Source organism: Paraburkholderia tropica, assembly GCF_900109265.1.
Classification (GTDB): Bacteria; Pseudomonadota; Gammaproteobacteria; order Burkholderiales; family Burkholderiaceae; genus Paraburkholderia; species Paraburkholderia tropica.
The window spans coordinates 172,638-287,980 of record NZ_FNZM01000010.1 but is presented as its reverse complement, the minus strand read 5'-3'; the positions used below and the strand labels follow the sequence as shown (position 1 = coordinate 287,980).

General features: G+C 65.2%; 94 protein-coding genes, 8 tRNA genes and 2 pseudogenes (2 of these 104 cut by a window edge). 35 read left to right on the top strand and 69 right to left on the bottom strand.

Annotation, left to right across the window (positions count from 1 at the left end):
* The 3 genes in view from ldcA to BMY06_RS18760 are tightly spaced (at most 41 nt apart) and all read right to left on the bottom strand, a layout consistent with a single transcriptional unit that may run on beyond the window.
* Positions 1 to 814, bottom strand: the 5' portion of a protein-coding gene (ldcA, locus tag BMY06_RS18770) for a muramoyltetrapeptide carboxypeptidase (protein WP_065060144.1). 113 nt of this gene lie to the left of the window's left edge; 814 of the gene's 927 nt are visible here — the first part of the coding sequence; the start codon lies at positions 812 to 814; its stop codon lies off the left edge, out of view.
* 41 nt (positions 815 to 855) lie between these two features.
* The gene (gene tadA / locus BMY06_RS18765) at positions 856 to 1,536 is read right to left on the bottom strand and encodes a tRNA adenosine(34) deaminase TadA (RefSeq protein ID WP_074984527.1); all 681 of its coding nucleotides are present in this window, start codon (positions 1,534 to 1,536) and stop codon (positions 856 to 858) included.
* Positions 1,533 to 1,937: a DnaJ family domain-containing protein gene (locus tag BMY06_RS18760; RefSeq protein WP_065060145.1), complete on the bottom strand. Its 405-nt coding sequence runs from the start codon at positions 1,935 to 1,937 to the stop codon at positions 1,533 to 1,535. Before BMY06_RS18760 ends, tadA begins: the two co-directional genes overlap by 4 nt.
* Positions 1,938 to 2,190: 253 nt before the next feature.
* Between BMY06_RS18760 and BMY06_RS18755 the strand changes: the two genes are divergently transcribed.
* Positions 2,191 to 2,379 (top strand): hypothetical protein, encoded by a 189-nt coding sequence (locus BMY06_RS18755; protein WP_074984526.1) that lies wholly within the window; start codon positions 2,191 to 2,193, stop codon positions 2,377 to 2,379.
* Between the two features lie 59 nt (positions 2,380 to 2,438).
* Here the strand turns inward: BMY06_RS18755 and BMY06_RS18750 are convergent, their stop codons facing one another.
* Entirely contained in the window at positions 2,439 to 3,635 is a 1,197-nt protein-coding gene (locus BMY06_RS18750) for an amino acid aminotransferase (RefSeq protein WP_074984524.1), read from the bottom strand.
* A 62-nt stretch (positions 3,636 to 3,697) separates the two neighbouring features.
* Complete coding sequence (locus tag BMY06_RS18745) at positions 3,698 to 5,110, bottom strand: amino acid permease (protein WP_065060147.1); 1,413 nt, start codon at positions 5,108 to 5,110, stop codon at positions 3,698 to 3,700.
* A 254-nt stretch (positions 5,111 to 5,364) separates the two neighbouring features.
* Between BMY06_RS18745 and BMY06_RS18740 the strand changes: the two genes are divergently transcribed.
* Complete coding sequence (locus BMY06_RS18740) at positions 5,365 to 5,838, top strand: Lrp/AsnC family transcriptional regulator (RefSeq protein WP_065060148.1); 474 nt, start codon at positions 5,365 to 5,367, stop codon at positions 5,836 to 5,838.
* 247 nt (positions 5,839 to 6,085) lie between these two features.
* On the opposite strand, the gene guaA is transcribed toward BMY06_RS18740, so the two are convergent.
* From guaA to guaB, 3 genes are all read right to left on the bottom strand, one after another.
* Complete coding sequence (gene guaA / locus BMY06_RS18735; RefSeq protein ID WP_074984522.1) at positions 6,086 to 7,669, bottom strand: glutamine-hydrolyzing GMP synthase; 1,584 nt, start codon at positions 7,667 to 7,669, stop codon at positions 6,086 to 6,088.
* Positions 7,670 to 7,834: 165 nt separating this feature from the next.
* The gene (locus tag BMY06_RS18730) at positions 7,835 to 8,533 is read right to left on the bottom strand and encodes a hypothetical protein (protein ID WP_065060150.1); all 699 of its coding nucleotides are present in this window, start codon (positions 8,531 to 8,533) and stop codon (positions 7,835 to 7,837) included.
* A 6-nt stretch (positions 8,534 to 8,539) separates the two neighbouring features.
* Positions 8,540 to 10,000 (bottom strand): IMP dehydrogenase, encoded by a 1,461-nt coding sequence (guaB, locus tag BMY06_RS18725; RefSeq protein WP_065060151.1) that lies wholly within the window; start codon positions 9,998 to 10,000, stop codon positions 8,540 to 8,542.
* A 313-nt stretch (positions 10,001 to 10,313) separates the two neighbouring features.
* On the opposite strand from guaB, the gene BMY06_RS18720 reads away from it, so the two are divergent.
* Complete coding sequence (locus tag BMY06_RS18720; RefSeq protein WP_080180070.1) at positions 10,314 to 11,357, top strand: DMT family transporter; 1,044 nt, start codon at positions 10,314 to 10,316, stop codon at positions 11,355 to 11,357.
* A 142-nt stretch (positions 11,358 to 11,499) separates the two neighbouring features.
* Here the strand turns inward: BMY06_RS18720 and BMY06_RS18715 are convergent, their stop codons facing one another.
* Entirely contained in the window at positions 11,500 to 11,832 is a 333-nt protein-coding gene (locus BMY06_RS18715; protein WP_074984520.1) for an RnfH family protein, read from the bottom strand.
* The gene (locus BMY06_RS18710) at positions 11,829 to 12,272 is read right to left on the bottom strand and encodes a type II toxin-antitoxin system RatA family toxin (protein WP_065060153.1); all 444 of its coding nucleotides are present in this window, start codon (positions 12,270 to 12,272) and stop codon (positions 11,829 to 11,831) included. Before BMY06_RS18710 ends, BMY06_RS18715 begins: the two co-directional genes overlap by 4 nt.
* 102 nt (positions 12,273 to 12,374) lie before the next feature.
* Between BMY06_RS18710 and smpB the strand changes: the two genes are divergently transcribed.
* Entirely contained in the window at positions 12,375 to 12,821 is a 447-nt protein-coding gene (gene smpB, locus BMY06_RS18705) for an SsrA-binding protein SmpB (protein WP_065060154.1), read from the top strand.
* A 152-nt stretch (positions 12,822 to 12,973) separates the two neighbouring features.
* Here smpB and BMY06_RS18700 read toward each other — a convergent pair whose 3' ends face one another.
* From BMY06_RS18700 to ppsA, 3 genes are all read right to left on the bottom strand, one after another.
* Positions 12,974 to 13,930 carry an SPFH domain-containing protein gene (locus tag BMY06_RS18700; protein WP_074984518.1) on the bottom strand — a complete coding sequence of 319 codons (957 nt, stop codon included), beginning with the start codon at positions 13,928 to 13,930 and terminating at the stop codon, positions 12,974 to 12,976.
* Between the two features lie 40 nt (positions 13,931 to 13,970).
* Positions 13,971 to 14,426, bottom strand: a complete 456-nt coding sequence (locus BMY06_RS18695) for an NfeD family protein (RefSeq protein WP_074984517.1) — start codon at positions 14,424 to 14,426, stop codon at positions 13,971 to 13,973.
* Between the two features lie 161 nt (positions 14,427 to 14,587).
* Positions 14,588 to 16,987, bottom strand: a complete 2,400-nt coding sequence (gene ppsA, locus BMY06_RS18690) for a phosphoenolpyruvate synthase (protein WP_065060156.1) — start codon at positions 16,985 to 16,987, stop codon at positions 14,588 to 14,590.
* 403 nt (positions 16,988 to 17,390) lie between these two features.
* On the opposite strand from ppsA, the gene ppsR reads away from it, so the two are divergent.
* Positions 17,391 to 18,206 carry a posphoenolpyruvate synthetase regulatory kinase/phosphorylase PpsR gene (gene ppsR, locus BMY06_RS18685; RefSeq protein WP_065060157.1) on the top strand — a complete coding sequence of 272 codons (816 nt, stop codon included), beginning with the start codon at positions 17,391 to 17,393 and terminating at the stop codon, positions 18,204 to 18,206.
* Between the two features lie 99 nt (positions 18,207 to 18,305).
* Here the strand turns inward: ppsR and BMY06_RS18680 are convergent, their stop codons facing one another.
* From BMY06_RS18680 to rpsB, 16 genes are all read right to left on the bottom strand, one after another.
* Positions 18,306 to 19,091, bottom strand: a complete 786-nt coding sequence (locus BMY06_RS18680) for a TrmH family RNA methyltransferase (protein WP_065060158.1) — start codon at positions 19,089 to 19,091, stop codon at positions 18,306 to 18,308.
* A gap of 94 nt (positions 19,092 to 19,185) precedes the next feature.
* Entirely contained in the window at positions 19,186 to 19,971 is a 786-nt protein-coding gene (gene rnhB / locus BMY06_RS18675; protein ID WP_080180069.1) for a ribonuclease HII, read from the bottom strand.
* Entirely contained in the window at positions 19,968 to 21,137 is a 1,170-nt protein-coding gene (lpxB, locus tag BMY06_RS18670) for a lipid-A-disaccharide synthase (RefSeq protein WP_074984515.1), read from the bottom strand. The genes rnhB and lpxB overlap by 4 nt, the downstream gene beginning before the upstream one ends.
* A 3-nt stretch (positions 21,138 to 21,140) precedes the next feature.
* Entirely contained in the window at positions 21,141 to 21,929 is a 789-nt protein-coding gene (lpxA, locus tag BMY06_RS18665; protein WP_065060160.1) for an acyl-ACP--UDP-N-acetylglucosamine O-acyltransferase, read from the bottom strand.
* A 73-nt stretch (positions 21,930 to 22,002) separates the two neighbouring features.
* A complete protein-coding gene (gene fabZ, locus BMY06_RS18660) occupies positions 22,003 to 22,467 on the bottom strand; it encodes a 3-hydroxyacyl-ACP dehydratase FabZ (RefSeq protein WP_065060161.1) in 465 nt (154 codons plus the stop codon).
* 318 nt (positions 22,468 to 22,785) lie between these two features.
* On the bottom strand, positions 22,786 to 23,856 hold the full coding sequence (gene lpxD, locus BMY06_RS18655; protein WP_065060162.1) for a UDP-3-O-(3-hydroxymyristoyl)glucosamine N-acyltransferase: 1,071 nt from the start codon (positions 23,854 to 23,856) through the stop codon (positions 22,786 to 22,788).
* An 18-nt stretch (positions 23,857 to 23,874) separates the two neighbouring features.
* The gene (locus tag BMY06_RS18650) at positions 23,875 to 24,420 is read right to left on the bottom strand and encodes an OmpH/Skp family outer membrane protein (RefSeq protein WP_074984514.1); all 546 of its coding nucleotides are present in this window, start codon (positions 24,418 to 24,420) and stop codon (positions 23,875 to 23,877) included.
* A 44-nt stretch (positions 24,421 to 24,464) separates the two neighbouring features.
* The gene (bamA, locus tag BMY06_RS18645) at positions 24,465 to 26,771 is read right to left on the bottom strand and encodes an outer membrane protein assembly factor BamA (RefSeq protein ID WP_065060164.1); all 2,307 of its coding nucleotides are present in this window, start codon (positions 26,769 to 26,771) and stop codon (positions 24,465 to 24,467) included.
* 67 nt (positions 26,772 to 26,838) lie between these two features.
* Positions 26,839 to 28,311: an RIP metalloprotease RseP gene (gene rseP, locus BMY06_RS18640; protein WP_074984512.1), complete on the bottom strand. Its 1,473-nt coding sequence runs from the start codon at positions 28,309 to 28,311 to the stop codon at positions 26,839 to 26,841.
* An 88-nt stretch (positions 28,312 to 28,399) separates the two neighbouring features.
* Positions 28,400 to 29,581 carry a 1-deoxy-D-xylulose-5-phosphate reductoisomerase gene (locus BMY06_RS18635; RefSeq protein WP_074984589.1) on the bottom strand — a complete coding sequence of 394 codons (1,182 nt, stop codon included), beginning with the start codon at positions 29,579 to 29,581 and terminating at the stop codon, positions 28,400 to 28,402.
* A gap of 24 nt (positions 29,582 to 29,605) precedes the next feature.
* Positions 29,606 to 30,415 (bottom strand): phosphatidate cytidylyltransferase, encoded by an 810-nt coding sequence (locus BMY06_RS18630; protein ID WP_065060166.1) that lies wholly within the window; start codon positions 30,413 to 30,415, stop codon positions 29,606 to 29,608.
* Positions 30,409 to 31,191, bottom strand: coding sequence for a polyprenyl diphosphate synthase (gene uppS / locus BMY06_RS18625; RefSeq protein ID WP_074984510.1), 783 nt, complete (start codon positions 31,189 to 31,191; stop codon positions 30,409 to 30,411). The genes BMY06_RS18630 and uppS overlap by 7 nt, the downstream gene beginning before the upstream one ends.
* Before the next feature lie 63 nt (positions 31,192 to 31,254).
* Entirely contained in the window at positions 31,255 to 31,815 is a 561-nt protein-coding gene (gene frr, locus BMY06_RS18620; protein ID WP_074984508.1) for a ribosome recycling factor, read from the bottom strand.
* Positions 31,816 to 31,907: 92 nt separating this feature from the next.
* The gene (gene pyrH, locus BMY06_RS18615) at positions 31,908 to 32,624 is read right to left on the bottom strand and encodes a UMP kinase (protein ID WP_027814826.1); all 717 of its coding nucleotides are present in this window, start codon (positions 32,622 to 32,624) and stop codon (positions 31,908 to 31,910) included.
* Between the two features lie 270 nt (positions 32,625 to 32,894).
* Entirely contained in the window at positions 32,895 to 33,776 is an 882-nt protein-coding gene (gene tsf / locus BMY06_RS18610; RefSeq protein ID WP_065060168.1) for a translation elongation factor Ts, read from the bottom strand.
* 213 nt (positions 33,777 to 33,989) lie between these two features.
* Positions 33,990 to 34,745 (bottom strand): 30S ribosomal protein S2, encoded by a 756-nt coding sequence (gene rpsB / locus BMY06_RS18605; protein WP_074984506.1) that lies wholly within the window; start codon positions 34,743 to 34,745, stop codon positions 33,990 to 33,992.
* Positions 34,746 to 35,202: 457 nt separating this feature from the next.
* Between rpsB and map the strand changes: the two genes are divergently transcribed.
* The 3 genes from map to BMY06_RS40570 all read left to right on the top strand — a co-directional run bounded on the left by map (position 35,203) and on the right by BMY06_RS40570 (position 40,988).
* Positions 35,203 to 36,024 carry a type I methionyl aminopeptidase gene (gene map, locus BMY06_RS18600; protein ID WP_065060170.1) on the top strand — a complete coding sequence of 274 codons (822 nt, stop codon included), beginning with the start codon at positions 35,203 to 35,205 and terminating at the stop codon, positions 36,022 to 36,024.
* Positions 36,025 to 36,357: 333 nt separating this feature from the next.
* Positions 36,358 to 38,934, top strand: a complete 2,577-nt coding sequence (locus tag BMY06_RS18595; RefSeq protein WP_065060171.1) for a [protein-PII] uridylyltransferase — start codon at positions 36,358 to 36,360, stop codon at positions 38,932 to 38,934.
* 1,304 nt (positions 38,935 to 40,238) lie between these two features.
* Complete coding sequence (locus BMY06_RS40570) at positions 40,239 to 40,988, top strand: pseudouridine synthase (RefSeq protein WP_277397762.1); 750 nt, start codon at positions 40,239 to 40,241, stop codon at positions 40,986 to 40,988.
* A gap of 128 nt (positions 40,989 to 41,116) precedes the next feature.
* On the opposite strand, the gene def is transcribed toward BMY06_RS40570, so the two are convergent.
* From def to BMY06_RS18565, 5 genes and pseudogenes are all read right to left on the bottom strand, one after another.
* Complete coding sequence (gene def, locus BMY06_RS18585) at positions 41,117 to 41,650, bottom strand: peptide deformylase (protein WP_074984502.1); 534 nt, start codon at positions 41,648 to 41,650, stop codon at positions 41,117 to 41,119.
* Positions 41,647 to 43,707 carry an NAD-dependent DNA ligase LigA gene (gene ligA / locus BMY06_RS18580; protein ID WP_074984500.1) on the bottom strand — a complete coding sequence of 687 codons (2,061 nt, stop codon included), beginning with the start codon at positions 43,705 to 43,707 and terminating at the stop codon, positions 41,647 to 41,649. Before ligA ends, def begins: the two co-directional genes overlap by 4 nt.
* A 426-nt stretch (positions 43,708 to 44,133) precedes the next feature.
* Entirely contained in the window at positions 44,134 to 45,504 is a 1,371-nt protein-coding gene (locus BMY06_RS18575; protein ID WP_065060175.1) for a cell division protein ZipA C-terminal FtsZ-binding domain-containing protein, read from the bottom strand.
* Between the two features lie 123 nt (positions 45,505 to 45,627).
* Complete coding sequence (smc, locus tag BMY06_RS18570) at positions 45,628 to 49,146, bottom strand: chromosome segregation protein SMC (protein ID WP_074984587.1); 3,519 nt, start codon at positions 49,144 to 49,146, stop codon at positions 45,628 to 45,630.
* 520 nt (positions 49,147 to 49,666) lie between these two features.
* Positions 49,667 to 50,575: pseudogene (locus tag BMY06_RS18565) on the bottom strand (DMT family transporter); the annotation flags it as partial.
* 462 nt (positions 50,576 to 51,037) lie between these two features.
* On the opposite strand from BMY06_RS18565, the gene dapC reads away from it, so the two are divergent.
* The 6 genes from dapC (at position 51,038) to cls (ending at position 57,414) form a co-directional block, all read left to right on the top strand.
* A complete protein-coding gene (dapC, locus tag BMY06_RS18560) occupies positions 51,038 to 52,261 on the top strand; it encodes a succinyldiaminopimelate transaminase (RefSeq protein ID WP_074984498.1) in 1,224 nt (407 codons plus the stop codon).
* 105 nt (positions 52,262 to 52,366) lie between these two features.
* The gene (gene dapD, locus BMY06_RS18555) at positions 52,367 to 53,194 is read left to right on the top strand and encodes a 2,3,4,5-tetrahydropyridine-2,6-dicarboxylate N-succinyltransferase (RefSeq protein WP_065060359.1); all 828 of its coding nucleotides are present in this window, start codon (positions 52,367 to 52,369) and stop codon (positions 53,192 to 53,194) included.
* Positions 53,194 to 53,562 carry an ArsC family reductase gene (locus BMY06_RS18550; protein WP_065060178.1) on the top strand — a complete coding sequence of 123 codons (369 nt, stop codon included), beginning with the start codon at positions 53,194 to 53,196 and terminating at the stop codon, positions 53,560 to 53,562. The genes dapD and BMY06_RS18550 overlap by 1 nt, the downstream gene beginning before the upstream one ends.
* Positions 53,563 to 53,710: 148 nt before the next feature.
* On the top strand, positions 53,711 to 54,847 hold the full coding sequence (dapE, locus tag BMY06_RS18545) for a succinyl-diaminopimelate desuccinylase (RefSeq protein ID WP_074984496.1): 1,137 nt from the start codon (positions 53,711 to 53,713) through the stop codon (positions 54,845 to 54,847).
* Between the two features lie 33 nt (positions 54,848 to 54,880).
* Positions 54,881 to 55,777 (top strand): 50S ribosomal protein L3 N(5)-glutamine methyltransferase, encoded by an 897-nt coding sequence (prmB, locus tag BMY06_RS18540; RefSeq protein ID WP_074984495.1) that lies wholly within the window; start codon positions 54,881 to 54,883, stop codon positions 55,775 to 55,777.
* A 194-nt stretch (positions 55,778 to 55,971) separates the two neighbouring features.
* A complete protein-coding gene (gene cls, locus BMY06_RS18535) occupies positions 55,972 to 57,414 on the top strand; it encodes a cardiolipin synthase (protein WP_074984493.1) in 1,443 nt (480 codons plus the stop codon).
* Between the two features lie 9 nt (positions 57,415 to 57,423).
* Here the strand turns inward: cls and BMY06_RS18530 are convergent, their stop codons facing one another.
* Positions 57,424 to 57,906 carry a glutathione peroxidase gene (locus tag BMY06_RS18530; RefSeq protein ID WP_065060182.1) on the bottom strand — a complete coding sequence of 161 codons (483 nt, stop codon included), beginning with the start codon at positions 57,904 to 57,906 and terminating at the stop codon, positions 57,424 to 57,426.
* Between the two features lie 156 nt (positions 57,907 to 58,062).
* Between BMY06_RS18530 and BMY06_RS18525 the strand changes: the two genes are divergently transcribed.
* Positions 58,063 to 60,018 carry an ATP-binding cassette domain-containing protein gene (locus BMY06_RS18525; RefSeq protein WP_074984492.1) on the top strand — a complete coding sequence of 652 codons (1,956 nt, stop codon included), beginning with the start codon at positions 58,063 to 58,065 and terminating at the stop codon, positions 60,016 to 60,018.
* 103 nt (positions 60,019 to 60,121) lie between these two features.
* Positions 60,122 to 61,141 (top strand): annotated as a pseudogene (locus BMY06_RS18520) (CaiB/BaiF CoA transferase family protein); the annotation flags it as partial.
* 467 nt (positions 61,142 to 61,608) lie between these two features.
* Here the strand turns inward: BMY06_RS18520 and BMY06_RS18515 are convergent.
* The 3 genes from BMY06_RS18515 to alr all read right to left on the bottom strand — a co-directional run bounded on the left by BMY06_RS18515 (position 61,609) and on the right by alr (position 64,530).
* Positions 61,609 to 61,872, bottom strand: coding sequence for a DUF2866 domain-containing protein (locus BMY06_RS18515; protein WP_074984490.1), 264 nt, complete (start codon positions 61,870 to 61,872; stop codon positions 61,609 to 61,611).
* Between the two features lie 134 nt (positions 61,873 to 62,006).
* Positions 62,007 to 63,383, bottom strand: coding sequence for a DNA repair protein RadA (gene radA / locus BMY06_RS18510; protein WP_074984586.1), 1,377 nt, complete (start codon positions 63,381 to 63,383; stop codon positions 62,007 to 62,009).
* Between the two features lie 76 nt (positions 63,384 to 63,459).
* On the bottom strand, positions 63,460 to 64,530 hold the full coding sequence (gene alr, locus BMY06_RS18505; protein WP_074984489.1) for an alanine racemase: 1,071 nt from the start codon (positions 64,528 to 64,530) through the stop codon (positions 63,460 to 63,462).
* A 218-nt stretch (positions 64,531 to 64,748) separates the two neighbouring features.
* Between alr and lplT (BMY06_RS18500) the strand changes: the two genes are divergently transcribed.
* Together lplT (BMY06_RS18500) and thiD are read left to right on the top strand one after the other, a co-directional pair.
* Positions 64,749 to 66,059, top strand: a complete 1,311-nt coding sequence (gene lplT / locus BMY06_RS18500) for a lysophospholipid transporter LplT (RefSeq protein WP_065060185.1) — start codon at positions 64,749 to 64,751, stop codon at positions 66,057 to 66,059.
* Between the two features lie 111 nt (positions 66,060 to 66,170).
* Positions 66,171 to 66,977 carry a bifunctional hydroxymethylpyrimidine kinase/phosphomethylpyrimidine kinase gene (gene thiD / locus BMY06_RS18495; RefSeq protein ID WP_074984584.1) on the top strand — a complete coding sequence of 269 codons (807 nt, stop codon included), beginning with the start codon at positions 66,171 to 66,173 and terminating at the stop codon, positions 66,975 to 66,977.
* 7 nt (positions 66,978 to 66,984) lie between these two features.
* On the opposite strand, the gene BMY06_RS18490 is transcribed toward thiD, so the two are convergent.
* Genes BMY06_RS18490 through tsaB form a run of 4 tightly spaced genes read right to left on the bottom strand, consistent with a single transcriptional unit; the run spans position 66,985 to position 70,442 of the window.
* A complete protein-coding gene (locus BMY06_RS18490; protein WP_074984487.1) occupies positions 66,985 to 68,157 on the bottom strand; it encodes a DUF1853 family protein in 1,173 nt (390 codons plus the stop codon).
* Positions 68,154 to 69,158, bottom strand: coding sequence for a uracil-DNA glycosylase (locus BMY06_RS18485; RefSeq protein ID WP_074984486.1), 1,005 nt, complete (start codon positions 69,156 to 69,158; stop codon positions 68,154 to 68,156). The genes BMY06_RS18490 and BMY06_RS18485 overlap by 4 nt, the downstream gene beginning before the upstream one ends.
* Complete coding sequence (rimI, locus tag BMY06_RS18480; protein ID WP_065060188.1) at positions 69,145 to 69,639, bottom strand: ribosomal protein S18-alanine N-acetyltransferase; 495 nt, start codon at positions 69,637 to 69,639, stop codon at positions 69,145 to 69,147. The genes BMY06_RS18485 and rimI overlap by 14 nt, the downstream gene beginning before the upstream one ends.
* Positions 69,636 to 70,442, bottom strand: coding sequence for a tRNA (adenosine(37)-N6)-threonylcarbamoyltransferase complex dimerization subunit type 1 TsaB (gene tsaB, locus BMY06_RS18475; protein WP_074984484.1), 807 nt, complete (start codon positions 70,440 to 70,442; stop codon positions 69,636 to 69,638). The genes rimI and tsaB overlap by 4 nt, the downstream gene beginning before the upstream one ends.
* Before the next feature lie 173 nt (positions 70,443 to 70,615).
* On the opposite strand from tsaB, the gene BMY06_RS18470 reads away from it, so the two are divergent.
* The 3 genes from BMY06_RS18470 (at position 70,616) to aceA (ending at position 74,819) form a co-directional block, all read left to right on the top strand.
* Positions 70,616 to 70,885 carry an acyl-CoA-binding protein gene (locus tag BMY06_RS18470; protein WP_074984483.1) on the top strand — a complete coding sequence of 90 codons (270 nt, stop codon included), beginning with the start codon at positions 70,616 to 70,618 and terminating at the stop codon, positions 70,883 to 70,885.
* 471 nt (positions 70,886 to 71,356) lie between these two features.
* A complete protein-coding gene (locus BMY06_RS18465) occupies positions 71,357 to 73,090 on the top strand; it encodes a DEAD/DEAH box helicase (protein ID WP_074984481.1) in 1,734 nt (577 codons plus the stop codon).
* A gap of 421 nt (positions 73,091 to 73,511) precedes the next feature.
* The gene (aceA, locus tag BMY06_RS18460; protein WP_074984479.1) at positions 73,512 to 74,819 is read left to right on the top strand and encodes an isocitrate lyase; all 1,308 of its coding nucleotides are present in this window, start codon (positions 73,512 to 73,514) and stop codon (positions 74,817 to 74,819) included.
* A 129-nt stretch (positions 74,820 to 74,948) separates the two neighbouring features.
* Here the strand turns inward: aceA and BMY06_RS18455 are convergent, their stop codons facing one another.
* Positions 74,949 to 75,398, bottom strand: coding sequence for a universal stress protein (locus BMY06_RS18455; protein WP_065060362.1), 450 nt, complete (start codon positions 75,396 to 75,398; stop codon positions 74,949 to 74,951).
* A gap of 197 nt (positions 75,399 to 75,595) precedes the next feature.
* Positions 75,596 to 76,504: a LysR family transcriptional regulator gene (locus BMY06_RS18450; RefSeq protein ID WP_065060193.1), complete on the bottom strand. Its 909-nt coding sequence runs from the start codon at positions 76,502 to 76,504 to the stop codon at positions 75,596 to 75,598.
* 168 nt (positions 76,505 to 76,672) lie between these two features.
* Here BMY06_RS18450 and BMY06_RS18445 point away from each other — a divergent pair, with 168 nt between their 5' ends.
* Complete coding sequence (locus BMY06_RS18445; RefSeq protein ID WP_065060194.1) at positions 76,673 to 77,437, top strand: haloacid dehalogenase type II; 765 nt, start codon at positions 76,673 to 76,675, stop codon at positions 77,435 to 77,437.
* Positions 77,438 to 77,508: 71 nt separating this feature from the next.
* A complete protein-coding gene (gene aceB / locus BMY06_RS18440; RefSeq protein WP_074984478.1) occupies positions 77,509 to 79,101 on the top strand; it encodes a malate synthase A in 1,593 nt (530 codons plus the stop codon).
* A 120-nt stretch (positions 79,102 to 79,221) separates the two neighbouring features.
* Here the strand turns inward: aceB and BMY06_RS18435 are convergent, their stop codons facing one another.
* Entirely contained in the window at positions 79,222 to 79,650 is a 429-nt protein-coding gene (locus tag BMY06_RS18435; RefSeq protein WP_074984476.1) for a gamma-glutamylcyclotransferase family protein, read from the bottom strand.
* Positions 79,651 to 79,847: 197 nt separating this feature from the next.
* On the opposite strand from BMY06_RS18435, the gene BMY06_RS18430 reads away from it, so the two are divergent.
* Positions 79,848 to 80,741 (top strand): AraC family transcriptional regulator, encoded by an 894-nt coding sequence (locus BMY06_RS18430; RefSeq protein ID WP_074984475.1) that lies wholly within the window; start codon positions 79,848 to 79,850, stop codon positions 80,739 to 80,741.
* A gap of 7 nt (positions 80,742 to 80,748) precedes the next feature.
* Here the strand turns inward: BMY06_RS18430 and BMY06_RS18425 are convergent, their stop codons facing one another.
* From BMY06_RS18425 to gltX, 9 genes are all read right to left on the bottom strand, one after another.
* Positions 80,749 to 81,213 (bottom strand): GNAT family N-acetyltransferase, encoded by a 465-nt coding sequence (locus BMY06_RS18425; protein ID WP_065060198.1) that lies wholly within the window; start codon positions 81,211 to 81,213, stop codon positions 80,749 to 80,751.
* Between the two features lie 232 nt (positions 81,214 to 81,445).
* A tRNA-Asp gene (locus BMY06_RS18420) sits at positions 81,446 to 81,522 on the bottom strand.
* A 75-nt stretch (positions 81,523 to 81,597) separates the two neighbouring features.
* A tRNA-Glu gene (locus BMY06_RS18415) sits at positions 81,598 to 81,673 on the bottom strand.
* A 56-nt stretch (positions 81,674 to 81,729) separates the two neighbouring features.
* A tRNA-Asp gene (locus BMY06_RS18410) sits at positions 81,730 to 81,806 on the bottom strand.
* 89 nt (positions 81,807 to 81,895) lie between these two features.
* Positions 81,896 to 81,971, bottom strand: a tRNA-Glu gene (locus tag BMY06_RS18405).
* A 69-nt stretch (positions 81,972 to 82,040) separates the two neighbouring features.
* Positions 82,041 to 82,117: transfer RNA gene (locus tag BMY06_RS18400), tRNA-Asp, on the bottom strand.
* A gap of 75 nt (positions 82,118 to 82,192) precedes the next feature.
* A tRNA-Glu gene (locus BMY06_RS18395) sits at positions 82,193 to 82,268 on the bottom strand.
* Between the two features lie 89 nt (positions 82,269 to 82,357).
* Positions 82,358 to 82,433: transfer RNA gene (locus tag BMY06_RS18390), tRNA-Ala, on the bottom strand.
* A gap of 294 nt (positions 82,434 to 82,727) precedes the next feature.
* Complete coding sequence (gene gltX, locus BMY06_RS18385) at positions 82,728 to 84,149, bottom strand: glutamate--tRNA ligase (protein ID WP_074984473.1); 1,422 nt, start codon at positions 84,147 to 84,149, stop codon at positions 82,728 to 82,730.
* A gap of 338 nt (positions 84,150 to 84,487) precedes the next feature.
* Here gltX and BMY06_RS18380 point away from each other — a divergent pair, with 338 nt between their 5' ends.
* Positions 84,488 to 85,618 (top strand): patatin-like phospholipase family protein, encoded by a 1,131-nt coding sequence (locus tag BMY06_RS18380; RefSeq protein WP_373681674.1) that lies wholly within the window; start codon positions 84,488 to 84,490, stop codon positions 85,616 to 85,618.
* Between the two features lie 115 nt (positions 85,619 to 85,733).
* On the opposite strand, the gene BMY06_RS18375 is transcribed toward BMY06_RS18380, so the two are convergent.
* The 5 genes from BMY06_RS18375 to BMY06_RS18355 form a co-directional block, all read right to left on the bottom strand.
* Positions 85,734 to 86,432, bottom strand: a complete 699-nt coding sequence (locus BMY06_RS18375; RefSeq protein WP_074984471.1) for a C40 family peptidase — start codon at positions 86,430 to 86,432, stop codon at positions 85,734 to 85,736.
* 160 nt (positions 86,433 to 86,592) lie between these two features.
* Entirely contained in the window at positions 86,593 to 88,203 is a 1,611-nt protein-coding gene (locus tag BMY06_RS18370) for an ABC transporter ATP-binding protein (RefSeq protein WP_074984580.1), read from the bottom strand.
* Positions 88,204 to 88,208: 5 nt separating this feature from the next.
* Positions 88,209 to 89,315, bottom strand: coding sequence for an ABC transporter permease (locus BMY06_RS40190; RefSeq protein WP_065060201.1), 1,107 nt, complete (start codon positions 89,313 to 89,315; stop codon positions 88,209 to 88,211).
* A 1-nt stretch (position 89,316) separates the two neighbouring features.
* On the bottom strand, positions 89,317 to 90,354 hold the full coding sequence (locus tag BMY06_RS18360; RefSeq protein ID WP_065060202.1) for a microcin C ABC transporter permease YejB: 1,038 nt from the start codon (positions 90,352 to 90,354) through the stop codon (positions 89,317 to 89,319).
* A gap of 25 nt (positions 90,355 to 90,379) precedes the next feature.
* Positions 90,380 to 92,323, bottom strand: a complete 1,944-nt coding sequence (locus tag BMY06_RS18355; protein WP_080180066.1) for an extracellular solute-binding protein — start codon at positions 92,321 to 92,323, stop codon at positions 90,380 to 90,382.
* Positions 92,324 to 92,432: 109 nt separating this feature from the next.
* Between BMY06_RS18355 and fabI the strand changes: the two genes are divergently transcribed.
* On the top strand, positions 92,433 to 93,224 hold the full coding sequence (gene fabI / locus BMY06_RS18350; protein WP_074984468.1) for an enoyl-ACP reductase FabI: 792 nt from the start codon (positions 92,433 to 92,435) through the stop codon (positions 93,222 to 93,224).
* A gap of 174 nt (positions 93,225 to 93,398) precedes the next feature.
* Here the strand turns inward: fabI and BMY06_RS18345 are convergent, their stop codons facing one another.
* The 7 genes from BMY06_RS18345 to cysS form a co-directional block, all read right to left on the bottom strand.
* Positions 93,399 to 93,746, bottom strand: a complete 348-nt coding sequence (locus BMY06_RS18345) for a hypothetical protein (RefSeq protein ID WP_074984466.1) — start codon at positions 93,744 to 93,746, stop codon at positions 93,399 to 93,401.
* 558 nt (positions 93,747 to 94,304) lie between these two features.
* A tRNA-Ser gene (locus BMY06_RS18340) sits at positions 94,305 to 94,398 on the bottom strand.
* 195 nt (positions 94,399 to 94,593) lie between these two features.
* Positions 94,594 to 95,844, bottom strand: a complete 1,251-nt coding sequence (locus BMY06_RS18335) for an aspartate kinase (RefSeq protein ID WP_074984465.1) — start codon at positions 95,842 to 95,844, stop codon at positions 94,594 to 94,596.
* Between the two features lie 471 nt (positions 95,845 to 96,315).
* Positions 96,316 to 97,800 (bottom strand): tRNA lysidine(34) synthetase TilS, encoded by a 1,485-nt coding sequence (tilS, locus tag BMY06_RS18330; RefSeq protein WP_074984463.1) that lies wholly within the window; start codon positions 97,798 to 97,800, stop codon positions 96,316 to 96,318.
* A gap of 44 nt (positions 97,801 to 97,844) precedes the next feature.
* Entirely contained in the window at positions 97,845 to 98,816 is a 972-nt protein-coding gene (locus BMY06_RS18325) for an acetyl-CoA carboxylase carboxyltransferase subunit alpha (protein WP_065060207.1), read from the bottom strand.
* A 182-nt stretch (positions 98,817 to 98,998) separates the two neighbouring features.
* Entirely contained in the window at positions 98,999 to 99,907 is a 909-nt protein-coding gene (locus BMY06_RS18320) for a DNA-3-methyladenine glycosylase family protein (protein ID WP_074984462.1), read from the bottom strand.
* Between the two features lie 47 nt (positions 99,908 to 99,954).
* Positions 99,955 to 101,352, bottom strand: a complete 1,398-nt coding sequence (gene cysS, locus BMY06_RS18315) for a cysteine--tRNA ligase (protein ID WP_065060209.1) — start codon at positions 101,350 to 101,352, stop codon at positions 99,955 to 99,957.
* Positions 101,353 to 101,727: 375 nt separating this feature from the next.
* On the opposite strand from cysS, the gene BMY06_RS18310 reads away from it, so the two are divergent.
* The 4 genes from BMY06_RS18310 to BMY06_RS18295 all read left to right on the top strand — a co-directional run bounded on the left by BMY06_RS18310 (position 101,728) and on the right by BMY06_RS18295 (position 104,561).
* Positions 101,728 to 102,435: a tetratricopeptide repeat protein gene (locus BMY06_RS18310; protein WP_074984460.1), complete on the top strand. Its 708-nt coding sequence runs from the start codon at positions 101,728 to 101,730 to the stop codon at positions 102,433 to 102,435.
* Between the two features lie 63 nt (positions 102,436 to 102,498).
* A complete protein-coding gene (locus tag BMY06_RS18305; protein WP_074984459.1) occupies positions 102,499 to 103,080 on the top strand; it encodes a peptidylprolyl isomerase in 582 nt (193 codons plus the stop codon).
* 164 nt (positions 103,081 to 103,244) lie between these two features.
* The gene (locus BMY06_RS18300) at positions 103,245 to 103,739 is read left to right on the top strand and encodes a peptidylprolyl isomerase (RefSeq protein ID WP_065060212.1); all 495 of its coding nucleotides are present in this window, start codon (positions 103,245 to 103,247) and stop codon (positions 103,737 to 103,739) included.
* Positions 103,740 to 103,763: 24 nt separating this feature from the next.
* Positions 103,764 to 104,561: a UDP-2,3-diacylglucosamine diphosphatase gene (locus tag BMY06_RS18295; protein ID WP_065060213.1), complete on the top strand. Its 798-nt coding sequence runs from the start codon at positions 103,764 to 103,766 to the stop codon at positions 104,559 to 104,561.
* Between the two features lie 100 nt (positions 104,562 to 104,661).
* Here BMY06_RS18295 and cysE read toward each other — a convergent pair whose 3' ends face one another.
* Both cysE and BMY06_RS18285 read right to left on the bottom strand, forming a co-directional pair.
* Entirely contained in the window at positions 104,662 to 105,534 is an 873-nt protein-coding gene (cysE, locus tag BMY06_RS18290; RefSeq protein WP_065060214.1) for a serine O-acetyltransferase, read from the bottom strand.
* 238 nt (positions 105,535 to 105,772) lie between these two features.
* Positions 105,773 to 106,588, bottom strand: coding sequence for an RNA methyltransferase (locus BMY06_RS18285; RefSeq protein ID WP_065060215.1), 816 nt, complete (start codon positions 106,586 to 106,588; stop codon positions 105,773 to 105,775).
* Between the two features lie 396 nt (positions 106,589 to 106,984).
* Here BMY06_RS18285 and BMY06_RS18280 point away from each other — a divergent pair, with 396 nt between their 5' ends.
* The 4 genes from BMY06_RS18280 to BMY06_RS18265 all read left to right on the top strand — a co-directional run bounded on the left by BMY06_RS18280 (position 106,985) and on the right by BMY06_RS18265 (position 113,715).
* Positions 106,985 to 107,785, top strand: coding sequence for an inositol monophosphatase family protein (locus BMY06_RS18280; RefSeq protein WP_074984457.1), 801 nt, complete (start codon positions 106,985 to 106,987; stop codon positions 107,783 to 107,785).
* Between the two features lie 304 nt (positions 107,786 to 108,089).
* Positions 108,090 to 109,427: a lysophospholipid transporter LplT gene (gene lplT / locus BMY06_RS18275; RefSeq protein WP_260178284.1), complete on the top strand. Its 1,338-nt coding sequence runs from the start codon at positions 108,090 to 108,092 to the stop codon at positions 109,425 to 109,427.
* Positions 109,428 to 109,538: 111 nt separating this feature from the next.
* Entirely contained in the window at positions 109,539 to 112,247 is a 2,709-nt protein-coding gene (mutS, locus tag BMY06_RS18270; RefSeq protein ID WP_074984455.1) for a DNA mismatch repair protein MutS, read from the top strand.
* A gap of 73 nt (positions 112,248 to 112,320) precedes the next feature.
* Entirely contained in the window at positions 112,321 to 113,715 is a 1,395-nt protein-coding gene (locus BMY06_RS18265) for a hypothetical protein (RefSeq protein WP_074984454.1), read from the top strand.
* 97 nt (positions 113,716 to 113,812) lie between these two features.
* Here BMY06_RS18265 and BMY06_RS18260 read toward each other — a convergent pair whose 3' ends face one another.
* Positions 113,813 to 114,358, bottom strand: coding sequence for an FKBP-type peptidyl-prolyl cis-trans isomerase (locus BMY06_RS18260; RefSeq protein ID WP_065060220.1), 546 nt, complete (start codon positions 114,356 to 114,358; stop codon positions 113,813 to 113,815).
* 32 nt (positions 114,359 to 114,390) lie between these two features.
* Here BMY06_RS18260 and BMY06_RS18255 point away from each other — a divergent pair, with 32 nt between their 5' ends.
* Positions 114,391 to 115,343: the 5' portion of a cupin domain-containing protein gene (locus tag BMY06_RS18255; protein ID WP_074984452.1), read on the top strand. 298 nt of this gene lie beyond the right edge of the window; the window shows 953 of its 1,251 coding nt (coding positions 1–953); the start codon lies at positions 114,391 to 114,393; the stop codon falls past the right edge of the window.

Here is a 115,343-nt window from a genome sequence, read left to right as displayed (position 1 = left end):
GCAGGCCCGTGATCACCGGAATGCCCGCCAGCGAGCGAATCTGTTCGATCGCTGCGTGCAGGTCGTAACCGTTGTCGTAGTCGAACGGCTTGCCGCCCGAAAAATCGCCGAGCACGAGTGCCTTCTGCCGCGCGAGGATGCCGGAAAGATGCAGTTGATACAGCATGCGTTCGACGCGGAACGGCTGCTCGTTCACATCCTCGACGAAAAGAATGCCGCCCTCCACCGGCGGCATATACGGCGTGCCGATCAGCGACGTGAGCACGGCCAGATTGCCGCCCCAGAGCATGCCCGACACGTCGGCCTGCTGCGCCTGCGGCGCGTGCACCTTGAGCGTGTACTCGGGTTTCGTCAGCACGTCCCAGAAGTGGCGCATCGTGAAAGTGCTGAGCGTTTCCGCGCCGAAATCGCTGAGCAGCATCGGGCCGCCGAACGTCTTGATACCCGCGCGCGCGAACAGCGCCAGCTGGATCGCCGTGAAATCGCTATGACCGACCAACGCGATCGGCTGATCGGTCAGGCGTCGCTGCAGTCCTTCGTAGTCGAGTCCGTGCAGGACGCGCACCGCGCCGTACCCGCCGCGCACCGCCAGCGCGATGTCGGGCAAGGCGCGCGCGGGATCGGCGAGACGGTTCAGTTCGGCGGCGCGCTGGCCGTCGGTGCCCGCGAAGCGCTGAAAGCGGCGTTCGGTGGCGTCGACGTTCTCGACGCGGTGACCTTCGGCGCGCAGACGCGCGATCCCGCGATGCACCGCCGCCGGATCATGCGGATAGCCCGACGGCGCGATCAGTTCGATGGTGCGATGCTTGATCATGTTCGAGGCGGTGGAAGCTCGCCGGAGCGCGGCGAGCGGAGTCAGGATGGATTGTCGTCGGACGGCGCGCCAGCGGAGGCGTCGGTGGCCTGCTCCGCCGCTGCGCGTCGCGCTTCGCGGCTGGCACGGCGCCGCTCGGCGAAGAACGACCGCAGCGCGTCGCCGCATTCCGTTTCGAGCACGCCGCCCATCACGCTCGTGTGGTGATTGAGCTGGCCGTTCGAAAAGGCATCGACGACGCTGCCGCACGCGCCCGTCTTCGGGTCGCGCGCGCCGTACACGACGCGCGAGATGCGGGCGTGCATGATGGCGCCCGCGCACATCAGGCACGGTTCTAGGGTCACATAGAGTTCACAGCCGGGCAAGCGGTAGTTACCCAGCGCGGCGCCGGCCGCGCGCAGCGCCGCCATTTCCGCGTGCGCCGACGGGTCGTGCGTGCCGATCGGATGATTGAAGCCCGTGGCGATCACCTCGTCGCCGCGCACCAGCACCGCGCCGACCGGCACTTCGCCGGCCGCGCGCGCTTCGTCGGCGGCGGCTTGCGCGAGGCGCATGAAATGGCGGTCGCGGTCGGCGACGGGATCGGGTTGAGGAGCGGCGCAGGCGTCAGCCGAATGATCGGCGGAAGGAGCGACTGAAGGGTCGACAGCGGCAGCCGGTTCGGCGCTGACGCCCGGCTGCGGCGTCTCGTCGGGCGGCGTGGCGCCCGGATCGACGTTCACGCGCTGCCCGCCGCGAAGCCGCCCTCGCCTGCCGCGCGTTCGGACAGGCGTTCGGCGATACGGCGTCGGTATTCGTGCGGCACGACCATCGGGCCGCCGCGCAGCGACTCCAGCGCCATGTCGAGCGCGAGCATGCGCGCGCGCAGGCGGCAGCGCGCGGCTTTGTTGTCGCCGACCTTGGCGAGTTCTTCCTGGAGATCGCGCAGCGCGCGCAGTTGTTCGACCGCGGGCGGCACGAAACCGGCGTTCTTCAGGATGCGGTTCGCGACCCGGACGTCATCGGGCACGAACGGGTCGTCGTCGAGTTCCTGGGGCGCGCGTGCGCCATCCAGATCGTCGAAGTCGCCGCGCGCTGCTGCGGCGGCAATCCGTTGTTCGACGAGGGCATCAAGCAATTTCATCGGCAATCCACTACGTTGCGGCCCACGCATTCTATCAGGGTAAGACCTGGAAGACCGTCGACGTCTGTCGTGTGACACGTCAAGCTCTTACAGGTTGACAGGCGCCCTGTTTGATGCGAAGCGCATTAACTCAGACCAATACCGGAAAAACCGGATACGTCTGATGGCGCCCAGCCGCGGCACGGCGTTAGCGTGGCCAATCGGGGCGCAGGATCGACGCCGCCATCGCTCAACATTCTCTGGTGCGCACGCAATGACGAAACACACGAGTTTTGATGACAATCCGGTTAGATTTCGCGCGGCGCTCGCGCGCAAGGCGCGTTTGGGCGCGATCGGCCTCTTGATCGCCGTCAGCCTCAGCGGCTGCGGCGTGTTCTGCGGCGCAGCGGGCGGCAGCGGTGGCGGCGTCGCCGGCGGGTGCGGAACCGGCATGCGCTTCTAAAAAGCAAAGGCCCCGCTTTCACGGGGCCTTTGCCTGCATTGCGTGGATCGATTCGCTGCTTAGTCCTTCAGCACCTTGCCCACCGCATCGACCACGACGCTCACGTTCTTCTCATTGAGCCCGGCCACGCACATGCGGCCCGAACGCAGGATGTACACGCCGAACTCTTCCTTGAGCCGATCGACCTGCTCCGCGCTCAGCCCCGTGTACGTGAACATGCCGCGCTGCTTGACGTAGCGCTCCAGCGCCTCGCCGCTCACGTGCGCCTTGAGGCCGTCGTGAATCTTCACGCGCATGCGCGCGATGCGCTCGCACATCGCCGCCAACTCGGTTTCCCACGATTGCTTGAGTTCCGGCGTCGAGAGCACGCGCGTGACGATCTTCGCGCCGTGCGTCGGCGGATTGCTGTAGTTCGAGCGCACCGCGCTGGTCAGTTGACCCAGTACGCGGTCCGCAGCCGCCGCGTCTTCGCAGATCACATGCAGACCGCCGCAACGCTCGCCGTACAGCGAGAAGTTCTTCGAGAACGAATTCGCGACCAGCGCCGGCACGCCGCGGCGGCCGAGTTCGCGCACGGCGAACGCATCGGCGTCGAGGCCCGCGCCGAAGCCCTGATACGCCATATCGACGAACGGCAGCAGATCGCGCTTTTGCAGCACGTCGATCAGTTGCACCCACTGCGCGTCGTTCAGATCGACGCCGGTCGGGTTATGGCAGCACGCGTGCAGCAGCACCACGCTCTTCGCGGGCAACGCGTCGATGGCCGAGAGCATCGCGTCGAACTTCAGGCCACCCGTCGCCTCGTCGTAGTACGGGTACGTGTTCACTTCGAAACCCGCGCGCTCGAAGATGAAACGATGGTTTTCCCACGTCGGATCGCTCACCCACACCTGGCTCTGCGGGAAATAGCGCTTGATGAAATCGGCGCCGACCTTGAGCGCGCCCGAGCCGCCGAGCGTCTGCACGGTCGCGATGCGAGCCGCCGCGCGCGACGGGCACTCGGCGCCGAACACGAGCGCCTGCACCGCATCGCGATACTGCGCGAAACCGGCCATCGGCAGATAGGGCTTCGGACCCGGCTCGTTGAGAATCGCCGCTTCCGCTGCGTGGACGGCCCGCATCACCGGCAAGCGGCCGTCGTCGTCGAAATAGATGCCAATGCTCAGATTGACCTTGTTCTGGCGCGGATCTTTCTGGAAGTTCTCGTTGAGCGAGAGAATCGGGTCGCCGGGATAGGCATCGATATGTTCGAACATGACGGTTGCTTGTTTCGTTGATGAGCAGGTTACGAAGTGGCCGGCGCAGTTTGCCGACTCGCTTATCGCGTCGGCACGCTGCCTTGCAGCGCGGGCGCCGCGCCACGACGCCAGAAACGATACGCACCGGCGAGCACGGCCAGCCACACGGGAATCAGATACACGGAAATGCGCAGGTCCGGAATCAAATACATTACAACGAGAATGCCCGCGAGGAACACCAGGCACACGTAATTCGTGAGCGGATAGCCGAGGCTCTTGAACGCCGTCGTCTCGCCGGCGCGCGCCTTTTCGCGGCGGAATTTCAGGTGGATCAGGCTGATCATCGCCCAGTTGATGATCAGCGCGGAGACCACGAGCCCCATCAGCAGCTCGAAAGCCTTGCCCGGCATGAAGTAGTTGATCAGCACGCAAGCCGCCGTCGCGACCGCCGTCACCGCGAGCGCCGCTAGCGGAATGCCGCGGCTGTTCACCTTGAGCAGCGCGCGCGGCGCGTTGCCCTGCAGCGCGAGACCGTAGAGCATGCGGCTGTTGCAGTACACGCCGCTGTTATAGACCGAGAGCGCCGCCGTCAGCACGACCACGTTGAGCACGTGCGCGACGAGATTGCTGTTCATCGCGTGGAAAATCAGCACGAAGGGGCTGCCGCCCGACACGACCTTTTCCCACGGATACAGCGAGAGCAGCACGCCCAGCGCGCCGACGTAGAAAATCAGGATGCGATAGATGACCTGGTTGGTCGCGCGCGGGATGGTGTGCGAGGGATCGTCGGCTTCGGCGGCGGTGATGCCGACCAGTTCGAGACCGCCGAACGAGAACATCACGACGGCCATCGACATCACGAGACCCGACACGCCGTGCGGGAAGAAGCCGCCGTGACGCCAGAGATTCGACACGCCCGCTTCCGGCCCCGCCGAACCCGAGAGCAGCAGCCAGCCGCCGAACGCGATCATGCCGACGATGGCGAGCACCTTGATGATCGCGAACCAGAATTCGAGCTCGCCGTACGACTTGACGCTCGCCAGATTGATGCCGTTGATGACGACGAAGAAACCGAGCGCCGAGACCCATGTCGGCAGAGTCGGCCACCAGTAGTGCATGTAGATGCCGACCGCCGACAGTTCCGCCATGCTCACGAGCACGTAGAGCACCCAGTAATTCCAGCCGGAGAGAAAGCCTGCAAACGGGCCGAAGTATTTATCGGCGAAATAGCTGAACGAACCGGCGACGGGCTCGTCGACGACCATCTCGCCCAGTTGCCGCATGATGAAGAACGCGACGACGCCGGCAATGGCATAGCCGAGCAGCACCGAAGGACCGGCCGTCTGGATCGTCTGCGCGATGCCGAGGAACAGGCCCGTGCCGATTGCGCCGCCCAGCGCGATCAGTTGAATGTGACGGTTCTTGAGGCCGCGCTTGAGGTGGCCGTTCGCGTCCTGCTGACCGCGTGCGCCGCTTGTATCGTGGGAAACCATGTCTCTTCCTGTCTCTTCTTTATCGATGCGCCCGCGAGGTGTCCGGCTGGGGACCCTGCACGGCCGCGCGAAATAAAATTGCGCGCGCAACTTTCTGCGCTGGCGCGCTTACGAGACCATCGGCAGCAGCCGACAAGCCCGTCAGGTGCGCCCAGTGTATAGGCGGCGGGGGAAAATATGATTTCATCTGATACGCAGGCAAACCCTGATTGGTACAATTTCGTTTCGCATCGAACTTATCCCGAGCAAGAAAAGTGCAAAACATCGCCCTCGACCCCATCGATCTGCGGCTACTTGCCGCGCTCCAGCAGCACGGACGCGCCTCGAACCTCGAGCTGGCCGCCGCCGTGAAGCTCTCGCCGGCCCAGACGCTCAGACGCCATCGCCGACTCGAAGAACTGGGCGTGATCAAGCGCTACGAGACGCGCCTCGACCCGCAAGCACTCGGCTTTGGCGTGGTCGCGTTCATTCAGGTGACGATGGAGCGCGGGCACATGCGCGAGCTTATGAAGTTCAAGGAACTCGTCGCGCAGTTGCCGCAGGTGCAGGAGTGCTACTCCGTGACCGGCGATATCGACTACGTACTGAAAGTGGTGGCGCGCGATCTCAAGGCGCTGTCCGAATTCCTGCTAGACACGCTCATGCGCGCGCCTGGCGTGAGCAGCGTGCATTCGATTGTCTGCCTCGATGAACTCAAGGGTACGAGCGCGATGCCGTTGGAGGCGTGAGCGGAGCGTGAAGCCGGCTCGCTGGGGATAAGTCCCGTGCGGGTACACAATTTTATCTCATTTGCATGCCGCAGATGAGGGAAGATTGCGTTTTGGCCCTGTGAGCAAGGGCGAAATCGAATAAGTACGAAGGGATCAGATTTTGTAGGGGACGCGGATGCCGCCAACAAAAAACCCGCGCCGGATCGAGATCCGTGCGCGGGTTTTTTGTTGACGCCGACGCGCGAACGCGTCGGTTAGAACGGGATTATTCCCACTCGATCGTCGCAGGCGGCTTACCCGAAATGTCGTACACGACACGGTTAATACCGCGCACTTCATTGATGATGCGGTTCGACACATGGCCGAGCAGCTCATGCGGCAGATGCGCCCAATGCGCCGTCATGAAGTCGAGCGTCTGCACAGCGCGCAGCGCGACGACATACTCATACGTGCGGCCATCGCCCATCACGCCCACGCTCTTCACCGGCAGGAATACCGCGAATGCCTGGCTCGTCAGCTCGTACCACGACTTGCCGGTTTCCTTGTCGATGGTGTTGCGCAGCGTCTCGATGAAGATCGCGTCCGCGCGGCGCAGCAAATCCGCGAAATCGCGCTTCACTTCGCCGAGAATCCGCACGCCCAGACCCGGGCCAGGGAACGGGTGGCGATACACCATGTCGTGCGGCAGACCGAGCTTCACGCCCAGTTCGCGGACTTCGTCCTTGAACAGTTCGCGCAGCGGCTCGAGCAGTTTCAGGTTCAGCGTTTCCGGCAGGCCGCCCACGTTGTGGTGGCTCTTGATCGTGTGCGCGCCCTTCTTGCCCTTGCCCGCCGACTCGATCACATCCGGATAGATCGTGCCTTGCGCGAGCCACTTCGCGTCCGTCAGCTTGCCCGCTTCGGTCTGGAAGACTTCCACGAACTCCGCGCCGATGATCTTGCGCTTCGCTTCCGGATCGGTCACGCCCGCCAGCTTCGACATGAACGCCTGGCTCGCATCGACGTGAATCACCTTCACGCCGAGGTTGTCCGCGAACATCGACATGACCTGTTCGGCTTCGTTCAGGCGCAGGAGGCCGTGATCGACGAACACGCAGGTCAGCTGGTCGCCGATCGCACGATGCAGCAGCGCCGCCGCCACCGACGAATCCACGCCGCCCGACAGACCGAGAATGACGTGTTCCTTGCCGACCTGCTTGCGGATCGCTTCGACGGCTTCGTCGATGTAGTGACCCATTTCCCAGTCGGCCTTCGCGTTACAGATGCCCAGCACGAAGCGCTCGAGCATCGCGCGGCCCTGCACCGTATGCGTGACTTCCGGGTGCCATTGCAGGCCGTAGAAGTGACGCGCCTCGTCGGCCATCGCCGCGATCGGGCACGATTCCGTCGACGCCATCAGCTGGAAGCCCGCCGGCATTTCGATGACCTTGTCGCCGTGGCTCATCCACACCTTGAGCATGCCGTGGCCTTCCGACGTGCGGAAGTCTTCGATGCCGTTCAGGAAGCTCGTGTGATTGCGCGCGCGCACTTCGGCGTAACCGAATTCGCGCAGGTGGCCGCCGTCGACCTTGCCGCCGAGCTGCTCGGCCATCGTCTGCATGCCGTAGCAGATGCCGAGCACGGGCACGCCCAGTTCGAACACGGCTTGCGGCGCGCGCGGCGTGTCGGTTTCGGTGACCGAATTCGGGCCGCCCGAGAGAATGATGCCCTTCGGTGCGAATTCGCGGATGAACGCGTCGTCGACGTCGTACGGGTGGATTTCCGAGTAGACGTTGGCTTCGCGCACGCGGCGCGCGATCAGCTGGGTGACTTGCGAACCGAAGTCGAGGATCAGGATTTTGTCATGCATGGCAGCGGACGAGACCTCAAAAAGAACGGATACAGAAAGCCGCGCGCTGGCTGAGCATGGCGCGCGGCATGAATTTTTCGGACCGGGGCGCGGAACCTTGCCGCCGTGGAGCGGCGCGGTTCGGGCGGACTACGTCTGTCGAAACGGCGGCCGGTTTCGCGGGCCTTAGCCACGCAGCGGCGGCCTCGGCGCGTCGGCGGCTTCGTCGCGCGCGGTGAGGCGCGCGTCCGCGGCTTCGGTCGACCCGGCGGCTTCGGCCACCGGATGCGGGACCGTTGTCGATCCGGCAGCGGGCGCAACAGGTGCAGCGGGCGCAAGCGGCTCGACCACCACCGGCTCGACGGCAGGCGCCGTCTTCTCGCCCGCGAAAACCGGCTTCGCGTAGACGACCGGCTCGTCGCGGCGGGCTTTCGCCGCCGCACGCGCTTCGCGCTCCTGCGCAGCGGCTTCGGAAGCCAGCACGCGATCGCGCTGCTTCACCGCGCCCGCGAGACGCGCGCCGCCAAGTCCGACGATGATCAGCCAGACCCCGACCGCGCCTGCCACAAGCTGACCGAAGCCTGTGAGCCGCGGCTCGTGCAGACCGATCAGCCAGACCAGCATCAGCACACCCGCGATCCAGTTGACGTGGCCCGCGGTGCGTCCGACCGTGGCGGTCAGCGCGCCGTCGATGGCGCCGCGCAGCGCGAGCCAGGCGAAACCGATCAGCACGACCCCGAACGCCTGTCCGATGAGCGCCGGCTGCGCCTGCACGAGTTGCAGCGCGTTGTAGAGCGAGGTCCACGGCGTGAGCAGAAACAGCACGCCGAAACCCAGCAACGTCAACGCATCGACAATCAGCACTATGCGCAGCAGCGGCTTCATCGGGGCTTAGTCCACGTGGTAGTTGGGCGCTTCCTTCGTGATCTGCACGTCATGCACGTGCGATTCGTTCAAGCCGGCGCCGGTGATCTGCACGAACTCCGCCTTCGTGTGCAGTTCGTCGATCGTGCGGCAACCACAGTAGCCCATCGAGGCGCGCACGCCGCCGATCATCTGGAACAGGATCGCGTTGATCGGGCCCTTGTAGGCCACACGGCCTTCGATGCCTTCCGGCACGAGCTTGTCGATGTTCGCCGAGTTGTCCTGGAAGTAGCGGTCCGCCGCGCCGTCCTTCATCGCGCCGACCGAACCCATGCCGCGGTACGACTTGTACTGGCGGCCCTGGAACAGGAACACGTCGCCCGGCGATTCTTCGGTGCCCGCGAACATGCTGCCCATCATCACGGCGTTCGCGCCGGCGGCCAGCGCCTTCGACACGTCGCCCGAGTAGCGCACGCCACCGTCGGCGATGCACGGCACGCCGGTGCCCTTGAGCGCTTCGGCGACGTTCGAGATGGCCGTGATCTGCGGCACGCCCACACCCGCGACGATACGCGTCGTGCAGATCGAACCCGGGCCGATACCGACCTTCACGCCGTCCGCGCCGTACTCGACGAGCGCGCGCGCAGCGTCAGCCGTGGCGATGTTGCCGCCGATGACTTCGACGTGCGGGAAGTTCTGCTTGACCCAGCGAACGCGCTCGAGCACGCCCTTGCTGTGGCCGTGCGCCGTATCGACGACGATGACGTCGACGCCGGCCTGCACCAGCAGCTCGACGCGCTCTTCGTTGTCAGGACCGACGCCGACTGCCGCGCCCGCGCGCAGCTTGCCGTGCTCGTCCTTGCAGGCGGCCGGGTGTTCGGTCTGCTTGGTGATGTCCTTGACGGTCATGAGGCCGCGCAGTTCGAACGCTTCGTTCACGACCAGCACGCGCTCGAGGCGGTGGCTGTGCATGAGCGACTTGGCTTCGGCCAGCGGCGTGCCTTCCTTGACGGTGACGAGGCGCTCGCGCGGCGTCATGATCGAGCGCACGGGTTCGTCGAGACGGGTTTCGAAGCGCAGATCGCGGTTGGTCACGATACCGACGAGTTGCGCGCCTTCCACGACCGGGAAGCCCGAGATGCCATGCTGCTGCGAGAGCGCGATGACGTCGGCGACCTTCATCTGCGGCGGCACGGTAATCGGATCGCGCACGACGCCCGACTCGAAACGCTTCACCTTCGCCACTTCGCGCGCCTGTTCGGACGGCGTGAGGTTCTTGTGGACGATACCGACGCCGCCCTGCTGCGCCATGGCGATCGCCAGACGACCTTCCGTGACGGTATCCATAGCGGCCGACACGAGCGGAATGTTCAGGGAGATATTGCGGGTCAGCCGGGTTTTCAGGCTGGTGTCGCGCGGGAGAACGTCGGAGAAGGCGGGAACGAGGAGCACGTCATCGAACGTGAGTGCTTTCTGGATCAGACGCATGGCAAATCCTATAGGCGCAAAAGCAGATTATACGGGATACCGCCCTGGAAATCATCAGTGCCTACAGTAGCTTAGCGCCGAATTTGGGATTTCCGCGAAGTTTTGAAGGGGTCTCGCGGCGCCTCGGCCATCGTATGCGCACCGGGATTTCGACCCGATTTTCACTTCAGCTCCGCCGCACGCGAGTCCGGTGCAGGATTGAACAAGACGCGCACGCACCGCCCCGCTATGCTGGCACCCATTCTGAGCGGCCATGCGGGCCGCCAGCGCGCAATCAGCGCGTTCAAGCAAAGCCGAAGCGGAGGCAAGTGAAATGCAGCGTGGTGTGTTGTACGGCGTGTTGGCCGGTGCGTTATGGGGAACCGTCTTTCTGGTGCCCCGGCAATTGCCGGAGTTTTCGCCGCTGCTGCTGAGCGCCGGACGCTATGTCATGTACGGGCTCGTTTCGCTCGCGGCGCTCGTGCCGATGCTGCGCCGCGTCTGGCCGCGCATCACGCGCGCGGATCTGATCGCGCTCGTCAAGCTCGCGCTGATGGGCAATCTGCTTTATTACCTCTTTCTCGCCAGTGCAATCCATCTCGTGGGCATCGCGCCCGCTTCGCTGATCGTCGGCGTGCTGCCGGTGACCGTCACGTATCTGGGTCGTGGCGATCACGGCGCCGTGCCGCTTTCGAAGCTCGTCTGGCCGCTCGCGATGATCGCGGCCGGCATCGTCTGCATCAACGTGGATGTGTTCACGGCCGACGCCTCCGACCACGCGAGCGTGCTGACCAAGATCGCCGGGCTCGGCTGCGCGCTGGGCGCGCTGGTCTGCTGGACGTGGTTCGCGGTCGAAAACGCGCGCTACCTCCAGCGCAACGACCACTTCGGCGGCAATGAATGGTCGGTGCTCTGGGGCGTGGTGACGGGCGCGCTCGGCGCGCTGCTGTGGCTCGTGATTCTCGTGCTGCCCTCCGGCGCGGTGCAGGCAACCGTCGCCGACGGCCGCTGGACCACGTTCTGGCAACTCAATCTGGTGCTGGCGATCGGCGCGTCGTGGCTCGGCAACGGGCTCTGGAACGCCGCCGCCAAGCGCCTGCCGCTCACGCTGTCCGGGCAGATGATCGTATTCGAGACGCTGTTCGCGCTGCTCTACGGCTTTATCTACGATCACCGCCTGCCGCGCGTACTCGAAGTCGCCGCCATCGTCCTGCTGATGGCGGGCGTGAGCTGGTCGGTGCGCCAGCACGCGGGCGGCCCGGAAGACACCGCGCACGGCGACGGCCTCGTGCCGGACGGCGATCTGCCGGGTCTCGGCGGCGATTCGGGCCCGCGCACGCCCGGCAACGGCAGCGAGCGACGCAGCACGACGGCCTGATCCCGCTTGATCCCGCTTGATCCCTTGTGGAGCGGGCGCGAAAACCGCGCGCTTAAAACGAATTCGGCGCGGTCCATCGAACGATGGCCGCGCCGAAATGCTGATCGCTCAGACTAAAACGCCGAAGACACGCCGAACCGGCTCAGCGCGAATCCTTGTTCTGCCACTTGCGCCCTTCGATCGAGCCTTCCTTGCGCGTCTTGTCGACGCGGCGCTGGCGCGCGAGCTTGGGATCGACCAGCAGCGGACGGTAGATTTCCACGCGATCGTGGTCGGCGAGCACCGTGTCGAGCGGCTTGAGCTTGCCATAGACGCCCACCTTCAGTGTCGTCAGATCGATCTCGGGATGGCGCGCGAGCACGCCGCTCGCCTCGATCGCCTGCTGCACCGTGGCGCCCGGCGCCAGTTGCACGCCGATGAGCGTCTGCGCGTCGGGCAGCGCGTAGCAGACGTCGATGGACAGTGTCGCGCTCATACCTTGTTCTTGCCGTAGCGCTGGTCGGCACGCTTGACGAACGAATCGACAAAGGTGTTCGCGATGTGATGGAACACCGGCCCGATGATCTTTTCGAGAATGATGTTCGAAAACTCGTAATGCAGCGCGAATTCGATCTTGCAGGCATCGGCGCGCAGCGGCGTGAAGCGCCAGGCGCCCGTGAACTTCTTGAAAGGACCGTCCGTGAACTCCATATCGATACGTTCCGGGCGTGTCTGCGTGTTGCGCGTGGCGAAGTGCTGCTTGATACCCTTGAAGTTGATGTCGATCTTCGCCTCCATACCGGTTTCGTCCTTGCGACGAACCTCGACGCCGCCGCACCACGGCAGGAAGTTGGGGTAGTCGTCGACGTCGGTGACGAGGTCGAACATCTGTTCCGCCGAATGGCGAATCAACACGGTTTTCTGGACATCCGCCATAAATTGCGCAATGCGAGGCAAGGGTGAAAGCGCGACGGGCTTTCGCTGGCCCGCTTTGCTAAAATCGTAATTTTACAAGAGTTGGGCCTTTTCCATTTTCCTATGAGCATCATCGACAACAGAAAAGCGTTCTTCGACTACTTCATCGAAGAGCGCTACGAGGCAGGACTCGTGCTCGAAGGATGGGAGGTCAAGGCTATGCGCGCCGGGCGGGCCCAGATCAAGGAAGGCTACGTCATCATCAAGGACGGCGAGCTTTACCTGATCGGCACGCACATCAGCCCGCTGCCGGAGGCCTCGACGCACATCAATCCCGATCCCACGCGCACCCGCAAGCTGCTGCTGCACCGCGACCAGATCGACAAGCTGATCGGGAAGATCGAGCAGCGCGGCTTCACGCTCGTGCCCCTGAATTTCCACTACAAGGGCGGTCGCGTGAAGTGCGAAATCGGCCTTGCGAAGGGCAAGAAGCAGCACGACAAGCGCGAAACCGAGAAGCAGCGCGACTGGCAGCGCGAAAAGGCGCGCCTGATGCGCACGCCGACCTGATCGCACGCGTTCCACGCGTCACGTGCGTCCGGATGCAAAAAGGGCGGCGTCGAGCCGCCCTTTTTTCCTCTGAGCCACGCGAAACCTAACCGTGCGAAACGGCGCGAAATCGGTCCCCAAATGTGCCGATTTGCCGCAGCCGGGCGGCCCGCTCAGACGCCCTTCGCCGCGTCCCGGCTCAACTGCCCTTCCTTCATGCCGGTGCGGTTCACGATGGTGAGCGCCGACGCGATCATCGAACTCAGATCGCTCATATTGCCCGGCACGATCAGCGTGTTGCCCTGCTTGGCCAGATTGCCGAACGCGTTCACATACTGCTCGGCCACCTTGAGGTTGACGGCGTCCATACCGCCCTGCGCCTGGATCGAATTGCCGATCTTCTGGATCGCCTGCGCATTCGCCTCGGCCACGGCCAGAATCGCCGCCGCCTGACCCTGCGCCTGGTTGATGGCCGCCTGCCGCTCGCCTTCCGACTTCTGGATCGCCGCCTCGCGCGCGCCTGCCGCGAGGTTGATCTGCTCCTGCTTGCGCCCTTCCGACGCCGCGATCAGCGCGCGCTTCTCGCGCTCGGCGGTGATCTGCGCCTGCATCGCGTGGAGGATTTCCTTCGGCGGCGTGAGATCCTTGATCTCGTAGCGCAGCACCTTCACGCCCCAGTTCGACGCCGCTTCGTCGAGCGACGACACCACGCTGTGGTTGATGAAATCGCGTTCCTCGAAAGTCTTGTCGAGCTCCAGCTTGCCGATCACCGAGCGCAGCGTGGTTTGCGAAAGCTGCGTGATCGCGAACACGAAATTGCTCGAACCATACGACGCCTTCATCGGATCGGTGACCTGGAAGTACAGCACGCCGTCGACCTGAAGCTGGGTGTTGTCGCGCGTGATACAGATCTGGCTCGGGACGTCGAGCGGAATTTCCTTGAGCACGTGCTTGTACGCCACACGGTCGATGAACGGCAGCACGATCGTGAGGCCCGGCGTGAGCGTTGCGTGATAGCGGCCCAGCCGCTCCAACACCCACGCGTGCTGCTGCGGCACGATCTTGACCGTCTTCGACACCATCACGATGACGATCACGAGCAAAATCAATCCGACGATAGGCACTTGCATACACTTTCCCCCTGAGCTTCGACTGGTTTGTTTCGATTGATCACGCGTGACGCGGCGCGCCCGCTGCGCGATGCGCGCCCACGATCAGACAGTTACCGCGCACGGCCTGGATTTCATAGAGGGGCGCGTTATCGGGCTCGCCGGGCGCGAGCTCCACGTCCCATTCGGCGCCGCGATACATCGAGCGCGCGCGGCCTTCATGCCACGCGGCGACGGTCAGCGTCGAGCCGATATCGAGATTCACGCCGGGATCGGTCGAGGCATCGACCATGCGGCGGCGACGTCCAAACCGCGAGCGGCGCAGCACGATCACCGCGATCAACGCCACAAGCGCCGCGCACATGAGCTGCAGATCGAGCGGCGCGCCCAGCTCATACGCCGCCACGCCCGCGAGAAAGCCAAGCGCGATCATCAGCAGATAGAAGGTGCCGGTCATCAGCTCGGCCACGATCAGCACGCCCGCGCCGATCCACCAGAACACACCATGCGGACCCACTTCGACCTCCCAAAGCAAAACACCCCGGATAGACCGGGGTGTTATAGCACGAAGCTGACACTTTTTTCCGCAGCGCGCGAAAGTGAAGCGTAAGGTACCTCGACCGCCTCAACCTTCGCGCACGGCGCGTCACACACGAAACGCATGTGACGCGGGCTGCCTTACTTGCCTTGCGACTTGGCCAGCGCCTGCCACGTTTCGACAACCGTGTCCGGGTTCAGCGAAATCGAAGCGATGCCTTCTTCAGCAAGCCACTCGGCGAAGTCCGGATGATCGGACGGGCCCTGCCCGCAGATGCCGACGTACTTGTCCAGGCGGCGGCAGGTTTCGATCGCACGCTTGAGCAGGAACTTGACGGCCGGGTCGCGTTCGTCGAAGTCGGCGGCCAGCAGTTCCATGCCCGAGTCGCGGTCGAGACCGAGCGTGAGCTGCGTCAGGTCGTTCGAACCGATCGAGAAGCCGTCGAAGTACTGCAGGAACTCTTCGGCAAGAATCGCGTTCGTCGGCACTTCGCACATCATGATCAGGCGCAGACCGTTTTCGCCGCGCTTCAGACCGTACTTCGCGAGCAGGCCAACCACGCGCTCCGCCTGCTTCAGCGTACGCACGAACGGCACCATGATCTCGACGTTCGCGAGGCCCATTTCTTCACGCACGCGCTTGAGCGCCAGGCACTCCATTTCGAACGCCTGCGCGAAGTCGTCGGCGATGTAGCGCGACGCGCCGCGGAAACCCAGCATCGGGTTTTCTTCGTCCGGCTCGTAGCGCGAACCGCCGATCAGCTTCTTGTACTCGTTCGACTTGAAGTCGGACATCCGCACGATGACGGGCTTCGGATAGAACGCCGCCGCGATCGTGGCGATGCCTTCCGTCAGCTTGTCGACGTAGAACGCGCGCGGCGACGCATGGCCGCGCGCCACGCTTTCCACGGCCTTCTTCAGGTCCGCGTCGACGTTCGGGTACTCGAGAATCGCCTTCGGGTGAACGCCGATGTTGTTGTTGATGATGAACTCGAGACGCGCGAGGCCAACACCTGCGTTCGGCAGTTGCGAGAAGTCGAACGCGAGTTGCGGGTTGCCGACGTTCATCATGATCTTGACCGGAATAGCCGGCAGCTCGCCACGCTGGACTTCGCTGACTTCGGTTTCCAGCAGACCGTCGTAAATGCGGCCTTCGTCGCCTTCCGCGCACGACACCGTCACGAGCGCACCGTCCTTGAGCAGGTCGGTTGCGTCGCCGCAACCCACGACTGCCGGCACGCCCAGCTCACGCGCGATGATCGCCGCGTGGCAGGTACGGCCGCCACGGTTCGTGACGATGGCCGCTGCGCGCTTCATCACCGGCTCCCAGTTCGGGTCGGTCATGTCGGCGACCAGCACGTCGCCCGGCTGCACGCGTTCCATTTCGGACGGATCGTGAATCACCTTCACGCGGCCCGCGCCGATCTTCTGACCGATTGCGCGGCCCGTTGCCAGCACCTGCGACTGACCCTTGAGCTTGAAGCGCTGCTCGGCCTTGCCGGCGGCCTGGCTCTTCACCGTCTCCGGACGCGCCTGGAGAATGAAGATCTTGCCGTCGAGACCGTCCTTGCCCCACTCGATGTCCATCGGACGCTGGTAGTGCTTCTCGATGATGACGGCGTACTTGGCCAGCTCGATCACGTCTTCGTCGGTGATCGAGAAACGGTTGCGCTGTTCGTGCGAGACGTCGACCGTCTTCACGCGGCCCGGCTCGCCCGGCTGCGTGAATTCCATCTTGATGAGCTTCGAGCCGATCGAGCGGCGGATGATCGGCGCCTTGCCTTGTGCGAGCGTGGTCTTGAAGACGTAGAACTCGTCCGGATTCACCGCGCCCTGCACCACGGTCTCACCGAGGCCGTAGCTTGACGTGATGAACACCGCTTCCTTGAAGCCCGATTCCGTGTCGAGCGTGAACATCACGCCAGCCGCGCCGCGGTCCGAACGGACCATGCGCTGCACGCCAGCCGACAGGGCGACTTCGGCGTGGGTAAAGCCCTTGTGGACGCGATACGAGATGGCGCGGTCGTTGTAGAGCGACGCGAACACGTGCTTGAGGCGGTCGAGCACGTCTTCGATGCCGACCACGTTCAGGTAGCTTTCCTGTTGACCGGCGAACGAAGCGTCGGGCAGGTCTTCCGCCGTTGCCGACGAGCGGACGGCGAACGAGAGTTCCGACGGCGAGCTCGCCTTCAGCGTTTCGAAGCCGGCGCGGATGTCCGCTTCCAGTTTCGGCTGCAGCGGCGCGTCGATGATCCATTGACGGATTTCCTTACCCGCTTCGGCCAGCGCCTTGACGTCGTCGACGTCGAGCGTTTCCAGACGGGCGGCGATCCGCTCGGTCAGGTTGTTGTGCTTCAGGAAGTCGCGGAATGCGAGCGCGGTCGTCGCGAAACCCGTGGGCACGCGCACGCCAGCCTCAGCCAACTGGCTGATCATTTCGCCGAGCGAGGCGTTCTTGCCGCCCACGATCTCGACGTCGGTCATCCGCAACTGCTCGAAAGGCACTACATAAGCCTGATCCTTGGCAACGGTGTTAGTCATACAAGCCCCTAAGTGTGAAAAAAATTCACGATTGCGCAAGTGGGCTCGAACGCGGACCGCCCATTGGAAGCGGATTCGCGTCTTGCGCAACCTGTTGGAGAAGCAATCGCGAGAGGTGCGAAAGCTCACACGCAGCGGAAGGAAAAGCAGGAAGATGCGCGCGATTGCAGGGAGTTATGCAAAATCGCTGCAAGTTGACGCCAGATTGAGCCACGATGGACTGCCGTTTGGCGTGGTTGCACTGCAATTGCTTATCCAACAGGTTGCCGCTATTCTACCGTGCCGACTACAGAAATTGTGTCAGTCGGCGAGAATCGCGCCGCGGCCCCGCCCGCAGGCGCAGTCCGGGCGCCCAAGCCCGTCCTGTGAGCCGCACAGCAGTTCACGTACCCAGCCTCATCCGATGCCGCCAACCGTATTCATCGTCTCCGACGGTACCGGGATCACCGCCGAGACTTTCGCGCATTCGATCCTGTCGCAGTTCGACCAGAAATTCCGCCTCGTGCGCGTTCCGTTCATCGATTCGACGGAAAAAGCCTACTCGACCGCCGAAAAAATCAACGAAGCCGCCGTTCAGGAAGGCCGCCGTCCGATCGTCTTCACGACGCTCGTGGACAGCAATTCGAACGAGATCGTCAAACGCGCGAACGCGCTCGTGCTCGACATGTTCCAGACTTTCGTGGAACCGCTCGAACAGGAGCTGGAGCTCAAGTCGAGCCACGCGATGGGTCGCGGCCACCAGAACGCCGACACCGACGAATACAAGAACCGCATCGAGGCGATCAACTTCTCGCTCGCGCACGACGACGGCCAGTCCGACCGCAATCTCGCCGACGCAGACGTGATCCTCGTGGGCGTGTCGCGCAGCGGCAAGACGCCGACGAGCCTCTATCTGGCGATGCAATACGGCGTGAAGGCCGCGAACTATCCGCTGATCCCCGACGACTTCGAGCGCGGCAAGATGCCGAATTCGCTGCTGCCGCATCGCGGCAAGATCTTCGGCCTGTCGATCGATCCGCAGCGCCTCACGGAAATCCGCAACGAACGCCGTCCGGGCAGCAAGTACGCGGCGCTGGAAAATTGCCGCTACGAAGTGAACGAGGCCGAGGCGATGATGCGCCGTGAAGGCATCAAGTGGCTCTCCTCCACACACAAGTCGATCGAGGAAATCGCCACCACGATCCTGCAGGAAATCCGCATCGACAAGCCCGCCTATTGAGCGATCGAGCGCGGCCGATCGCTGAAACGGATCGCTGCAAACGCAAAAAGGCCCGCACGCAGCGGGCCTTTTTCAATTTGCGGCGACGATCCGCAAGATTCAGCGCGCGCGGCGCTGCTGCCGGCATTGCTCGAACACGCACACGGCGGCGGCCGCCGCCACGTTGAGCGACTCCATGCCGCCTGGCTGCGGAATGGTCACGCGCAGCGCGGCCGCGTCGCGCCAGACCTGCGAGACGCCCGCGCCTTCGTTGCCGAACACCCAGGCGACCTGACCCGAGAGATCGGCCTCGTCGATGGCCTGCGCGCCGTGCGAATCGGTGATCACGACGGGCACGCCGAGCAGATCGACGAGCGTCTCGGGCTCGACGTTCTCGAACACCTGCAACAGGAAATGCGCGCCCATCGCCGAGCGCAGCACCTTCGACGACCACGCGTAGGCGGTCCCCGGCGTGCAGAACACCTTGTCGATACCCGCCGCCGCCGCGCTGCGCAGAATCGAACCGACGTTGCCGGCATCCTGCAAACCGTCGAGCACGAGGCAAGTCGATTCGACGCGCTGCGGCAGCGTCGCTTCGGGCATATCGACGAGCAGCAGCATGCCCGCGCCGTGCACTACGTTCGAAAGCTGGCCGAACAGCGCGTCGGGGAGCGTGATGATGCGGCGCTCGTCCACGCGCGCGACGATGTCCTGCGCCTCCGCGTGCGCGAGCGCGCCTTCGGTCACGACGCAATATTCGGGCTGCGAGCCGCCATCGAGCCAGGCGCTCGCCAGATGGAAGCCTTCGAGCAGCGCCTGATGCGCGCGGCGCTGCTGATGGGTCGAGCCGGCCAGCGCCTTGAGGCGCTTGTAGAGCGGATTGTCGCGCGAGGTAATGGCTTTCACGGGCAGGCCTGACGATCAGTAATGCGATGAATGAAAAGGAAAACGGCGCCGCACGAGGCGACGCCGATAGGGCTGCGCGGCGACACGCGTGCGTCTAGAGCGGCGCGAATGCGTCGCCTTCGGCCGCGGACGCCGCCGTAGCGACGCTTGCGGTCAGCACCGCGCCGTGCAGCGCAAACGCTTCGCGCACCGGCGCGAACGAGCGGCGATGATGTTCGCACGGACCATGTTCACGCAGCGCGGCCAGATGCTGCGCCGTGCCGTAGCCCGCGTGCGCATCGAAGCCGTAGAACGGGAAGGTTGCGTGCAACTGCGTCAGCATGCGGTCGCGCGTGACCTTGGCGATGATCGACGCCGCCGAAATCGCGGGCACGAGCGCGTCGCCGCCAATCACCGCTTCGCTGCGCACCGGCAGCACCGGGCAGCGATTGCCGTCGATCTTCGCCAGCGTCGGCGTGACGCTCAGGCCTTCGACAGCGCGGCGCATGGCCAGCATCGTCGCGTGCAGGATGTTGAGCGTGTCGATTTCCTCGACGCTCGCTTCGGCCACGCACCAGGCCAGCGAGTGCTCGACGATCAGATCGTAGAGCGCGTCGCGCGCCTTGGCCGTGAGCACCTTCGAGTCGTCGAGTCCGGCAATCGGGCGCGCCGGATCGAGAATCACCGCGGCCGCGACCACGGGACCGGCGAGCGGGCCGCGCCCGGCTTCGTCGACGCCGCAAATCACGTCGTCGGGCGACTCGAACAGCAAGCCGGCCTGTTCCGCGAGTTGCAGACGCGCAGCGCGCTTTTGCGCCGCCTGCGACGGCGCCTTCGCCCGCGTCGCGCCGCCCGCCGCACCCTTGGGCGCGGCCTTGGCGCGGGTCGTGCTTCCGGTCATGCCTTGCTCCTGCGGCCTTCGGTGATGCGCGCGACCACTTCCGCCGCGCGCTCCGCGGTGTTCTGGCGCAGCGCGATGTGCATCTGCGTGAACACTTCGGTCAGGGTGCGCCGGTTCGCCTCGTCGTGCAACTGCGTGAGCGTGGCTTCGGCCAGCGCCTCGGGCGTGGCGAAATGCTGAAGAATCTCGGGCACGACAAAACGTCCCGCGAGAATGTTCGGCAGACCGACATACGGCAGATAGCCCTGGCGGCGCATGATCTGACCCGTGAGCCAGGGCACCTTGTACGAGATGACCATCGGCTTCTTGAGCAGTGCGGCCTCCAGCGTGACCGTGCCGCTCTTCACGAGGATCGCGTCGGCGGCCGTCATGGCGACTTGCGACTGACCGTCGATGATCGTGAGCGCGAGACCCTGATGCGAATTCGCGAGTTCCTGCAATTGCGCGTGGATCGCGGGCGTCGCCGCCGGCATCACGAAACGCAGACCCGGCTCGCGCTGCTGCATGATCTGCATCGCGTCGAAGAAGGTCGGGCCGATCAGGTTGATCTCGGAGCGACGGCTGCCCGGCAGCACGGCGATCACCGGGCCATTTTCGGGCAGACCGAGCGCGCGACGCGCGCCCGGCACGTCCGGTTCGAGCGGAATCTCGTCGGCGAGCGGATGGCCCACGTAGGACGCAGCCACGCCGGCCTTTTCGAGAATCGCCGTTTCGAACGGGAACACGCAGAGCATGTGATCCACCGACTTCTGGATCTTCTTGATACGGCCGCCCCGCCACGCCCAGATCGACGGACAGACGAAGTGAATCGTCGGAATGCCGGCGTCGCGCAGCGGGTGTTCGAGGCCGAAGTTGAAATCCGGCGCGTCGACGCCGATGAAGGCGTCGGGCGGTTCCGCGAGCAGTTGATGCTTGAGCTCGTTGCGGATGCGCAGGATTTCGGGAATGTGCTTGAGCGCCTCGACGTAGCCACGCACGGTGAGCTTGTCCATCGGCCAGTGCGCGTCGAAACCGACGGCCTGCATGCGCGGGCCGCCGATTCCGTAGTACTGCGTGCTATCCGGCAGCTTGCTGACGAGCCCCTTGAGCAGCGACGACGCGAGCAGGTCGCCGGACGGTTCGCCGGCGACCATCGCGAGACGCAGCGGACGGTTTTGCAGCGCCATCGTTTAGCGGATGATGCCGCGCTGCGACAGCTCGACGAAATCGAGCAGCGCCTTCACGTGCGTGTCGCCGTCGCCGCCCGCCTGGGCGAGTTCGGCGAGTTGCACCTTCGCCTCTTCGAGCGACAGACCGTTCTTGTAGAGCGTGCGGTACGCCGAGCGCAGCGCCGAAATCGCGTCGGGCGAGAAACCGCGGCGGCGCAGACCTTCGACGTTGATGCCGTGCGGCACCGCCTTGTTACCGGCGGCGATCACGAACGGCGGCACGTCCTGCACGAGCGCCGAGGCGCCGCCGACCATCGAGTGCGCGCCGATGCGCACGAACTGGTGCACGCCGGTCATGCCGCCGACGATCGCGTGGTCGTCGACGATCACGTGACCCGCGAGCTGCGCGTTGCTCGACATGATGATGTTGTTGCCCAGACGGCAGTCGTGACCGACGTGCACGTAAGCCATGATCCAGCAGTCGTCGCCGATCGAGGTGATGCCGGTGTCCTGCACCGTCCCCGTATGCAGCGTCGTGAACTCGCGGATGGTGTTGCGGTTGCCGATCACGAGTTTCGTGGGTTCGCCCTTGTACTTCATGTCCTGCGGGCGGCCGCCGACCGACGCGTAATGGCCGATGCTGTTGTCTTCGCCGATCGTGGTGTGGCCTTCGATCACGCTGTGCGAGCCGATCTTGGTGCGCGCACCGATGGTGACGTTCGCGCCCACGATCGCATACGGGCCGATCTCGACCGTTTCATCGACCTGTGCGCCCGGCTCGACGATCGCAGTGGGATGGATCCTGCTCATTCGTCCTGGCTCTCCGAATTCTGTTAGCGTGCCCGCGCGCCACCCGGCGCGCGACGGCAATGCGCGGCGCGTCTTATTGCGCTGCGTCCATTTTCTTGACGGTACACATCAGTTCCGCTTCGCAGGCAACCGAGCCTTCGACTTCGGCGACTGCCTTGAACTTCCAGATGCCGCGCATGTAGCGCTCGAACGTCACGTTCAGGACGAGCTGGTCGCCCGGTTCCACCACGCGCTTGAAGCGCGCGCCGTCGATGCCGACGAAGTAGTACAGCGTGTTCTCGAAGTCCTGCTCCTCTTCCGAGAACGTGAGCAGCGCGGCGGTCTGGGCCAGCGCTTCGAGAATCATCACGCCGGGCATGACCGGACGCTGCGGGAAATGGCCCGTGAAAAAGGGCTCGTTGATCGTCACATTCTTCAACGCCTTGATGCTCTTGTGCGGCTCGAGCTCGATAACCCGGTCCACCATCAGGAACGGATAGCGGTGCGGCAGCAGCGTGAGGATCTTGTGGATGTCGAAGTTGAGTTTTTCGATGTTCATGGTGTTTCTGCTCACGCAGGAATTGCGCGTGTGACTATCGGATGCGATGCCTGAAGTGCCTGACGTACCTCGACGGCCCGCGCTGAGGCGCAGTATGCGCCACGCACGGCGCTTCGTGCATGCGGATTGCCCCGGGGCCGATGGCCCGAGGCCCGGAACGCAAAGCGGCACGCAAAAAACGGCGCCCGCGCGTGACGCCGGCTTTTGCGTGCCGGCCAGGCTGTGCGCCGCCCATCTCCGCCAACACAGTTAGCAAATGAAGAATGGCGGCGCGCTGCCCGGTGCCCCGAAACTGCTTTGATTCTTGCCCGAGCCTGCTCAGGCGTCGCCTTGCGGCTTCTGGGCGGCTTCGAGCGCGCGGATGCGGTCGCGCAGCTTGTCGATGTTGCGAAGCAGCGCGGCGCTCTTGTTCCAGTCGGCGTGATCGACCGCCGGGAAGGCGCTCGTGTAGATGCCGGCCTTGGGCAGCGACTTCGAGACGCCCGACTTCGCCGTGACGATCACGTAGTCGCCCAGCGTGACGTGCCCCGCGATGCCGACCGCGCCGCCGATCATGCAGTGCTTGCCGATGCTCGTGCTGCCGGCGATACCCGCGCAGCCCGCGATCACGGTGTAAGCGCCGACGCGGCAGTTGTGGCCGATCTGCACAAGGTTGTCGATCTTCACGCACTCTTCGATGATCGTGTCGGCCATGGCCCCACGGTCGATCGTCGTGTTCGCGCCGATTTCGACGTCCGGTCCGATCGTGACGCCGCCAACTTGCGGAATCTTGACCCAGCTACCCGTGCGCGCCTCGCCCTCGCCCGTGAAATCGGGCGCGAAGCCGAAGCCGTCCGAGCCGATCACGGCGCCCGCATGCACGATCGCGCGCGCGCCGAACTTGCAGCCGTGATAGACCGTAACGCCCGGATAGAAGTGCGAGCCCTCGCCCACCTGCGTGCCGCGGCCGATGAACACATTCGCGTCCAGGCGCACGTTCTCGCCGATCACGGCGCCCGCTTCCACCGTGACGTTCGGCCCGATCACCGCACTTGCGGCAATCTTCGCCGACGCGTCGACGTGCGCACTCGGGTGCACGCCCGGCTGCGTTTTCGGCGTAGCGAGGTCGATGAACGCCTGCGCGACACGCGCGAAATAAGCATACGGATTGGGTGTGACGATGAAGTTGCGGCCCTCGCGCGAAGCGAGCTTTTCCAGATCGCTCGGGCTGATCAGGACCGCGCCGGCGCGGGTGGCATCCACCTGCGACAGATACTTCGGATTGGCAAGGAACGCCAGCTGCTGCGGACCGGCCTGGTCGAGCGGCGCGAGCGAGCCGACGCGTTGCGCCGGATTCCCGACCACTTCGCCGCCGAACCGCCCGGCGATTTCCTCAAGCGTAAATGCCATACGCGTGCTGCTCCTGCCTTAGTTGCTGTTGCTGCCGGTGCTGTTGGCTGCGAGCGCCTTCAGCACCTGGTCGGTGATGTCGATGCGCGGACTGACGTACACCGCTTCCTGCACGATCAGGTCGTAATGCTGCTGTTCGGCGATCTGCTTGATGACCTTGTTCGCGCGGTCGAGCACCGCGGCGAGTTCTTCGTTGCGACGCTGATTCAGGTCTTCGCGGAACTCGCGCTGCTTGCGCTGGAAGTCGCTGTCGAGCTGCGACAGATCGCGCTGCTTTTGCGCGCGGTCGGTCGCGGACATCGACGGACCGTTCTTGTCGATCGAGTCCGACATGGTCTTCAGACGCTGCGCCATGTCCTGCAGGTCCTTGTCGCGCTTCGCGAACTCGGCTTCGAGCTTGGTCTGCGCGGCCTTCGCGGGGGCGGATTCGCGCAGGATGCGGTCGGAGTTGACCGCCGCGATCTTCGCTTCCTGCGCATGGGCCGCGCCCGTGCCGAGAGCGAGCATCGCCAGCGACAGCGTCATGGCCCCGATCGTCCGTCTGGAAAACAATCCCGTTAGCAAAGTTATCCTCTCGTTTCTGAAATTGCCTGTGGCGATGCGCGTCGTCAGAATGCCGTCCCGATCTGGAACTGGAACTTCTGATACTGGTCGCCTTCGTGTTTCGTGAGCGGGAAGCCGAGGCTCAGCTTGAGCGGCCCGATCGGCGAGATCCACGCAAGACCCACACCGTAGGCGTAGCGCAGGCCGTTCGAGCCGATGCTCGAACCCTCGTCGCCCCAGACGTTACCACCATCGACGAAGGTGAAGACGCGCAGCGTACGGTCGTAACCCGTACCCGGCAGCGGGAACGTGAGTTCGATGTTGCCGACCACCATCTTCGAGCCGCCGATCGGATCGTTCGTGGTCTTGTCGCGCGGACCGAGCGAGCTCGGTTCATAGCCACGCACCGAACCGATACCGCCAGCGTAGTAGTTCTTGAAGATCGGGTACGGCTTGCCGCCGAGACCGTTACCGTAACCGGCCTGGAAGTTCATGCCCAGCACGAAGCCGCGCGCGAACGAGTAATAGTACTGCGCCTGGACGTCGGCCTTGTAGTACTGCGTGGCGCCCGCGGGCGTGCCGTATTCGGCGTTCGCCTGCGTGAAGTAACCGCGGCTCGGCACGAGCGCGCTGTCACGCGCGTCGCGCGACCAGCCGATCGTGAGCGGCACGTTGTTCGACACGCGGCCGAACTGGTTCACGTAGTCGATGTAGCTCTGCGGCGTGTACGAGTCGACGTCGAGGCGGTCCTGCTCGAAGCCCACGCCGAAGAAGACCGTGTCGACTTCCGAGAACGGAATGCCGAACTTCAGGTCGCCACCGGCCGTGATGATGCGGAAGCTCGAATCGGTCGAGTAGTACAGCGGCTGATACGTGCGGTAGTAGACGTCGGTGATGCGCTTGATGCCGTCGACCGTGAAGTACGGGTCGACCTGCGTGACCGCGAGCGTACGGTAGGTCTTCGCGGTGTTCACGTTCACCGACAGCGAGGTGCCCGAACCGAACACGTTGTCCTGCGACACGCCCGCCGAGAGCACCACCTTGTCCGTGGACGAGAAGCCCGCGCCCAGCGTGATCGCGCCGGTCGGCTTTTCGGCCACCTTGACGTCGACGTCCACCTGGTCGGCCGTGCCTTCCACCGGCACCGTCGTCACGTCGACGTCGGTGAAGTAGCCCAGACGGTTGATACGGTCCTTCGAGAGCGCGAGGCGGCTCGAATCGAACCACGAGCTTTCGAGCTGGCGCATTTCGCGGCGCACGACTTCGTCGCGCGTGCGGGTGTTGCCCACCACGTTGATGCGGCGCACGTAGACGCGGCGGCTCGGGTCGACCTGCAGCGTGAGTTCGACCGTGTGATGCGCCTGGTCGATCTGCGGCAGCGCGTTGACGGTCGCGAAGGCGTAACCGTATTCGCCGAGCTTGTCGACGATCGCCTTGGTCGTTGCCTGCAGCTTCTCAGCCGAGAACGTATCGCCCGGTTTGATCTTGATTAGCTTGGTGAGCTCGGCTTCGCGGTTCAGCAGATTGCCCGCGAGATGAATGCCCGAAATCTTGTACGGCTCGCCCTCGTGCAGCCCGATCGTGAGGTACATGTCCTTCTTGTCGGGCGAGATCGAAACCTGGGTCGAGTCGATGTTGAACTCGAGGTAACCGTGGTTCAGGTAGTACGAGCGCACGTTCTCGAGGTCGCCCGTGAGCTTTTCCTTCGAGTACAGGTCGTTCTTCGTGTACCACGAGAACCAGTTCGGCGTGGACAGCTGCATTTCGCTCAGGAGCGTGCCGCTGCTGTATGCCTTGTTGCCGATAAAGTTGATCTGGCGGATCTTCGCGCTCGGACCTTCGACCACGGAGAACAGCAGACCGACGCGGTTGCGGTCGATCGGCGTGACGGTGGTGGTCACTTCGGCGGCGTAGAAGCCGCGCGTGAGGTACTGGCGCTTGAGTTCCTGCTCCGCCTTGTCGACGAGTGCCTTGTCGTAGTAGCGGCCTTGCGAGAGACCGACTGCGCGCAGCGCCTTCGTGAGGTTGTCCTTGTCGAATTCCTTGATGCCGGCGAAGTCGATCGTGCCGATCGCGGGACGCTCCTGCACCTGGACGACCACGACGCCGCCTTCGGTAGCGATGCGCACGTCGTTGAAAAAGCCCGTCGCATACAATGCGCGGATGGCTTCGGAAGCCTTGTCGTCGTTGAAGGTATCGCCCTGCTTGATGGGCAGGTACGCGAACACCGTGCCCGGCTCGACGCGTTGCAGTCCTTCGATGCGGATGTCCTGTACCACAAAAGGCGTCGTCGCTGCGTGGACAACGAGACCATGTGCGGCGATCGCCGCAGCCGCAACCGTTTTTGGAACCAAGCGATGAGGTCTAAACAACGTGCTTCCCCAGTATGTATAGCTGCATCAGGTCAGGCGGCCCGCCCTAGGACGCCGCCAGACACCTTTAGAAATGGATTAACCGAGCCAGATCGTTGAACAACGCGATCGCCGACAGCGCGACGATGCAGGCAAGTCCCGCTCGCTGCAGCACGAGCTGCCAGCGATCCGAGACGGCTTTGCCCGTTACGGCTTCAACCGCATAATATAACAGATGCCCCCCGTCCAATACGGGAATTGGGAGCAGGTTGAGTACGCCCAGGCTAATACTGACAAGGGCGAGGAACGACAGGAATGCGGAAGGACCGAGCCGCGCGCTCTTGCCGGCATAGTCAGCAATCGTCACCGGCCCCGAAAGATTCTTCAGCGAAGCCTCGCCCGTGAGCATGCGGCCGAACATCCGCAGCGAGTAAAACGCGATATCCCACGTGCGATAAGCACCCAGCCGCGCGCTCTCGATCGGACCGTAGCGCACCTCCACCGAAGGCGCTTGCGCCGACAGCGCCGCACCGATGCGACCCACCTCGCTGCCCGTTTCCTCGTCGCGCTGCGCGGCCGGCGTCACGCTCAGTGTGAGCGTTTGCGGCTTCGAGGGCGCGGCGTTCGACGGATTGCCGCGGGTGGCGCCGGCGTTGTCGTCGGCATTATTGTCCGCGTCGCTATCCGCGACCTCGGCCGGCACGGCGCCGCCGCGCTCGATCGACAACTGCACGGGCTTGCCCGCGTGCGCCTTCACATATGCGATGAAACTGCTTGCGCTATCAACGGGACGACCGTCGATAGCGCGCAGACGATCGCCCTTTTCCAGACCCGCCCGCTGCGCCGCGCTGCCCGGTTCGATGCCCGCGATACGCAGCGTGCCGCCGCCCGGTTCGAGGCCGAGCTTCGACATGAAGTCGTCGTCGAGATCCTGACTCGTGAGACGCGAGAGATCGAGCGGGAAATCGTAGGTGCTGGAGCCGTCACGCGCGGCGAGCACCACGCGGCCGTGCTCGAACGCCGTCGACATGAGTTTCCAGCGCAGATCCGCCCACGAACGCACGGGTTCGGTGTGGCTGCCGCTGGCGTTGCTCACGGAGAGAATGGTTTCGCCGCCCTGGAAACCGGCTTGCGCCGCGGCCGACTGCGCGGGCGGCGTCGCCACGATCGCCGCGGGCTCGGTCACGCCGCTCGCGTAGACCGCGCCGAACAGCACGATGGCAAGAATGAAGTTCGCGACCGGACCGGCCGCCACGATGGCGATACGCTTGCTGACCGGCTGACGGTTGAACGCGTGCGGCAGATCGGCCGCATCGATCGAGTCGGGCGACTCGCGCTCGTCGAGCATCTTCACGTAGCCGCCGAGCGGCAACGCCGAGATCGTCCACTCGGTGCCGGTCTTTTTGCTGACCCATTGCAGCAGCGGACGGCCGAAGCCGATCGAGAATCGCAGAACCTTGACGCCGCACAAGCGCGCGACGCTGTAGTGACCATACTCGTGTACGACGACGAGCACGCCGATCGCAACGACAAACGCCACCAGTTCGGTGAGCAGATTCATAGCGCCTCCTCTGCTGGAAGCAGCACGCTGGTGCTGGAGCGGCGCGCCGGGGATCGCCCGGCCTCGCCGCTGGGCCCGCTGCCGGACCTTACGCCGGCACCGGCAGGCTGTCGATGATGGTGTGTGCCGCGCGGCGCGCGGCGGCGTCGGCTTCGAGCACGACTTCGAGGCTCGTGGCGGGACGATTCTGCAGTGCGTTGAGCACGGCGTCGACCGTCTGCGCGATGGCCATGAAGCCGATGCGGCGGTTGAGGAAGGCCTCGACCGCGATTTCGTTGGCCGCATTGAGCGTGGCGCTCGCCACGCCGCCTTCGTTCAGCGCCTTCATGGCGAGCGCGAGGCACGGGAAGCGCGTGTAGTCGGGATGCTCGAAGTTGAGCGTCGCGACCTGCACGAGATCGAGTTGCGCGACGCCCGAATCCACGCGATCCGGATACGCCAGCGCGTGCGCGATCGGCGTGCGCATGTCGGGGTTGCCCAGTTGCGCGAGCACCGAACCGTCGGCGTACGAAACCATCGAGTGGATCACGCTCTGCGGATGGATCAGCACGTCGATGCGATCGCCCGGCAGATCGAACAGGTAATGCGCCTCGATTACCTCGAGACCCTTGTTCATCATCGTGGCCGAGTCGACCGAAATCTTGCGGCCCATCGACCAGTTCGGGTGCTTGCAGGCCTGCTCCGGCGTGACGTCGACGAGCGTCGACGGTTCGCGCGTGCGGAACGGGCCACCCGAGGCGGTCAGGATGATCCTGGTCACGCCGCCGTGCATGGCCGCTTCGCGCGGCAAGCACTGGAACACGGCGTTGTGCTCGCTGTCGACGGGCAGCAGGACCGCGCCGTTGTCGCGCACCGCGTTCATGAAGATGTCGCCCGACATCACGAGCGCTTCCTTGTTCGCGAGCAGGATGCGCTTGCCGGTCTGCGCCGCCGCGAGCGTGGGCTCGAGGCCCGCTGCGCCGACGATGGCCGCGACCACCGTATCGCAGCCGTCGCTCTTCGCGACATCGATGAGTGCCTGCGGGCCGTGCGTCACAATGGTCTTCGAACCGGCCGCGCGCAGCTTGCGCTCGACGTCCTGAGCCGTCGCGGCGTCGCCGACCACGGCCACTTCAGGCGCGAAACGCAGACATTGTTCGACGAGCTTGTCGCCGTTGCGGTGCGCCGTGAGCGCATAAACCGTGAAGCGGTCCGGATGACGCGCGACGACGTCGAGCGTGCTGTCTCCGATCGAGCCCGTCGAACCGAGCAAGGTGAGTCGTTTTTGCATTTCCATTTCTCTAGCCGAACGCCTTTAGCCAAGCAGCAGCATGGCAAGCGGCAGCACCGGCAACAGCGCATCGATGCGGTCGAGGACTCCGCCGTGACCCGGCAGGAGGCCGCTCGAATCCTTCACGCCGGCCTGGCGCTTGAGCATCGATTCGAACAGATCGCCGACCACGCTGAACGCGACCAGCACGGTAAGCACGAAGAACGCGCGGCCCAGACCAAGCTGGCCGGCCAGCGCCGAATAAAGCGTGGGTTCGAACGCGTGCAGCGCAAGCGCGGCAGCGGCGACGATCATCACGGCCGCCCAGCCGCCGACGGCCCCTTCCCAGGTCTTGCCGGGGCTGATGGCGGGCGCAAGCTTATGCTTGCCGAATGCCTTACCGGCAAAGTATGCGCCGATATCGGCCAGCCAGACCACCAGCAGCAGCGACAGCACGAAGGCCACGCCGGAGGTGCGTGCGAGCACCAGCGCATGCCAGCAGGCGCAGAAGATCACGAGCCCGGCGGCCAGCAGGAAGGCGCGCCAGGCGCCCGCGGCGAGCACCGGTTTGCGCACCAGCACATACGGCCCGGCGACGATCCAGAAGATACCGGCCGCCTGAAACAGCGGACGCGGCGAAGCGAGACGCTCGCTCGCCAGCACGGCGAGCGCGGCGATCAGCGCATAGACGATCGAACCGACCTTGCCCGCCTTGAGCAGGCGCGCCCATTCCCACGCGGCGAACGCCACCACGACATGGATCAGCACGCCAAAGGCGGCCACCGGCGCGAACAGCGTGACCGGCAAAAGCACGGCCAGCAGGACGATCGCCGTGATGACACGGGTCTTTAGCATGAAAGGGAATCGGCGTTCTGGGACTGGGTTTCGAGCTGCGCGCTGGTACGGCCAAAGCGGCGCTCACGTTCGGTGTAGGACGCGATCGCGCGGTTGAGCGCGTCGCGATCGAAGTCGGGCCAGAACGTATCGGTGAAATAGAATTCTGCGTAAGCCAATTGCCAGAGCAGGAAATTGCTCACGCGCTGCTCGCCGCCGGTACGGATGAACAGGTCGGGCTCGGGCGCGTAATTCATGGCGAGATACTGGCCGAGCGTGTCTTCGGTGACCGGCACCGGTTCGCCCGCCGCCACGGCGGCTTCGACCAGCTTGCGCGTGGCCTGAAGGATGTCCCAGCGGCCGCCGTAGTTGGCGGCGATGGTCAGCGTCAGACGCGTGTTGCGCGCCGTCTTGGTTTCGGCGCGGCGGATCAGATCCTGAATACGCTCGTTGAACATCGACAGGTCGCCGACCACGCGCAGGCGAATGCCGTTCGCGTGCAGGCGCCCTACCTCGCGCTCCAGCGCCGAGATGAACAGGCGCATGAGAAACGAGACTTCGTCGGTCGGGCGCCGCCAGTTCTCGGAACTGAAGGCGAACAGCGTCAGGTACTCGACGCCGCGCTCGACGCAACCCTCGACGACCGCACGCACGGCGTCCACGCCGCGCGTGTGGCCCGCGACGCGCGGCAAGCGGCGTTGCGTCGCCCAACGGCCATTGCCGTCCATGATGATCGCGATGTGGCGCGGCACGGCCGCCACTTCGGGCACGCGAACGGTTGAGCTGGTATAGGTCATGGCCGTCGGACTATAACTGCGATAAGGAAAGAGAAACCCTGGCGGGATGAGAGCCTGGCGGCCTCAAACCGTCATGATCTCGGCTTCCTTGGTCTGGACGAGCTTGTCGATTTCCGTGACGAAGCGGTCCGTCAGCTTCTGGACGTCGTCGCCGCCACGGCGCTCGTCGTCTTCCGAGATTTCCTTGTCCTTCACGAGCTTCTTCAGTTGCTCGTTGGCGTCGCGACGCAGGTTACGCACGGCAACCTTGGCCGTTTCGCCTTCGTTCTTGACGACCTTCGTGAGTTCCTTGCGGCGCTCTTCGGTCAGTGCGGGCATCGGCACGCGGATCAGATCGCCGTGCGTGGCCGGGTTCAGACCCAGATCCGACTCGCGGATGGCTTTTTCGATGACCGGAACCATCTTCTTTTCCCACGCCTGCACGCCGATCGTACGAGCGTCGACCAGCGTGAGGTTGGCCACTTGCGAGATGGGCACGGGCGAACCGTAGTAGTCGACCTGGATGTGATCGAGCAGGCCCGTGTGGGCGCGGCCCGTGCGGATCTTCGCGAGATCGCTCTTGAACGCGTCGATCGAGCGTTGCATCTTCTGCTCGACGCCCTTCTTGATGTCAGCCACAGCCATTTTGATACCTCCGAACCTTTGTTACGGTGTGGGCCCGCCCGCGCGCATGAAGGGCGGCGCGGCCCAGAATCGATCTCGTGTGAAACGAGAGTTTACACGTGGACGAGCGTGCCTTCGTCTTCGCCTTGAATGATGCGCTTGAGCGCACCCGGCTTGACGATCGAAAAAACGCGGATGGGCAGCTTCTGGTCGCGGCACAGCGCGAAAGCGGTGGCGTCCATCACCTGCAGATTGCGGCCGATTGCCTCGTCGAAGCTGATCGTCGAGTAACGCGTGGCCGTCGGGTCCTTCTTGGGGTCGGCCGAGTAGACGCCGTCGACCTTGGTGGCCTTGAGCACGACTTCCGCGCCCACTTCGGCGCCACGCAGGGCGGCGGCCGTGTCGGTCGTGAAGAACGGGTTGCCCGTGCCGGCCGCGAAGATCACGACCTTGCCTTCCTCGAGCTGACGGATCGCGCGGGGGCGGATGTACGGCTCGACCACCTGGTCCATGCGCAGCGCGGACTGCACGCGCGCTTCGATACCGGCGTGACGCATGGCGTCCTGCAGCGCGAGCGCGTTCATCATGGTCGCGAGCATGCCCATGTAGTCGGCGGTCGCGCGGTCCATACCGGCCGCGCCGCCCGCGACGCCGCGGAAAATATTGCCACCGCCGATCACGACTGCGAGCTGGGTGCCGAGCCGCACCACCTCGGCCACGTCTGCCACCATTCGTTCGATCGTGGCGCGGTTGATGCCGAAGGCATCATCGCCCATGAGGGCTTCGCCGGAAAGTTTGAGCAGGACGCGTTTATAGGCGGGTGTGGGCATGGAGGTATCCAGGATCGCGCGCAAAGGGCAATAACTTGAAACTGTAGGGGTGAAATACGACTTGGGGCAAGCGCCACCAGAAATAGCGAGAGTTGGCGCCACGGGGCACAGCGGGAGACCGCTGCGCCCGGCAAGTTCGCTGGGCGTCGCTACATCGAGCGTCGCTACGCTGCCCCACCGCGGCGGAAATGCGCCGCCGCGGCGTACTACGGGACTGCGATGAGACTTTGATACGGGTACGACTCGATACGGCTAAAGGCTGCGCGGCCCTTATTGCTGCTTTGCAGCAGCGACTTGCGCGGCCACTTCAGCAGCGAAGTCGTCCTGGCGCTTCTCGATGCCTTCGCCAACGACGAACAGCGAGAACTTCTGCACCGACGTGTTAGCCGCCTTGAGCATCTGTTCGATCGTCTGCTTGTCGTTCTTCACGAACGGCTGGTTCAGCAGCGAGACTTCCTTCAGGTACTTCTGCACCGAGCCGTCGACCATCTTGGCGACGATTTCAGCCGGCTTGCCCGACTCGGCAGCCTTCTGTTCGGCGATGCTGCGCTCCTTGGCGATCAGGTCGGCCGGCACTTCGTCCGACGACAGCGAGACCGGCTTCATCGCGGCGATGTGCATTGCCACGTCCTTGCCGACCTGCTCTTCCGCGCCCGTGTACTCGACCAGCACGCCGATACGCGTGCCGTGCAGGTACGAAGCCAGCTGGTTGGCGGTTTCGAAGCGCGCGAAACGGCGGATCGAAACGTTTTCGCCGATCTTGCCGACCAGTGCGAGGCGCACTGCGTCGACCGTCGAGCCTTCCAGCGGCAGCGCCGACAGGGCAGCGACGTCAGCCGGGTTTTGCGTGGCGACCAGTTCGGCCACCGTGTTCGCGAAGGCGAGGAAGTCGTCGTTCTTGGCGACGAAGTCGGTTTCGCAGTTCAGTTCGACGACTGCGCCAGCATTGCCGCCGATGAACGAAGCGATCACGCCTTCAGCCGTGACGCGCGATGCTGCCTTGCTTGCCTTGTTGCCGAGCTTCACGCGCAGCAGTTCTTCAGCACGCGCCAGATCGCCGTCGGCTTCCGTCAGCGCCTTCTTGCATTCCATCATCGGCGCGTCGGTCTTTGCGCGCAGTTCTGCCACCATGCTTGCGGTAATTGCCGCCATCATTCGCTCCTTGAGTCTGTCTGGTACACGCCGCGCCGCATGCTTCGATGCGGCCGGCTGGAATTCGTTTCCGTTCGAGTCTGTTCTGAAACGCTTTTTTACAGCTGCTTCTACAGGACTACGGTGCCGCGGTGATGACGCGGCGACGAAAGTCGCGGCTTAAAAAAAAGGGGCCTATGGAAAGCCCCCTTTTCTTGCCGGACACGGGGCAGCTTACGCCTCCGAGTTGACCTCGACGAACTCGTCGTCGCCGTCGTTGCCGCGCGCGGCTGTGACGACTTCGTTGACCGAGTTCGCACGGCCTTCGAGGATCGCGTCGGCCACGCCTGCGGTGTAGAGCGCGACTGCCTTGCTGGCGTCGTCGTTACCCGGGATGACGTAGTCGATGCCTTCCGGCGAGTGGTTCGTGTCGACCACGGCGATGACGGGGATGCCCAGCTTGTTGGCTTCCGTCACGGCAATCTTGTGGTAGCCGACGTCGACCACGAAGATCGCGTCCGGAATGCCGCCCATGTCCTTCACGCCGCCGATCGACTTTTGCAGCTTGGCGATTTCGCGTTCGAACAGGAGCGCTTCCTTCTTGCTCATCTTTTCGAGTTCGCCTGCCTCAACAGCCGCTTCCATGTCCTTCAGGCGCTTGATCGAAACCTTCAGCGTCTTGAAGTTGGTCAGCATACCGCCGAGCCAGCGTGCGTTCACGAACGGCATGCCAGCGCGCTGCGCTTCCTGGGCGATCGTGTCACGCGATTGACGCTTCGTGCCGACGAACAGGATCGTGCCACGGTTCGATGCCAGCTGACGCACGTACTTCAGTGCGTCGTTGTACATCGGCAGCGTCTTTTCGAGGTTGATGATGTGAATCTTGTTGCGATGACCGAAGATGAAGGGGGCCATCTTCGGGTTCCAGAAGCGCGTTTGGTGGCCGAAGTGGACACCGGCTTCCAGCATTTGGCGCATGGTAACTGCCATGAGAATTTCTCCGCTAGGGTTTGGGTCTTAAGCCGGCTGCCGTATCGTGACGCCCTCCGCTTTTGCGGATAAACGCCCGACACCCTGGGTGCGCCGGCTCGCGATTTAAAAAATGCCGCCTGGTAAGACTCGCTACCGATTAACTGAGCCCGCGGCGGCTGCGGACTCAGCCAGCGCCCCGCCACACCTTCCACCCACGTTAGTCAGGGAATGAAAGAATACGGGGAGCGACTTAGCCGATGATTATAGCACGCGAAATCAGCACCACTCAAGCCAGCTATTACCCTCGAAACGAGGGCGGCAGGCGGATGCCGAACCGACAGCCCCCTCGGCAACCCGAGCCTCGCCGTCGCCGGCCGCGGCCACCTGTATACCGCGCATCTATTAGCAATAGGCCAGCGACCGCCGGGATTAGGTGCGATAATTCGATATTCGACTGCATTTTCGGGCGCACACCATGGCCATTTCGATCAAGAACGAACACGACATCGCGCAAATGCGCGTCGCCTGCCGCCTGGCAAGCGAGGTGCTCGACTACATTACGCCGTTCGTCGTCGCGGGCGTGACGACCGGCGAGCTCGACCGCCTTTGTCACGAATACATGACCAATGTGCAGGGCACCGTGCCCGCGCCGCTGAACTATCAGCCGCCCGGCTATCCGCCCTACCCGAAGGCGATCTGCACCTCGGTCAACGACGTGATCTGTCACGGTATTCCGGGCGACAAGGCGCTGAAGAACGGCGACACGCTCAATATCGACATCACCGTCATCAAGGAAGGCTATTTCGGCGACACGAGCCGCATGTTCATTGTGGGCGAAGGCTCGATTCTCGCGAAGCGTCTCGTGCAGACCACGTATGAATGCATGTGGCTTGGCATCGACCAGGTGCGTCCGGGCGGACATCTGGGCGACATCGGCCATGCCATCCAGCGTTACGCCGAGTCGCAAGGCTACAGCGTGGTGCGCGAATACTGCGGCCACGGCATCGGCACCGTATTCCACGACGAGCCGCAAGTGCTCCACTACGGCCGCGCCGGTACGGGCGTCGAACTGTTGCCGGGCATGATCTTCACGATCGAGCCGATGATCAACGCCGGCCGCCGTGACATCCGCACCATGCCGGACCAGTGGACCGTCAAGACGAAGGACCGCAGCCTGTCGGCGCAATGGGAGCACACGGTGCTCGTGACCGAAACCGGTTACGAAGTGCTGACGGTGTCGGCGGGCACGCCCGCCAAGCCGGCGATCGTCGCGCAGATGGCGGGCAGCCCGGCCTGAGCGGGCCCGCATGGCGGCGTCGCCCTTCCCGGGGCGGCCGCCGCGTCAGTCCCGGCCACGTTTGATCGACGATTCCGTGGCACGGAGCACGAAGCGCGCAACGCAGCGAGCGACAGTCGATCATGAGCAGTCCGCCGGAAAGCGTGCCGTCGCGCATCCGGCCCCGTAATCCCGCAGCCGCAAGGCGGGCGCGCATCCAGCGACCGGCTCGCAGCAGTTCAGGCAAGACATGCAGTGAAGGCGCCCGCGTGCGCCAGCGGCTCCCCGGCCCCGGTGGCCTGCCCCGCCCCTTCGACCGCGCCCCGTGCGCCAACCATCGTCCAGTTCCAGTTCATGAGCGTTCTCGCCGCCGCACCCGATACGTCGTCGCTGAGGTCCGATTACAAGGCCGCCAAGGCCCAGTTACTCGAACGGTTCAAGTCGGCCTCCAACGTCGACACGCTGATGCACGCCCTCTCCCACACCACTGACGACACGCTGCGCAGCGCGTGGAGCCTGTGCGAGCTGCCGGCCTCGCTCGCGCTCGTCGCGGTGGGCGGCTACGGTCGCGGCGAGCTCGCACCGTTTTCCGACGTCGACATTCTGGTCCTGCTCCCCGACGACGAACCGCTCGCGCCGCTCGAAGCGCGCATCGAGCGCTTCATCGGACTCGCGTGGGATCTCGGGCTGGAGATCGGCAGCAGCGTGCGCAGCGTCTCGCAGTGTCTGGAGGAAGCGGCCAACGACGTAACCGTGCGCACCTCGCTGCTCGAAGCGCGCCGCCTGACCGGTAGCCCGACGCTGTTCGGCGACTTCGCCCAGCGTTATCGCGACGCCATGGACCCGCGCGCGTTCTTCCAGGCGAAAGTGCTCGAAATGCGCCAGCGTCACGCGCGCTTCCAGGACACGCCCTACGCGCTCGAACCGAACGTCAAGGAAAGCCCCGGCGGCCTGCGCGATCTGCAACTGATTCTCTGGATGACCGAAGCGGCGGCGTTCGGCAGCAGCTGGAAGGAACTCGACCAGCGCGGCCTGATCACCGGCCGCGAGGCGCGCGAACTGCGCCGCAACGAAACCTTTCTGAAGACGCTGCGCGCGCGTCTGCATGTCATCACGGGGCGTCGCCAGGACATTCTCGTGTTCGATCTGCAAACCGCCGTCGCCGAAAGTTTCGGCTTCAAGGCCAGCAGCTCGCGGCGCGCAAGCGAACAGCTCATGCGCCGTTATTACTGGGCGGCCAAGGCAGTCACGCAGCTCTCGAGCATCCTGATCCAGAACATCGAAGCCCAGCTGTTCCCGAGCACGAGCGGCATCACGCGCACGCTCTCGGACCATTTCGTCGAGAAGCAAGGCATGCTCGAAATCGTCGCCGACGACGTGTTCGAGCGCGATCCACACGCAATCCTCGAAGCCTTCCTGCTCTACGAACAGGTGCCCGGCGTCAAGGGCCTGTCGGCGCGCACGATGCGCGCGCTGTACAACGCGCGCGACACGATGGATCAACATTGGCGTCGCGACCCGGAAAACCGCCGCCTGTTCATGGAGATCCTGCGTCAGCCGGCGGGCATCACGCACGCGATGCGGCTGATGAACCAGACGAGCGTGCTCGGGCGCTATCTGCTCAATTTCCGCCGCATCGTCGGGCAGATGCAGCACGACCTCTATCACGTCTACACGGTCGATCAGCACATTCTGATGGTGCTGCGCAACATCCGCCGCTTCGCCGTGGCCGAACACGCGCACGAATACCCGTTCTGCAGCCAGCTGATCGCCAACTTCGAACGCCCGTGGGTGCTTTACGTCGCGGCGCTGTTTCATGACATCGCCAAGGGTCGCGGCGGCGATCACTCGCAGCTCGGCATGGCCGACGCGCGCCGCTTCTGCCGCGAACACGGCATCGAGCGCGAGGACGCCGACTTGATCGTCTGGCTCGTCGAGCAGCATCTGACCATGAGCCAGGTCGCGCAAAAGCAGGACACGAGCGATCCCGAAGTGGTCAAGCGTTTCGCCGATCTCGTGGGCACGGAGCGCCGCCTTTCCGCGCTCTATCTGCTGACGGTCGCCGATATTCGCGGCACCAGCCCGAAGGTCTGGAACAACTGGAAGGGCAAGCTGCTCGAAGACCTTTACCGCGCGACGCTCGCGGTGCTCGGCGGCGCCAAGCCCGACGCGCATTCCGAGCTGAAGACGCGCCAGGAGCTGGCGCTCGCGCTGCTGCGTCTGGAGACCGTCCCGGAAAACGCGCATCGCGCGCTCTGGGACAAGCTCGACGTGGGCTATTTCCTGCGTCACGACGCCGCTGACATCGCCTGGCAGACGCGCGTGCTGTACCGCCACGTGGAGACACCGTCGCCCGTCGTGCGCGCACGCCCGTCGCCGGTCGGCGAAGCGCTGCAGGTGCTGGTCTATGCGAAGGACCGTCCGGATCTGTTCGCGACGATGTGCGCGTACTTCGACCGCAGCGGCCTGTCGGTGCTGGACGCGCGCGTGAGCACGACGCGCCACGGCTACGCGCTGGACAACTTCATCGTCGCGAATACCGAGGACGAAGTGCATTATCGCGATATCGCGAACCTCGTCGAGCAGGAACTCGCCGAGCGGCTGACGGCCGAAAGCCATGTGCTGCCGGAGCCGTCCAAGGGCCGCCTCTCGCGCCTGTCGCGCACCTTCCCGGTGACGCCGCGCGTCGACCTGCGGGCCGACGAGCGCGGCCAGTACTACATCCTGTCCGTGTCGGCGAATGACCGGCCCGGCCTTCTCTATTCGATCGCGCGCGTGCTGGCCGAGCACCGGATTGGCGTCCAGGCGGCGCGAATCAATACGCTCGGCGAGCGCGTCGAGGACGTTTTCCTGCTGGACGGGTCGGGACTTTCCGACAATCGGTTGCAAATCCGCGTCGAAACTGAATTGCTGCGCGCGATCGCAGTCTGAATGCAACACCGAGCAACATCGAAATACCTGGAATCATGCGAGCCAAACTGACAGCCAAGCATCCGCGCCCGACTACCCCGGAACGCGCCCCCGTCCGCCGCGGCGCCACGACCGCGCGCAAACCGGTGCGTCCGGCCGAGGCGAAGCCTTTTGCCCAGTCGACGGGGCCGAAAGGCGCGTCGTCGAAACCGCGCGCGCCGCGCGAGGGCGACGCGCGTCCCCCGCGACGCGCCGATGGCGATCAACGCGGCGAGCGCGGGTTCTCGCGCGGCCGTGGCGAGGGGGATGAGCGTCGGTCGTTTCAGCGCCGGGATGAGGGTGGCGAGCGTCGCCCATTCCGGCCGCGTGAGGAAGGTGGCGAGCGCCGTCCGTTCCAGCGCCGCGATGAAGGTGGTGAGCGCCGCGAATTCCGGCCGCGTGAGGAAGGTGGCGAGCGCCGTCCGTTCCAGCGCCGTGACGAAGGCGGTGAGCGTCGCGAATTCCGGCCGCGTGAGGAAGGTGGCGAACGTCGTCCGTTCCAACGCCGCGACGAAGGTGGTGAGCGTCGCGAGTTCCGGCCGCGTGAGGAAGGTGGCGAACGCCGCCCGTTCCAGCGCCGCGATGAAGGCGGTGAACGCCGTCCGTTCCCTCGCCGCGATGAAGGCGGTGAGCGCCGTCCGTTCCAACGCCGTGACGAAGGCGGCGAGCGTCGCGAGTTCCGGCCGCGCGAAGAAGGTGGCGAACGTCGTCCGTTCCAGCGCCGCGACGAAGGTAGTGAGCGTCGCGAGTTCCGTCCGCGTGAGGAAGGCGGCGACCGCCGTCCGTTTCAACGCCGCGACGAAGGTGGTGAACGCCGTCCGTTCCAGCGCCGCGACGAAGGCGGTGAGCGTCGCGAATTCCGGCCGCGTGAGGAAGGTGGCGAACGCCGTCCGTTCCAGCGCCGCGACGAACGCGGCGAGCGTCGCGAGTTCCGTCCGCGCGAAGAAGGTGGCGAACGTCGTCCGTTCCCGCGCCGTGACGAAGGTGGTGAGCGTCGCGAGTTCCGGCCGCGTGAGGAAGGCGGCGAACGTCGTCCGTTCCCTCGCCGCGATGAAGGTGGTGAGCGCCGTCCGTTCCAGCGCCGCGACGAAGGCAGTGACCGCCGCGAATTCCGCCCGCGCGAGGACCGCGGTTCCGCGCGCCCGGTAAAGGCGTCGTGGGGTGAGCGCGACGGTGTGCCCACGCGCAAGCCCGCAGCCAAATCCTTCGACAAGGCACCGCGCCGCGACGCCGAGAACACCGCACCGCAACGCGCCGCGCGCGTGGAGATCGATGGCGACAACGTCATGCGTCTGTCCAAGCGCATGTCGGAACTGGGCCTGTGCTCGCGCCGCGAAGCCGACGAATGGATCGAAAAAGGCTGGGTCTTCGTCGACGGTGAAGTTGTCGACACGCTCGGCGCCAAGGTCACGCCCGAACAGCGCATCGAAGTCGATCCCGCCGCCCTCGCCGCCCAGGCGCGCCAGGTGACGATCCTGCTGCACAAGCCTGTCGGCTTTGTCTCCGGTCAGGCCGAAGACGGCTACGAACCCGCCGTGACGCTCGTTACCGGCGACAACCACTGGGACGGCGACCGCTCGGGCATCCGTTTCTCGGCGCAGCATCTGCGCACACTCGCGCCGGCGGGCCGCCTCGATATCGACTCGACCGGCCTGCTCGTCCTGACGCAGGACGGCCGCGTCGCGAAGCAGCTGATCGGCGAAAGCTCGGACATCGACAAGGAATACCTCGTGCGCGTCACCTACGGCGACGTCGAAACCGAAGTCGACCAGCACTTCCCGGCCGAACTGCTCGCGAAGCTGTGTCACGGCCTGTCGCTCGACGACGTGCCGCTCAAGCCCGCCGAAGTCAGCTGGCAGAACGGCGAGCAGTTGCGTTTCGTGCTGCGTGAAGGCAAGAAACGCCAGATCCGCCGCATGTGCGAACTGGTCGGTCTCCACGTCGTGGGCCTCAAGCGCGTGCGTATGGGCCGCGTGATGCTAGGCGCGCTGCCGCAAGGCCAGTGGCGTTACCTGTCCGCCGACGAAGGGTTTTAAAGCGCGACGCGGTTCTGCCTGAACCGCAAGCCATGAAGAACGGGAGCCAGTGGCTCCCGTTTTTATTGGTACGTCGAGGCGCGAATGGCACCAATGGCGCAGAGCGCATGGATTGCGCGCCTCGCGCGTCAGTCGTCGCTATTCGGATCGAGATGCGGGAACAGAATGTCCGTGAAACCGAACTTCGAGAAGTCGGTGATGCGCATCGGGTACAGCTTGCCGATCAGGTGATCGCATTCGTGCTGCACCACGCGCGCATGAAAGCCCTCCGCGACGCGCTCGATCGGCGTGCCGTACTGGTCGAAGCCGTTGTAGCGGATCATCGAATAACGGCTCACCGCGCCGCGCAGGCCGGGCACCGAAAGGCAGCCCTCCCAACCCTCTTCCATGTCGTGCGACAAGGGATGGATAACGGGGTTGATCAGCACGGTTTGCGGCACCGCCGGCGCTTCCGGATAACGCTCGTTCTGCTCGAAACCGAAGATCACCACCTGCAGGTCGACGCCGATCTGCGGCGCGGCGAGACCCGCGCCGTTCGCGGCGTGCATGGTGTCGAACATGTCGGCGATCAGTTCGTGCAGTTCGGGCGTATCGAAATGATCGACCGGTCTGGCGATACCGAGCAGGCGCGGATCGCCCATCCTGAGAATTTCGCGAATCATGTTGTGTGCCCCTCCAGGAGCTTGTGCAACCCATCCTCGTCGAGCACCGGCACGCCGAGTTCCTCGGCTTTCGCGAGCTTGCTGCCCGCTTCGGCACCCGCCACCACGTAGTCGGTCTTCTTCGACACCGAGCCGGCCACCTTCGCGCCAGCCGCTTCCAGCATCTCTTTCGCCTCGTCGCGCGTGAGCGTAGGCAACGTGCCCGTGAGCACCACCGTCTTGCCCGCGAGCACGCCAACCGGCGCTTTTGGCGCAGGCGGACCTTCAGCCCATGTGACCTTGCCCGGCGCGCGCAGTTGCTCGATCACGGTGCGGTTATGTTCTTCCGCAAAGAACTGGTGGATCGACTCCGCCACGATCGGCCCCACGTCCTTCACTTCGAGCAGTTGCTCGATGCTCGCGTCCATGATCGGATCGAGCGAGCCGAAGTATTTGGCCAGATCCTTCGCGGTGGACTCGCCCACCTGACGGATGCCCAGTGCATAAATGAAGCGCGCCAGCGTGGTCGACTTGGCTTTTTCGAGCGAATCTAGCAGGTTTTGCGCCGATTTCTCGGCCATGCGATCCAGTTCCGCGAGTGTCGCGAAACCGAGATTGAACAGGTCCGCGGGCGTGCGCACGAGATTCTGCTCGACGAGCTGGTCGATAATCTTCTCGCCCAGACCGTCGATGTCGAGCGCGCGCCGCTGTGCGAAATGCCAGAGCGCCTGCTTGCGCTGCGCCGGACAGAACAATCCGCCCGAGCAGCGCGCGATGGCCTCGTCGGGCAGACGTTCGATGCGCGAACCGCACACCGGACATTCGGTCGGCATGACGAACTCGGCCGCGTCGGCCGGACGACGATCGAGCAGCGCGCTCACCACCTCCGGAATCACGTCGCCGGCGCGCCGCACGATCACCGTGTCGCCGATGCGAATGTCCTTGCGGCGCACTTCGTCTTCATTGTGCAACGTGGCGTTCGTAACGGTCGCGCCGCCCACGAACACCGGCTCCAGCCGAGCGACCGGCGTGATGGCGCCGGTACGGCCCACCTGCACGTCGATGGCCAGCAGCTTCGTGAGCGCTTCCTGCGCCGGAAACTTGTGCGCGAGCGCAAAGCGCGGCGCGCGCGAGACGAAACCAAGCGCGTCCTGCTCGTCGCGGCGGTTGACCTTGTAGACCACGCCGTCGATGTCGTACGGCAGGCTCTCGCGCTTCTCGCCGACCGCACGGAAGAAGTCGAGCAAGCCTTGCGCGCCCTTCACGACCGCACGCTCGCCGTTCACCGGCAGGCCCATTTCCGCGTACCAGTCGAGCAGTTCGCTATGCGTGGCCGGCATCGGCTCGCCTTCGAGCACGCCGATCCCATAAGCGAAAAACGACAGCGGACGCTGCGCCGTGATCTTCGAATCGAGCTGACGCAGGCTGCCCGCCGCCGCGTTGCGCGGGTTCGCAAATTCCTTGTGCCCGGCCTCGCGCTGACGATCGTTCATGCGCGCGAAGTCGCGGCGGAACATCAGCACTTCGCCGCGCACGTCGAGCACCTTCGGTACGCGCTTACCCTTCAGCCGCAGCGGCAGCGAGCGGATCGTGCGCACGTTCTCGGTGACGTTCTCGCCCGTCGCGCCGTCGCCGCGCGTGGACGCTTGCACGAACACGCCGTCGACATAACGCAGCGAAATGGCCAACCCGTCGAACTTGAGCTCGCAGGCGTATTCGACCAGTTCGCCTTCGGGCTTGCCGAGCGTGTCGTGCACGCGCTTGTCGAACGCAGCGATGTCTTCGTCGGCGAAACCGTTGTTGAGCGACAGCATCGGGACGTCGTGGACGACCGGCTCGAAACCCTCTGACGCCTCGCCGCCGACGCGCTGCGTGGGGGAATCGGGCGTGATGAGGTCGGGATGCTCGGCCTCGATCGCCTGCAACTCGCGGAACAGCGTGTCGTATTCCGCGTCGGGCAGCTCCGGCTGGTCGAGCACGTAGTAAGCGTGATTGGCGCGCTCGAGTTCGGCGCGCAGCCACGCCGCGCGCTCGGTCGCGGTGGATGCTTCAGAGGGACGGGCGGGATGACGGACCATGCTGGGAACGGTTTCTGACGAATGTTTTCGGAGTCAGATTATCTCAGGAAGCCGCCCGTGTCGCATCGGCCGAATGGCTAACGTCGGGAGAACTTCGGGGTGGCTGCGTGCGCTCCCGTACGCGACGCTCGATTCTCCTGGCCGAACGGCTAACGCTGGCCCGAATCCATTGACGAAGCCCCCGCGCCGATGCGAACTTAAAAGCATCGTAACCGGCCCGGAAGCCGCACTTGCCAACCGCTCATGAACATGCCGAATCCACGCTCCGTGCCTGCCGCGTGTGCCGTTCCGCCTCTTCGCACCCGCGCGCACTCTGCTCTGGTGCCCCGTTGCTTCCCGGGCGCAAACCCGGACGCAAACCCAGACGCAAAAAAGGCGCGGCGCCACGACAGCACCGCGCCTTTCGCGCTCGACTTATTTCAGCTCTTACTGGCTGAACAGGCGGCGCGTGGCCGGCGAGCCCGCCGGAATGCCGGCTTGCTCAAGCTTCGCGTAGAGCGTCATGAGCTGCTTGTCGATGTTCTGCAACACCGACTCCGGCAGCGGACGGCGCTGGTCGTCCACCACCCGACCGCCGATGCGCTCGGCGAGCGAACGCGCGTAGTCGCACATCAGGCGGAACGGCAGGATGTCCTCGTCGGCCACCGGCACGTCGAGGATCAGCGTGATCATCTGGCCGCCCTTGTACGTGAGGTCGTCGCGCAGGAAATTCGTGTCGCCGAACTGAAGCATGAACACCGGGCTCTGCTTCGCGTCGAGCTTCACGAAACGCGTGCCGTCGCGCGACAGCAGCAGACCGTCCTGCGCCGCCACCGCCTGCACATAGTTCGCCGACCACGGTGCGCCGTCCGACAGCACGTTGATCGACAGCTGCGCGTCGCACTGCGCGGCAAATCCGTCGAGCTCGCGCGCCATCGCGACCGTTTCCATCATGTCGGGGAATTCGGGCAAGCCGTCCACACCGTCGGCGAACTGCTGCACGCCCGTCACGAACTCCGAGAACTCCAGCTCGTTGAGCGGGCCATTGCGGTTCGCAAGCTGCGCCGCCGCGCGCAGTTCCTCGTAGCGCACGCCGTTCTGCAGCAGCTCCCAGCCGTCGCCGCCCTCGGGCTTGCCTTCAATGTGCACAGGCTTGCTGCCGGCGCGGCGCAAACGCTGCGCGAGCGGAATCACCCGTTCGCCTGGCAGCACCGCGCCCAGACGAATCGGCACGATACAGTCGATGCGGCGATCCACGACCGCTGGAGGCGCCGACGAAATGGTCGTAGCAGCGGGCAGCACGGGTTCGACGCGCTCGCCTTCAGCGCCTTTCGCCTCTTTGGCGTCTTTGGCCGGCTTGGCTTCCGCTTTTACCTCGGCTGTAGCGTCCTTGCCTGCAACCGCTTCGCCTGGCTGCGCGTCGGCTGCATCAGACGTGGCGGCAACCGTGGCCGGCTCGCCGTCCTCATTCGCGACCTGCGCCGGTTCAGCTTCGGCGAAACCGTTCGGCGAGGTGTTCTCCGCCTGAATGTCCACGGGCGTATCGGCGGGCGCTACGGAGCCGAAGCCCGGCTCCACGCGTTCTTCAGCCAGTTCGCCGCCCGCGAGCGAGGGCTCGCGGCGCGACGGTGCACGAGCCGGCTCGATGAACGGGCTCTGTTCCTCGAGTTCGCCGCCGAGCGGCGTCTCGACCGCCTCTTCGGGCATCGGACGCGGCATGCGCCGGCGCACCTTGGCGCCTTGCCATGCGTTGTACACCACCACGCCCCCGACGACCACGGCACCCGCGCCGATCAACCCGAGAGTCAACTGATCCATGCATGCTCCATCAGCAATTCTTTTTCCGGCGGCGCGCCCGGCGCGCCGTCCTCGTCTATCGATATAGACAGCAATTCAAACCGCGAAGTAACACGCGAGTCAGATCGCGCGTTCCATCGCCAATCAGATCGTATTCTGTGCGAAACCCGCAGCCGTTTCCATGTCGACGGCCACGATCCGGGACACGCCCTGCTCCTGCATCGTCACGCCGATCAGCTGCTGCGCCATCTCCATCGCAATCTTGTTGTGGGAGATGAACAGGAACTGCGTCTTGTTCGACATCGCACGCACGAGGTTGGCGAAACGCTCCGTGTTGGCGTCGTCGAGCGGCGCGTCCACTTCGTCGAGCAGACAGAACGGCGCAGGATTGAGCTGGAACATCGCGAACACGAGCGCCGTCGCGGTCAGCGCTTTCTCGCCGCCCGACAGCAGGTGAATCGTCGAGTTCTTCTTGCCCGGCGGCTGCGCCATGACCTGCACGCCCGCATCGAGAATCTCGTCGCCGGTCATGATGAGCTTCGCCTGACCGCCGCCGAAAAGACGCGGGAACAGATCGCCGAAATGCTTGTTCACTTCGTCGAACGTGCCTTGCAGCAACGTGCGAGTTTCCTGGTCGATCTTGCGGATCGCGTCTTCGAGCGTTTCGATCGCGCTCGTCAGGTCGGCCGACTGCGCGTCGAGGAAGGTCTTGCGCTCCTTCGCCGCGGCCAGTTCGTCGAGCGCGGCCATGTTGACCGGTCCGAGCGCCGTGATCGCGTTGTTGATGCGCGTGACTTCGCCTTGCAGATACGAGGGCTTGAGGTCCGGCGTGAGCTTTTCCTGCAGCGCCGCCTCGTCCACACCGGCCGCCTGCAACTGCTCGACGAACTGCTCGCCGTTCAGGCGCGCGGCCTGCTCCTTGAGCTGCAATTCGGTAATGCGGTCGCGCAGCGGTTGCAGCGCGCGTTCGGCGGCAAGGCGCGTTTCGTCGGCGGCGCGCAGCTTCGCGCTCAGATCGTCGAGTTCGGCGCGCGCGTTGCGCAGCAGTTCTTCCTTCTCCGCGCGAATTTCCAGCGCGTCTTGCAGGCCGGTGTGCGCGGTCTGCTCGTTGATCGTTTCGAGTTCGGCGCGCGCGTCTTCGAGCGAGCCCGCCACGCGTTCGCTCTGATCGTGCGAGATCTGGATGTTGCGGCGCAGTTCTTCGATGCGCGCGGCCAGATTACGGGCCGCGAAGCGCGCGTCGCCCGCGGCGCGTTCGAGATCGCGCGCGGCGTTGCGCGCCGCACCCAGTTCTTCGTCGAGCGCCTCGAACGCGAGCTGGTTGTCTTCGAAGCGCGCCTGGAGTTCGGCGAGCTCGCCGTCGTGGCGCTCGAAATTCGCTTCCGATTCGGCACGCAGCGCGCGCTGCTCTTCGATCTGCGCGCGAATTTCGTCCAGTTCTTCACGGATCTGCGTGCTGCGCGCCGTGTAGCGCTCGTGCGCCTGCGTGAGCTTGAGCACGTCCATCTGCAGCGCATGCACGCGCTGCGTGGCGCGGTCGGCTTGCTGGCGCGCCTCGCCGAGCACCTGCGCGGCCTGCGTATGCGCGGCTTCCGCACGCACCACGGCCGAGCGGGCTTCGTCGGCGAGCAGCGCCTGGGCACGCACCTGGCGCGCGAGATTTTCGATTTCCTGCTGGCGCGCCAACATGCCCGCCTGCTCGGAATCGGCTGCGTAAAGCTGCACGCCCACGCGCGAGACCGAGTGACCGGCCTTCACCACAAAGGCGCCGCCTTCGGGCAATTGCGCGCGTTGCGCGAGCGCTTGCGCCAGATCGTCCGCGACGAAGGTCGTCCCGAGCCATTCGTTGAGCACTGCGCGCAGGCCTGCATCGTCGATACGCACGAGCGAGAGCAGCGGCGTGAGACCTGCCGGTACGCTAGCCGTCTGGCCCGCCAGCGGCGGCGCATAGAACGCGAGCTTGGCAGGCGGTGCGTCGGTGGCGAACGCCTTGACCCAATCGAGATTCGACACTTCGAGCGCCGCGAGACGCTCGCGCAGCACAGCTTCGAGCGCGGTTTCCCAACCGGCCTCGACATGCAGCTTCTTCCACAGACGCGGCAACGCGCCCAGTTCGTGACGTTCGAGCCACGGCTGGATCTTGCCTTCGGTCTGGACGCTCTCCTGCAGTTGCTTGAGCGCCGCGAGACGCGCTTCGAACTGGTGAATCTGGGCGTTTTCGGCCTGCACGCGATCGTGCGCGGCACGGCGCTCGGCGTCCAGACGCGGCACGGTTTCCTGCGCGTCCGTGAGGCGGTCCTGGGCGTCGCGAAGAATTTCTTCCTGCTCGGCCAGTTGCATGCGCAGCTCTTCGAGCTGCACTTCGTCCGGCGCGTCGAGGCCGCCTTCCTCCGACTTCAGGCGCTCGTGGCGCTGCTGAAGCTGCTGGAGCATTTGATCGGCGTTGCGCTGATGCGCGGCTTCGAGCTTGAGCGCCTGCTCCGTTCGCGCGATGCCCGCACGCTCGTCGTTCAGTTGAGACTGGGCGTCGCGCCAGCGGTTTTCGAGCGCGGGCAGCGCTTCCTGCTTCGCGGCCGCCTCTTCCTCGGCGATGGCGGCTTTTTCCTCGCCCATCGCGAGTTGTTCTTCAGCGTCTTCGATATCGTCCTGCGCCTTTTGCGCCTGGACCTGCCATTGCTCGCGCTGCGCCGTGAGCGCCGCGATCTGCGCCTGCACGCGATTGCGCGATTCGACGATGAACTTGATCTCGGCTTCGAGCCGGCTTACCTCGGCGTTCGCTTCATAGAGCGAGCCTTGCGCGCCCTGCATCGCGTCGCTGGCCGAATAGTGCGCCACGCGCAGCGTTTCGAGCTGCGCTTCGACTTCGCGCAGTTGCGCGGTATGCCGTTCGAGATCGATCTGCGCCTGCTCGATGGCGCGCTGCTGGCGCTGCTGCTCGCCCGCCGCCTCGTTCTTGCGCAACAGCCACAGCATGCGCTGCTTTTCTTCGCCGTCGGCCTGCAGTTCGCGGTACTTCGTCGCCACGACCGCCTGGCCTTCGAGCTTTTCCAGATTCGTGGACAGCTCGCGCACGATGTCTTCCACGCGCGTGAGATTCTCGCGCGTGTCGTGCAGGCGGTTTTCGGTCTCGCGGCGGCGTTCCTTGTACTTCGACACGCCCGCGGCTTCTTCGAGGAACACGCGCAGTTCTTCGGGCTTCGCCTCGATGATGCGCGCGATCATGCCCTGCCCGATGATCGCGTAAGCACGCGGACCGAGACCGGTGCCGAGGAAGATGTCCTGAATGTCGCGGCGGCGCGCCGGCAGATTGTTGATGTAGTAGCTCGAGGTGCCGTCGCGCGTAAGCACGCGCTTGACGGCGATCTCGGCATACTGGCCCCACTGGCCAGCGGCGCGCCCGTCGGCGTTGTCGAACACGAGTTCGACGCTCGCGCGGCTGCCGGGCTTGCGCGCGGTGGAACCGTTGAAGATGACGTCCTGCATCGACTCGCCGCGCAATTCGGACGCGCGGGATTCGCCGAGCACCCAGCGCACGGCGTCGATGATGTTCGATTTACCACAGCCGTTCGGTCCGACCACTCCGACGAGTTGGCCCGGTACCTGGAAATGCGTGGGATCGACGAATGATTTGAAGCCAGCGAGTTTAATCGAGGTCAGACGCACGGCGATATCGCTGTTTGAATTGGAAGAGTGAACGGGACCGCCCGGACCGCCGCCGCGCACCGTCGACCGTCACTTCAGTCGCACGGCGGCGCGAGGCGCCGCAGGATTCGCATCTGGCCGAACGAACGGCGCGCACAGCACGGACAGCCGCCACGGCTCGCCGTGCGAAGCGCCTGATGCACCTCAGTGCGCGCCCGGCCGGCGAGGATCAGGGGCAATCATACCATCGCACGCGTGCCATTCTGCCCGCCATCGGGCCGGGCGCCACGGCCGTCGTGGTGATTGCGGGTTTTATCGGCACTTTTGTCGGCGGTCGGGTCAACGTTTGCATCGGACTCGTCGTGGCGGCGATCGTAGTCGTGCTGGTCGGACGAGGCACCGGCATCGTCGCGGCCTACGGCGCTGATCTCCCCGCTGGTCTCGCCGCGAGTTTCATCGTCGAGCAGGCTCGCGTCGGCGTGGGCGATCGCGCTGGCTTCGGCGCTCGCGTGAGCCACCTGCCGGGGACGCTTGCGCGCCTCCTGCGCGCGATGCACCCAGCTCGACAGCAGCGAGGCAAGCACGATACATGCGCTGCCCGCCCATTCGCGCGGCCCCGGCGTCTCGCCGGCGAGCAGCCACGAAGAAAGTGCGGTCACGACGATTTCGAACAACATGATGATCGAGGCCCGGTTGGCTGGCACGCGCGCGAGCCCGTATTGCACGAGCATGTTGTTCACGCCCAGCAGCACACCGAGCGCCAGCACGAGCAAAACCGCGCGGGCGAGCGGCTCGCCGGCATGGAGCGCCGGCATCGGTTCGAAAAACGATGCGATCACGCCGAATATCGCCGCCCCGCCGAAAATCACGGCGGTACGCATTTCGGGCTTCATATCCGCGGCAGCACCCGGCTTGTCTTCACGACGAGCACATTGCTCATCGCGAAACCCATGCCGCCCGCGAGGCCCGCCCACTCGGCGGCGCTGCCCGGCAGTGGCACGCCGAGCCTGGGCGACCAGAGCATGAGCACCGCGCCCGCCAGCGACAGCCCGGCCAGCGCAGCGCCGGACCAGGTCAGCCGCTCGTGCAGGATGAAGTGCGCGAAGATCGCCGTCCACGCGGGCGTCAGATAGAACAGCAACAGCACGCGCATCACTTCGCCGTGAATCGCGCCCCATACGAATCCGATGTTGGTGACGCCCGCCGCCAACCCGAGCAGCGGCAACACCCAGTGCCAGCGCACCGTCGAAATCGAGCGGCGGCGCAGCAGCAGCACGAACAGGCAGGCCGCCGCGCTCGTCGCCGCGCCGGCAGCCGTGCCGGTCAGACCGAAGCTCGCCAGCGTGCGCAGCGGAAACCAGATCACGCCCCACACCGAGGCGCCGATCATGATCGCGAGCGTCGGCCAGCCCGATTTCAGATTGCGCGCGGTCAACCAGGCGGCGCTCATCGCGCGAACCTCGCGGACATTGCGCGCATCGCGTTGATCGCGGCCATCCAGCGTTTTTCAGACTGCATTCCAATCCTTGTTCAGTTTCAGCTTGATGGCCGCTCGGGCCGCCGACCGGGTTCGCGCCCGATTCGTGAGCGATCTTTAGCCAGGCCGTGCGCGACCCAAGCCCGACCGAAGCCCGCCTCAAGCCCGATCCACGCCCCGGCCCGCGCGCCACCGCGACCCAATCAGCAAACGGCGGCCACGCTATAATTCACGTTTTGCCAGCGACGGCAGTCGCACCGCCCGGCACGGCCCCACCCGGCCATGCGGGTCAACCGGTGCGTCAACCGGTGTGTCAACCGCGTGCCAACCAGCGCGTCAATCAGCCGGTCCGTGCGACGCACACCCTGCGCCGCGATCCCGCCGCGTGCCCGCGCCCGTCGCTCCATCCGTTTTTCGCTTACGCCCGCCAGCCCTGTGAATCCGCTACTCGACACCCTCCAGTCCTATCCCTTCGAAAAGCTGCGCGCGCTCTTCAAGGACGTCGCGCCGAATGCTGGCCTGCGCCACATCAGCTTCGGGATCGGCGAGCCGAAACACCCGACGCCCGCGCTGATCCGCGACGCCATCGTCGCCTCGCTCGACGGTCTGTCGGTGTATCCGGCCACGGGCGGCAGCCCGGCGCTGCGCGAAGCGATCGCGAAATGGGTGAGCGAACGCTACAGCCTGCCCGCCATCGACGCCAGCACGCAAGTGCTGCCGGTCTCGGGCTCGCGCGAGGCGCTGTTCGCACTCGCTCAGGCGGTCGTGGACCCCACGGCGGGCGCCAAAGACCCCGCAAAACGGGCGATCGTCCTCTGCCCGAACCCGTTCTACCAGATCTACGAAGGCGCGGCGCTGCTCGCGGGCGGCGAGCCGTACTTTGTCAACAGCGATCCGACCCGCAACTTCGCCTGCGACTATTCGCAGGTGCCGGAAGCCATCTGGGCGCGCACGCAGCTGCTCTACGTCTGCTCGCCGGGCAACCCCACGGGCGCCGTCCTCACGCTCGACGACTGGCGCGAACTGTTCGCGCTGTCCGATCGCTACGGCTTCGTGATCGCGTCCGACGAATGCTATTCGGAGATCTATTTCGACGAATCGACGCCGCCGCTCGGCGGTCTCGAAGCCGCGCACCAGCTCGGCCGCGGTTTCGAGCGCCTGATCATGCTGTCCAGCCTCTCGAAGCGCTCGAACGCGCCGGGCATGCGCTCGGGCTTCGTGGCCGGCGACCCGGCGATCCTCAAGCAGTTCCTGCTGTACCGCACCTATCACGGCTCGGCGATGTCGCCGGTCTGGCAGTCCGCCAGCATCGCCGCGTGGGGCGACGAGGCGCACGTGCGCGAGAACCGTGCGAAGTACGTGCAGAAGTTCTCGACCGTCACGCCCATGCTCGCCGACGTGCTCGACGTGAAGCTGCCGGACGCCGCGTTCTACCTTTGGGCCAACGTCGCGCGCACCGGCCTCTCGGACACCGCGTTCGCCCAGCGCCTCTACGCCGACTATAATGTGACGGTCCTGCCCGGCTCGTTTCTCGCGCGCGAAGCGCACGGCGCGAACCCGGGTGAAGGCTTTGTCCGTCTGGCGCTCGTCGCCGACGTCGACGAATGCACCGAGGGCGCGCAGCGCATCGTCGACTTCTGCCGCTCGCTCGAGGCATAACACCGTCAGCCGTAACGCCACCGCCGAACGCGCGCCCCGCCGCGCGCGTATCGCCACCGAATTCCCGCCGTCCAACGGCTTTTGAACTCACACGAAATCATCACCATGTCGCAACAACTTCAGCAGATCATCGACACCGCCTGGGAAAACCGCGCCGACTTTTCGCCCAAGTCCGCGCCGAACGACGTGCGTGAAGCCGTCGCCCACGTCATCGCCGAACTGGACAAGGGCACGCTGCGCTGCGCCGAGAAGAAGGACGGCGACTGGGTCGTCAACCAGTGGGTGAAGAAGGCCGTGCTGCTGTCGTTCCGCCTGGAAGACAACGCGCCGATGGCCGCCGGCGGCTTCACGCAGTTCTTCGACAAGGTGCCCTCGAAGTTCGCCAACTACACGGCTGAAGACTTCGCCGCAGGCGGCTTCCGCGTCGTGCCGCCGGCCATCGCGCGCCGCGGCTCGTTCATCGGCAAGAACGTCGTGCTGATGCCGTCGTACACCAACATCGGCGCGTATGTCGACGAAGGCACGATGGTCGACACGTGGGCAACCGTCGGTTCGTGCGCGCAGATCGGCAAGAACGTCCACCTTTCGGGCGGCGTGGGCATCGGCGGCGTGCTGGAGCCGCTGCAGGCCAACCCGGTCATCATCGAAGACAACTGCTTCATCGGCGCGCGCTCGGAAGTCGTGGAAGGCGTGATCGTCGAAGAAAACTCGGTCATCTCGATGGGCGTGTACCTCGGCCAGTCGACCAAGATCTATGACCGCGAAACCGGCGAAATCTCGTACGGCCGCATCCCGGCAGGCTCGGTCGTCGTGGCCGGCAACCTGCCCTCGAAGGACGGCTCGCACAGCCTGTACTGCGCCGTGATCGTCAAGAAGGTCGACGCGAAGACGCGCGCCAAGGTCGGCCTGAACGAGCTGCTGCGAGGCGACTGATGGCGAAGGCCGCAAAGACCGTGGTCGTCTACGGCATTCCGAACTGCGACACCGTGAAGAAGGCCCGCGTGTGGCTGGAAGAGCACGGGATCGAGTTCGAATTCCACGACTTCAAGAAAGCCGGCGTGTCGAACGCGCTGGTGCAGGACTGGCTCAAGGATGTCTCGCTCGATCAGCTGATCAACAAGCGCGGCACGACGTGGCGCGGCCTGTCCGAGGTTCACAAGGCCGAAGCCGATTCGACCGCGGGCGCGATCGCGCTGATGATCCACAAGCCGTCGATCATCAAGCGCCCGGTCGTGGCCGTGAATGGCCGCGTGAAGACGCTCGGTTTTTCGGCCGAGCAGTACGCGGAGCTGTTTGCCTGAACTGTGTTTGAGGCACTGCGCGAGCGGAGCGCCCGGCCGTCGGAAGTCTTCGATGGCCTCGCGAATCCGCTAGCGCATCATCGTCACAAGCTGTTGCCGGCCCCTGCATTGCAGCGGCGCCGGCATTTTTATTGAAAGTGGTCCCTTCATGTCCGCCACCCTCGCCCTTACCGAAGCCCTGATCGCGCGCGCGTCCGTGACGCCCGACGACCAGCACTGCCAGCGCATCATGACCGAACGCCTCAGCGCGCTCGGCTTCGCGTGCGAAACGATCGAATCCAACGGCGTGACCAACCTGTGGGCCGTCAAGCGCGGCACGGACGCCGACGCGCCGCTGCTCGCCTTCGCGGGTCACACCGACGTGGTGCCGACCGGTCCCATCGAGCAATGGAGCTCGCCGCCGTTCCAGCCCTCGCACCGCGACGGCGTGCTCTACGGCCGCGGCGCCGCCGACATGAAGACCTCGCTCGCCGCCTTCGTGGTCGCCAGCGAAGAATTCGTGGCGGCGCACCCGCAGCATCGCGGCGCGATCGCCTTCCTGATCACGAGCGACGAGGAAGGCCCCGCCACCGACGGCACCGTCAAGGTGGTCGAGGCGCTCCAGGCGCGCGGCGTGAAGATGGACTACTGCATCGTCGGCGAACCGACGTCGACGAATACGCTCGGCGACTGCGTGAAGAACGGCCGCCGCGGCTCGATGTCGGGCAAGCTCGTCGTCAAGGGCGTGCAGGGCCACATTGCCTATCCGCATCTCGCGAAGAATCCGGTGCATCTGCTGGCGCCGGCGCTCGCCGAACTCGTCGCCGAAAAATGGGACGACGGCAACGAATACTTCCCGCCCACCACGTGGCAAGTCTCGAACCTGCACAGCGGCACGGGCGCGAGCAACGTGATTCCGGGCCACGCCGACGTGCAGTTCAACTTCCGCTTCTCGACCGCGAGCACGGTGGAAGGTCTGCAACAGCGCGTGCATGCGATTCTCGACAAGCACGGTCTCGAATACGATCTGCACTGGAGCATCAGCGGCCTGCCCTTCCTCACGCCGCGCGGCGCGCTCTCGAACGCGCTCGAAAAGGCGATTCACGCCGAAACCGGCGTGACCACCGAGCTGTCGACCACCGGCGGGACTTCGGACGGCCGCTTCATCGCGCGCATGTGCCCGCAGGTCGTGGAGTTCGGGCCGCCCAACGGCAGCATCCACAAGATCGATGAGCACATCGAAGTCAAATTCATCGACCCGCTCAAGAACGTGTACCGCCGCGTGCTCGAACAGCTGATCGCCTGACGCGATCGGCCTGCACGCACTGGAGCCCCTGATATGACCCATCCGCTTTCCACTACGTTTTCGACCGTGCGCGATCTGCTGCGCTACGGCGTCACGCGTTTTTCCTCGGCGCAACTCTCGTTCGGCCACGGCTCGTCCAACGCCTATGACGAAGCCGCCTATCTGGTCCTGCACACGCTGCATCTGCCGCTCGACCTGCTCGATCCGTTCCTCGACGCGCGCCTCGCGCCCGAGGAAATCGAGAAGGTGCTCGGCGTGATCGAGCGCCGCGCCAACGACCGCGTGCCGGCCGCCTACATCACGCAGGAAGCGTGGATGCACGGCCTGCGCTTTTACGTGGACGAACGCGTGATCGTGCCGCGCTCGTTCATCGGCGAGCTGCTCGCGGACGGCCTGCAGCCGTACGTGGAAGATCCCGAGCAAGTGGGCGCCGTGCTCGAACTGTGCACCGGCTCGGCCAGCCTCGCGATTCTCGCGGCGCACGCGTTCCCGAACGCCGACATCGACGCCGTCGACCTTTCCGCGCCCGCGCTCGAAGTCGCGAAGCGCAACGTTCACGAACACGATCTCGACGACCAGATCTCGCTGTTCGAAGGCGATCTGTACGCGCCGCTGCCGGAGCGCCGTTACGACGTGATCATCACGAATCCGCCGTATGTGAACGCCGATTCGATGGCCGCGCTGCCGCCCGAATACCGTCACGAGCCGGAAATGGCGCTCGCGGGCGGCACGGATGGCATGGACATCGTGCGCCGCATCATCAAGGACGCGCGCAACTGGCTGACCGACGACGGCGTGCTCGTGGTCGAGATCGGCAACGAGCGCGAGAACGTGGAAGCGGCATTCGGCGGCCTCGATCTCGTCTGGCTGTCGACGAGCGCCGGCGACGACCAGGTGTTCCTGATCCAGGCCCGCGATCTGCCGGTCTGAATTGACGTTTGAATGTGCGCCCGTGGCAGCGGGCGCACGTCAGTCAGCCACCTCTCGCATTGCTGGAACACCGGCGGCCTGGTCTTCCGCCGCCGGTCTGATGGCGCACGTTGCGCCGCCCTGGGTAAGATGACCGTTTCCCGGCTCACGCGGCTTGGACCTTGCCTGACGCGTCGGCAACGTCTCGCGCCTTTATGCACTTCGACTGGTCAACGCTCGGCACCCTGCTCGCGGTCGTCCACGTATTCGGACTGATCGCGGCCTGCCACGCCATTCTCAATACGCGCACCTCGCAAGGTGCGATCGCCTGGGCCGTCTCGCTCGCGACGATGCCCTACCTCACGCTGATCCCGTATCTGTTCCTCGGCCGCAGCAAGTTCGAAGGCTACGCAGACGCGCGGCGCATCCGCGACGAAACCTTGCGCACACGCGCACACGCCCCCGAACGCGACCGCCCGGCAACCACCAGCATCGGCCCGACGGATCTGCTCAGCGAACGCGTGATCCGCACCTTTGCGCAACTGGGCGGCATGCCGCTCGTGCCGGGCAACGCGGTGCGCACGCTGGTGAACGGCGAGGCCACCTTCGCGGCCATCTTCGACGCAATCGAACAGGCGCGGCAGTACGTGATCGTGCAGTTCTTCATCGTGCACGCGGACGCGCTCGGCGAGATGCTCAAGGACGTGCTGCTCGCCGCCGCGCAGCGCGGCGTGCGCGTGTACTTCCTCTACGACAGCATCGGCAGCTTCGACCTGCCCGCCAGCTACGTGCGCGATCTGCGCGCGGGCGGCATCGAGGTGCATCCGTTTTCGGCGAAGCGCCGCTTCGTCAACCGCTTCCAGCTCAACTTCCGCAATCACCGCAAGATCGTGGTGGTCGACGGCGAGCGCGCCTACGTGGGCGGCCACAACGTGGGCGTCGAGTATCTCGGCGCGAACGCGCGGCTTTCGCCGTGGCGCGACACGCATATCGAAGTGCGCGGCCCGGTGGTGGCCAGCATCCAGTTCGCGTTTACCGAGGACTGGTACTGGGTCACCCAGGAATTGCCGGGCTCCGAGCCGCCCGCCGTCACGCCGCGCGACGGCGACGACATGCAGTGCCTCGTCATGCCCACCGGCCCCGCCGACCGCCAGGAAACCTGCTCGCTCTTTTTCGTGGAGGCGATCAACGCCGCCAGCAAGCGCATCTGGATCACCACGCCCTATCTCGTGCCCGACTCGGCCGTGCTGTCCGCACTACGCCTCGCGGCGCTGCGCGGCGTGGACGTGCGCATCATGATCCCGAGCCGCCGCGACCATTACGTGGTGTTCGAAGCCTCGACGCTCTACGCCTACGACGCCGTGCGCGCGGGTATCCGCATCTTCCGCTACAAGCCGGGCTTCCTGCACCAGAAGGTCGTGCTGATCGACGACGTCGCCGCCGCGATCGGCAGCGCGAACCTGGACAACCGCTCGTTCCGCCTGAACTTCGAGATCATGGTGCTGACCGTGCACCGCGGCTTCGCCGCCGAAGTGGAAGCGATGCTGGAGCGCGACTTCGCGCACACCTTCGAGATCGACCGCGGCGAATACCGCAACGCGCCCGCGTGGCGCAAGATCACCATGCACCTCGCGCGGCTGTTTGCGCCGATTCTCTAGCGCCCGGCGTTACAGCAGCTTTTCGATGTCGGCGGCGATGGCGTCGGGCTTCGTGACCGGCGCGTAGCGCTTGACCACGTTGCCGTTGCGGTCGACGAGAAACTTCGTGAAATTCCACTTCACGCGCTCGAGGCCCAGCACGCCCGGCGCTTCCTCGGTCAGCCATTGGTAGAGCGGGTGCGCGTGGGCGCCGTTCACGTCGATCTTCGCGAACATCGGGAACGTGACGCCGAAATTCTTCTCGCAAAACGCGCCGATCTGCGATGCGTCGCCCGGCTCCTGCTTGCCGAACTGGTTGCACGGGAAGCCGAGCACCGCGAGGCCGCGCGCGGCGTACTGATCGTGGAGCTTTTGCAGACCCGCGTATTGCGGCGTGAAACCGCATTCGCTCGCGGTGTTCACGATCAACAGGACCTTGCCCGCATACTGTTCGAGGCTCACTGGCGCGCCGCCGCCCAGCGGCTCGGCCGAAAACGCATACACCGTCGTCATCTGGCTCTCCAAAGGAAAGCGCCAGTCTAATGGAGAAAGGGGCCGCCCCGCACCCTGGCCGAATGGCTAGCCGTTCGGCTAGTCATTGGAGGCCCTCCACCCAGTTAAAATAGCGCTTTACGTTTTGTTCGCGGCCCCGTCCGCGCCAGCGCTCCCGTGATCCGCTTCAACCAATTCAGCCTTGCTCGCGGCACCAAGCCGCTTTTCGACCAGACCTCGTTCACCCTGAATCCGGGTGAAAAGGCCGGTCTCGTCGGCGCGAACGGCGCGGGCAAATCCACGCTGTTCTCCGTGCTGCGCGGCGAACTGCACGCGGACGCCGGCGACTTCTCGCTGCCGCCTTCGTGGCAGATCGCGCACGTGGCGCAGGAAACGCCCGCGGTCGACAGGAGCGCGCTCGAATACACGCTCGACGGCGACGCCGACCTGCGCGAAATCGAAGCGCGTATTGCGGCGGCCTCGGCGGCCCACGACGGCGCGGCCGAAGCCGAAGCCCACGCCGCGTTCGCCGACGCCGACGGCTACACCGCGCCCGCGCGCGCCGAAGCGCTGCTGCTCGGCCTCGGCTTCACGCTCGACCAGACGCGCCAGCCCGTGGCGAGCTTCTCGGGCGGCTGGCGCATGCGCCTGAATCTCGCGCAGGCGCTGATGTGCCGCTCCGACCTGCTGCTGCTCGACGAACCCACGAACCACCTGGACCTCGACGCCATCGTCTGGCTCGAAGACTGGCTGCATCGCTATCCGGGCACGCTTGTCGTCATTTCGCACGACCGCGAATTCCTCGACGCAATCTGCAACGTCACGCTGCATCTGGAAAATCAGCAGGTCAAACGCTACGGCGGCAACTATTCGCAGTTCGAGCTGCTGCGCGCGCAGCAGCTCGCGCTGCAGCAAAGCGCCTACGAAAAGCAGCAGAAAACCGTCGCGCATCTGCAGAGCTTCATTGACCGCTTCAAGGCCAAGGCCACCAAGGCGCGCCAGGCGCAGAGCCGTGTGAAGGCGCTCGAAAAGATGGAGCTGATCGCGCCCGCGCATGCCGCCTCGCCGTTCACTTTCGAGTTCCGCACGCCCGATTCCGCGCCCAATCCCATGCTCGTGATGGAAGACGTGCGCTGCGGCTATCGCGCCGAAGACGGCACCGAAACGCCCATCGTCGAGCGTGTGGCGCTGTCCATTCAGAACGGCCAGCGCATCGGGCTGCTGGGCGCGAACGGCCAGGGTAAATCGACGCTGATCAAGACGCTCGCGGGCACGCTCGGGCCGCTTTCGGGCGAGACGCGCACGGGCAAAGGCCTGCAGATCGGCTATTTCGCGCAGCATCAGCTCGAAACGCTGCGCCCCGACGACTCGCCGCTCCAGCATCTCGCGCGCCTCGCGCCCGACACGCGCGAGCAGGAATTGCGCGATTTCCTCGGCGGCTTCAATTTCCCCGGCGAAATGGCCACGGCGCCCATCGCGCCCTTTTCGGGCGGCGAAAAGGCACGCCTCGCGCTCGCACTCATCATCTGGCAAAAGCCCAATCTGCTGCTGCTCGACGAACCGACCAACCACCTCGACCTCGAAACGCGTCACGCCCTGACCATGGCGCTCGCCCAGTTCGAAGGCACGCTCATTCTGGTGTCGCACGACCGCCATCTGCTGCGCGCAACCACCGACCAGTTCATGCTGGTCGCCAAACACCGGCTGCAACCGTTCGACGGCGATCTCGACGACTACCGCGACTGGCTGCTCCAGCACGCGGCCGAGCAACGCGCGGCGCTCAAGGCGGCGGCAGCCGGCGGCACGGGGAATGCGGCCAGCGAACTGGATGGCGCCGATGCGGGCGTCAACCGCAAGGAACAGCGTCGTCAGGAAGCGGAAACGCGCCAACGTCTTGCGCATCTGAAGAAGCCGCTGCAGGCGAAGATCGGCAAGATCGAAAAGGAAATGGACGCGCTCAATGCCGAGAAAGGCACGCTGGACGGCTTCGTCGCCGACCCGGCCAGCTACGAGCCCGAGCAGAAGACGCGTCTGACCGACGCGATCCGCCGTCAGGCCGACGTCCAGTCGCGCCTCGAGACGCTCGAAGCCGAATGGCTCGAAGCGCACGAAGAACTCGAGCAGATCGGCTGATGCCCGCACCGCACGTGCGGCACAATCGATCCTGATCCGCCTGTTGACCTTAACGACGTCACCGCTCTCACCGCCAGGAGTCACCCGAGTGTCGACACCCGCCTTGCAAGGCCTCCGCGTTCTCGATCTGACCCGTCTTTTGCCCGGGCCGGTGGCCACGCTGCGCCTCGCGGAAATGGGCGCCGACGTGCTCAAGATCGAGCCGCCGGGCGCCGGCGACGCCTCGCGCGCCATGATGCGCAACAGCGCCGACGAAATCGCGGGCCGTCCGGGCGCGTTCTATCAGATCGTGAACCGCGGCAAGCGCGAAACGCGGCTCGACCTCAAGTCCGAGGGCGGCCGCGCGGTGCTGCTCGCGCTCGCCCGCGACGCCGACGTGCTGGTCGAGAGCTTCCGGCCCGGCGTCATGGACCGGCTCGGGCTCGGCTACGAGACCCTGCGCGCGATCAACCCCAAGCTCGTCTACTGCGCGATCACGGGTTACGGCACGACCAGTCCGTTCGCCGAGCGCGCCGGCCACGACATCAATTACGTCGCGTATTCCGGCGTGCTCCACCAGATCGCCGCGCGGGACGGCGCGCCCGTGCTGCCCAATTTCCAGATCGCCGATCTGCTGGGCGGCGCGCTCGCGGCGGTCACGCAGATTCTCGCCGCGCTCTGGCAAGTTGCGCGTGGCGGCGAAGGCCGTTTCGTCGATATCTCGATGGCGCACGTCTCGCACACGCACAACGTGGTCGCCCAGGTCGCGCTCGCCAACGACGACGCGGCCGCGCTCGAGGCGGGCGGCGGCCTGCTCAACGGCGGCGTGCCCTGCTACAACCTCTATCGCACCCAGGACGATCGCTGGCTGGCCGTCGGTGCGCTGGAGCTGAAGTTCTGGCAGGCGCTCTGCACGGCCATTGGCCGCGAGGATTGGGCGCAGCGGCACTGGAGCCTCGGTCAGGCGATCGGTGGCACGGACGCGGCAGCGCTCACGCACGAGTTCGCCGCGATGATTGCGGCCGAGCCGCTGCAAACGTGGATCGACCGGCTCGAAGTGATCGACTGCTGCGTGTCGCCGGTGCTCACGCCCGGCGAGGCAGCCAATCATCCGCTCTTCAATCCGGAAGCGCTCCAGGCGGTGCTCGACGAAATCGCCGCGCAGCGTGAAGCGGAAGCGCGCCGTGCCGCGGGCTTGCCGCCGGCCGCGGCGCCGTTTGCCCAGGCGGGCGCCGCCGCTGCGGCCTACGGCATGGCGGGTACGCAAAGCGCACCCGTAGCGCCTCCGCCGCCCAATCCGCAAACCGCTTTCGCGACCAATACGCCCGGCATGCAGGGCTATGCGCAAAATGCTCCGCAAGGCGGCGGCACCCACGCACCGGGCCAGCCGCCGGGCAAGAAACCGTTCAGCTACGGCCCGTGAGCGAACGCGGCCAGGGCGCGGCGGAGGGGCTGCCAAGGAGCAACCAGGAGCAGGCGCAATGTAAGTTAAGGAAAGGCAAGCTGTATGAAAAATGGGCGCTCGATGCGCCCATTTTTCTGGCAAGTGCCTGTGTCGTGACCATGACCTCGCCGCCACCCTCGGGCGCCACCCGAGACCTCGCCGCGCGCCTAGCGCCGCGGCAGCGTTTGACGCGGCATGCGCTCGTCGTCGTACATGACGTGTTTGCGGCCTTCCACGTGATGGGCGATGGTGCTGCGCACCTGCGCGGCCGTCACATTGCCGGCCACCACCTGGCGTGAAATGCGGCCGTCGCCGTCGATCCACTCGACGATGCGGCAAGTGCCGCCGAAAGGCTGCACAAGCGGCTCGGAGACGCGGCAGCCGCGCACGACGATCGAGTTTCCGACGAAGGACGATTCTGTCTGTTTCAAGTCGCTATCCTTTCCGCTGGATGCGGGGTTGCATATGCGGGCAAGGATAGGGAAATCGCAAAATTTTCTGGTTACAGTGCGAACCAGGGTTGTTACCAATGATTACGCGACAGACCATGCCTGTCGCATCGACATCACTCCAGTTCGCGCACCCGGTCGATCGCTTCCTCAATCCGCTCGACCGCGATCACCTTGAGTCCCTCGATCGGCTGCTTCGGCGCATTGGCGCGCGGAATCAGCGCGCAGGTGAAACCGAGCTTCGCCGCTTCCTTCAGACGATCCTGCCCGCGTGGCGAGGGACGGATCTCGCCCGCCAGGCCCACTTCGCCGAAAACGATCAGCCCCTTGGGCAACGCCTTGTTACGCATCGACGAATGAATCGAAAGCAGCACGGCGAGGTCGGCGGCCGGCTCGGTGATCTTCACGCCGCCCACCGCGTTCAGGAACACGTCCTGGTCGAAACAGCCGATCCCCGCGTGACGATGCAGCACCGCCAGCAGCAGCGCGAGCCGGTTTTGCTCGAGCCCGACCGCGAGTCGGCGCGGATTCGGCACCTGCGCCGTGTCGACCAGCGCCTGCACTTCCACGAGCAGCGGCCGCGAGCCTTCCTGCGTCACCATCACGCACGAACCCGGCACGCTCTGCTCGTGTTGCGACAGAAACAGTGCGGAAGGATTGGCAACGCCGCGCAGGCCGCGCTCGGTCATCGCGAACACGCCCAGTTCGTTGACCGCGCCGAACCGGTTCTTGAACGCGCGCACCAGACGGAACGACGAGTGCGTGTCGCCCTCGAAATACAGCACCGTATCGACGATATGTTCCAGCACGCGCGGGCCCGCGAGGTTGCCCTCCTTCGTCACGTGGCCGACCATGATGATCGACGTGCCCGACTGCTTGGCGATGCGCGTGAGCTGCGCCGCGCACTCGCGCACCTGCGCGACCGAGCCGGGCGCGGACGTCAGCGCTTCGGAATAGATCGTCTGGATGGAGTCGATGACGGCAACGTCGGGCTTCTCTGCCTCGATGGTCGCCTGGATCTTTTCGAGCTGGATTTCGGCGAGCAGTTGCAGCTCGCTCATCTTCGAGCCCTTTTCGAGCAGACCGAGACGTTGCGCGCGCAATGCAATCTGCGCCGCCGATTCCTCGCCGCTCACATAGAGCGCGCGGCGGTCGGCCGCGATTTCGGCGAGCGATTGCAGCAGCAGCGTCGATTTGCCGATGCCCGGATCGCCGCCGATCAGCACCACGCCGCCCGCGACCAGACCGCCGCCCAGCACGCGGTCGAATTCGCCCACGCCGGACGTGAAGCGCGGCACGTCGGACGCCTCGATATCGGCGAGACGGCGCACCGGCGCGCTCTTCGCGAGCGCCTGATAACGGTGATTGCCCGCGGGCTCCGCGACGCTTTCCACCAGCGTGTTCCACGCGCTGCACGCGGGGCACTGTCCTTGCCATTTCGGCGCCTGTCCGCCGCATTCGGTGCAGATATAGAGCGTCTTAACCTTCGCCATGCTTTTCGCCATACCGCCTTTGTTTCTGGTGTCGTTGTCCTGGCCCGCTTCCCCACGCGCCGCGCTTATGCCGCGCTTACTCCGCGCGCACCGGCACGCGCGGCGCGACCGCGCACATCAGCTCGTAACCGATCGTGCCGCACGCGGCGGCCACCTCGTCGATCGGCAGATTCGCGCCCCACAGCTCGACGCGCGTGCCCATGCCCGCGCCCGGCACCGGCGTGAGATCGACGGTCAGCATGTCCATGGAGACGCGGCCGACGACCCGCGTGCGCACGCCGTCGACGATCACCGGCGTGCCCTCGGGCGCGACGCGCGGATAGCCGTCCGCGTAACCGCACGCCACCACGCCGATGCGCATGGGCTTGCGCGCCGTGAAGGTCGAGCCGTAGCCGACGGTCTGGCCTTCGGCAACGTTCTGGGTGGCGATCAATTCGGATGCGAGCGTCATCGCCGGTTGCAGGCCGGTGCCGTCGAGCGCCGACGCCTCGCCCGAAGGCGACGCGCCGTAGAGCACGATGCCCGGCCGCACCCAGTCGAAATGCGACTCCGGATGCCAGAGCGTGGCCGCCGAATTCGCGAGACTGCGCGCGCCCGCGATCCCCTGCGCGCCACGCTCGAACGCCGCCATCGCCTCGCCGATGCCGCGCGGCGTGTCGGCGTCCGCGAAATGCGTCATCAGCGTGATCTGACCGATGCCGGCCGCCGCCCGCGCGCGCTCCCATGCGGCGCGGTATTTCTCGGGCGTGTAGCCGAGCCGGTTCATACCGCTATTCATCTTGAGCTGCACGTTCACGGGCTTCGAGAGACGCGCCATTTCGAGCATGCGCATCTGCTCGTCGCAGTGGACGACGGTCGAGAGGCTGTAACGGTCGATCACGTCGATGTCGGTCGGCCGGAAAAAGCCTTCGAGCAGCAGGATCGGCCCCGCCCAGCCGAGTTCGCGCAGCTTCACGGCCTCTTCGAGGTCGAGCAGGCCGAAACCGTCGGTGGCGCGCAGTCCGGGGAACGCCCGCGCCAGCCCGTGCCCGTAGGCATTGGCCTTGACCACGGCCCAGATTTTCGACTTCGGCGCGTATTTCCGGACGACGGAGAGATTATTGGCGAGTGCGGCGGTGTGAATCGTGGCTGAGAGGGGGCGAGGCATGGGAGATTTTCGTAAAGACGCTTTCGAATCAGGAGCTTACAGGGTGTTTTCAGCGCCCGGCAGGCCCGCCTGCTGGGCGGTCAAGGAATGTGCTAGTCCGAATGCAGCTATTTTCGTGATATAAAGCCCTGCGCACAACCCATTTCGAACGTAATAAGCCCGGATGCCTCCCACCCGTCCGGGGCGGACGGACCGCAGCGAGGACAGCATCGCATCAGATGAAAAAAGGCTTTTACACCATCATGGCCGCGCAGTTTTTTTCGTCGTTGGCCGACAATGCGCTCCTGATCGCTGCGATTGCACTGCTGAAAGACCTTCACGCCCCGAACTGGATGACGCCGCTGCTCAAGCTGTTCTTCGTCCTTTCCTACGTCGTTCTTGCCGCATTCGTCGGCGCCTTTGCTGATTCCCGCCCTAAGGGCAAAGTGATGTTTATCACGAACTCGATCAAGGTCGTGGGCTGCGCCATGATGCTGGCCGGCACGCATCCCTTGCTCGCGTACGGCGTGGTCGGTTTCGGCGCGGCGGCGTATTCGCCGGCCAAATACGGCATTCTGACCGAGCTGCTGCCGCCCGAACGGCTCGTCGCCGCCAATGGCTGGATCGAGGGCACCACGGTCGGCTCCATCATTCTCGGCACCGTGCTCGGCGGCGCGCTGATCAGCCCGCACATCGCCGCCCACGTGATCCGCCACACGCCCGCCTCGATCAACACGCCGGCCGAAGCCGCGATGCTCGTGATCATGGCCATCTACGTGATCGCCGCCCTCTTCAATCTGCGCATTCCCGACACCGGCGCGCGCTATCCGCGCCAGCAGCACGGTCCGATCCGCCTCATCACCGATTTCGCCGACTGCTTCAACACGCTCTGGCACGACAAGCTCGGCCAGATTTCGCTCGCGGTCACGACGCTGTTCTGGGGCGCGGGCGCCACACTGCAATTCATCGTGCTGAAATGGGCCGAAGTCTCGCTCGGCATGTCGCTCTCGGAAGGCGCGGTGCTGCAGGCCGTGGTAGCCGTGGGCGTGGCCGCCGGCGCGATGATCGCGGCCGCGCGCATCCCGCTCAAGAAGTCGCTTTCGGTACTGCCGGTCGGCATTCTGATGGGCATCGCCGTCATGCTGATGGCGTTCTACACGCGCAACCTCTTTCCGCCGCATTGGGGCCTGCATATCGGCCATCTGCGCATTCCGGGCTATCTGCTGTTCGCCTATATGTTCCTGATGGTCGTGGGCGCGCTGTCGGGCTTCTTCGTTGTGCCGATGAACGCGCTGCTCCAGCATCGCGGCCACGTGCTGCTGTCCGCCGGCCACTCGATCGCCGTGCAGAATTTCAACGAGAATCTCTCGGTGCTCGTGATGCTGTGCCTCTACGCCGTGCTCGTCTGGCTCGACGTGCCGGTGACCATCGTGATCGTGCTGTTCGGCACCTTCGTCTGTCTGATGATGTGGCTCGTGATGCGGCGCCACCAGGCCAATCAGCGCGCGTTCGACTCGGTCGCGCTGATCGGCGAAAATCACGGACACTGACCGGCTGCGCCAACGCGCCGCCGTCGCCCCCTTCATCGAATTTTTCAGCGTCCGCGCGGCGGTCTTCGAGCTTTCGGAGCGATGCGCGCGCGGCGCCTTCGCGACGCTGCCATGACCTCACCGATTTCCCACGTCCTCACGATCGCCGGCTCCGATTCGGGCGGCGGCGCGGGCATCCAGGCCGACCTCAAGGCGTTCTCGGCGCTCGGCGCGTACGGCGCGAGCGTGATCACCGCGCTGACCGCGCAGAACACGCGCGGCGTGACGGCGATCCACGCACCCGACGCCGCCTTCGTGACAGCGCAACTCGACGCCGTGTTCGACGACATCCGCATCGACGCCGTGAAGATCGGCATGCTCGCCAACGCGTCGATCGTGCGCGCCGTGGCCGACGCGCTGCGCCGTCACAAGCCGCCGCGGGTCGTGCTCGACACGGTCATGATCTCGAAGAGCAATCACGCGCTGCTCGCACCCGAGGCCGTCGCGGCGCTGCGCGAGGAGTTGCTGCCGCTCGCGGGTATCGTCACGCCGAATCTGCCTGAGGCGGCGGCGCTGCTCGGCATCGAAGCCGCTACCGACGAAGCCGCGATGGTCGAACAAGGCGAGCGTCTGCGTGCGCTCGGCGCGCAGGCCGTGCTGATGAAAGGCGGCCACCTCGGCGGCGACGACAGCCCCGACTGGCTGATCGAAGCCGGCGGCACGCTGCGTCTGGGCGGCCCGCGCGTGCCGGTGACGAACACGCACGGCACGGGCTGCACGCTGTCTTCCGCGATTGCCGCGCTGTGGCCGCAGAACGCGACGCTCGCGGACGCCGTCGCGCAGGCGAAGACTTATCTCACCGGCGCGCTGGAAGCGAGCGACCGGCTCCATGTCGGGCACGGCGTGGGCCCGGTGCATCACTTCTGGCGTTGGTGGTAAGCGCGGGTTATTGCCGCGCGAAGGCGCTCGCCCGCTCGGGCCAGTCGTCGGGGACGATGAAACCGCGCGAGTGCTCGATATAGCCGCCGACGCCATCGGCGACGAACGCAGCGACCATCACCGGATCGTGCTTGCGCAGCAGATTCGCGAACAGCGTCGCGGAATCGGTCGGGCGCGCGACGGCGAGACGGTTTAAAAATCCGTCAGCCTGCGTGGCGCGCTTGATAGACATTTCGTCCGCCGATCCGGCTGCCAGCCTTTCGTGGACGCCTGACCCACCACCACTTGCTGCCGCATCGCCGGATTGGCCGTTAGTTGCAATCTCTGGACGATCGCGTTCCGCGAGCTCACGCGCGTCAAGGTGGCGCGGCGCAAGCCACGCGAGACGCGGCAGAACACTCCAGCCATCCGCGCCGTGACGCGCCGCGAAATCGGCCCAATCGGCGTGCGTGACCCACCAGCCGCGCCCATGCGCCGCCGCCACTTCCGGCGCATTCGTCGCGGCATGATCCGCGTGCGGATCGGCGCGATAGAACAGCCAGCCCTTCACGAACATCTGCGCGAGCCAGGGCCCAACCAGGCGGAGCGCCGCGAATTCCTCGCGCTGCGTCAGCCGCAATTGATGGTCGAGCAAATGCGCGAATTTCCAGTCGAAGCGATCGCGCAAATTCGGCCCGACGAAATCCGCGAGACGGCCCTCGTGAGGCTCATCGGCGCCCGCATGGAGATAGCACTTCACCGCCAGTTCCCAATGCAGCTTTTGGCCATCGGCGGTCTCGACGAGAAAATCGCATTCGCCCAGCGTGCGTCCTGCGTGACGCAGCGGCAGACCGGCGGCGACGAGTCGCGGCGCGGGACCGAGCGTCAGCCACGCGCCAAGCAGCGCTTCCGCATAACGGCCGAGGCGGGTGAGATTCGCCGCTTCGAGCATTGCGTGCAGCGGCGCCGGATCGCGATCGAGTTGAGCGAGCCAACCGGCGACGGCATGGGCCGACTTCGCATCGAAGCAAGGCTGCGCGAGTGGCGCATCCGGTTGCGCGCGCAACAAGTCGGCGCTGAGCAAAAGCCACGCGAGATCGCGCACGGCCGGATCGGCGTAGCGGGCTAGTGGATCGCGCGCGGCGTTCGAGGCAAGGTCGGACGCGACGAGCCCCACCCCGCCGCGCCCTTCGACGTTCATGACTCGCCGCCCGCCGCCTTGCGCCACGTGTCGCGCGCGAGGCACAGATCGGCCCACGCCTTCGATTTGTCGTGCAGGCTGCGCAGCAGATACGCCGGGTGATACGTGACGATCACCGGCACGCCTTCGTACTCGTGCACGCGACCGCGCAGCGACGCGATGCTGCCTTCGGTCTTGAGCAGGCTCTGCGCCGCGAAACGTCCGAGCGCGACGATGATCTTCGGCTTCACGAGCGCGACCTGGCGCTGCAGATACGGCTCGCAGCGCGCGACTTCGTCCGGTTCGGGATTGCGGTTGCCGGGCGGGCGGCACTTGATGACGTTGGCGATATAGACGTTTTCGCCGCGCGCGAGCGTCAGCGCATGGAGCATGTTGTCGAGCAGCTTGCCCGCCTGGCCGACGAACGGCTCGCCCTGGCGGTCTTCGTTTTCGCCGGGCGCTTCGCCGATCAGCATCCAGTCGGCTTCGCGGTCGCCCACGCCAAAGACGGTGTTGGTGCGCTTTTCGCACAGGCGGCAGCGCTCGCACGACTTGACGCGCTCGGCGAGCGCGTCCCAGTCGAGCGTCGCGATGTCGTCGCGCGGCGCGCGCGCGGGCGCGTCGATGTCTTGCGGCAGCACCGGCTCGGCGACCGAATCGAACCACGCGAAATCGTCTTCGGTGAACGGCGGCGGTTCGTCGGCGTCCGGTTGGGCGCGCTTCGCTTCGGACGGCGCCGCTCGACGTGACTCGGGTGACGTCGGCGACGTCGGCTGCGGCGCGGCGGCGGCCGGCTCGCGCGGCGACGTTCGCGTGGGCGCCGGTGCCTCGGCTTGCGGCGGCACGCTGGCGCGCGCCACGACAGCCTCGACCGACGGCGCAACCTCCGTCACATGGCTGGCAACGCCAGTGCCGACGCTAACGGCCTCGACCGCCACGCTTTCCACGGCCGCCGCCGCACCCTTGCGCACCCAGCGCGGCGCGAGTCCCAGCTCCTCGAGCGCGTATTCATCGAGCGCCATCCGCGCCCTCCTCTGCAAAAGTCAGACGCATCACCATCGCGTCCTCGCGCGTGTGGTGACGCGCCGGATAGTAGTTCTTGCGCCGCCCGACGGTCACGAAACCAAACTGCTCGTACAGCCGGATCGCCCGATGATTCGACGGCCGCACTTCGAGCAGCAGGCCTTCGAGCCCCTGCGCGCGCGACATCCGCACGCCTTCGCGCAACAGCGCGAGCCCGGCGCCCGCGCCCTGCGCCGCCGGCGCGACGCACAGATTGAGCAGATGCATCTCGTCGACCACCGGCATCAGCACGCAATAGCCGATCAGCGTGCCGGTCACATGACGCATGCAGATGCCGTAGTAGCCGTTGCGCAGCGAGTCCTCGAAATTGCCACGCGACCACGGAAATTCGTAGGCGTTCTTTTCGATGACCACGACCTCGTCGAGATCGCTTTCGGTCATCTGGGACAGATAGCGGTCGGTCATCAGCACACCGCTCATCGTCCCTCCCCGGACGCGGCCGATTTGGCGGCGAGGCGCTCGGCCGTGGTCTGAGCGACCTTGTTGCGGATGTACTCGGGCGCGGCCTGGTCGGCGGGCACCGTGCGGCCGGCGCGGAACGCACGCAGCGCGGCATGCGCAAGCGGCACGGCGTGCGGCAGCGCCTCGGCGTCGATCACGCGTGCGGCCGCCGCGGCGCTCAGGCGCGTACCGAAGGCCGCCGCCGCGTTACCCGCGAGCGTGAACGGCGTGTCGGGCGCGACGACGGCTTCGGGTGCATCGAGCGAAGCGGCGTGCACGGTCGTCCATTCGCCCGTCGCCGCGTCCCACGCGTAGTCGGCCCAATAGGCTTCGTCCATGCGCGCGTCGAGCGCCGCCAGCACGCGCGTCGCCGACGCGTCGCGCAGCCGCGCGCTTTCCGCGCAGACGAGCAGCGTGCTGACCGGCACGACCGGAATATCGAGGCCGAACGCGAGGCCTTGCGCCACGCCCGTGGCGGTGCGCAAGCCCGTGAAGGAGCCGGGGCCCGCGCCGAACGCGATCGCGTCGCAATCGGCGAGCGTAAGGCCGGCTTCGGCGAGCACTTCGCCGATGGCAGGCAGCAGGCGCGTGCTGGAGACAGCGCCCGTGGCTTCATGTCGCACCCAGACGCGCGAAGAGGTCGGTTTCTGAGCGGCATCCTCAGCGGCATCCTGAGCGGAGCCCGGGGCAGATGCACCGCCCGCGGATGCGGCGGCGCGAAGCAGCGCGACCGAACAGAATTCGGTCGACGTATCGATGGCAAGCAGCACGGTTTCAGTCATGACCGCTATTGTAATGCGGCGCCCTCGCCCAGTCGCCGCCCAGGCATGCGCGCTGCGCGCCGCGCTCACCGTCGGCGAGAGTCCTTCTAGAGTGGAGGAATCGTTCCAGCCCCATGCCAGACGACGCTGCTACCATCGTCGGACTCGATCGAATTCAAGTGGAGGAAACAGCAATGAGCGATATCAACGCCCAGTTCGCGCAGGCGCAGGAAGACGTGCAGAAGCTGTCGGAGCGTCCGGGCAACCTGACGCTGCTGCGTCTGTACGCGCTGTACAAGCAGGCGAGCGAAGGCGACGTGCACGGCGACAAGCCGGGCTTCACCGACATCGTCGGCAAATACAAGTACGACGCGTGGGCCGCGCTGCAAGGCACGGCGCAGGACACGGCGAAGACGCAGTATGTAGAACTGGTCGAGTCGCTCAAGAGCGGCGCGGCGAGCTAAGCCCGGCTTCGCACCGGTCGGCGCGGCACGCCCAGCCGCGCCTCGCCCGAATTTCCCCTCCGCGAACTCGCCGCGATTTCCCGTCGTTCCCACCCTCTTTTGCGCCGATCCGCGTGCAACTATCCGCGCACCGCAAATCATTTGCGCTCGCGCTGGCGCGCTGCAACAAAACGAGATATAATCCACGCTGCGTTGCGCTCCGGTCGCCATTGCGATCAGCCCAACGCCACGTAGCGTTAAGCTCCAATCCAGTTTAGAACCTGTCCCTCCCTGCCGTGGCCCTGCTTTCGGGCCGTCAAGTATCAGGCTGGCGGTTGGCCAATCCGGGCTGAGCCGCACCCAAAACAGCTTCTAACGAAAATCCGCCCCCGTGTGCGGATTGCCCCCGTTTTTCGATTTGTTTGCACAATCCGACGACTTGGGTATGCCGATTGGCGCCGACGTTCTATTTCCTGTGTACCAAGGATTTTCATGACTTCGAGCAATACCCAAAGCCCCCTCGACGCGATCGCCAACGACGCCCTCGGCCTCGAGCAGCCTGTCGCCGCCGCCGCTGAAGGCGCCGCGCCTGCTGCCGATACGCCGGCAGGTCCGACGTTCGAGTCGCTCGGTCTGTCGCCGGAGATTGTCTCCGCGCTGACCGCAGCGGGCTACAAGGCCCCGACGCCGGTTCAGGAACGCGCCATTCCTGCAGCCATCGCGGGCCGCGACCTGCTGGTCTCCAGCCCGACCGGTTCGGGCAAGACCGCAGCGTTCATGCTGCCTGCCATCGAGCGCTTCGCTCAGATCCAGAAAGCACAAGCCGCGCAACCGCGCGAGCCGCGTCCGCAAGGCGCGAACGGCCAGCAAGCCGATCGCCGCCCGCAACGCCGTCCGCAGCCGGTGGCACGCCCCGGCCTGCTCGTCCTCACGCCGACGCGCGAACTCGCCATGCAGGTGACGACGGCCGCTTCGACGTACGGCAAGCACCTGCGCCGCCTGCGCACCGTCAGCATTCTCGGCGGCGTGGCCTACGGCCAGCAGCTGATGCTGCTCGCCAAGAACCCCGAAATTCTCGTGGCAACGCCGGGCCGTCTGCTCGACCACCTCGAGCGCGGCCGTATCGACCTGTCCGAGCTGAAGATGCTCGTGCTCGACGAAGCTGACCGCATGCTGGACATGGGCTTCATCGACGACATCGACACGATCGTGGCCGCCACGCCCGAAACGCGTCAAACGATGCTGTTCTCGGCCACGCTCGACGGCAAGATCGCCTCGATCACCGGCCGCCTCTTGAAGGATCCGGAGCGTATCGAGATCGTCCGCAAGATCGAAGCGAGCTCGAACATCGCCCAGACCGTGCATTACGTCGACGACCGCGATCACAAGGATCGTCTGCTCGACCACCTGCTGCGCGACGAAAAGCTCGACCAGGCTGTCGTGTTCACGGCCACCAAGATGGACGCCGACCAGCTCGCCGGCAAGCTGGCCGACGCCGGCTTCGAAACCGCCGCGCTGCATGGCGACCTGCCGCAAGGCGCACGTAACCGCACGATCCGCGCGCTGCGCGAGCGTCGCGTGCGCGTGCTGGTCGCGACCGACGTCGCCGCACGCGGTATCGACATCCCGGGCATCACGCACGTCTTCAACTACGACCTGCCGAAGTTCGCGGAAGACTACGTTCACCGTATCGGCCGTACGGGCCGCGCGGGCCGTTCGGGCACCGCGGTGAGCCTCGTGCACCACGCCGAGCAAGGCGCGCTCAAGCGCATCGAACGCTTCGTGCGCGGCACGCTGCCGGTCAACGTCGTCGAAGGCTTCGAGCCGCGCAAGGCACCGCCGGCTAACCGTGGCGGCTTCGGCGGTCGCGGCCGTCCGGGCGGCGGCAACGGCGGCGGCCGTCGCTTCGGCGGCAAGCCGGGTGGCGGCTACGGCAACAACCGTGGCGGCTACGGCGGCAATGCCGGCGGCAACGGCGGTGGCAATGGCGAGCGCAGCTTCGGCGATCGTCCGCAAGGCGACCGCAACGGCAACAGCTGGGGCAACAAGTCGGATTCGCGCGGCGGCTACGGCCAGCGTGAAGGCGGCTACGGCGCCTCGCGTCGCGAAGGCGGCGATCGTGGCGGCTACAGCCAGCCGCGCGGCGACGGCTATGGCCGTTCGCGCGAAGGCTTCGGCGGCGGCCGTCGTGACGGCGGCCCGCGTGGCGCGCGTCGCGACAGCTAAACCACGCTGAAAACGGCACCGGGCGGCGATTCACAACCGCCCGGCGTCCGCAGCCCCAAAAAAGACCGGTGCTTCGTCACCGGTCTTTTTTTGTCCGCACGTTGGATTTCACGATATGAAAAAATTTTTTGCTCCGTAAAATCGCGTGCTGCGTGGCACAAACCGGGCCATTGCGAGATGGGAAATTGCATTCCTCATCGCGAAATAAACACAATAAATCATTGATTTAATTCAAATAAAAATCCATAAAAATCCTCATTGCCGCCCTGTTGCGGGGTGATCGATTTGCCTAGACTCTTATATAAGAGTTCGCGAAACAAAACGCCTCCGTCCCCACAACGAGACACAAGCTTCGCGAAGTTCACCGGTTTAGTCGTTCCGATCAGCGGTTCATCTATCAGGTCAACAGAAGGAGCCCACCATGTCGACGCGTCAACAGCAAGCCGAGCAACTCCAGCAGCAATGGGACACGGATCCGCGCTGGAAAGGCATCAAGCGCAACTACACGGCCGACGACGTGGTGCGCCTGCGCGGATCGATCCAGCCCGAGCACACGCTCGCGAAGCAAGGCGCGGAAAAGCTCTGGAAAGGCGTGAACACCGAGCCGTTCATCAACGCGCTGGGCGCGCTCACCGGCAATCAGGCGATGCAACAGGTCAAGGCCGGCCTCAAGGCGATCTATCTGTCGGGCTGGCAGGTCGCGGGCGACGCGAACCTCGCGGGCGAGATGTATCCGGACCAGTCGCTCTACCCGGCCAACTCGGTGCCGCGGGTGGTCAAGCGCATCAACAACACGCTCACGCGCGCCGACCAGATCCAGTGGTCGGAAGGCAAGAATCCGGGCGACGAAGGCTATACCGACTTCTTCCAGCCGATCGTGGCCGACGCCGAAGCAGGCTTCGGCGGCGTGCTGAACGCGTTCGAACTGATGAAGGCGATGATCGAAGCCGGCGCCGCGGGCGTGCACTTCGAAGACCAGCTCGCCTCGGTCAAGAAGTGTGGCCACATGGGCGGCAAAGTGCTCGTGCCGACGCGCGAAAACGTCGCCAAGCTGACGGCCGCGCGTCTGGCCGCCGACGTCTGCGGCGTGCCGACCGTGCTGCTCGCGCGCACCGACGCCGAAGCCGCCGACCTCGTCACCTCGGATATCGACGACAACGACAAGCCGTTCCTCACCGGCGAACGCACGGTGGAAGGCTTCTTCCGCACCCGCAACGGCCTCGAACAGTCGATCTCGCGCGGCCTCGCCTACGCGCCGTACGCCGACATGATCTGGTGCGAGACGGGCAAGCCGGATCTCGCGTTCGCCAAGCAGTTCGCCGAAGCGATCCACAAGGAATTCCCGGGCAAGCTGCTTTCGTACAACTGCTCGCCGTCGTTCAACTGGAAGAAGAATCTCGACGACGCGACGATCGCCAAGTTCCAGCGCGAGCTGGGCGCGATGGGCTACAAGTTCCAGTTCATCACGCTCGCGGGCTTCCACTCGCTGAACTACTCGATGTTCAACCTCGCGCACGGCTATGCGCGTCAGAACATGAGCGCGTTCGTGGAACTCCAGCAGGCCGAGTTCGCAGCGGCCGAGAAGGGCTTCACCGCCGTGAAGCATCAACGCGAAGTGGGCACGGGCTACTTCGATGCCGTGACGCAGACGGTCGAGCGCAACGCGTCGACCACGGCGTTGCACGGTTCGACGGAAGACGAGCAGTTTTTCGATAAAAAGGTGGCGTAAGACCACCGTTGGCGCGGGTTGGGGAACCCTCGCCCGTTCAGGCGCCGTCCGCACGGCGCGGCGGCCGGCATGTGAACCTTGGCGGGGCATGCCGGCCGCCGCCACCGCCGGACGCGCGCCGGACGCTTTTCACCGATAGACGATCACCGGAATCTTCGTATGACTGAGCACACGTTGGGTTTCGCTGCCGATCAACAGGCTGCCCAGACCGCGACGTCCATGCGAGGCCATGAAAATCACGTCGCAGCCCCGGTTTTCGGCGGCTTCGATAATGCCCAGATAAGGCGAAGGATGCACGCTGGTGCAGCTGTCGCACGCCACGCCCACGCTGTGCGCCGCCTCCTCGACTGCCTGCAGATGCGTGCGCGCCTCTCGCTCACTGCGCGTCTGGAAGTCGCCGGGAAGTTCGATGGCGATGTCGCCGGCGATGTTGCCAGGATACGGCGAGTACGGATACTGCGGCATGCAGGCGTAGGCCGTGACGTGCGCGCCCAGCGTCCGTGCGAGTGCAATCGCGCCGTCGATCGCCTTTTTCGACAGATCCGTGCCGTCGGTCGGAACGAGGATGTGCTTGAACATGACGCCCTCCGTGTTCGTCTGCGCTGCCGGCGCTTCCGGCAACGCTTCTGCCAACGCTTCTACCCAGTCTGCTGCCCGGTCTTCTGCCGATTGTAGTGCGCTAAAAAACACGCCGCGGCGGGCATGCGGGCATCTCCGCATATCGGAAACACCCACGTCAGGCCGCGCGTCGAGCGAATGTCGCGGGACGGATCGCGTCAGTCCTGCCCCCAGTAACCCGGTTGACCGTACGTATGCTTGAGAAAGTCGAGAAAGAGGCGCACGCGCAACGGCAGGTGCCGGCGCTGCGGAAACACGGCATGAATGCCGATGGGCGGCGCGGCGTAGGCGTCGAGCACGCGCGCGAGCCGGCCCGCCGCAATGTCCTCGCCGACTTCCCACCACGAGCGCCACGCGAGACCGTGGCCCGCCAGACACCATTCGTGCAGCACCGCGCCATCCGAGCACTCCATCGTGCCCGCCACGCGAATCTGCACGACCTTGCCGTCCTGCTGGAACGTCCAGCCGCGCTGCTGATTCGCGCTCGCGCCGAACGCGAGGCAGTTGTGACGCGCGAGATCGGCGAGCGTTTCGGGTTCGCCGCGCCGCGACAGATACGAGGGCGCGGCAACGACGACGCGCCGGTTTTCACCGAGCTTGAGCGAGACCAGCGACGAGTCGGGCAATTCGCCCAGCCGCACGGCGCAGTCGAAGCCTTCATTGACCAGATCGACGAGCCGGTCCGAGAGATCGAGCGTGATCGTCACGTCCGGATGCGCGACCGTGAAATCGGGCACGAGCGGCGCGACGTGACGCCGTCCGAAACCCGCGGGCGCCGACACGCGCAAATGTCCGCTCGCCTTCACGCCGCCCGCCGAGACGCTCGCCTCGGCGTTCTGCATGTCGTGGATGATGCGCTGGCAGTCCTCGAGAAACGCCGAGCCCTCGAAAGTCAGCGTGATACGCCGCGTGGTGCGCACGAACAGCTTCACGCCGAGGCGTTCCTCGAGCGCGTCGATACGGCGTCCGATGATCGCGGGCGCCACGCCTTCGGCCTGCGCGGCCGCCGAAAGACTGCCCTTCGCGGCGACGATCGCGAAGGTTTCGATCTGCTTGAATCGATCCATCTGGAGAAAAAGGGAGCCGGATTGCGCAGCGCAAATGGCTGCAAAGAAGCGAATGATCGTCAGATTAGGTGGGTAAAAGTAAAAGATCAAGTGATCAATCGCGCCTTTTTCAGCAATCCACCTCATGAATACAATTCACCTCGACCTCTGACGACGGAGTGCAAGGCTATGTCGGCCACAACGACAACTCTTTTTCCCAAGGCGGTGATCTTCGACGCGTACGGCACGCTCTTCGACGTGCATTCCGTCGTCGCCGCCGCCGAGCAGATGTTCCCGGGCCAGGGCGAAGCGCTCTCGCAGCTCTGGCGTCTCAAGCAGATCGAGTACACGCAGTTGCGCACGCTCTCGGACCCCGCCGGCGCGCGCTACAAGCCGTTCTGGGACGTCACGCTCGACGCGCTGCGCTACGCCGCGCGCCGCCTGAACCTCTCGCTCACGGGCGCGGGCGAAAAGCGTCTGATGGACGAATACGCCTGCCTGTCTGCCTTCCCCGACGTCCTGCCGGTGCTGCGCCGCCTGCGCGAAACGCGCGCCGACGGCAGCCGCACGGGTCTCGCGATCCTCTCGAACGGCAATCCGCAGATGCTCGACATTGCGGTCAAGAGCGCGGGCATGACCGGCCTGTTCGACCACGTGCTGTCCGTGGACGCCGTGCGCGCCTACAAGCCCGCGGCCGCCGCGTACGCGCTCGGCACCGCCGCGTTCGACGCGGCGCCGCGCGAGCTGGTCTTCGTGTCGTCGAACGGCTGGGACGCCGCGGGCGCCGGCTGGTTCGGCTACACCACCTTCTGGATCAACCGCCAGCGTCTGCCCGCCGAAGAACTCGGCGTCGCGCCGCACGGCACCGGCGGCGGCATGGCTGAACTGGCCGCCTTCATCGAAACCGCCGCGCCCGCCGAACGAAGCCGCCCCCGCCCCAGCCCGGGCGCATGACGACATCGCTCAGCGAGCACGGATAGCAGCACACCACGCATTCACAATCTGACCGACCAAGGAGTTAGCAAATGGCGAACACGTTGCAACTGCCGCAAGGCATGCAGATCACGGCCGAGATCCAACCCGGCTTCGAACAGATCCTCACGCCCGAGGCGCTCGAACTCGTCGCGAAGCTGCACCGCGCCTTCGAACCGCGTCGCCAGGAACTGCTGAAGGCGCGCGTCGAGCGCACGAAGCGTCTCGACGCCGGCGAGCGTCCGGACTTCCTCGCAGAAACGAAGTCGATCCGCGAAGGCGACTGGAAAATCGCCGCGCTGCCGAAGGATCTCGAATGCCGCCGCGTGGAAATCACCGGCCCGGTCGAGCGCAAGATGATCATCAACGCGCTGAATTCGGGCGCGGATTCGTACATGACCGACTTCGAGGATTCGAACGCGCCGAACTGGGACAACCAGATCACCGGCCAGATCAACCTCAAGGACGCGGTGCGCCGCACGATCTCGCTCGAACAGAACGGCAAGTCGTATCAGCTCAACGACAAGACCGCCACGCTGATCGTGCGTCCGCGCGGCTGGCATCTCGACGAAAAGCACGTGACGGTCGACGGCCAGCGCGTGTCCGGCGGCATCTTCGACTTCGCGCTCTATCTGTTCCACAACGCAAAGGAACTGATCTCGCGCGGCAGCGGCCCGTACTTCTATCTGCCGAAGATGGAAAGCCACCTCGAAGCGCGCCTGTGGAACGACATCTTCGTCGCGGCGCAGGAAGGCGTGGGCGTTCCGCGCGGCACGATTCGCGCGACGGTGCTGGTCGAAACGATTCTCGCCACCTTCGAGATGGACGAAATCCTCTACGAACTGCGCGAACACAGCTCGGGCCTGAACGCCGGCCGCTGGGACTACATCTTCTCGGCGATCAAGAAGTTCAAGAAGGACGCGGACTTCTGCCTCGCGGACCGTTCGCAGATCACGATGAACGTGCCATTCATGCGCGCCTATGCGCTCGAACTGCTCAAGACCTGCCACAAGCGCAATGCGCCGGCGATTGGCGGCATGAGCGCGCTGATTCCGATCAAGAACGACGCGGCAGCGAACGACAAGGCAATGGGCGGCGTGCGCTCGGACAAGGCGCGCGACGCGGGCGACGGCTACGACGGCGGCTGGGTTGCGCATCCGGGCCTCGTGCCCATTGCGATGGAAGAGTTCGTGAAGGTGCTCGGCGACAAGCCGAACCAGATCGGCAAGCAGCGCCCCGACGTCAACGTGACGAACAAGGATCTGCTCGACTTCCGTCCGGAAGCGCCGATCACCGAAACGGGCCTGCGCAACAACATCAACGTCGGCATCCACTACCTCGGTTCGTGGCTCGCGGGCAATGGCTGCGTGCCGATCCACAACCTGATGGAAGACGCCGCGACCGCCGAAATCTCGCGCTCGCAGGTGTGGCAGTGGATCCGCTCGCCGAAGGGCAAGCTCGACGACGGCCGCAAGGTCACGGCCGAACTCGTGCGCGAACTGATCCCGCAGGAACTGGACAAGGTGAAGGGCGTGGTCGGCGGCGATACGAAGCCGTACGAGCGCGCCGCGCAGATCTTCGAACAGATGTCGACGTCGGAAGATTTCGTCGAATTCCTGACGCTGCCGCTGTACGAGGAAATCTGATCGGCTTCGCTCGTCGCTGGATGCGATGAGCCGATGCGTCGATAAAAAAGGCCCGGCGGATGGGAGTCCGCCGGGCCTTCGTGTTTTCTGCGAGTTTTTCGTGGTGCGCGAGGTGGGCGCCTAGCGCGCGCGCCGATGCTCCACCCAGTCGCCGCTCGTGATCTCGGGACGGCCCGCGACCGCGCCCGGCGCGACCGGATAGTACAGGCAGTCGACGCGCTCGCCCTGCACTTCGAGGCTCACCGCCTTCGAGACGAACAGCCCGTCGACGCCCGGATAGACCTGCTCGATTTCGTCGAGCACGGCCAGCAGCGCATCGTCGATTTCATAGACGTCGCCGACTACGCGCGCGGGTTGATCCGCCTGGATCGCCGCGTCGTCGTGCGTGCCCGCCACCATGCCCGGATACGTGCCGAAGTCGAACAGCCGACCCGACAGCGACGTGAGCCCCAGATGACGCGGACGCGCGATCGCATGGCGATCCGCGGCGAGGTTGATGTCGTTGATCTCGCCCGCGCGCAGCGTGCCGTAGACGAACACGTATTTCATGGATTCCGCTCCTTGCTCCTGATATCCGCGTCATTATGCGATAGCCAGCATGTTTGCGCGCGGCGTGGCGGGCGTGCAAAGGCACCCTTAAGCGTCGATACGCGCCGATCCGTACACGCGCCTACAATGAGGCACTCCGTTGCCCCTGTCAGCGCCAACCCGCACAGATCAGCGCAAATCAGCATCCGCATGCCGCCATGACCGCCGACGCCACCACCTTCGACGCCACCCGCGTCAGCGACGCCCTGCCCGCCGCCTTCGCCGAGATCCCGCCCGAGTTCGCGCCGAACCTCGAGCATCCGATCCGCGTACGCTCGCGGCCGATGGCCGCCGGCGTGCGCATCTCGAAGCACACGCATGCGTGGGCGCAGCTCGCCTATGCGTCGCGCGGCGTGCTGCGCATGGCCACGCCCGGCACGACGTGGATGGTGCCGCCGTCGCGCGCGATCTGGGTGCCGCCGTACGTCACGCACGAAGTGTCCATCGTCGAGGACGCGTTCCTGCGCACGCTCTATGTCGATCAGTCGGTGATTCCCGCCGGGCTGGACGCGTGCCGCGTGGTCGAAGTCTCGGGCTTGCTGCGCGAATCGATCGCCGCCTTCGACGAACACGGCATCGCCCCGGCGCGCGAGCGTCTGCTCGGTGCGGTCGCACTCGACGAAATCACGCGCTCTGCGCCCTTGCCGCTCGCGGTGCCGATGCCCGAGGAAAAGCGCCTGCGTGCGCTCTGCGAAGCGCTGCTCGCCGATCCGGCCGGGCCGGGCTCGCTCGAATACTGGGCCGCGCACGTGGGCGCCAGCACGCGCACGATCGCGCGGCTTTTCCGGCTGGAACTGGGGGTGAGTTTTTCGCAGTGGCGTCAGCAGGCGATCCTCGCGCGCGCGATTCCGCTGCTGAATCAGGGCAAGCCGATGTCGATCGTCGCGCAGGAACTCGGCTACCAAAGCCAGAGTGCGTTCTCGGCGATGTTCCGGCGCGCGTTCGGCGAAAGCCCGCGGGCCTTTATCGCGCGCGGCACCGGCGACCGCGAGCAGGACCTCGACGAAACGCATTCCGCGAACGACGAACCACTCGAAGCGCCGGGCGACTGACGCGCGATCACACCGGGCGCGTCATGTGCCGGATCGAGCCGAGCCGCGCGAGCCGCGGTCCGGCAACGCGGTAACCCATGCGCAGATAGAGCCGCGCCGCCGGGTTATCGACGAATACACGCAACTGCAATTCGCGCAAGCCGCGCTCGCGCGCCCATTGATGCGAGATGTCGAGCAGGAACGTGCCCGCGCCGTTGCCGCGACAGCCCTCGGCGATCTGCACGTCGCGGATGTGCAGCGAATCGCCCTCCTGCGTCACGCGCAGCACGCCGATCGCCTCGCCGTCGAGTTCGAGAATGAAATTCTCCGACTCGCGGTAACTCGCGAGGAACAGATCGCCCCGCCAGATCAGATGATGCCGCTGGTAATAGCCGCCCATGTTCCGGCGCGTGAGCGACTCGGCGAACTCGAAGTCGTCCATGGTGGCGTGACGCAGCTGGAAGCGCGACGGGATGTCGTTCGGTGCGAACATGGCAGGCAAGGCGGCAATCGCGGAAATTCGAAGTTTCGACAACGCTACGATAACGCGTCGCCTCAGGCAATGGCGTTTTGTCCGTACGCCCGCACGTTTCGCGCGCAGAAATGAGCCGCAGCAACACCGTACCGGCGCCGCACCAAAGATCGGAAGAGAAAGAGAACGCGCGAACCGGAACCGGCGGCGCAAAAGAAAAAAGCCCGCTGGAACTTCCAGCGGGCTTTGATTCTGGCGGAGCGGACGGGACTCGAACCCGCGACCCCCGGCGTGACAGGCCGGTATTCTAACCAACTGAACTACCGCTCCAACGCGACAATCACAGATGGGCGTTGGTTGACTCCCACCTGCTGCCTCGCCAACCTCGTTGACGACGCTCATGTCTGGCGTCCCCTAGGGGATTCGAACCCCTGTACTCACCGTGAAAGGGTGATGTCCTAGGCCTCTAGACGAAGGGGACAACACAGGCTTGCGCCTTGAACTACACGCGGCACGCTTGCGCGCACAACTCGAATCTGGCGGAGCGGACGGGACTCGAACCCGCGACCCCCGGCGTGACAGGCCGGTATTCTAACCAACTGAACTACCGCTCCAGTGCTGCTCTGCTACTACACCGGCGGGCGTTGGTTAGCTCCCGCTGGCGGCGTCGCCTTGACTGCTTGATGGCGCCGCAGAAAAACTTTGGCGTCCCCTAGGGGATTCGAACCCCTGTACTCACCGTGAAAGGGTGATGTCCTAGGCCTCTAGACGAAGGGGACAACACAGGCTTACACCTTATCCTGCTACAACTAAAAAGCCCGCTCACGATTTCTGAACGGGCTTCTATCTGGCGGAGCGGACGGGACTCGAACCCGCGACCCCCGGCGTGACAGGCCGGTATTCTAACCAACTGAACTACCGCTCCAACGCGACAATCACAGATGGGCGTTGGTTGACTCCCACCTGCTGCCTCGCCAACCTCGTTGACGACGCTCATGTCTGGCGTCCCCTAGGGGATTCGAACCCCTGTACTCACCGTGAAAGGGTGATGTCCTAGGCCTCTAGACGAAGGGGACATGATCTTTTCAGATAATGCCTGACTACACTTTACAGCTATTCCTGCGAATCACCAGCTTTACTGCGACTGGGAAACTACCTGTTCTGATGGTGGAGGTAAGCGGGATCGAACCGCTGACCTCTTGCATGCCATGCAAGCGCTCTCCCAGCTGAGCTATACCCCCTTGCAGAACAGAAGCGAGATTTTAAACATCAATTTCGCTTTCGTCAAGAGCTTTTTGAATCTTTTTTTCATCGCTTCGGTGTTTCGGAGAAACATCGTTGCTCGATTCAAGCACTCTTTGCGTGAAACTTGCTGCTGTTTCGCGCTCCGTATTCAACGGAGCCCGAATACTACAAGAACTCTCGGCGTCGCGCTAGTGCCAGAGCGAAAATTCTTCAAAAAAAGTTCACGCCCCTGCTTTTTGCACGCCGCCGAGTGCATGCGCAATGCTCACAACAAGCCACGACAAGCCACTTCAGGCGCCCTTCGCAAGCCCTTGTTCGATACGGCTCACCACGACGTCACGGCCAAACTGCGTGAGTACGGCGTCGATTGCAGGCGTGTGCGTGGTGCCCGCAACGAACAGACGCACCGGCATCGCGAGTTGCGGCATCTTGAGCTTGTGCGTGGCGAGCGTGGCCTTGAACGCGGCCGAGATCGCTTCCTTGGTCCACTCGGCAGCCTTCAGCGCGACAGCGAGATCGGCGAGCGCCGGACGCACGGCGTCGGTGACGTGCTGCGCGAGCGCATCCGCTTCCGGCTGCGGTTCGCGATAGAACATCATCGCGCTTTCAGCGATCTCCTTGATCGTGTTCGCGCGATCCTTGAAGAGCGCGACCACGCCGTCGAGCGCCGGGCCCTTCGCGAGCGCCGCTTCGTCCACGCCGAGCGCCGCGAAGAACGGCTTCGACAGCTCCGCGAGACGCGCGTTGTCGACTTCCTTCAGGTAGTGGTTGTTGAGCCAGTTGAGCTTGTTGTGGTCGTACTGCGCCGGCGACTTGCCCAGATGCTCCAGGTCGAACCACTCGACGAACTGCTCGCGCGTGAACACTTCCGCGTCGCCGTGCGACCATCCGAGGCGCGCGAGATAGTTCAGCACCGCTTCCGGCAGATAACCGGCGTCGCGATAGCCCATCACGCTCATCGCGCCGTGGCGCTTGCTCATCTTCTCGCCCTGCTCGTTCAGCACGGTCGGCAGATGCGCGTACACGGGCGGCTCGGCGCCGAGCGCACGCAGGATGTTGATCTGGCGCGGCGTGTTGTTCACGTGGTCGTCGCCGCGAATCACGTGCGTGATCTTCATGTCGAGGTCGTCGACGACCACGCAGAAGTTGTAGGTCGGCGTGCCGTCCGGACGCGCGATCACGAGGTCGTCGAGTTCCTCGTTCGAGATTTCCACGCGGCCTTTAACGGCGTCGTCCCAGGCGACCACGCCCGTGAGCGGATTACGGAAGCGCAGCACGGGCTGCACGCCTTCGGGGGGCACCGGCAGGACCTTGCCCGGCTCCGGACGCCACGTGCCGTCGTAGCGCGGCTTCTCGCCTGCGGCACGTTGACGTTCGCGCAGCGCGTCGAGTTCTTCCGTCGACATGTAGCACGGGTACACGAGACCCTGCTGCTGCATTTGCGCGAGCACGTCGCGATAACGGTCCATGCGCTGCATCTGGTAGAACGGGCCTTCGTCGAAATCGAGGCCGAGCCACTGCATGCCTTCGAGGATCGCGTCGACCGATTCGGACGTCGAACGCTCGACGTCGGTGTCCTCGATCCGCAGCACGAAAACGCCCTCGTTGCGGCGCGCGAACGCCCACGGATAGAGCGCGGAGCGGATGTTGCCGAGGTGGATAAAGCCGGTCGGGCTCGGCGCGAAGCGGGTACGGACGGGAGTCGTGGTCATGGGCGAATACTCGAGGACGATGCCGGCCGGCGAGCGGAAGGCGCGGCGGCGTTGCGCGAAAGGCGGACAACGTCGCGCACGCGTTCTGTCGGCGGCGCTCGGCGAAGGTTCGCGGCGCGGGCCGTGGCGGCGCGGCGGGCTCGTGGAAAAGCCCGACGGCGCACGGCGCTCACGCGAACGAAAACCGGGAAAATTAGAGACGGGATTATACCCGCCGCCAGCGGCTTCGGCCTTGCCGGGAGTGGGCGCGGCCCGCGGCCGGCAAGAACCTGATGCGATGGCGCGCCACGTCACGCCGCGTTACACGTACGAAGCGTAATCGCGTATTGCTTTGCCTTATCATGTCGGCGCGCTGGCTTCCTCGCCAGTTTCGCCCGGTCCGCAGCCGCGGTCCGCGAGAAAAAATGCGGCGCGCCCGCCACACGCTCGACGTTCCTGCCCGCGCCGCCTGGAGAAATTGCTTGAAGTCCCGTTCGAAGCCTGACCAGCACAACGATCTCGATCAGCCGCAGTCTGCGGCGCCCGCCGCCTCGCTGTCACTGAGCCGCCGCCATTTCTCGCTCGCGTCGCTCACCTCGCTCGCGGCCGCCTCCTCCGTCCTCGCCGCCTGCACGACCACGGGCACGGAGACGCCGCAGAACAAGCCGCAGGTCGCTCCACCGCCCGTCGCGCGCAATCCGCGCCCGATCCGCGTGGGTCTCGCGCTAGGCGGCGGCGCTGCGCGCGGTTTCGCGCACATTGGCGTAATCAAGGCACTCGAGGCGCGCAACATCCAGGTCGATCTGATCACCGGCACGAGCGCGGGCTCAGTGGTCGCGGCGCTCTACGCGTCGGGCCTGAACGGTTTCGCGATCAACAAGCTCGCGCTGACGATGGACGAAGCCTCGATCAGCGACTGGGCCATGCCGTTCCGCACGCGCGGCATTCTGCAAGGCATCGCGCTGCAGAACTTCCTGAACACGACGCTGCACGACCGCCCGATCGAGAAAATGGCCAAGCCGCTCGGCGTGGTCTCCACCGATTTGCAAACCGGCCAGCCGATCCTGTTCCAGCGCGGCAACACCGGCATTGCGGTGCGCGCGTCGTGCAGCATTCCGTCGATTTTCGAGCCGGTGAAGATCGGCGGCCACGAATACGTCGACGGCGGCCTCGTGAGCCCCGTGCCGGCCTCGTTCGCGAAAAAGATGGGCGCGGACTTCGTGATCGCCGTGGACATCTCGGCGCGCCCGGAAACGGCCTCGACGCTGAGCCAGTTCGACGTGCTGATGCAGACCTTCACGATCATGGGTCAGTCGATCAAGACCTACGAGCTCGAAAAGTACGCCGACGTGGTGATCCGTCCGAGCCTCAACGCGATGTCGAGCAGCGACTTCACGCAGCGCAACGCCGCGATACTCGCGGGCGAGGAAGCCGGCGCGCGCGCGGCGGCGGAAATCGAGCGCAAGCTCGCGGCGGCACGCGCGGCCTGAGCGCCCAAACCGGGCGCCACATCAGCGCCAGAACGCAAAAAAGCCTGCTTCGTATGAAGCAGGCTTTTTTTGCGCCGATGCCGCAGTAGCGGACCGGCAGACCCCAACGCAATCTTTAGTTGCCGCTGCCGTCGAACTGCGCGCTCACGCGCTGCTTGAGGCTTTGCGCCTGATCCGGCGTGAACGACGTTTCAACGCGGCGTGCGCCCGTGAAACGCTTTTCCCAATAGCCGTCGTCCAGATCGTCGACACGGATCGTGCTGCCGGTGGACGGCGAGTGCACGAACTTGTTGTCGCCGATATAGATGCCCACGTGCGAGAACGTGCGGCGCATCGTGTTGAAGAACACGAGGTCGCCCGGTTTGAGGTTGCTCATGCTCACCTTCTCGCCGACGCGGCTCATTTCCTCGGCGCGGCGCGGCAGGTTCAGGCCCAGCGTGTCCTGGAACACGTAGCGCACGAAACCGCTGCAATCGAGCCCCGAATCCGGCGTGTTGCCGCCCCAGCGGTAACGCACGCCGATCATGTTCAGCGCGCCCACCACGACGTCGCCCGCTTTGCCGGCCATGCCGGAAAGGAACGACTTCGCGCCGCCTTCGGACGGAGCCGGGGCAGCCGGCGATGCGGTCTGGGTAGCGTTTTGAACGGCGGGGAGCGACTGCGCATTCGCCGAATTGCTCGGCGAAAATGAGACATTCTGGTTGAAGCTGCTAGCTTCGTCGGCGAACGCGCCGGGAGCTGCTGCCATCAGGACGCCGATGAACATCCCGGCGACGACGCGCGTGCAAGCCTGGGTCAAGTATCGGTGCTGCATGGGTCGGTAGAAATTGCCCGTAAATCAGGGAGTTAGAAGAAAAGTTTGGACGATACTAGCCAGTAAGTATTTGTGTGTCAAAACTTATAGAAAAATACAATCGCGATGCGCACCTCATTGGTGAATTTCACCAAAATTCCCCCTAAAGTTCTTCGAACGTTCAGCGATCGAAGGCAGCTTTCAGCAACTTTCGCGTGTAAGGATGAATGGGGTCGTCAAAGATTTTTGTTACATCTCCCGACTCGACAATGGCCCCGTTTTGCATCACGGCGACGCGGTGCGCCATCGCCCCGATCACTTCGAGGTCGTGGCTGATGAACACATAGCCCAGGTTGTACTTGCGTTGCAGATCGGTCAACAAACGCAGCACCTGCTGCTGGATTGAGACGTCGAGCGCGCTGGTCGGTTCGTCGAGCACGATCACGCGCGGTTCCAGCACCAGCGTGCGCGCGATCGCGATCCGCTGGCGCTGGCCGCCGGAAAACTCGTGCGGATAGCGTTGCAGCGCCGTGCGGTCGAGCCCCACTTCGCGCAGTACGCCCACGATGCGCTTGCGGCGCTCCTCGGCGGAAAGATCGGCGCGATGCAGCGCGAGCCCCTCCCCCACGATGCGCTCCACGGTCTGGCGCGGCGAAAGCGAACTGAACGGGTCCTGAAAGACCACCTGCAGATGCGAACGCAAACCGAGCTTGTCGCGGCCCTGATAACTCGCGAGCGCGCGCCCCTGGAACTCGACCGCGCCCGCCGCCGTGCGCTGCAATCCCAGCATCGCCAGTGCGAGCGTCGATTTACCGGACCCCGACTCGCCGACAATGCCCAGCGTCTCGCCCTGGCGCACCGAGACGCTCGCGTCGTTCACCGCACGGAACCGGCCGCGCTCGAACCAGCCCTTGAACCCCGGCAATTTCGTGGCGAAATCGACGCTCACCTGCTTCGCTTCAAGCAGCACCGGCGCGATCGGCAAAACGGGCAGCACGTTGCGCTCGGGCCGGCTCGCGATCAGGCGCTGCGTGTACGGATGCTTCGGCGCCTCGAAAATCTGCTCGACCGCGCCCGTCTCCACGAGCTTGCCCTTCTCCATCACCGCCACGCGTTGCGCGAAGCGGCGCACGAGGTTCAGGTCGTGCGTGATCAGCAGCACCGACATGCCGCGCCGCGCCGCCTCCTCGCGCTGCAATTCGAGCAGCAACTCGACGATCTGACCGCGAATGGTCACGTCGAGCGCCGTGGTCGGTTCGTCGGCGAGCAGCAGACGCGGACGGCACGCGAGCGCCATCGCGATCATCACGCGCTGACGCTGGCCGCCCGACAGTTGATGCGGATAGTTGAACAGGCGCCGGCGCGGCTCGGGAATGCCCGTGCGCTCCAGCAGCCCCACGGCCTGCTCGTAGGCTTCCTTCTTCGTCACGCCGTCGTGCAGCACGATGGTTTCCGCGATCTGCTCGCCGATCGTATAGAGCGGATTGAGCGCGGTCATCGGCTCCTGGAAGATCATCGCGATGTCGTTGCCGCGCAGGCCGCGCATCTCGCGTTCGCTCTTCGCAACGAGGTCTTCGCCGTCGAAGCGGATCGTGCCGTCGATCCGCGCGTCGCTCAGCAAACGCAGGATCGCGAGCGCCGTCACCGTCTTGCCCGAACCCGATTCGCCGACGAGCGCCACACGCTCGCCGCGCCCGATCGCCAGCGCGATGTCGTCGACCGCCAGCGTGTCGCCGAAGCGCACGCTCAGATGCTCGATCGAGAGCAGCGGCGCGGGGATGTCTTGAGGCATGGCGCTCACTGATTGCCTCCGGCTTTCATCGCGTCGGCGATGCGCGTGTCGAGCGCGTTGCGCAGCGCGTCGCCCATGAAGGTGAGCAGCAGCAGCGTGACGACGAGCACGCCGAACGTCGACATCGAAATCCACCAGGCGTCGAGATTGCCCTTGCCCTGCGCGAGCAGTTCGCCGAGGCTCGGCGTGGGCGGCGGCACGCCGAGGCCCAGAAAGTCGAGACTGGTGAGCGCGAGAATCGAGCCGCTCATGCGAAACGGCAGGAACGTGATGACGGGCGTGAGACTGTTGGGCAGCACGTGACGCCAGATGATCTGCCAGTTCGACAAACCCATCGCACGCGCGGCGAGCACGTAGTCCTGATTGCGGTTGCGCAGGAATTCCGCGCGCACGTAATCGGACAAGCCGATCCAGCCGAACAGCGAGAGCAGCACGATCAGCAGGATGAAGCCCGGCTCGAAGATCGACGCGAAGATGATCAGCAGATACAGCTCGGGCATCGCGCTCCATATCTCGATCAGTCGCTGCCCGACAATATCGACGCGGCCGCCGAAATAGCCCTGTATCGCGCCCGCCAGCACACCGAGCACCGTGCCGATGGCCGTGAGCACGAGGCCGAATTCCACCGACACCTGGAAGCCGTACAGGAGCCGCGCGAACAGGTCGCGTCCGCTTGCGTCGGTGCCAAGCCAGTTCTGGCGCGACGGCGGCGCGGGGTTCGGCACCTTCGAGAAATAATTGAGCGTGTCGTAGTAGTACGGGTTCGGCGGATAGATCGCGAAGTTGCCCGGCGCATCGAAACGATGGCGCACGTACGGATCGAGATAGTCGGCGGGCGTCGGGAAGTCGCCGCCGAACGCGGTCTCCGGATAGTCCTTGAAAAGCGGGAAATACAGATGCCCTTCGTAGCGCACGACGATCGGTTTGTCGTTGCACCACAGCGGGCCCGCGAGGCTCGCCGCGAACGCCACGACGAAGATAATCAGGCTCCAGTAGCCGAGGCGCTGCTGCTTGAAGCGCAGCCATACGCGGCGTGCGGGCGTGGGCGACTTGAAGGCGCGCACGCTCTCGGTGCGCAGGTCGGATTCGGCGCCGGTGCGGACTCGGTTCAACTCAGCGCTCCAGTTGTTCGAATTGAATGCGGGGATCGACCCACACGTAGCAAAGATCGGAAATCAGCTTGGTGAGCAGACCGATCAGCGTGAAGAGGTACAGCGTGCCGAGCACGACCGGATAGTCGCGCCGCACCACCGACTCATACGACAGCAGGCCGAGGCCGTCGAGCGAAAACAGCGTTTCGATCAGCAGACTGCCCGTGAAGAACGCGCCGATGAACGCCGCCGGAAAGCCCACCACGAGCGGCAGCAATGCATTGCGGAACACGTGTTTCCAGAGCACCGTGCGCTCGGACAGCCCCTTGGCGCGCGCGGTCAGCACGTACTGGCGGCGAATCTCTTCGAGGAACGCATTCTTCGTGAGCATGGTGGTCACGGCGAAACTGCCGACCACCGAAGCCGTCACCGGCAGCGCGATGTGCCAGAGGTAATCGAGAATCTTGCCGCCGAGCGAGAGCGTGTCCCAGTCGTCGGAGGTGAGATTGCGCAGCGGAAACAGTTGCAGGAAGGTGCCGCCGCCGAACAGCACGAGCAGCAGCACGCCCAGCACGAAACCTGGAATCGCATAACCGATCAGCACGACGAGACTCGTGATCAGATCGAAACGCGAGCCGTTGCGCACCGCCTTCGCGATGCCCAGCGGCACCGATATCAGATAGGTCAGAAAGAAGGTCCACAAACCGATGCTGATCGACACCGGCAGCTTCGAAATGATCAGCTTCCACACGCTCTGATGATGGAAGTAGCTCTGCCCCAGATCGAAACGCGCGAAGCGCCCGAGCATCAGGAAATAGCGTTGCAGCGGCGGCTTGTCGAAACCGTAGAGCTGCTTGAGTTGCGCGATCTGCTGCGCGTCGACGCCCGAGTGCGCGCGCATGCCGAACGGCATGCCCTGCTCCGCGCCGCGGCGCAGATCGCGCACGGCCTGTTCGACGGGCCCGCCCGGCACGAACTGGATCACGGCGAAGGTCAGCGTGAGCACGCCGAGCAACGTCGGGATCATCAGCAGCAGGCGTTTGACGATGTAGCTCCACATGATTCTGTGCTCGCTTCGAAGAGGATCAGTGCTGCGGCTGCGGCGGCGTTGACGATGGCTTTGGCGATGGCGCCGGCGATTTGAGCCACCACGTCGAGATGATCCAGTCGGTCGCGCCATAGTACAGCGGCAGCTTCGACGGATACGCGAGCGTGTTCTTGTAGGCCACGCGATGCGTCGCGCTATACCACTGCGGGACCACATAGTAGCCGTGCATCAGCACCCGGTCGAGCGCGTGCGTGGCGTCGAGCAGTTGCTCGCGTGTCTGCGCCTGCATCATCGCCTTCAGGATCGCGTCGACGGCCGGCGACTTCAGGCCGATCAGATTGCCCGAACCCGGTTCGCCCGCTGCCTTGCTGCCGAAGCGGTCGAGCTGCTCCGCGCCCGGCACCTGCACGTCGGGAAAGCGGATCGTCGTGATGTCGAAATCGAAATCGTCGAGACGCTTCTGATACAGCGCGAAATCCACCGAGCGATAGTTGATGCGAATGCCGAGCCGCGCGAGCGCCTGCGTGTACTGCGCCATGATCGGCGCCCATTGCGCGGAGGCGGCCGTATCGTCGATCACCTCGAACACGAAAGGCTGACCTTGCGCGTTGCGCAGCGCGCCGTTGCGATAGGTCCAGCCGGCCTGCGCGAGCAGTTCGCGCGCCTTGAGCAGATTCGCGCGCAGCGAGCCCGGCGGATCGGTATTCGGCTGCGCGGGCGGCGGCCCGAACACGGCCGGATCGAGCTGCTTGCGCCACGGTTCGAGCAACGCGAGTTCGCCCGGCGACGGCGCGCCCTTCGCCTGCAGATCGGTGTTCACGAACCAGCTGTCGATGCGCTTGTACTGGCTGTAGAACAGCATGCGGTTGAGCCACTGAAAATCGAGCGCGAGATCGAGCGCCTGGCGCACGCGCACGTCCTGGAACATCGGCTTGCGCAGGTTGATCACGTAGCCCTGCATGCCGGTGCCGTTATGCTGCGGAAACTCGCGCTTGATGAGTTCGCCGCTGTCGAACTTCTTGCCGACGTCGCGCCGCACCCAGTTGCGCGCGACGTATTCGACGAGCGCATCGTATTCGCCGGCCTTGAAGGCTTCGAGGCGCGCGACGTCGTCGGAATAAAGCTTGTAGACGATCTGATCGAAGTTGTTTTGCCCGATACGCACGGGCAGATCCTTGCCCCAGTAGTTCGGGTCGCGCCGATAGGTGATGGTGCGGCCGTTCGAATAGCGCTCGATCACGTACGGTCCGCTGCCGATCGGCTGCTCGAACGCAAGCTGGTCGAAGGCGATGCGGCTGCCGTCCGGGCGCAGCCCCCACTTGTGCGAGAACACCGGCAAGCCGCCCGCGATGAACGGCAGCTCGCGGTTGTTGCTGCGGAACTCGAAGCGGATGGTCGCCGGATCGACCACCACGGCGCGCGTGACGTCGCTGTAATACGCCTGCATCGACGGCGCGGCCTGGCGGCTTTTGAGCGTGTCGAGCGAGAACTTCACGTCGTCGGCGGTGACGGGGTCGCCGTTCGAGAAACGCGCGCGCGGATTCAGATGAAACGTGACCGAGAGACGATCGGGCGCGATGCGAATGTCGTCGGCGAGCAGACCGTACGCGGAGGCGACTTCGTCCATGCTGCCCGTCGTGAGGCTCTCGAACAGCATGCCGAGACCCGGCGCCGAATTACCGCGCAGCGTGAACGGATTGAATTTGTCGAAGCTCGTCAGTCGGTCGGGATTCGCGAGCACGAGCGTGCCGCCTCGCGGCGCGTCCGGGTTCACGTAATCGAAGTGCTTGAAGTCGGCCGGATACTTCGGCTCGCCATACTGCGCGATCGCATAGACCGCGTGCGCCTGCGGCATGGCCGCGAAGCACACGGTCAGCATCGCGGCGACGCCCGCCAGCGTAGATCGCCAGCCGTGCCGCCAGGCAGGATGATTTGCCCCACGCGCCACGCGCGTTTGCCTGCCTCGCGTACCTGTCGTCATAGAAAGGGATTTGTCCGGGGTGCCAAGTCAATTGTGAGAGAATTCTACCCAAACCGCGCGGCGCCGCCTCGTCCGGCGCCCGGCGCATTGACCTGATTTAGGAGAATTCATGGGCTTCCTCGCTGGCAAACGCATCCTGTTGACCGGCTTGCTGTCGAACCGATCGATCGCTTACGGCATTGCGCAGGCGTGCAAGCGCGAAGGCGCAGAACTCGCGTTCACGTATGTCGGCGATCGCTTCAAGGACCGCATCACGGAATTCGCTCAGGAATTCGGCAGCAACCTGGTGTTCCCCTGCGATGTCGCCGACGACGCGCAGATCGAGGCGCTGTTCACCGACCTCAAGCAGCGCTGGGACACGCTCGACGGCCTCGTGCACTCGATCGGTTTCGCGCCGCGCGAAGCCATCGCGGGCAACTTCCTCGACGGCATGACGCGCGAGAACTTCCGCATCGCGCACGACATCTCGGCGTACAGCTTCCCCGCGCTCGCCAAAGCCGCGCAGCCGATGCTCGCCGACAACGCGTCGCTGCTCACCCTCACCTACCTGGGCGCCGAACGCGCGATCCCGAACTACAACACAATGGGTCTCGCCAAAGCGTCGCTCGAAGCGAGCGTGCGTTACCTCGCGGTGTCGCTGGGTGCAAAGGGCGTGCGCGTGAACGGCATCTCGGCCGGCCCGATCAAGACGCTCGCCGCTGCGGGCATCAAGAGCTTCGGCAAGATTCTCGACTTCGTCGAGCACAATGCACCGCTGCAACGCAACGTGACGATCGAACAGGTCGGCAATACGGCCGCGTTCCTGCTCTCCGATCTGGCGGGCGGCGTGACGGCGGAAATCGTCCATGTCGATGCGGGCTTCAACGCCGTCGTTGGCGGAATGGCGAATCTCGGCGAGTAAGTCCGAGCTGCGTTGCTTCGTTGAGGACGCAACGGCGAAACGCTAGCAGCGTCACGCGTTACCGCATGAAAAAAGCCGCCCGAGGGCGGCTTTTTCTTTGGCCTGCGCGATGCGCATCTTCAGGCGCGAACGCCAGAGGCCACCGCGCGTGTCACGCACGCGCGCCTGAGTGGCTTAGTGCCAGTGTCCCGGAGGACCGCCACGATCGCCATGACCACGGCCCGGGCCACCAGGACCGTAACCGCCATGATGGCGATACCAGTCGTCGCGGCCCCAGTAGCGGCGACCATCCCAATAACGATCGCCGTGCCAGCCGATCACGATGGCCGGCGCGGCATAGACCGGCGCAGGCTGATAGACGACCGGCGGAGGCGGAGGCGGCGCATAGACCGGTGCGGGCGCGACATAAACCGGGGCCGGAATACCGATGTTGACACCGACGCTCACGCCAGCCATCGCCACGCTCGACGCACCGATAGCCAAGCCCCCGAGCAGCATTGCAACAACACGAGCGAACTTCATGGACTCACCTTTTGGGGTTGATGTTTTGTTGAAGCCAATATAGCGCAGGCTCCCCGGCCCGCGTATTTCAACTTTGTAATAACTGATGCACAAAAGCACGGCGCGTTCACCGGGGTAACGTCTGGTTACACAGCGACGATTTAAAGCAACAGCGAACGCAGCAACCGACACGACAGACGCAACAGCGACGCGAGAATAGCACCGACTGGCGCAGCGTATCGGCTCCACCTGCAGGCGGCCTGTCATCGCCGTGCCACCCGCATGCATCGACGTCACGCAGTGTCTAGAACGCACGAACGCAATAACGGCTGACAAGGAAAAAACTTTTGCGCCATTTACTTCGCCATCCTGATTATCTCGATTGTTGGGAAAAATCCGTTGAATCGAAACGTCGATCGAATTGAAAAAAGAATGGAAGCAGAAAGGCAGGAAGCCGCGAAATGTCTTTCAGAAAAATACGATCACGCAAACACCGCAAATTCGCGTATGACGATTTTCCGCGCGGAAAAAGAAAAACCCCGCAAGCCGAGACTTGCGGGGTTTTCACCGCCATTTTACTGGCGGAGACGGAGGGATTCGAACCCTCGATCCAGGTTTTGGCCCAGATGCTCCCTTAGCAGGGGAGTGCCTTCGACCTCTCGGCCACGTCTCCCGAAAACTTCGTTCGCGCCAGGGAGGCAGCGCAACGAAGCCAAGATCATAGCGGGTTAAAACGCTTCGGTCAATTCATAAGACGCTTTTTTCGCAAACTTTTTTCTGCTGCCCTGCAGACGAGGTGGAGGCGAAGGTTTGCAGTGGCATCTCAAGACAAAACTGACCGTCACATTCGCGTCACGCCATGCGCGATTTACGCGTGCTCGAGCTCGAAAGCCTTGTGCAGCGCGCGAACCGCCAGCTCCATGTACTTCTCGTCGATCAGCACCGAGATCTTGATTTCCGACGTCGAAATCATCTGGATGTTGATGCCCTCTTCCGACAGCGTGCGGAACATCTTGCTCGCGACGCCAACGTGCGAACGCATGCCCACGCCAACCACGGAAACCTTCGAGACCTTCGCGTCGCCCAGCACCTGCTCCGCGTTCACGTGGCCCTTCACCTGGTTGTTGAGGACGTCGATGGCGCGCTGATAGTCGCCGCGCGGCACCGTGAACGTGAAGTCGGTTTTGCCGTCCACGCTCTGGTTCTGGATGATCATGTCGACGTCGATGTTCGCGTCGGCGACCGGGCCGAGAATCTGATACGCGATGCCCGGCTTGTCGGGCACGCCCATCACGATGATGCGGGCCTCGTCGCGCTGGAACGCGATACCCGAGATGACTGCTTTTTCCATGGTCTCGTCTTCTTCAAAGGTAATCAGGGTGCCCGACTTCATTTCCTCGTCGAGGTTCATCATCGGGTCGGTCAGGCTGGAGAGCACACGCGTCTTCACCTGATACTTGCCCGCGAATTCCACCGAGCGGATCTGCAGCACCTTCGAACCGAGGCTGGCCATTTCCAGCATCTCTTCGAACGTGATGCGGTCGAGGCGGCGCGCGTCGTCGACCACGCGCGGGTCCGTCGTGTAGACGCCGTCCACGTCCGTGTAGATGAGGCATTCGTCTGCCTTCAGCGCGGCGGCGACCGCCACAGCCGAGGTGTCCGAACCGCCGCGGCCGAGCGTGGTGATGTGGCCTTCCGGATCGATGCCCTGGAAGCCCGTGATCACGACCACCTTGCCGGCGTCGAGATCGGCCAGCACGCGTTCGCCGTCGATGTCGTTGATACGCGCCTTCGTGAAGGCGCTATCCGTTTTGACCGGCACTTGCCAGCCCGTGTAGCTGATGGCGTCCACGCCCGCTTCCTGCAGCGCGATCGAGAGCAGACCGACGCTCACCTGTTCGCCGGTCGACGCAATCATGTCGAGCTCGCGCGGATTCGGCTGCGGCGAAATTTCTTTCGCGAGACCGAGCAGACGATTGGTTTCGCCGGACATCGCCGAGGGCACCACGACCATCTTGTGGCCAGCCTTGTGCCATTTGGCGACGCGCTTGGCGACGTTCTTGATGCGCTCGACCGAGCCCATCGAGGTGCCGCCGTATTTGTGTACGATGAGTGCCATTGTCGTTCTGAACTGGAGATGTTACCGCGCTGGCGCGCCGGGATTCGGCACCGCCGGGGGAAGCCCGGGGGTGTCCCGGGATAGAGGCCGCGGCGGCGCTCCGGCGCGTGCAGCACACGCGGAGTTTGCCCTCGGAACCGCGTGGCCGTGCTGACCCGCGCGCTCCGCCCGCATACCGCTACGACATCCTTGCAACCGTCGGATGGAAACCGCTCGAAGGAAAAATCGCGCCTTCACGGCGAGCGCCGCTTTTGACGGCGTCCGTGAACGCGAAAAAGCGGGCTGGACAAACGAGTTACCCTACCCGATCGAGGTCAAAATTACAAGACGAAAATGGTCTGCGGGAGGCGAAAAAGGCTTGTGTGGCAAGGATTTGCGGCGTACGGTCCAGGTCGGCGCGCACGAACTCCGGCGAAACGGCAAATTTGACCGCGACGCGCGGGCGCGTCTCGTACGACGCGTGACGGCCGATCACGCGATCGTCAGATCCTCGCGCCATTTGATGCGGCGCCAGCGCTGGCCTGCCGCCGCCGCATCGCCCTCGCCGCCTTCGCTTGCGCTGAACGCCGAGCGATTCACGCCGATGCGGGGCACGAACAACAGCGTCTCACCCGCGTAAAGCAGCGGCACGTCGCGCTCCCAGGCGGGCACGCCGTGCGATTGAAAAAGATTCTTGAGCGTGCGGCTCACGTTGGCCGCTTCGTCGCGCAGACGCTCGCCACCGGAACGCGCACGCGCAATCAGCGGCGTGCGCTGAAGCACGGTTTCGGGGACGGCGTCGGGATCGTCGGCGTGGGCGGGCGCGAATACGAAACTGCCGCGCCACGTCGGCAAACGCCACACTTCCTCGCCGCGCCAGTCCAGTTGCACGGGTGCGCGTACATTGCCGTCGTCCATCGATTCCTCGCTGTCTGATGCGTTGCGTGATGAGCCAATTGATGAGATTGCGCCGCGCGCATCGCCCCAGCTGACGAGTCCGCGATAACAGCGCAACGTGAAGCCCGCATGATCGACGCGCAACGCGTGATCGCCACCTTCGCCCTTGAGCGCGACCTCGCGCAGCTGACGCAAGGCATCGGCAATACGCGCTGTCGACGCCGCGGGCATGCCGCGCGTGCGCATCCAGTAGCGCAGCAGGTTGAGCGCGCGCGCGTCGTCGAGCGCGACGAGCGCTGCGTGCGACAGCGCGTCGCCGTCCCCCTGCGAGGCGTCGCGCAGATCGATGCGCGCGAGGTCGTCGAGTAGACGCTGCGCCGACGCCGCATGTGCCGCCGTGCGCGCGAGCGCCTCGCGAAAGCCGGGGAAATGCGCCGAGAGCGCGGGCGTTACGTCGTGACGCAGCGCGTTGCGCGCGTAACGCGTGTCTTCGTTTGATTCGTCCTCGATCCAGCGCAGATCGCAGGCGTGCGCGTAGCGCTCAAGTTGCGCGCGCAACAAATGCAGCAGCGGCCGCACGCGCGGCACCGCGCCCGGCACGGCGCGCTCGGGCGCCATTGCGGCGAGGCCCGCCAGCCCGGCACCGCGCAGCAATTGCAGCAAAACGGTTTCGGCCTGATCGTCTGCGTGCTGGGCGAGCCAGAGCGACTGCGCGCCGTGCGCGGCGCACATCGCGTCCAGCGCACGATAACGCGCCTCGCGCGCGGCCGCTTCCACACCGGACGGATCGTCGTGCGCCACCTCCACGCGGCGTGCGTCGAACGCCACGCCATACGCGCGCGCCGTCGCCTCGCCGTGCGCGAGCCAATGATCGGCGTTCGGACTCAGGCCGTGGTGGACATGCAGCGCCACGAGACGCGCCGGCCCGACCGCGCGCACCGCCGCGTCGAGCAGCACAGACGAGTCGAGCCCGCCGCTGTATGCAATCGCGATACGCGCGTCGTCGGGGAGCGTGGAAAGCACAACGCCGAGCGCATCGAGAACGATGCGCCCGGCGTCGGATGCGGGATGGTCGGTCAAGGCGTGACGGCGCGCGAGCGCCGGACGTTGATGACGGCGTGCGCTTACGCGCCCGGCGTCGTTTCCTTGAACTTGCCGTAGGCCATCAGGCGCTCGAAACGGCGGTCCTTCAGCTCGGCGATGCTCATGCCCTGGAACTGGCGCAGCGAGTCGGACAGCGCACGGCGCAGCAGCGCGGCCATGCCCTTCGGATCGCGATGCGCGCCGCCGAGCGGCTCGTTCACGATCTTGTCGATCAGACCAAGCGCCTTCAGGCGGTGCGCCGTGAGGCCCAGCGCTTCAGCCGCTTCGGGCGCCTTGGCGGCGCTCTTCCACAGGATCGACGCGCAGCCTTCCGGCGAGATCACCGAGTACGTCGAGAACTGCAGCATCATGACCGTGTCGGCGACTGCGATCGCGAGCGCACCGCCCGAACCGCCTTCGCCGATGATCGTCGTGATGATCGGCGTCTTGAGCTCGGCCATCACGTACAGATTGTGGCCGATGGCTTCCGACTGGCCGCGCTCTTCCGCGCCGATGCCCGGGTACGCGCCCGGCGTGTCGACGAACGTGAAGATGGGCAGGCCGAACTTCTCGGCCAGACGCATCAGGCGCTCGGCCTTGCGATAGCCTTCCGGACGCGGCATGCCGAAGTTGCGCGCAGCGCGCTCCTTCGTGTCGCGGCCTTTCTGGTGACCGATGATCATGCAGGCCTGGCCGTTGAAGCGCGCGAGACCGCCGACCACCGAGAGATCGTCCGCGAACGAACGGTCGCCATGCAGTTCGTGGAAATCGGTGAACAGCTCATGCACGTAGTCGAGCGTGTACGGACGCTGCGGGTGACGCGCGATCTGCGAAACCTGCCACGGACTCAGGTTCGCGTAGAGGTCCTTCGTGAGTTGCTGGCTCTTCTTCGACAGCCGGTCGATCTCTTCCGAAATATCGACAGCCGAGTCGTCCTGAACGAAGCGCAGTTCTTCGATCTTCGCTTCGAGTTCAGCGATCGGCTGCTCGAAATCCAGAAACGTGGTTTTCATGTGTTGGAATCCTTGCACTTTGCGGCAGCGCGTATTCTAACCGCGCCGGCCCGTGTCGAAATCGGCGCAGAACTATCGAATTGAGATAACGATAGGAAAATTCTGAAGGAACCAGGACAAATCAATCGGGGACGGAACTGCCACGCACCCCGCGCGCGGCGCTCCGCCCGATCGTCCCGGGCTTACGAAGGCTCGAGACTGCGCCACATATACCAGGTTGCGACGGTACGCCACGGCTCCCAGTTCGCGGCCACTTCACGCGCTTCGCTGCGCGTGACGGGCTCGCCGCTGAAGTAATTGACGCTGATCGCCTGAATCAGACCGAGGTCGTCGAGCGGCAGCACGTTCGGGCGCGCGAGATTGAAGATCAGGAACATCTCGGCGGTCCAGCGGCCAATGCCGCGGATAGCCGTGAGTTCGGCGATCACGTCCTCGTCGTCCATCGTGGTCCATTTGCCCACGTGCAGCGCGCCGGACACGAAATGCTGCGCGAGATCGAGGATGTACTCCGTCTTGCGCTTCGAGAGCCCGCAGGCCGCGAGCTTTTCGTGGCCGAGCTTGATGAACTGCTGCGGGACGAGCTTCGGACACGCGGCCTCGACTTTCTGCCACAGCGCCTGCGCCGCGGCCGTCGAAATCTGCTGACCGACCACCGAGCGCGCGAGCGTGACGAACGGATCGTCGCTGCTCATCAGATGCACGGGGCCGAACTTCGGAATGAGCTTCTTGAGGATGCGGTCGCGCTTGACGAGGTCCGCGCAGGCCTTGTCCCAATAGTCGGGGCGCACCACCTCGGACTCGATGCCGCGCGCGGGCGCCGCCGCTGCATCCGCAGCGTCGCCATGCGCGCCTTCAGGCGACGCGGCCGGCATCGCGCCGACACCGTCGACGGCGCCATTGGCCTTCGCGCGCGTCTTGCCCGCGCCTTCCAGCGCCGTGCCGTTGAGCGCGCGCTTCTTGACGCCGTCCGTCTTCGCGACGTCGGCTTCCTGCTGTTTCTGGGGGCCGCGCGCGGCGCGTTTCGCCGCCTCGCCTGCCGCGCCAGTGAGCGACGCAGACCGCCTGGCCTGCGTCTTCGTGGCCGTTGCCATCCTGCCTCCTGCCTCGCGAATCGATCAGTGGAAACTGGACAGCCCGCTCATACGCGGCGCCACTCGGTCAATCCGCCCGGTTTGTCTTCGAGCGCGACACCGGCATCGAGCAGTTCGGCCCGGATCCGGTCCGCCTCCGCATACTGTTTCGCCTGCTTCGCGGCGACGCGTGCGGCAATCTTCGCTTCGATCGCGGCCACGTCGAGCGCGCCCGCGTCCTGCGCACCCGCGGCCTGCTGCAGGAACGCGCGCGGTTCGCGCACGAGCACGCCGAGCACGCGGCCCAGACGCTGCAGCTGACGCGCCAGCACCGTGTCGCGCGTGCGGTTCACTTCGCTTGCGAGTTCGAACAGCACCGCGATGGCGACCGGCGTATTGAAATCGTCGTTCATCGCGGTACGGAAACGCTGCGCGTACGCTTCGTTCCAGTCGAGCTCGCCGGCATCCGGCGTCACATCCTTGAGCGCCGTATACAGACGCGTGAGCGCGTTGCGTGCGTCGTCGAGATGCACGTCGCTGTAATTCAGCGGCGAGCGGTAATGCGCGCGCGCCATGAAAAAGCGCACTACTTCGGCGTCGTACTTCGCCAGCACTTCGCGGATCGTGAAGAAGTTGCCGAGCGACTTCGACATCTTCTCGTTGTCGATCTGCACGAAGCCATTGTGCATCCAGTAATTGACGAACTTCTCGCCCGTCGCGCCTTCGCTTTGCGCGATCTCGTTTTCGTGGTGCGGAAACTGCAGATCCTGCCCGCCGCCATGAATGTCGAAATGATCGCCCAGCAGCGTGCAGCCCATCGCCGAACATTCGATGTGCCAGCCCGGGCGGCCACGGCCGTATTTCGAGTCCCAGCTCGTGTCCGCCGGCTCTTCCGGTTTTGCCTGTTTCCACAGCACGAAGTCAAGCGGATCCTGCTTGGCATCGTTCGCCGCCACACGCTCGCCCGCGCGCAGGTCCTCGATGGACTTGCCCGAGAGCGCGCCGTAATGCGCGAACTTGCGCACCGCGTAGTTCACGTCACCGTCCGAACCTTGATACGCGTAGCCGTTCTTTTCCAGCATGCCGATCATGTCGAGCATCTGCGGAATGTACTGGGTCGCGCGCGGCTCGTGATCGGGACGCGCGACGCCGAGCGCGTCCGCGTCTTCGTGCAGCGCGTCGATGAAACGGTCGGTGAGCTGCTTGATGGTTTCGCCGTTTTCCACCGCACGGCGAATGATCTTGTCGTCGATGTCGGTGATGTTGCGCACATAGGTCACGTTGTAACCGAGCGTGCGCAGCCAGCGCTGCACGACGTCGAACACCACCATCACACGCGCGTGGCCAACGTGACAATAGTCGTACACCGTCATGCCGCAGACGTACATGCGTACGACGCCGGGCTCGAGTGGCACGAAATTTTGCTTGTCACGCGCGAGCGTGTTGTAGATGCGCAGTGATTCCATAAAGACGATGGATACGTGGGTCGAAAGAAATCCGCGGCGGCGCCGACAGCAGCCAGCGGGTGCGTGCGAAGCACCGCGCTCCTGGAGGCTGCGTACAGTCGCGCTCAATCAGTCATCAGGGCGGAGACGACCACGAGTGGCGAAAGAAAGCCTGGCGTTCAGCACAGCATCGCGCGCAATCTTGCGGGGCGACGACGCCTGCATGACGTTTGCGCGAAGTTTGCAATGTCGCTCGCGAAGCTGGCGCGCAACCGTTCCGGAACTTCCCGTAACCAGCCGGAACTGGCACCGAACCGGGCGCTGCGATTTCACGCGACGAAAACGCACAGACCTTTTGTTAGAATGGCTCGGAGTATAACACCGCGACCTCACCCTATGAAATCTTCCAGCGGCCGCGCGACACGCGCTGCGACCTTTGCGGCGGCGGCTCTCGCGAGCGTCGGTTTCGTTCTCGGCGGCCTGTCCGCTGCGCATGCGGCACCGCCCGCCACGGCCGACGGCACGCCCGGCGCGGACTCCGCCATCGTCCAGCACAACTGGGCCTCGGCGCTGAACGAACTCGACGCGCGCATCAAGACGAACCCGCGCGACGTGCAGGCGAAATTCAAGCGCGCGACCATCCTCGCGCGTCTCGGCCGCGACGACGACGCGATCGAAGCCTTCACCGAACTCACGCAGAGCTACCCGGAACTGCCCGAGCCCTATAACAATCTCGCGGCGCTCTACGCGAAGCACGGCCGTTACGACGAAGCCCGCATCGCGCTGGAAACGGCCACGAAGGCGAACCCGTCGTACACGCTCGCGTGGGAAAATCTCGGCGACCTGTACCTGCGTCTGGCCGACGCGTCGTACCGCCGCGCCTCCTCGCTCGGCCACACGAGCGGACCCACGCAGCAGCGTCTCGCCGACATCGAGAAGATCGTCAATCCGCCGGCGGCGTCGAAGAAGGCGCGCGGCGAATCGGCGGCATCGGACGCAAGCACCACCAAGCGCGTGGGGCCGATGCTCGACAATCCGGTGATCCAGTTCGGCGGCCCGACCGGGTCGCTCGCGATGCCGCCCTTCGTGGCGCCATCGAACTAAGCCGCAGCACGCCGCGCGCGGCGTGACTGCGACACGTTTTTCCCCGCACTTCCGAGGATACTCATGAAATGGTTGATGTTGGCGCTCGGTAGCGCCGCCCTGATCGCGAACGCACCCGCCTTTGCGCAGAACGGCCCGCAAGCCGCGCATCCGCAGGTGCTCTTCAAGACCAGTGATGGCGACATTCGCGTCGAACTCTATCCCGAGAAGGCGCCCAAGACCGTCGACAACTTCCTCCAGTACGTGAAGTCCGGCCAGTACAACGGCACGATCTTCCATCGCGTGATCCGCGGCTTCATGATCCAGGGCGGCGGCTACACCACGAGCTTCGTCGAGAAGCCCACGCGCGCGCCCATTCCGCTCGAAAGCAAGAACGGCCTGAAGAACACCACCGGCATGCTCGCGATGGCGCGCACGAGCGACCCGAATTCGGCGACGGCGCAGTTCTTCATCAACACCGTGGACAACGCCAACCTCGACTATCCGAATCCGGACGGCAACGGCTATGCCGTGTTCGGCAAGGTCACGCAGGGTCTCGACGTCGTGAAGAAGATCGAAGCCACGCCGACGACCTCGCGCGGCCCGATGTCCGACGTGCCGCAAACGAACGTCGTGATCCAGTCGGCCACCGTGGTCGGCAAGTAAGCGCGCCAGCAGCGAGCAGGCAGCAAGCACCGCACACCCCACCATTCGTCGCGCGGCGCGGCGCCGGCACACGCGAAGGCAAACGCCCCGCCTCGTGCCGAAACCGCACCGCCCTCTCACCCCCGCCTCAGACACTCAGGCACCCACTGGCAAAGGATTCCATCATGGTCGAACTGCATACGAACCACGGCGTCATCAAGCTCGAACTGAACGCCGAAAAGGCGCCGAAGACGGTCGCTAACTTCCTCAACTACGTGAACAGCGGCCACTACAACGGCACGGTGTTCCACCGCGTCATCGACGGCTTCATGATCCAGGGCGGCGGTTTCGAAGCCGGCATGAAGCAGAAGCCGACCGAAGCGCCGATCGAAAACGAAGCCAACAACGGCCTGAAGAACGTGCGCGGCTCGATCGCGATGGCGCGCACCAACGACCCGCACTCGGCGTCGGCGCAGTTCTTCATCAACGTGGCCGACAACGACTTCCTGAACCACTCGTCGCCGACGCCGCAAGGCTGGGGCTACGCCGTGTTCGGCAAGGTCGTCGACGGCCTCGACGTGGTCGAGAAGATCAAGTCGGTCAAGACGGGCTCGAAGGGCTTCCATCAGGACGTGCCGGTCGACGACGTCGTGATCGAGAAGGCTGTCGTCGTCGAATAACGCAACAGGGCGCTCGCTTCATCGATGCTGCAGGACAAGGCACTCAGACACGCCGCCGCGGGCGTGCCCGGCGAGGGCAAGCGCCCTCACGCGGCGCGCCCGTTTCTCTTCATCTCGGACCTGCATCTGAATGAAGCGATTCCGCACACGGTCGCCGCGTTCGAACACTTCATCCATGTGACGGCCGATCAGGCCGACTCGGTGTTCATACTCGGCGACCTCTTCGAATACTGGATCGGCGACGACATGCTCGCCAATCCGTTTTTCGCGCGCATGGCCGCGTTGATGCACACGCTCTCCGAGCGCGGCATCGCGCTGTACATCATGCACGGCAATCGCGATTTCCTGATGGGCAAACGCTTCATGAAAGCGGCGGGCGCAATCTGGCTGCCCGACCCCATCGCGATCACCGCGTTCGGCACGCGCATCGCGCTCGCGCACGGCGACGCCCTGTGCACCGACGATCGCGGCTATCAGTTTTTCCGTAAATTCGCGCGCAACCGGCTGCCGCAACTGCTGTTTCTCGCGTGGCCGTATCGTTGGCGCATCGCGCTCGCGGAACGCGCGCGACGCGCGAGCGAGGAACGGCGCGACGGGCCGTCGCTGCCGAAATACGACGTGACGGCGAAAGGCGTCGCGGCGCTGTTCAAGCGCGCGCGCACGAACACGATGATTCACGGTCATACGCATCGGCCCGCGCGCCATCAGGAACCCGGCGGCACACGCTGGGTGCTGCCCGACTGGGATCTCGATCACGGCAAACCGCGTGGCGGTTTTCTGCGCGTGGACGCGGAAGGGTTCAGGATGTTGCCGCTCGATTGAGGGCGCGAGGCGCGAGAGATCGCACCGGATACGAAAACAGCCGCTTCAAGCGGCTGTTTTATTTGGTGACGCGAGCGATGATGGCGTCGATCGGAAACGCTCAAACGCGCGCGGTCGACTCGTCGCGCGACCGCGCCTGCTCCGCTTCGCGAGGCGCAGCGCCGCCCTCGAAACCCGCCGAAAGACGACGCAATTCGGCAAGCGCGGCATCGGCGCCATGCAGCGCTTCGAGGCGCGCGCCCAGACGTTCGAGCGCGACGACGATCGAATCGACGCGCTGCGTTTGCGTCGCCGCGTGATCGATCAAACCGTGAATAGCCAGCGACACCGGATCGTCGGCGTTCGGCGAAATGCCGTACGCGCAAAAGCCCTCGCGCGCGGCGGCCTTCGACGGCTGCGGCGACGCCTTCTCGTGCGCGGCCGCGGACCCGACTGCCGGCGCAACCGCGGGCACAACCGCCGGTACAACGATACGCGCCGGATTGCCCACCGCCGTCGCGCCTTCGGGCACCGGCTTCACGACCACGGCGTTCGAGCCGATCTTGGCCTGCGCGCCGACCGTGAATCCGCCGAGCACTTTCGCGCCCGCCCCCACGATCACGCCCGCGCCGAGCGTCGGATGGCGCTTCGCGCCGCGCGTGAGCGAGGTGCCGCCGAGCGTCACGCCCTGATAGATCGTGCAGTCGTCGCCGACTTCCGCCGTTTCGCCGATCACGACGCCCATGCCATGATCGATGAATACGCGTCGGCCGATGGTCGCGCCCGGATGAATTTCGATGCCGGTAAGAAAGCGCGCGAGTTGCGAGACATAACGCGCGAGCCAGCGGCGTTTCGCGCGCCAGCAGGCATGCGCGAAGCGATGCAGCACGAGCGCGTGCAGACCCGGGTAACAGGTGAGGACTTCCCAGGCGCTGCGAGCGGCGGGATCGCGCTCGCGGATCGTGGCGATATCTTCGCGAAGTCTCTTGAACATGGCTTTCACACGCTTCGAACGTGAGGAACAGGGGAACCGGCCGCGCGTCATCAGTGCGACGTCGCTGCGTGGCGCGCGCGGCTCGTGCGTGGTTTTAGGGAAAGTCGAATCCCTTAGCAGCCACGCTGATTTGCTTGTGATGTGCAGTCGATTGTAGGCGAAAGGCGCGCGCGGCCCCGGAAGTCCACGCGGCCATCAAGGTTGGACCCGCCAGCGCGCCGAAACCCGCCGCAGACGCCTACTTCGCGCCGTCCTTGCTCTTCAGGAGAATGTGCTTGGCGATGCCGCGCACGATGTTGACTTCCTCACGCTCGAGCCCCGAACGCGCAAACAGACGCCGCAAGCGCGACATCAGTTTCTTCGGATTGGCGGGATCGAGAAAATCGAGCGCGATCAGCGCGTTTTCCAGATGCACGTACATGCGCTCGATATCGTCGCTGGTGGCAAGCGGCGTCGCCGTTTCCTGCGCGCCGGCGGTCGGCAGCGCGACGCCCGGCGTCTCCGCGGACAGATACGCGAGCCGCAGTTCGTAGGCCAGCACCTGCACGGCCTGCGCGAGATTGAGCGAGCTATAGGCCGGATTGGCCGGAATGTGCGCGAGCGCGGTGCAGCGCTCGACGTCTTCATTCGACAGGCCGGTGCGCTCGTTGCCGAACACCAGCGCGATGTCGCCGTGCGCGACCTGGCGGCAGGCATCCTGCACTGCGAGACGCGGCGCGGCCGGCGGCGGTCCGTATTCGCGGGTGCGCGCGGTCAGCGCGAGCGACCAGGAGGAGCCGACGAGCGCGTCGGCGAGCGTCGGCACGATGTGCGCGGCGGCCAGCACGTCGTCGGCGCCGCTTGCCATGGCGACGGCCTCGGGATCGCAGTGCACCTGCGGTACGCGCGGTGCGACCAGCACGAGCCGCGAGAAGCCCATTGTCTTCAGCGCGCGCGCCGCGGCGCCGACGTTGCCCGGATGGCTGGGCTCGACCAGCACGAAGCGCGTGGACGTGAAACCGCCGCGCAGCGGCTCGTGAGCCGCTTCGGCGGCATGTGAATCGGGGTGCTCCAAGATGAATCTCGTACGGCGTGGTCAGTGAAGCGTGTATGTTAGCGCGGCTCGCGCGCCCGGCCTATTGGGGACGGCGCGGGGATGACGCAGCGACGACGGCCGCGCGAGCCCCTGAGCCATTGCGCCACCGCCCGCGCCGCGCCCATCCGAAGTCTCCCCGAAGCGGACCGGAAATCGGGTAAAATGCCAGATTCGCGCGCGTTTTCCGGTCAGTCGTGTGGCCGTAAAACCGGGTCCGCAAGGCCGCCGCGCCCCGTTCTTATTCAATTCGTCTCCGTTGGCGGGACAGGTTCCGCGGCCGCTCGGCCCGCGCCCTGTCCAATCGTTAGACGCTTTATCTTTCGCACCACCGGTGCGCGTGCCGATGCGCGCGCCGGACAACAAGGATCCAGGCTCATGCATCCCATGCTCAACATCGCTGTCAAGGCCGCGCGCCGCGCCGGACAGATCATCAACCGCGCGTCGCTCGATCTCGACCTCGTGCAGGTCGCGAAGAAGCAGCACAACGATTTCGTCACGGAAGTCGACAAGGCGGCCGAAGCCGCCATCATCGAAACGCTCTCCACCGCCTACCCCGACCACGCGATCCTCGCCGAAGAATCGGGCGAATCGGCCCACGAGTCGGAATACCAGTGGATCATCGATCCGCTCGACGGCACCACGAACTTCATCCACGGTTTCCAGTACTACTGCGTCTCGATCGCGCTCGCACACAAGGGCATCGTCACGCAGGCCGTGGTCTATGACCCGACGCGCAACGACCTCTTCACCGCTTCGCGCGGCCGCGGCGCGTTCCTGAACGACCGCCGTATCCGCGTCGGCCGCCGCGACCGTCTCGCCGACGGCCTGATCGGCACGGGCTTCCCGTTCCGCGAAAAGGACGGCCTCGACAGCTACTGCGATCTGTTCGCCGCGATGACCAACGCCTGCGCCGGCCTGCGCCGCCCGGGCGCCGCTGCGCTCGATCTGGCGAACGTCGCCGCGGGCCGCATGGACGGCTTCTTCGAACAGGGCCTCAATCCCTGGGACGTCGCTGCGGGCGCGCTGCTCGTGACGGAAGCCGGCGGCCTGATCGGCAACTACACGGGCGACTCGGACTTCCTGCACGTCGGCGAAATCGTCGCGGGCAACCCGAAGATCTACGCGCAAATGGTGCCGATCCTCTCGAAGTACACGCGCATCAAGAAGGAAGCCTGAGCGCGCTGACGCCGTATCCGCGCTGCCGCCGTCGCGCATGAAGCCGTCAGGCGATTGCGAGGAACACTGCGGCGCGCAGCGGCCCGTGTCACAATCGGGCAAACTGGAAAAAGCAGGATCACGGCGACACAACCCGCGGGGAAAGCGGCGACACGGCAGCGCGAACACGCGCCGCACGACGCCCACCCGCCACAACAAGCGGCTTCGGCCGCTTTTTTCGTCGTGAATCCGAGGTTTTGGCGCGCCGGGTTCGCTCCTGTTGCGTCCCGGTTTCTTTCCATTGCGTTTCCCGCGCCGTGGTCGCCTGGGCCATCGAGCCGCCGTTCAACCGCTCCAACCCGCGATGAAAAAAGGCTTCTTCACGATCATCGCCGCGCAGTTCGTTTCGTCGCTCGCCGACAACGCACTGCTGATCGCGGCAATCGCGTTGCTCACGGTGATTTCGTCGCCGGCCTGGGTCACGCCGCTCCTCCAGATATTCTTCACGGTCTCGTACGTGCTGCTCGCGCCCTTCGTTGGCGCGTTCGCCGACGCGCTGCAAAAGCGCCACGTGATGTTCGTCTCGAACGCGCTCAAGGCCGCCGGCTGCATGCTGATGATCGCGGGCGTGCACCCGATGATCGCGTACGGCGTGGTCGGTTTCGGCGCGGCGGCCTACTCGCCCGCAAAGTATGGAATCCTCACTGAATTGCTGCCCGCCGAGAAACTCGTCGCGGCCAACGCGTGGCTCGAATCGGCGACCGTGCTCTCGACCATCGTCGGCACCATGCTCGGCGGCGCGCTAGTGTCGACCTACGCGCAGCGTTTCGTCCAGCACCATCCGATGCCGCTGATCCACTCGGCCGCCGATCTCGCGATGCTCGCAGTCATGATCACTTATGCGATCGCGGCGCTCATCAACGTCGGCATTCCCGATACGGGCGCGCGCTACGAGAACCGCCTCAAGGAACCGGCGCGGCTGGTGGGCGACTTCGTGCACTGCTTCAACGTGCTCTGGGCCGACAAGCTCGCGCAGATCGCGCTGTGGGTCACGACCCTGATGTGGGGCGCGGCCGTCACGCTGCAACTGCTGGTGCTCAAATGGGCCGACGCGAACCTCGGCCTCACGCTCTCGAAGGCCGCCGTGATGCAGGGCGTGACGGGCCTCGGGATCGCGCTCGGCGCGGGCGCGGCGGCGGCCTGGGTGTCGTTGCGCGCGTCGCTGCGCGTGCTGCCCGTGGGCGTGCTCTGCGGCGTCGTGGCCATGGCGATGGCGTTCTACAGCAAGAATCTGTTTCCGGCCGGCGAAGGCCTGCGCTTCGGCACCTTCGTGCTGCCCTTTTATCTGCTGTTCGCGTATCCGCTGATGATCGCGCTCGGCGCGCTCGCGGGCTTTTTCATCGTGCCGATGAACGCCCTGCTCCAGCATCGCGGCGCGACGCTGCTGTCGGCGGGCCACTCGATCGCCGTGCAGAATTTCAACCAGAACCTCGCCGTGCTGATGATGCTCGGCGCCTATGCGCTGCTGCTCACGGCGAAAATGCCGGTGCAATGGATCATCGTCGTATTCGGCGTGTTCGTGTCCGGCATGATCTGGCTCGCCATGCGACGCAGTGCCGCGAACGCCCGCACCGTGGACCTGCAGGCGCTCGTCGACGAATGAGCGCGCACCGCCTGACGGGATGACGCGCGCATGCGCTGGCCATCCGGCCAGGTTCACGCGCCTCCCGCGCGGGTTACACTCACGCCCTGAACCTTAAGCAAGACACCGAGGATGGCTACACACACCGCAGGCGCAGCCGACATCGCGCAACACACTCCCATGATGCAGCAGTATCTGCGCATCAAGGCCGATCATCCGGGCACGCTGGTGTTCTACCGGATGGGCGACTTCTACGAGCTGTTCTTCGAAGACGCGGAGAAGGCCGCGCGCCTGCTCGACCTCACGCTCACGCAGCGCGGCGCATCGGCGGGCAATCCCATCAAGATGGCGGGCGTGCCGCATCACGCCTGCGAGCAATATCTCGCCAAGCTCGTGAAGCTCGGCGAGTCGGTGGCGATCTGCGAACAGATCGGCGACCCGGCCACGTCAAAAGGACCGGTCGAGCGCAAGGTCGTGCGCGTGGTCACGCCCGGCACGCTGACTGACGCGGCCCTGCTTTCCGACAAGAACGACGTCTATCTGATGGCGGTCTGCCCCGGTCACAACCGGCGCGGCGCGACCGTCAACGTCGGTCTCGCGTGGCTCAATCTGGCAAGCGGCGCGCTGCGCCTCGCGGAAGTCGCGCCCGAACAGGTCGCGGCGGCCTTCGAGCGCATCCGACCGGCGGAAATTCTCGTCGCGGAAATGCCCGCGGAGTCGTCGGGCTGGGCGCCGCCTTCCGCTGGATCAGGCACCACGCCGGGCGCGCTGACGCGCGTGCCCGCCTGGCACTTCGACGTCGCGTCGGGCCGCCAGCGTCTGTGCGATCAACTCGACGTCGCGAGCCTCGACGGCTTCGGCGCGCAGACGCTCACGAGCGCCTGTGGCGCGGCTGGCGCGCTGCTGCTGTATGCGGCGGCCACGCAAGGCCAGCAATTGCGTCACGTGCGCAGCCTGAAAGTCGAAGCGGAGTCGGAATATATCGGCCTCGATCCGGCCACGCGGCGCAATCTCGAACTCACCGAAACATTGCGCGGCACCGAGTCGCCCACGCTGTGTTCGCTGCTCGATACCTGCAGCACGACCATGGGCAGCCGTCTGCTGCGTCACTGGCTGCATCATCCGCCGCGCGACGCGGGCATCGCGCAAACGCGCCAGCAAGCCATCGGCGCGCTGCTCGACGCCCCGCCGCCCGCCAGTGTGGATGCCCTGCGCAGCGCACTACGCCAGATCGCCGACGTCGAACGCATCACCGGTCGCCTCGCGCTGCTGTCGGCGCGTCCGCGCGACCTGTCGAGCCTGCGCGACACCTTCGCCGCCCTGCCCGCGCTGCGCGAGCAAGTCGCGGCGGCCGGCGGCGCATCGGCGTCGCTCGCCCGCATCGTCGATCTGCTCGATCCGCCGCCCGAATGCGCCGAACTGCTGCATCGCGCGGTCGCGCCGGAACCGGCGGCCATGATCCGCGACGGCGGCGTGATCGCGCGCGGCTACGATGCGGAACTCGACGAACTGCGCGACATGTCCGAGAACTGCGGCCAGTTCCTGATCGATCTCGAAGCACGCGAACGCACGCGCACGGGCATCGGCAATCTGCGCGTCGAATACAACAAGGTGCACGGCTTCTATATCGAAGTCACGCGCGGCCAGACCGACAAGGTCCCCGACGACTATCGCCGCCGCCAGACGCTGAAGAACGCCGAGCGCTACATCACGCCCGAACTGAAAACGTTCGAGGACAAGGCGCTCTCCGCGCAGGAACGCGCGCTCGCACGCGAGAAGGCGCTCTACGACGCGCTGCTGCAATCGCTGCTGCCGTATCTGCTCGATTGCCAGCGCGTGGCCGCCGCGCTCGCCGAACTCGACCTGCTGGCCGCGTTCGCGGAACGCGCGCGCGCGCTCGACTGGGCCGCGCCGTCGTTTTCCGACGCGCCCGGTATCGAGATCGAGCAAGGCCGGCATCCGGTGGTCGAGGCGCAGGTCGAGCAGTTCATCGCGAACGACTGCGTGCTCAACGCGGACCGCAAGCTGCTGCTGATCACCGGCCCGAACATGGGCGGTAAGTCGACGTTCATGCGCCAGACCGCGCTGATCGCGCTGCTCGCCTACGTCGGCAGTTACGTGCCCGCGAAGCGCGCGCGCTTCGGTCCGATCGACCGCATCTTCACGCGGATCGGCGCGGCGGACGACCTCGCGGGCGGCCGCTCGACCTTCATGGTCGAAATGACCGAAGCCGCGGCGATCCTCAACGACGCCACGCCGCAAAGCCTCGTGCTGATGGACGAAATCGGCCGCGGCACCTCGACGTTCGACGGCCTCGCGCTCGCATGGGCGATCGCGCGCCATCTGCTGTCGGGCAACGGCTGCCACACGCTGTTCGCCACGCACTACTTCGAACTCACGCAACTGCCCGCGGAATTCGCGCAGGCGGCGAACGTGCATCTCTCGGCGGTCGAGCACGGTCACGGCATCGTGTTCCTGCACGCCGTCAGCGAAGGTCCGGCGAACCAGAGTTACGGCTTGCAGGTCGCCCAACTCGCGGGCGTGCCCAATTCGGTGATACGCGCGGCGCGCAAGCATCTCGTGCATCTCGAGCAGATGTCGGCGGGACAACCCACGCCGCAACTCGATCTGTTCGCCGCGCCCGCCGCCGCGAGCGACGACGAATTCGACGCCCCGAAACACTATGTCGAAGATGCGCCGCAAGCCGAGGAAGATCCGGCGGCGGCGCGCGTGGCGGAGCGGTTGCGTGCCATCGATCCCAACGAGCTGCGTCCGCGCGACGCACTCGATCTGCTGTACGAACTGCATGAGCTGGCCACAGCGCCGGACGCCAAACGCTGAGCGTCGCCCTGCGACGCCGCCGCGGCCTGCCCTACGAGGCCGCGGGCGGCTGCATTCGCGCTATCTGAAAAATATGCACGGCAGGTGGCGCGCGTCGGTGCGGGCGTGGCGTCTGAGCGCACTGCGGTTCGCGGTCGGTGCGGTCGGCGCATTCACTGCACTCGCCGCGCTCATTGCGCTCGCGTTGCCCGGCCTTGCCTATGCACAGCCTCAATCGGCCGCGTCCTCGCAGCGCTATTCGTTCGCGGTGCTCGCGAACGTCGTGACCGAGCCCGGCGACGAAGGCACGCTGCAACGTCTCGTCGATGCCATCGGGCGCGATCCGCAAATTGCCTTCGTGGTCTACGACGGCAATCTCAAAGGCCCGCGCGAATCGTGCGCGGACAACCTGTACGAGCGCCGCCACGCCTTGCTCTCGGCATCGCGGCCGCCGCTCGTGTTCGTGCCCGGCCAGCGCGACTGGGCGAACTGCGGCATGAACGGCAGCGGCGCCTGGGACCCGGTCGAGCGTCTCGATTTTCTGCGTCAGAATTTTTTCGGCGACAGCAATTCGCTCGGCGAAAATCCGCTGACGCTCACGCGCGAAAGCGAAGTGTCGCGCTTCCGGCCATATCGGGAAAATGCGCGCTGGCAAACCGGCGACACCGTGTTCATCGCGCTGAACGTGCCCGGCGACAACAACCATTATCTGAACGCAGGCGGGCGCAACGGCGAATTCGAAGACCGCGTCATCGCCAACGGGTTCTGGCTCGAACACGCGGCCGAATACGCACGGCGGCGCAACGCGCGGGCCATCGTCATCTTCATGCAGGGCAACGCGATGCCGGAGCACTACGAGCGACCCGAGCGCTTCGCGTGGCTGCGTTTCCGCCGCGCGCAACGCGACGGCTATACCGAATTGCGGCGCAGCCTCATCAAGGCCGCCGAGACCTTCCGTGGGCCGATCGTGATCGTCAACCCGGACGAAACGCGCCTCGCGCGCGGCTTCGCGATCGATCAACCCTTGCGCACCGAAAAGGGCGTCAGGATTGCAAACGTGACGCGCATCAGCCTCGCGCTGCGCGATCCGCTCACGCAATGGCTACAGATCGACGCAGACATGACGCGCCGCACGCCGCTACGCATCAGCGTGCGCGACGTACCGAAACATCTGCCGCTCCTGCCGCCGCAGGAACCGCCGCCGATGCCGGGCAGCAACGCGTCGCCTGCCGTGCCGGACATGCCCGAGGTGTCGTCGATGCCCGACGTCACCGAAATCCCCGGTATGCAGCAAGCGCCGGACGTCAACAACGCCTACGGTGTGAATGGCATGCCCGCCACCCCGGCCAGCGGCGCATCGATGCCGCCGGACTGGCAAGGCGCGCCGTCCACGAACGCGCCGGGCGCCCACACCGCGCCGCTCCAGCTTGCACCGCCGTGGGTCGGTCACGGCGCCTCGCCCGCCAGCAGCGCGGCGCCCGGTTACTGAACGCGCGAACGGCTGCGTCACTACATCACGCTCGCCGAATCCGCGCGTAAACGAAAAACGCCGGCCCTGAGGCCGGCGCGTCGACTGATCGGCGAGATCAGTGCAGGGTAGGTTTCGACTCGGCTTCGTCGCCGTCGTCTTCCTCGTCTTCGTCGATGACTTCGAGACCATCGGCGCCGTGCGCGTGCTCGTGCTCGATTTCGTCTTCCGTCGCCTGACGCACTTCCTTCACGCTCAGCGAAAAACGCAGGGCCATGCCGGCCAGCGGATGATTGCCGTCGAGCACGACCTTGTCTTCTGCGACGTCGGTGACCGTGTAGATGAGCGCGTCGAGATCCTCATCGCCTTCTTCCGGCGTGCCTTCGAACTGCATGCCGACTTCGAGCGGTTCAGGGAAACGGGTGCGCGGCTCGATCTTCACGAGTTCCGGATCGTACTCGCCAAACGCATCCTGCGGCTCAAGCTGGATCTGGGTCTCGAAGCCCGGCTCCTTGCCGTCCAGCACTTCCTCGATCTTGGGGAACGTGCCATCATAGCCGCCGTGCAGATAGACCATCGGCTCGTCGCTTTCCTCAATCAGATTGCCCTGCGCATCCGATAGCTTGTAAGCGACCGACACGACGGTGTCCTTTGCAATTTTCATTCGATCCTCCAGATTACAGACCACATTATACGATGCCCAAGCGGTCCCCTGACCACGTGGAGGACGCGCGCAAGCAGCGCGCCCCCTCCTCCGCGGCACGCCCCACGCCCGACGCACCCACATCGTTGCTGGGCGGCCTGAGTCCGGCGCAGTTCATGAAGCAATACTGGCAGAAAAAGCCGCTCTTGATCCGCCAGGCGATACCCGGCATCGAGGCGCCGCTTTCGCGCGACGAGTTGTTCGCGCTTGCCGACAGCGACGACGTCGAATCGCGCCTCATCACGCATTTCCGCAAGCGCTGGTCGCTCGAACACGGCCCGTTCGGCGCCGACGAACTGCCCACGCCGAAAACGCGTCAATGGACGCTGCTCGTGCAAGGCGCCGATCTTCACGACGATCGCGCCCGCGCGCTGCTCGAACGCTTCCGTTTCGCGCCCGACGCCCGTCTCGACGATCTGATGATCTCGTATGCGACCGATGGCGGCGGTGTCGGCCCGCATTTCGATTCCTACGATGTGTTTCTCCTGCAGGTGCACGGCAAGCGCCGCTGGCGTATCGGCGCGCAGCGCGACCTGTCGCTGCAGGAAGGCATGCCCCTGAAAATTCTCGCGAATTTCGAACCCGAGGAAGAATGGGTGCTGGAGCCTGGCGACATGCTCTATCTGCCGCCGCACATCGCGCACGACGGCGTGGCCGAAGGCGAGTGCATGACCTGCTCGATCGGCTTTCGCTCGCCTTCCACGTCGGAGCTCACGAATCAGTTTCTTTACTGGCTCGCCGAACGTGGCGCCGACGACGCCGCGCAGCCCGGAGCGAAGGGCGGCAAAAGCGCGCTTTACCGCGACCCGGATCAGCCCGCCGTGGCGCATCCCGCGCAATTGCCCCCGGCACTTGTGGAGCGCGTTGCGGCCGTGCTTGCTAAAGTGCGTTGGAGCGATGGCGATGTGTCGTCGTTCGTGGGCTCGTACCTTTCGGAACCGAAGGC

Coding starts and splice junctions, on each gene's coding strand:
- BMY06_RS18750 (WP_074984524.1), bottom strand. CDS start 3,635: ATGTTCGAACATATCGATGCCTATCCCGGCGACCCGATTCTCTCGCTC.
- smpB (WP_065060154.1), top strand. CDS start 12,375: ATGAGCATCATCGACAACAGAAAAGCGTTCTTCGACTACTTCATCGAA.
- BMY06_RS18305 (WP_074984459.1), top strand. CDS start 102,499: ATGAAATGGTTGATGTTGGCGCTCGGTAGCGCCGCCCTGATCGCGAAC.
- BMY06_RS18635 (WP_074984589.1), bottom strand. CDS start 29,581: ATGCAAAAACGACTCACCTTGCTCGGTTCGACGGGCTCGATCGGAGAC.
- BMY06_RS18710 (WP_065060153.1), bottom strand. CDS start 12,272: ATGGCGGATGTCCAGAAAACCGTGTTGATTCGCCATTCGGCGGAACAG.
- BMY06_RS18445 (WP_065060194.1), top strand. CDS start 76,673: ATGTCGGCCACAACGACAACTCTTTTTCCCAAGGCGGTGATCTTCGAC.
- uppS (WP_074984510.1), bottom strand. CDS start 31,191: ATGACCTATACCAGCTCAACCGTTCGCGTGCCCGAAGTGGCGGCCGTG.
- BMY06_RS18595 (WP_065060171.1), top strand. CDS start 36,358: ATGAGCGTTCTCGCCGCCGCACCCGATACGTCGTCGCTGAGGTCCGAT.
- BMY06_RS18550 (WP_065060178.1), top strand. CDS start 53,194: ATGGCGAAGGCCGCAAAGACCGTGGTCGTCTACGGCATTCCGAACTGC.
- BMY06_RS18310 (WP_074984460.1), top strand. CDS start 101,728: ATGAAATCTTCCAGCGGCCGCGCGACACGCGCTGCGACCTTTGCGGCG.
- BMY06_RS18435 (WP_074984476.1), bottom strand. CDS start 79,650: ATGAAATACGTGTTCGTCTACGGCACGCTGCGCGCGGGCGAGATCAAC.
- BMY06_RS18335 (WP_074984465.1), bottom strand. CDS start 95,844: ATGGCACTCATCGTACACAAATACGGCGGCACCTCGATGGGCTCGGTC.
- BMY06_RS18325 (WP_065060207.1), bottom strand. CDS start 98,816: ATGAAAACCACGTTTCTGGATTTCGAGCAGCCGATCGCTGAACTCGAA.
- dapE (WP_074984496.1), top strand. CDS start 53,711: ATGTCCGCCACCCTCGCCCTTACCGAAGCCCTGATCGCGCGCGCGTCC.
- BMY06_RS18755 (WP_074984526.1), top strand. CDS start 2,191: ATGACGAAACACACGAGTTTTGATGACAATCCGGTTAGATTTCGCGCG.
- BMY06_RS18465 (WP_074984481.1), top strand. CDS start 71,357: ATGACTTCGAGCAATACCCAAAGCCCCCTCGACGCGATCGCCAACGAC.
- BMY06_RS18430 (WP_074984475.1), top strand. CDS start 79,848: ATGACCGCCGACGCCACCACCTTCGACGCCACCCGCGTCAGCGACGCC.
- pyrH (WP_027814826.1), bottom strand. CDS start 32,624: ATGCCCACACCCGCCTATAAACGCGTCCTGCTCAAACTTTCCGGCGAA.
- BMY06_RS18320 (WP_074984462.1), bottom strand. CDS start 99,907: ATGGCAACGGCCACGAAGACGCAGGCCAGGCGGTCTGCGTCGCTCACT.
- BMY06_RS18260 (WP_065060220.1), bottom strand. CDS start 114,358: ATGAAAATTGCAAAGGACACCGTCGTGTCGGTCGCTTACAAGCTATCG.
- radA (WP_074984586.1), bottom strand. CDS start 63,383: ATGGCGAAGGTTAAGACGCTCTATATCTGCACCGAATGCGGCGGACAG.
- rimI (WP_065060188.1), bottom strand. CDS start 69,639: ATGAGCGGTGTGCTGATGACCGACCGCTATCTGTCCCAGATGACCGAA.
- thiD (WP_074984584.1), top strand. CDS start 66,171: ATGACCTCACCGATTTCCCACGTCCTCACGATCGCCGGCTCCGATTCG.
- tsf (WP_065060168.1), bottom strand. CDS start 33,776: ATGGCGGCAATTACCGCAAGCATGGTGGCAGAACTGCGCGCAAAGACC.
- aceA (WP_074984479.1), top strand. CDS start 73,512: ATGTCGACGCGTCAACAGCAAGCCGAGCAACTCCAGCAGCAATGGGAC.
- BMY06_RS18760 (WP_065060145.1), bottom strand. CDS start 1,937: ATGAAATTGCTTGATGCCCTCGTCGAACAACGGATTGCCGCCGCAGCA.
- prmB (WP_074984495.1), top strand. CDS start 54,881: ATGACCCATCCGCTTTCCACTACGTTTTCGACCGTGCGCGATCTGCTG.
- mutS (WP_074984455.1), top strand. CDS start 109,539: ATGGCTACACACACCGCAGGCGCAGCCGACATCGCGCAACACACTCCC.
- BMY06_RS18375 (WP_074984471.1), bottom strand. CDS start 86,432: ATGCAGCACCGATACTTGACCCAGGCTTGCACGCGCGTCGTCGCCGGG.
- rnhB (WP_080180069.1), bottom strand. CDS start 19,971: ATGACCGGAAGCACGACCCGCGCCAAGGCCGCGCCCAAGGGTGCGGCG.
- BMY06_RS18280 (WP_074984457.1), top strand. CDS start 106,985: ATGCATCCCATGCTCAACATCGCTGTCAAGGCCGCGCGCCGCGCCGGA.
- cysS (WP_065060209.1), bottom strand. CDS start 101,352: ATGGAATCACTGCGCATCTACAACACGCTCGCGCGTGACAAGCAAAAT.
- BMY06_RS18295 (WP_065060213.1), top strand. CDS start 103,764: ATGCTGCAGGACAAGGCACTCAGACACGCCGCCGCGGGCGTGCCCGGC.
- dapD (WP_065060359.1), top strand. CDS start 52,367: ATGTCGCAACAACTTCAGCAGATCATCGACACCGCCTGGGAAAACCGC.
- rseP (WP_074984512.1), bottom strand. CDS start 28,311: ATGAATCTGCTCACCGAACTGGTGGCGTTTGTCGTTGCGATCGGCGTG.
- BMY06_RS18345 (WP_074984466.1), bottom strand. CDS start 93,746: ATGAAGTTCGCTCGTGTTGTTGCAATGCTGCTCGGGGGCTTGGCTATC.
- BMY06_RS18575 (WP_065060175.1), bottom strand. CDS start 45,504: ATGGATCAGTTGACTCTCGGGTTGATCGGCGCGGGTGCCGTGGTCGTC.
- guaB (WP_065060151.1), bottom strand. CDS start 10,000: ATGCGTCTGATCCAGAAAGCACTCACGTTCGATGACGTGCTCCTCGTT.
- BMY06_RS40570 (WP_277397762.1), top strand. CDS start 40,239: ATGCGTCTGTCCAAGCGCATGTCGGAACTGGGCCTGTGCTCGCGCCGC.
- guaA (WP_074984522.1), bottom strand. CDS start 7,669: ATGCATGACAAAATCCTGATCCTCGACTTCGGTTCGCAAGTCACCCAG.
- fabZ (WP_065060161.1), bottom strand. CDS start 22,467: ATGAACATCGAAAAACTCAACTTCGACATCCACAAGATCCTCACGCTG.
- BMY06_RS18730 (WP_065060150.1), bottom strand. CDS start 8,533: ATGAAGCCGCTGCTGCGCATAGTGCTGATTGTCGATGCGTTGACGTTG.
- alr (WP_074984489.1), bottom strand. CDS start 64,530: ATGCCTCGCCCCCTCTCAGCCACGATTCACACCGCCGCACTCGCCAAT.
- BMY06_RS18425 (WP_065060198.1), bottom strand. CDS start 81,213: ATGTTCGCACCGAACGACATCCCGTCGCGCTTCCAGCTGCGTCACGCC.
- BMY06_RS18455 (WP_065060362.1), bottom strand. CDS start 75,398: ATGTTCAAGCACATCCTCGTTCCGACCGACGGCACGGATCTGTCGAAA.
- tsaB (WP_074984484.1), bottom strand. CDS start 70,442: ATGACTGAAACCGTGCTGCTTGCCATCGATACGTCGACCGAATTCTGT.
- BMY06_RS18630 (WP_065060166.1), bottom strand. CDS start 30,415: ATGCTAAAGACCCGTGTCATCACGGCGATCGTCCTGCTGGCCGTGCTT.
- BMY06_RS18265 (WP_074984454.1), top strand. CDS start 112,321: ATGCACGGCAGGTGGCGCGCGTCGGTGCGGGCGTGGCGTCTGAGCGCA.
- cls (WP_074984493.1), top strand. CDS start 55,972: ATGCACTTCGACTGGTCAACGCTCGGCACCCTGCTCGCGGTCGTCCAC.
- BMY06_RS18370 (WP_074984580.1), bottom strand. CDS start 88,203: ATGCCTCAAGACATCCCCGCGCCGCTGCTCTCGATCGAGCATCTGAGC.
- BMY06_RS18300 (WP_065060212.1), top strand. CDS start 103,245: ATGGTCGAACTGCATACGAACCACGGCGTCATCAAGCTCGAACTGAAC.
- ppsA (WP_065060156.1), bottom strand. CDS start 16,987: ATGACTAACACCGTTGCCAAGGATCAGGCTTATGTAGTGCCTTTCGAG.
- BMY06_RS18720 (WP_080180070.1), top strand. CDS start 10,314: ATGCAGCGTGGTGTGTTGTACGGCGTGTTGGCCGGTGCGTTATGGGGA.
- frr (WP_074984508.1), bottom strand. CDS start 31,815: ATGGCTGTGGCTGACATCAAGAAGGGCGTCGAGCAGAAGATGCAACGC.
- lpxD (WP_065060162.1), bottom strand. CDS start 23,856: ATGGCATTTACGCTTGAGGAAATCGCCGGGCGGTTCGGCGGCGAAGTG.
- lpxA (WP_065060160.1), bottom strand. CDS start 21,929: ATGAGCAGGATCCATCCCACTGCGATCGTCGAGCCGGGCGCACAGGTC.
- BMY06_RS18715 (WP_074984520.1), bottom strand. CDS start 11,832: ATGAGCGCGACACTGTCCATCGACGTCTGCTACGCGCTGCCCGACGCG.
- BMY06_RS18530 (WP_065060182.1), bottom strand. CDS start 57,906: ATGACGACGGTGTATGCGTTTTCGGCCGAGCCGCTGGGCGGCGGCGCG.
- BMY06_RS18490 (WP_074984487.1), bottom strand. CDS start 68,157: ATGAACGTCGAAGGGCGCGGCGGGGTGGGGCTCGTCGCGTCCGACCTT.
- BMY06_RS18485 (WP_074984486.1), bottom strand. CDS start 69,158: ATGGCGCTCGATGAATACGCGCTCGAGGAGCTGGGACTCGCGCCGCGC.
- def (WP_074984502.1), bottom strand. CDS start 41,650: ATGATTCGCGAAATTCTCAGGATGGGCGATCCGCGCCTGCTCGGTATC.
- lplT (WP_065060185.1), top strand. CDS start 64,749: ATGAAAAAAGGCTTTTACACCATCATGGCCGCGCAGTTTTTTTCGTCG.
- rpsB (WP_074984506.1), bottom strand. CDS start 34,745: ATGGCAGTTACCATGCGCCAAATGCTGGAAGCCGGTGTCCACTTCGGC.
- ppsR (WP_065060157.1), top strand. CDS start 17,391: ATGCCGCCAACCGTATTCATCGTCTCCGACGGTACCGGGATCACCGCC.
- BMY06_RS18745 (WP_065060147.1), bottom strand. CDS start 5,110: ATGGTTTCCCACGATACAAGCGGCGCACGCGGTCAGCAGGACGCGAAC.
- BMY06_RS18470 (WP_074984483.1), top strand. CDS start 70,616: ATGAGCGATATCAACGCCCAGTTCGCGCAGGCGCAGGAAGACGTGCAG.
- aceB (WP_074984478.1), top strand. CDS start 77,509: ATGGCGAACACGTTGCAACTGCCGCAAGGCATGCAGATCACGGCCGAG.
- BMY06_RS18360 (WP_065060202.1), bottom strand. CDS start 90,354: ATGTGGAGCTACATCGTCAAACGCCTGCTGCTGATGATCCCGACGTTG.
- ligA (WP_074984500.1), bottom strand. CDS start 43,707: ATGGTCCGTCATCCCGCCCGTCCCTCTGAAGCATCCACCGCGACCGAG.
- cysE (WP_065060214.1), bottom strand. CDS start 105,534: ATGTTCAAGAGACTTCGCGAAGATATCGCCACGATCCGCGAGCGCGAT.
- gltX (WP_074984473.1), bottom strand. CDS start 84,149: ATGACCACGACTCCCGTCCGTACCCGCTTCGCGCCGAGCCCGACCGGC.
- lpxB (WP_074984515.1), bottom strand. CDS start 21,137: ATGGCGCTGCAAAACCGTCCGCTGCGTCTCGCGATGGTCGCCGGCGAA.
- BMY06_RS18450 (WP_065060193.1), bottom strand. CDS start 76,504: ATGGATCGATTCAAGCAGATCGAAACCTTCGCGATCGTCGCCGCGAAG.
- BMY06_RS18355 (WP_080180066.1), bottom strand. CDS start 92,323: ATGACGACAGGTACGCGAGGCAGGCAAACGCGCGTGGCGCGTGGGGCA.
- fabI (WP_074984468.1), top strand. CDS start 92,433: ATGGGCTTCCTCGCTGGCAAACGCATCCTGTTGACCGGCTTGCTGTCG.
- map (WP_065060170.1), top strand. CDS start 35,203: ATGGCCATTTCGATCAAGAACGAACACGACATCGCGCAAATGCGCGTC.
- BMY06_RS18700 (WP_074984518.1), bottom strand. CDS start 13,930: ATGCAAGTGCCTATCGTCGGATTGATTTTGCTCGTGATCGTCATCGTG.